This window comes from Paenirhodobacter huangdaonensis, from assembly GCF_004022465.1.
GTDB lineage: Bacteria > Pseudomonadota > Alphaproteobacteria > Rhodobacterales > Rhodobacteraceae > Rhodobacter > Rhodobacter huangdaonensis.
In genome coordinates, this window is the sequence record NZ_SAVA01000013.1 from 1 (window position 1) to 81,011 (window position 81,011).

Below are 81,011 nucleotides of genomic sequence, written 5' to 3' on the forward strand. Positions count from 1 at the left end.
CCACCGAGACCACCACGATCTCCGACGCCACGCCCTTTTCCTTCAGGCGGATCGCCTCTTCGACCGCGATCTCGTCGAACGGGTTCATCGACATCTTCACGTTCGCCAGATCGACCCCCGTGCCGTCCGCCTTGACGCGAACCTTCACGTTGTAGTCGATCACGCGCTTCACAGGTACCAGGACCTTCATCGGCGGTGTCTCCTTGGTTGCATTCGCCGCCCCCGGCAGGGGCGGATTCCGGCTTTCGGCAATTTTGTTACAAGAGCCGGCCTCGAAGGGACAGTGCAAAATCGACCCCTTCCGCTGTCGCTACGTCACGTCGTGTCGGTATCCGCGGCCATGACCCGGGCCGGGGCGCAACGAAAAAGGCCCGCCGCTAGGGCGGGCCTTTCCGGGCCGCTTTGCAGGGGCCTGTCAGCAGGGCGCGTAATACTCGCGGCCGTAGCGGTCGCGGTACAGGCACTGGCCGTTGCTGCCGCGGCGATTTTCGTTGATCACCGAGCCGGCTACGGCGCCGACGGCACCGCCGACGATGGCACCGGTGCCGGGGTTTTTCTTGTTCAGCAGGGCGCCGGCAGTGGCGCCGGCGGCCGTGGTGCCGAGGAGCGTGCGGTCCTCGCTGGTGTCCATGCAGGCGCCGAGCGCGAGCGCCATCGGCAGCAGAAGAAAGGCGATCTTGATCTTCATGGCTGAGTCTCCGAATTGATCTGTTCTGGCATTATAACACAGTGTCATGTCGTCCGGTTCCCCGCTGTCAACGGTTCGCGCCCGGAATCCAGAGCACGTCGGCGCGGCCGTCGTCATTGGCGATACGGGCCGCGCAGAAGAACCAGTCGGAAAGCCGGTTGAGGTATTTCACCGCCTGCGCATTCGCCGATTCGACGGCGGCGAGCGCGGTCGCTTCGCGTTCGGCGCGGCGCGCGACGGTGCGGGCGAGGTGCAGATAGGCGGAAAGCGCCGAGCCGCCGGGCAGGATGAAGCTGCGCAGCGGCTCGAGCCGGGCGATCATCGCGTCGATCTCGGTCTCGAGCCGGGCGACCTGCGATTCGGTGGTGCGCAGCACCGGATAGGGCGCCTCGGCATCCTGCTCCATCGCCGGGCGGGCGAGATCGGCGCCGAGATCGAAAAGGTCGTTCTGAATCCGGGCGAGGGCGGCGTCGGTCTCGCCCTCGGCCTGCAGCCGCGCCAGGCCGAGCGTGGCGTTCAGCTCGTCGACCGTGCCATAGGCGGTGACCCGCAGCGCGTGCTTGGGCACCCGCGTGCCGTCGCCGAGCGCGGTTTCGCCCTTGTCGCCGGTCTTCGTGTAGATCCTGTTCAGAACAACCATCGTCGTCTCCCGCTGTCAGCCGCGCCTGAGCCAGACAAACAGCAGAACGAGGCCGATCGCAACCGCCTGCGCCGCGATGCGCAACCGCATCAGGCGATTGGCGTGGCGACGGTTGAACTCGCCGCCGCGGGCAAAGCCGCCGATGCCGATGAGCAGGATCACCAGAACCGCCAGGCAGGCGCCCACCACGGCATAGAAGACCGGATCGCTGCGCATCGTCTTTCTCCCTCGCGCCCTCCCCGGCGCGCGCCCAGAGTAACCGCGCCGCGGCGAAAGGCGAGGGAAAACTCAGGCGCGTTCGAGCAGCCGGTCGCGCAGCCGCAGCGGCAGCAGCCGGCGCAGGGCGGCGGCGATATGGGTGGCGCCGGTGATGTAATAGGCGGGCTTCGGGTTTGCCGATTCGAGTGCCGCGCGCAGCGCCTTCGTCACCGCCGAGGGCGGCAGCTCGAAGGCGTCGGGCTTGCCCGAGGGTTCGTAAAGCCGCTTCAGCAGCGAGGTTTCGTATTGTGCGCGGCGGGCAGAATTCTTCCAGTCCACCCATTTCTCGAAATGCGGGATCGCGTTCAGCCGGAAGCGGGTCGGGATCGGGCCGGGGTTGAGGGTGATGATCTTGACCGGCGTGTCGCGCATCTCGAGGCGCAGCACGTCGGTCAGCCCCTCGAGCGCGAATTTCGTCGCCACATAGGCGCCGCGCCAGCGGATGCCGACGATGCCGAGCACCGAGGAGCATTGCACGATCCGGCCATGGCCCTGTGCCCGCATCACCTTGATCGCGCGCAGCGTCAGGTCATGGAGACCGAAGAGGTTGGTCTCGAAATTCTCGCGCAGGGCGCCGACCGGCAGGTCCTCGACCGCGCCCGGGGTGGCGAAGGCCGCGTTGTTGTAGAGCGCGTCAAGCCGGCCGCCGGCGCGGGCAAGCGCCTCGGCGAAGCCCGCCTCGATCGAGGCCGGGTCGGCGACGTCGAGCGGGAAGGAGATCAGCCCCTCGGCGCGCAGCCGGGCGCAATCCTCCTCGCGCCGGCAGGTGGCGAGCACCGTCCAGCCTGCCGCGGTCAGCCCGTGTGCGGCGTCATAGCCGATGCCCGAGGAGCAGCCGGTGATCAGGATCGTCTTCGCCATGGTGTCTCTCCGCCCGTGGGTGCCGGGTTCCGGGATAGGGGCGGCGGCGCGCCGAGGCAAGCGCCGAGCGGCGGCTCAGGGCGCCGCGTCCAGCAGCCGGCGCGAGACCCAGCCTTCCTGGCCGTCACCCTCGATCCGGATCTGCGCCCAGCCGTCGCGCTCGGTCACGACGCGGACCTCGGCGCCGCGCCCGAGCTGACCCGTCACCGGGGCCGAGGCGGAGGGGGCGGCGCGGACGTTGAGCCGGCTCGTCGCGACCCGCAGGAGGCGGCCGGAGAGAGGCGCGGGGGCGGTGCGGTATTCGGGGCCGGGTTTCAGCGCCGGGCCCGGCATCGGCGGGAAGCGCGCGGGGGTGACCGTGGCGGCCGGCAGGCCCGGTGCGGTCAGTGCATCCGGAACGGTCGCCGCGGTTGCGGGGGCCGGGGCGGCGGCTTCGGGCGGCGCCGCGACGGCTTCGCCGGTTTCCTCCGGATCGTGACCGAAGACCGCAAGGACCACATAGAATGCGGCCAGCGTGATGGCTGTCAGTCGGAACATCGGACCCTCCCCAAACGATGCCCGGTTTCCCGGGCCGTGCGCGGTCTCGTGCCGGGCTTTCCTGACCCCAATGTGCCCGCTCGCTGCCGGTTCCGTGCAGGGGGAAATTCTCCGTCGATTTCCGCCCGAGCTTTCCGTCTGGACCCGGCCGCGGCGCCGCTTTACACCCGGTGCCATGAGCGAGCATGACGATACCCCGCACCCGTCCACCTCTTCGGAACCGCTGAGCCGCGCGATCGGCGAGCGCTACCTGACCTATGCGCTGTCGACGATCATGCACCGCGCGCTGCCCGACGCCCGCGACGGGCTGAAGCCGGTGCACCGGCGCATCCTCTACGCGATGCGCGAGCTCAAGCTCAGCTCGACCGGCGGTTTCCGCAAATCGGCGAAGATCTCGGGCGACGTGATGGGCAACTATCACCCGCATGGCGATGCCGCGATCTACGATGCGATGGCGCGTCTCGCGCAGGATTTCGCCATGCGCTATCCGCTCGTCAACGGTCAGGGCAACTTCGGCAATATCGACGGCGACAACCCCGCGGCCTCGCGCTACACCGAAGCGCGGATGGCGGCGCCGGCCGAGGCGCTGCTCGAGGGGCTGGCCGAGGATGCGGTCGATTTCCGCCCGAACTACGATGGCACGCTGAGCGAGCCCATCGTCCTGCCCGCGGCCTTCCCGAATCTGCTGGCGAATGGTGCCTCGGGCATCGCCGTCGGCATGGCGACGAACATCCCGCCGCACAATCTGGACGAACTCGTCGACGGCTGCCTCGCGATGATCCGCGATCCGGAGATCGCCGATGATGCGCTCGTCGATCTGATCCCCGGCCCCGATTTTCCGACCGGCGGCGTGATCGTCGAGCCGAAGGACAGCATCCGCGACGCCTATCGCTGCGGCCGCGGCGCCTTCCGGCTGCGGGCGCGCTGGTCGACCGAGGATCTCGGCCGCGGCGCCTGGCAGATCGTCGTCACCGAGATCCCCTATCAGGTGCAGAAGGCGAAGCTGATCGAGCGCCTCGCCGAGCTGATCGAGACGAAGAAGGTGCCGGCGCTGGCCGATGTGCGCGACGAGAGCGCCGATGACATCCGCATCGTGCTCGAACCGCGCGCCCGTACCGTCGATCCGGCGCAGCTGATGGGGATGCTGTTTCGCAACTCGGAACTCGAGCTGCGTTTCTCGCTCAACATGAACGTGCTGATCGACGGCCGCGTGCCGAAGGTATGCTCGCTCAAGGAAGTGCTGCGCGCTTTCCTCGACCATCGCCGCGACGTGCTGTGCCGCCGCTCGCAGCACCGGCTCGAGAAGATCGCAAGCCGGCTCGAGATTCTCGAGGGCTATATCATCGCCTATCTCAACCTCGACCGGGTGATCGAGATCATCCGTTTCGAGGACGAGCCGAAGTCCGCGCTGATGGCCGAGCCCTGGGCCGCCGAGGGCGGCGCGGTCGCGCATCTGACCGAGGCGCAGGCCGAGGCGATCCTGAACATGCGCCTGCGCAGCCTGCGCCGGCTCGAGGAGATGGAGCTGCGCGCCGAGCGCGACGGGCTGCTCGCCGAACGCGCCGGGCTCGAGGCGCTGCTCGCCTCGGAAAAGGCGCAGTGGACGCAGATTGGCACCGAGCTGGGCGAGGTCCGCAAGGCCTTCGGCAAGGACACGAAGGCCGGCCGCCGCCGCACCGATTTCGAGGATGCGGGCGAGGTCGTCGAGGTGCCGATCGAGGCGATGATCGAGCGCGAGCCGATCACCGTGCTGCTGTCGAAAATGGGCTGGATCCGGGCGATGAAGGGGCATCAGCCGCTCGACGCCGAGGTGAAGTTCAAGGACGGCGACGGGCCGGCCTTCACGCTGCATGCCGAGACCACCGACCGCATCGTGCTGATCGGCACGAACGGCCGGGCCTGGACATTGCTTGGCGCGAATCTGCCCGGCGGGCGTGGCATGGGCGAGCCCGTTCGGCTGATGGTCGATCTGCCGAACGAGGTCGAGATCAGCCATGTCGTGCTGCCGAAGCCGGGCGAGAAATATCTCCTCGCCTCCTCGGATGGGGACGGCTTCGTCGCCCCCTCCGAGGAACTGATCGCGCAGACCCGCTCGGGCAAGCAGGTGCTGAACATGCGCGAGGGGGCGAGGACCGCGGTCTGCCGCCCGGTTTCGGGCGATGCCGTGGCCTGCGTCGGCGAGAACCGCAAGATGCTGGTCTTCGCGCTCGAGGAACTGCCCGAGATGGCGCGCGGCAAGGGCGTGCGGCTGCAGAAGTTCAAGGACGGCGGGCTGAGCGACGCGATCACCTTCACCCTCGCCGACGGGCTGAGCTGGAAGGACCCGGCCGGCCGCACCCGCACCGAGAGCGACCTGACCGAATGGCTGGGCAAGCGCGCCTCGGCGGGCCGGATGGCGCCGCGCGGCTTCCCGCGCGACAACCGCTTCGTCTGAGACACGACAGGGAGGGGGTGCAGCCCCCCCCCTTTTTTCCTTCGGAAAGAGGGATCTCGGGCAAGGAGAAAGCCCGGCGCGAGGGCTTCCAATTGCGTCAAATATCCCGGGGGTGAGCCCGGAACGGGCGAGGGGGCAGCGCCCCCTGCGCGGCCGGCCCCGGCGGCAGGGTGTGGGCATCGTGGCACGCCGTGTCTCACAAGCCCCCGCGCGGCGCGGCGGCGCACGAAGCGGTCTTGATTTTTCCGCCTCAGAGCAATACGAAGCGCGCGATATTGACTCGGGCCGGTGCCGGCCCCCGAACCCAGAGGCGCCCGCGAATGGCAAAGGCAAAGTTTGAACGGACGAAACCGCACGTCAACATCGGCACGATCGGCCACGTTGACCACGGCAAGACGACGCTGACGGCTGCGATCACCAAGTACTTTGGTGAATTCAAGGCGTATGACCAGATCGACGGCGCGCCGGAAGAGAAAGCCCGCGGGATCACGATCTCGACGGCGCACGTGGAATACGAGACGGCTGCGCGTCACTATGCGCACGTCGACTGCCCCGGCCACGCGGACTATGTGAAGAACATGATCACCGGCGCGGCGCAGATGGACGGCGCGATCCTGGTGGTTTCGGCGGCCGACGGCCCGATGCCGCAGACGCGCGAGCACATCCTGCTCGGCCGTCAGGTCGGCATTCCGTACATCGTTGTGTACATGAACAAGGTCGACCAGGTGGACGACGAAGAGCTGCTGGAGCTCGTGGAGATGGAAATCCGCGAACTTCTGTCGGCCTACGGCTACCCGGGCGACGAGACCCCGATCATCAAGGGCTCGGCTCTGGCCGCTCTCGAAGGCCGTGATCCGGAAATCGGCGAGAACTCGATCCGCTCGCTGCTGGCGGCGGTCGACGAGTACATCCCGACCCCGGTGCGCGCTGTCGACCAGCCGTTCCTGATGCCGATCGAAGACGTGTTCTCGATCTCGGGCCGCGGCACGGTTGTGACCGGCCGTGTCGAGCGTGGCGCGGTGAACGTCGGCGACGAACTCGAGATCGTCGGCATCCGCGCGACGAAGAAGACGACCTGCACCGGCGTCGAGATGTTCCGCAAGCTGCTCGATCGCGGCGAAGCGGGCGACAACATCGGCGCGCTGCTGCGCGGCATCGACCGCGAGGGCGTGGAACGTGGTCAGGTCCTGGCGAAGCCGGGCTCGGTGACCCCGCACACCGAGTTCGAGGCCGAGGCCTACATCCTGACGAAGGAAGAAGGCGGCCGTCACACGCCGTTCTTCGCGAACTACCGTCCGCAGTTCTACTTCCGCACCACCGACGTCACCGGCACCGTGAAGCTGCCGGAAGGCACCGAGATGGTGATGCCGGGCGACAACCTGAAGTTCACCGTCGAGCTGATCGCCCCGATCGCGATGGAAGAGAAGCTGCGCTTCGCCATCCGTGAAGGCGGCCGCACCGTCGGCGCCGGCGTCGTCTCCAAGATCCTCAAGTGATCTCGGACTGAAGATCTGGAAAGGGGCCGCCTTCGGGCGGCCCTTTTTCGTTTCGGGCAAGGGCGTTGCACGCGGACATGCAGGATGCGCAAAAAGCCCCTTGATTTCCCGCGGCACCTCCTTTAGCACCCGCACACGGCCTAGGGGTTTAGCTCAGTTGGTAGAGCATCGGTCTCCAAAACCGAGGGTCGTGGGTTCGAGTCCCCCAACCCCTGCCAGGCCGCTTTCCGGACATCGCGACGCATCGGACGGGCGGCAAGCCGCTTGTAATCCTGTGGCCGAGCGCGTATCTGGAGCCGGTCGCGAACAAGAGGATCACGTGCATGGCAAACCCCGTTCAGTTCCTGCAGCAGGTGCGCTCGGAAGTGGGCAAGATTGCCTGGCCGACCCGCCGGGAAGTTTTCCTGACGACGGTCATGGTCTTCGTGATGGCGGCGCTGACGGCGCTGTTCTTCTCGCTCGTCGACTGGGCGATCCGTCTCGGTGTCACCGCGGTGATCGGCTGAGGCGGCAAGGCTGCGGCCCCGCGCAATTTGCTTGAAATCATGGGGCTGGGGCGCTAAAGGGGCGGGACCTTTCCGGAACCGGCGTGCAACGATTCGGGTCGTGCGCGCTTTTTTGTTCCGGAATTCGGGAAAACCCGTTGGGGAAATGGAATTTTCGGCGGTCACCGCCGGTGGAAGAGGCAGTGGGCATGGCGAAGCGGTGGTATTCGGTGAGCGTTCTCTCGAACTTCGAGAAGAAGGTCGCCGAGCAGATCAAGCAGGCCGTGGTCGAGAAGGGCCTCGAGGATGAGATCGAAGAGGTTCTCGTTCCCACCGAAGAGGTGATCGAGATTCGTCGTGGCAAGAAGGTCACCTCGGAACGCCGCTTCATGCCCGGCTACGTGCTGGTGCGGATGGAGATGAGCGATCGGGGCTATCACCTGATCACCTCGATCAACCGGGTCACCGGGTTCCTCGGTCCGCAGGGGCGGCCGACGCCGATGCGCGACGCCGAGGTGAACGCGATGCTGAACCGCACCAGCGAATCGGGCGAGGCGGTTGCGCCGCGCAACCTGATCCGCTTCGAGGTCGGCGAGAATGTGAACGTGACCGACGGGCCCTTCGAGGGCTTCTCGGGCATGGTCGAGGAGGTCGACGATGCGGCGGGCCGCCTGAAGGTCACCGTGTCGATCTTTGGCCGGCCGACGCCGGTCGAGCTGGAATTCACCCAGGTGTCCAAGGTCGCCTGAGTGGGAGCTGCGGGAGGCGAGGGCGACGCCCCGGACCGCACCGCTAAACTTCGCGCCCGAGGGCGTGACAGTGAAAAGGAGCAGGCCAGATGGCCAAGAAAGTTATCGGGCAGCTGAAGCTGCAAATCAAGGCCGGGCAGGCCAACCCCTCCCCGCCGGTCGGCCCCGCGCTCGGTCAGCGCGGGATCAACATCATGGAATTCTGCAAGGCGTTCAACGCGCGCACGCAGGAGATGGAGCAGGGCACGCCGACCCCGGTCGTGATCACCTACTACGCCGACAAGTCCTTCACCTTCGAGACGAAGACCTCGCCCGCCTCCTTCCTGCTGAAGAAGGCTGCCGGTCTGAAGCCGGTCGGCAAGCGCAACCGTCCGAAGGGCTCGGCCAAGCCGGGCCGCGAGGTTGCCGGCACCGTGACCGCCGCCCAGGTGCGCGCTATCGCCGAAGCCAAGATGAAGGACCTGAACGCGAACGACGTCGAAGCCGCGATGCACATCATCCTGGGTTCGGCGAAGTCGATCGGTATCGAGGTTAAGGGGTAAGCCATGGCCAAGCTGGGTAAACGCACGGCCGCCGCGCGCGCCGCTTTCGAAGGCAAGGCGAACCTCTCGGTCGAGGACGCCGTCAAGCTGATCAAGTCGGCCGCTGCGGCGAAGTTCGACGAGACGCTCGAGATCGCCATGAACCTGGGTGTGGACCCGCGTCACGCTGACCAGATGGTCCGCGGCGTGGTCCAGCTGCCGAACGGCACGGGCAAGACCGTGCGCGTCGCGGTGTTCGCCCGCGCTGCCAAGGCCGACGAGGCCAAGGCTGCCGGTGCCGATATCGTCGGCGCCGAGGACCTGATGGAAACCATCCAGTCGGGCAAGATCGAGTTCGATCGCTGCATCGCGACGCCGGACATGATGCCGCTGGTCGGCCGTCTGGGCAAGATCCTCGGGCCGCGCAACCTGATGCCGAACCCGAAGGTCGGCACCGTGACCATGGACGTCGCCACCGCGGTCAAGGCCGCGAAGGGCGGTGAGGTCCAGTTCAAGGTCGAGAAGGCCGGCGTGATCCACGGCGGCATCGGCAAGGTCTCGTTCACCGAGGCAGCCCTCGCCCAGAACGTGCGCGCCTTCGTCGAAGCTGTGTCGAAGGCGAAGCCCGCCGGCGCCAAGGGCACCTATCTGAAGAAGGTGTCGCTGAGCTCGACCATGGGCCCGGGCGTGACCGTCGACCTGTCGTCGGCGACCGCCAACTGAGAATTTGCCGGGAAACCGGCGAATGGCGGGGCGGCGACGCCCCGTCCTGTCCGAGACGGAGGGAGCCGGTTTCCGGCTTAATATCCTTCCTGAGATGGGGAACGAGAAATTCCGAGGGTGACCTCGGGCGATCTTCTCGGGAACCGATCGGACCCGACCTCCGGGCAATCGCCCGAAGGAAATGAGAGCAGGGGGGAAACCCCCGAACTTGGAGTGTAACCGTGGATAGAGCCCAGAAAGAGAAAGTGGTCGAGGAACTCGGCCAGATCTTCGCAAGCTCTGGCGTCGTGGTGGTTGCCCACTACGAAGGCATGACGGTTGCTCAGATGCAGGACCTCCGGGCGCGCATGCGCGAAGCCGGTGGTTCGGTCCGCGTTGCCAAGAACACGCTCGCCAAGATCGCCCTTGAAGGACAGCCCTGCGAAAGCATGGGGAAACTTCTGACGGGGATGACCGTCCTTGCCTTCTCCGAAGACCCGGTGGCTGCGGCCAAGGTCTCGGTGGACTACGCCAAGGCGAACGACAAGTTCGCTATCCTTGGCGGGGCCATGGGCACGGAGGCTCTGGATCCGGCCGGTGTCAAGGCCGTGGCTGCCATGCCGTCGCGCGAAGAGCTCATCGCTCAGATCGCCTCGTGCATCGGTGCTCCGGCTTCGAACATCGCCGGCGCCATTGGCGCGCCTGCTTCGAACATCGCGGGTATCCTCAAGACTCTTGAGGAGCGGGAAGCCGCCTGACGCAATCAATTGCCTTCGTCGAAACCGACGTTGGATAACCCTATATCAGAATGGAACGGAAAAATGGCCGATCTTAAAGCCCTTGCCGAGCAGATTGTGAACCTGACCCTGCTCGAAGCTCAGGAACTGAAAACCATCCTCAAGGACGAATACGGCATCGAGCCGGCTGCCGGTGGCGCCGTCATGATGGCCGGCCCGGCCGCTGGCCCGGCTGAAGCCGCTGAGGAAAAGACCGAGTTCGACGTCGTCCTGACCGACGCCGGCGCGAACAAGATCAACGTGATCAAGGAAGTCCGCGCGATCACCGGCCTTGGCCTCAAGGAAGCCAAGGACCTGGTCGAAGCTGGCGGCAAGGTCAAGGAAGGCGCGGCGAAGGCCGAAGCCGAAGAGATCAAGAAGAAGCTCGAAGAAGCCGGCGCGAAGGTCGAGCTCAAGTAATCGGGCCGGATGCGTTCGCATCCGCTTCTGTGAAAATGGGCTGGGTCCGGGGTCTTCCCGGGCCCAGCCGAACCTGTCTTGGCGAGGGCTTCGGCCCGAAGCCTTGTCCAAGGCGGCGTTCGCGGTTCGGGAGCCTTCCGGTGGGACGGAAGGCAGGTATGGAACCGCCCCCCTTGATCGCCACGCGCCGCGCACCGGGCCCCGACGGTGCGTGCGCCCGCGAAACGACGAAAGGTCACGACGAGCATGGCTCAAGCTTACGTTGGTCAGAAGCGCATCCGCCGTTACTACGGTAAAATCCGCGAAGTCCTTGAAATGCCGAACCTCATCGAGGTTCAGAAAGCGTCCTACGATCTGTTCCTGCGCTCGGGCGATGCCGACAAGCCGCTGGATGGCGAGGGCCTCCAGGGCGTGTTCCAGTCGGTCTTCCCGATCAAGGATTTCAACGACAACGCGATCCTCGAATTCGTGAAATACGAACTCGAGAAGCCGAAGTTTGACGTCGAAGAATGCATGCAGCGGGACCTGACCTATTCCGCGCCGCTCAAGGTCACGCTTCGCCTGATCGTGTTCGATGTCGACGAGACGACGGGCGCGCGTTCGGTCAAGGACATCAAGGAGCAGGACGTGTACATGGGCGACATGCCGCTCATGACCTCGAACGGCACCTTCATCGTGAACGGCACCGAGCGTGTCATCGTGTCGCAGATGCACCGCTCTCCGGGCGTGTTCTTCGACCATGACCGCGGCAAGACCCATTCCTCGGGCAAGCTGCTGTTCGCCTGCCGCATCATTCCCTACCGCGGCTCGTGGCTCGATTTCGAGTTCGACGCGAAGGATCTGGTGTTCGCGCGCATCGACCGTCGCCGGAAGCTTCCGGTGACGACGCTGCTTTATGCGCTCGGCCTGACCCAGGAAGGCATCATGGATGCCTATTACAACACCGTCTCCTTCCGCGCCGAGGGCAAGCGGGGCTGGGTGACCAAGTTCTTCCCCGAGCGCGTGCGCGGCACCCGCCCGACCTATGACCTGATCGACGCCGCCACCGGCGAAGTGATCCTGAAGGGTGGCGAGAAGGTCACCCCGCGGATGGTCAAGAAGTGGAACGACGAGGGCAAGGTCAGCGAGCTGCTGGTTCCCTTCGAGCACATCCTCGGCCGCTATTGCGCCAAGGATCTGGTGAACGACCGCACCGGCTTCATCTATATCGAGGCCGGCGAGGAGCTGACCGCGGAATACGACAAGGAAGGCCAGCTTTCGGGCGGCTCGATCAAGACGCTGCTCGACAACGGCATCACCGAGGTCCCGGTGCTCGACATCGACAACGTCACCGTCGGCCCCTACATCCGCAACACCATGGCCGCGGACAAGAACTGGAACCGCGACACGGCGCTGATGGATATCTATCGCGTCATGCGTCCGGGCGAACCGCCGACCGTGGAAGCCGCCTCGACGATGTTCGACGGGCTGTTCTTCGATAGCGAGCGCTACGACCTGTCGGCCGTGGGCCGGGTGAAGATGAACATGCGCCTCGACCTCGATGCGCCCGACACGCAGCGCACGCTGCGTCGCGACGACATCATCGCCTGCATCAAGGGCCTCGTCGAGCTGCGTGACGGCAAGGGCGAGATCGACGACATCGACCACCTCGGCAACCGCCGCGTGCGTTCGGTCGGCGAGCTGATGGAGAACCAGTATCGCGTCGGCCTGCTGCGCATGGAGCGCGCGATCAAGGAACGCATGTCCTCGGTCGAGATCGACACGGTGATGCCGCAGGACCTGATCAACGCCAAGCCGGCAGCGGCTGCGGTGCGCGAGTTCTTCGGCTCGTCGCAGCTCAGCCAGTTCATGGACCAGACCAACCCGCTTTCGGAAGTGACGCACAAGCGTCGCCTCTCGGCCCTCGGGCCGGGCGGTCTGACCCGCGAACGCGCCGGCTTCGAGGTGCGCGACGTGCACCCGACGCATTACGGCCGGATGTGCCCGATCGAAACGCCGGAAGGCCAGAACATCGGCCTGATCAACTCGCTCGCCACTTTCGCGCGGGTGAACAAGTACGGCTTCATCGAGACCCCCTATCGCAAGGTGGTGAACGGCAAGGTGACCGACGAGGTCGTCTACATGTCGGCCACCGAGGAAATGCGCCACACCATCGCGCAGGCGAACGCCAAGCTCGATGCCGAGGGCCGTTTCGTCGACGAGCTGGTTTCGACCCGGCAGTCGGGCGAGTTCATGCTGAACCCGTCCGAGGCGGTGGATCTGATCGACGTGTCGCCGAAACAGCTGGTTTCGGTCGGTGCGGCGCTCATCCCCTTCCTTGAAAACGACGACGCCAACCGCGCCCTGATGGGCGCGAACATGCAGCGTCAGGCGGTTCCGCTGCTGCGCGCCGAGGCGCCCTTCGTCGGCACCGGCATGGAAGCGACCGTGGCGCGCGACTCGGGCGCCGCGATCATGGCCAACCGCGGCGGCATCGTCGACCAGGTCGATGCGCAGCGTATCGTGATCCGGGCGACGGAAGATCTCGGCATGGGCGACGCCGGTGTCGACATCTACCGTCTGCGCAAGTTCAAGCGCTCGAACCAGTCCTCGACCATCAACCAGCGCCCGATCGTGAAGGTGGGCGACCAGGTGGCGAAGGGCCAGGTCATCGCCGACGGTCCCTCGACCGAGCTCGGCGAACTGGCGCTCGGCCGCAACGTGATCGTCGCCTTCATGCCCTGGCAGGGCTACAACTACGAAGACTCGATCCTCGTGTCGGAACGCATCCACCACGACGACGTGTTCACCTCGATCCACATCGAGGAATACGAAGTCGCGGCGCGTGACACCAAGCTCGGGCCGGAAGAGATCACCCGCGACATCCCGAACGTCGGCGAGGAAGCGCTGCGCAACCTCGACGAGGCGGGCATCGTCTACATCGGCGCCGAAGTGGGGCCGGGCGATATCCTCGTGGGCAAGATCACGCCGAAGGGCGAAAGCCCGATGACGCCGGAAGAAAAGCTTCTGCGCGCCATCTTCGGCGAAAAGGCGTCGGACGTGCGCGATACCTCGCTGCGCCTGCCGCCGGGGGCCTATGGCACGATCGTCGAAGTCCGGGTCTTCAACCGTCACGGCGTCGACAAGGACGAGCGTGCGCTGCAGATCGAGCGTGAGGAAGTCGAACGTCTGGCGCGGGACCGCGACGACGAGCTCGCCATTCTCGAGCGCAACATCTATGCGCGTCTGCGCTCGCTGGTTCTCGGCAAGGTCGCGGTGAAGGGCCCGAAGGGCGTGAAGCCGGGATCGGACGTGACGCCGGAACTGCTGGGCACCCTGTCGAAGGGCCAGTGGTGGCAGCTCGCGCTTGAAAACGAGGCCGATGCCAAGGAAGTCGAGGCGCTGAACGACCAGTTCGACGCGCAGAAGCGTGCCCTCGATCTGCGGTTCGAGGACAAGGTCGAGAAGGTCCGCCAGGGCGACGATCTGCCTCCGGGCGTGATGAAGATGGTCAAGGTCTTCGTCGCGGTGAAGCGCAAGCTGCAGGCCGGCGACAAGATGGCAGGCCGCCACGGCAACAAGGGTGTCGTCTCGAAGGTCGTGCCGAAGGAAGACATGCCCTTCCTCGCCGACGGCACTCCGGTCGACCTCGTGCTGAACCCGCTCGGCGTGCCGTCGCGCATGAACGTCGGTCAGATCCTCGAGACGCACATGGGCTGGGCGGCCCGCGGCCTCGGGCTGAAGATCGACGAGGCGCTGCGCGAGTATCGCCGCTCGGGCGACATGACCCCGGTGCGCGATGCGATGCGCTACGGCTATGGCGACGAGACCTATGAAGAGGTCTTCTCGGAGATGGAGAGCGACCGTTTCGTCGAATGCGCCGAGAACGTGCGCGGCGGCGTGCCGATCGCGACCCCGGTCTTCGACGGTGCCAAGGAAGCGGATGTCAACGATGCGCTGACGCGCGCGGGCTTCGACACCTCGGGTCAGTCGGACGTCTATGACGGCCGCACCGGCGAGAAGTTCGCCCGCAAGGTCACCGTCGGCGTGAAGTACTTCCTCAAGCTGCACCACCTTGTCGACGACAAGATGCACGCGCGTTCGACTGGTCCGTACTCGCTCGTCACCCAGCAGCCGCTTGGTGGTAAGGCGCAGTTCGGCGGCCAACGTCTCGGCGAGATGGAGGTCTGGGCCCTCGAAGCCTACGGCGCCGCCTACACCCTGCAGGAAATGCTGACGGTGAAGTCGGACGACGTGGCAGGCCGGACCAAGGTCTACGAGTCGATCGTCAAGGGTGAGGACAACTTCGAGGCGGGCGTGCCCGAATCGTTCAACGTTCTCGTGAAAGAGGTCCGGGGCCTCGGCCTCAACATGGAACTCCTGGACTCGGAGGAAGAGGAGTGAGCGCCACGGCGCTCACCACCCCTCTGACCTCTCACTCAAGGAATAGCAGATGAACCAGGAACTGACCCAGAATCCGTTCAACCCGCTCGTGTCGCCGAAGGCCTTTGACGAGATCAAGATCTCGCTGGCCTCGCCCGAGCGGATCCTGTCGTGGTCCTATGGCGAGATCAAGAAGCCCGAGACCATCAACTACCGGACCTTCAAGCCCGAGCGCGACGGCCTGTTCTGCGCCCGCATCTTCGGGCCGATCAAGGACTACGAATGCCTGTGCGGCAAGTACAAGCGGATGAAGTATCGCGGCGTCGTCTGCGAGAAATGCGGCGTCGAAGTGACGCTGCAGAAGGTCCGCCGCGAGCGCATGGGCCACATCGAGCTGGCCTCGCCCGTCGCCCATATCTGGTTCCTCAAGTCGCTGCCCTCGCGCATCGGCCTGATGCTGGACATGACGCTGCGTGACCTCGAGCGCATCCTCTACTTCGAAAACTACGTCGTCATCGAGCCCGGCCTGACCGACCTGTCCTATGGCCAGCTGCTGACCGAGGACGAGTATCTCGACGCGCAGGACCAGTACGGTTCGGACGCCTTCACCGCCAATATCGGCGCCGAGGCGATCCGCGAGATGCTGGCCGCGATCGACCTCGAGGCGACCGCCGAACAGCTCCGCGAGGAGCTGAAGGAAGCCACGGGCGAGCTGAAGCCGAAGAAGATCATCAAGCGTCTGAAGATCGTCGAGTCGTTCATCGAGTCGGGCAACCGTCCCGAGTGGATGATCCTGACCGTGCTGCCGGTGATCCCGCCGGAGCTGCGCCCGCTGGTGCCGCTCGATGGTGGCCGCTTCGCGACCTCGGACCTGAACGACCTCTATCGCCGCGTCATCAACCGCAACAACCGTCTGAAGCGGCTGATCGAGCTGCGTGCGCCCGACATCATCGTGCGCAACGAAAAGCGCATGCTGCAGGAATCGGTCGATGCGCTGTTTGACAACGGCCGTCGCGGCCGCGTCATCACCGGCACCAACAAGCGTCCGCTGAAGTCGCTGTCCGACATGCTCAAGGGCAAGCAGGGCCGGTTCCGTCAGAACCTGCTCGGCAAGCGCGTCGACTTCTCCGGCCGTTCGGTCATCGTGACCGGGCCGGAGCTGAAGCTGCATCAGTGCGGCCTGCCGAAGAAGATGGCGCTCGAGCTGTTCAAGCCGTTCATCTACTCGCGCCTCGAGGCCAAGGGCCTGTCGAGCACCGTGAAGCAGGCGAAGAAGCTGGTCGAGAAAGAGCGTCCCGAGGTCTGGGATATCCTCGACGAGGTGATCCGCGAGCACCCGGTGTTCCTGAACCGCGCGCCGACGCTGCACCGTCTGGGCTTCCAGGCGTTCGAACCGACGCTGATCGAAGGCAAGGCGATCCAGCTGCACCCGCTCGTCTGCTCGGCCTTCAACGCCGACTTCGACGGTGACCAGATGGCCGTGCACGTTCCGCTGAGCCTCGAGGCGCAGCTGGAAGCGCGCGTGCTGATGATGTCGACGAACAACGTTCTGTCGCCGGCGAACGGCTCGCCGATCATCGTGCCGTCGCAGGACATGATTCTCGGCCTCTACTACACCACGATGGAGCGCAAGGGCCTGCCGGGCGAAGGCATGGTCTTCAGCACCATTGAGGAAGTCGAGCACGGCCTGTTCTCCGGCGCGGTGCACCTGCACTCGAAGATCACGGCGCGGGTGAAGCAGATCGACGAGGAAGGCAACGAGGTCTTCAAGCGTTACGAGACCACGCCCGGCCGTCTGCGGCTTGGCGCGCTGCTGCCGCTGAACGCCAAGGCGCCCTTCGATCTGGTGAACCGCCTGCTGCGCAAGAAGGACGTGCAGAACGTCATCGACACCGTCTACCGCTACTGCGGCCAGAAGGAATCGGTGATCTTCTGTGACCAGATCATGTCGATGGGCTTCCGCGAGGCGTTCAAGGCCGGCGTGTCCTTCGGCAAGGACGACATGGTGGTGCCGCATACCAAGTGGACCATCGTCAACCGCGTCCGCGATCAGGTGAAGGAATTCGAGCAGCAGTACATGGACGGCCTGATCACTCAGGGCGAAAAGTACAACAAGGTGGTCGATGCCTGGTCGAAGTGCTCGGACGAAGTCGCCGGCGAGATGATGAAGGAAATCTCCGCCGTTCGCGTCGATGACGCGGGCATGGAGATGGAACCGAACTCGGTCTACATGATGTCGCACTCCGGTGCGCGTGGTTCGCCGGCGCAGATGAAGCAGCTCGGCGGGATGCGCGGCCTGATGGCCAAGCCCTCGGGCGAGATCATCGAGACGCCGATCATCTCGAACTTCAAGGAAGGCCTGACCGTGCTCGAGTACTTCAACTCGACCCACGGCGCCCGTAAGGGTCTGGCCGACACCGCGCTGAAGACCGCGAACTCGGGCTACCTGACCCGTCGTCTCGTCGACGTCGCGCAGGACTGCATCGTGCGCACGCATGACTGCGGCACCGAGCACGCGATCACCGCGACCGCTGCCGTCAACGACGGCGAAGTCGTGGCGGCGCTTTCCGAGCGCGTCCTCGGCCGCGTCGCGGCGGATGACGTGCTGGTTCCCGGCACCGACGACGTGATCGTGCGCAAGAACGAGCTGATCGACGAACGCAAGGCCGACCTGATCGAGGTGAACGGCGTGCAGTCGGTGCGGATCCGCTCGGCGCTGACCTGCGAGGCCGAGGAGGGCGTCTGCGCGCTCTGCTACGGTCGCGACCTGGCGCGCGGCACGCTCGTCAACATCGGCGAAGCGGTCGGCATCATCGCCGCCCAGTCGATCGGCGAACCTGGCACGCAGCTGACCATGCGTACCTTCCACATCGGCGGCATCGCCCAGGGCGGCCAGCAGTCGTTCCAGGAAGCGTCGCAGGAAGGCAAGATCGAGTTCCGCAACCCGAACCTTCTGGTGGCCGAGAATGGCGATCAGATCGTGATGGGCCGGAACATGCAGATCGCCATCGTCGACGATCACGGCACCGAGCGCGTGTCCTACAAGCTCAGCTACGGCTCGAAGCTGCACGTCAAGGAAGGCGATGCGGTCAAGCGCGGGGCGAAGCTGTTCGAATGGGACCCCTACACCCTGCCGATCATCGCCGAAAAGGGCGGTATGGTGCGGTTCGTCGACCTCGTCTCGGGCATCTCGGTGCGCGAAGAGACCGACGAAGCGACCGGCATGACGCAGAAGATCGTGACCGACTGGCGCTCGGCGCCGAAGGGCAACGACCTGAAGCCGGAGATCCTCATCGTCGACGCCGACGGCGAGCCGGTGCGCAACGATGCCGGCCACCCGGTGACCTACCCGATGTCGGTCGACGCCATTCTCTCGATCGAGGACGGGAATGAGGTGAAGGCCGGTGACACCGTCGCGCGTATCCCGCGCGAAGGCGCGAAGACGAAGGACATCACCGGCGGTCTGCCGCGTGTGGCCGAACTCTTCGAGGCGCGTCGTCCGAAGGACCACGCGATCATCGCCGAGGTCGATGGCTATGTGCGCTTCGGCAAGGACTACAAGAACAAGCGTCGCATCGCGATCGAGCCGACGCAGGAAGGTCTGGAGCCGGTCGAATACATGGTGCCGAAAGGCAAGCACATCCCGGTGCAGGAAGGCGACTTCGTGCAGAAGGGTGACTACATCATGGACGGCAACCCGGCGCCGCACGACATTCTGCGCATCATGGGGATCGAGGCTCTGGCCGACTACCTCATCGACGAGGTGCAGGACGTCTATCGTCTGCAGGGCGTGAAGATCAACGACAAGCACATCGAGGTGATCGTTCGCCAGATGCTGCAGAAGATCGAGATCCGCGATTCGGGCGACACCACGCTGCTGAAGGGCGAGAACATCGACCGGCAGGAGTTCGAGGAAGAGAACGCCAAGGTCGAGGCCCGTGGCGGCCGTCCGGCTTCGGGCGAGCCGGTGCTTCTGGGCATCACCAAGGCCTCGCTGCAGACGCGCTCCTTCATCTCGGCGGCCTCCTTCCAGGAGACCACCCGCGTGCTCACCGAGGCTTCGGTGCAGGGCAAGCGCGACAAGCTTGTCGGCCTGAAGGAGAACGTGATCGTCGGTCGTCTGATCCCGGCGGGCACGGGTGGTGCCACCACCCGCGTGCGCAAGATCGCGACCGAGCGCGACAGCAAGGTGATCGAGGCGCGTCGCGCCGAGGCGGAAGCGGCGGCGGCCCTTGCGGCGCCGATCGACACCTCCTACGGCGACGAGGACTTCGGCCCGGTGGACACCCCCGAAAGCCGCGAGTGATCGCGTCTGACGCCTGACAGAACCAGCCCCCGCGCGAGCGATCGCGCGGGGGTTTTTCGTTTTCCGCGGCGGGTTGACGCAGCCCCGACAGAGGCGCAGGACTGAGCCGTTCCATGGGAGAACGGCGCGCAGGTGCCGTGTGGAACACGGAGGACAGAATGAACCGGATCACTCAGGCCGCCCTTGCGGTCGTTCTCGGCGCGCTGGCGCTGCCGGCGCTGGCGAGCCCCTTCACGGATGCCGAGGCGCAGCTGCGGGCAGTCTATGGCGATTACCGGGCGGCGCTGTTCCTGTCGAATGCCGGCAAGGCCCCCGAGACGGCGAAGGCGTTGGCGGGGTTCGACACCGCCTGGGCCGAGATGTCGGCGCAATGGGGCGCGACCCCGCCGCCGCAATATGCCGCCGATGCCGCGCTGCCGCAGACCTTTGATGCGGTCTCGGCGCTGATCGGCAAGGCGCGCGAGGAGGCCGCCGCGGGCAGGCTGCCGGCGGCGCACCAGACCCTCGAAGGCGTGCGCGCCGAGGTTGCCGGGCTGCACGCGCGCGCCGGGCTGATCGGCTTTTCCGACCGGATGAACGCCTATCACGCGGCGATGGAAGAGGTTCTGGGCCGCGACTATGCGGCGATCGGGCCGGGGGCGGCCGTGGCACTGGCGGGCGATGCGGCGGTGCTCGACTATCTCGCCGCGCAGATCGTCGCCAATCCGGCACCCGAGGCGGCAAACCCCGCCTATGCGCCGCTCGTCGGGGCCTTCGCCGCCTCGGCCAGGGCGTTTCGCGCCGCGGCCGACAGCGGTGACCTCGCTGCCGCCCTTGCCGCGCGGGGCAATCTGAAGGCGCCCTATTCCAAGCTCTTTGCCCAGTTCGGCTGAACCGTGCCGAGCGCCGCGCCGGCGCAGGCCCCCGGCGCGTGCTCCGTTTACAACTTCGGGGCCTGCGGGTAAGAGGTGGCGGCCCGTGCCGGGCGGAAAGGGCCGCGACAGATGACCGAAGTTTCCATCGTGATCCCCGCCAAGAACGAGGCGGAAAACATCGAGACGCTGCTCGACGGGATCGATGCGGCGCTTGCGGGCCGTGACTACGAGGTGATCGTGGTCGACGATGCCTCGGACGACGGCATGGCCGATATTTTGCGCGCAAGGCTCGTGCGGGCGCCGCGGCTGCGGGTGCTGCGCCATGACGTGTCGGGCGGACAGTCGGCGGCGGTGAGCTCGGGCGTGCGCGCGGCGCATGGTGCGATCTGTGCGACGCTCGACGGCGACGGGCAGAACCCGCCCGAGGAGCTGCCGAAGCTGATCGCGCCGCTCGAGGTGCCGGGGGCCGAGGCGATCGGGCTGGTCGCCGGGCAGCGCGTGGCGCGGCAGGACACGCTGTCGAAGCGGCTTGCGTCGAAATTCGCGAACGGGCTGCGGGCGCGGGTGCTCAACGACCACACCCGCGACACCGGCTGCGGGCTCAAGGCCTTTCGCCGTGCGCCCTATCTGGACCTGCCCTATTTCGACCACATGCACCGCTATCTGCCCGCGCTGTTCGCGCGCGACGGCTGGGGTGTGGCGCATGTCGACGTGAGCCACCGGCCGCGCGGCGGCGGGCGCTCGCATTATTCGAACCTGCAGCGCGGCCTTGTCGGCATCGTCGATCTGGCCGGCGTCGCCTGGCTGATCCGGCGCCGCAAGAAGGCGCGCCCGACCGAGGTGACGAAATGACCGAATGGCTGGAAAAGCTGCTCCATGTCGGCTCGACGACCGAGCTTTTGTGGGTGATCTTCGGCCTTGCCGCGCAGCTGATGTTCACCGCGCGCTTCCTGCTGCAATGGATCGCCTCGGAGCGTGCCAGGGATTCGGTGATGCCGGTGGCGTTTTGGTATTTCTCGCTCGCGGGCGGGGTGATGCTGCTCGCCTATGCGCTTTACCGCGCCGATCCGGTGTTCATTCTGGGCCAGGCGCTCGGCGTGGTGATCTATGCGCGCAACCTGTGGCTGATCTATGCCAAGCGTCGCCGTGAAGCCTGAGCCGTCGCGGCCCGAGGCCGGGGGCTGGCTTGGCCCGGTGCTGGCGATCGTCGCGGCGGTGACGGTGGCGCGGGTGCTGGCGCTGGTCTTCGACCGCACCGATCTTTTCGTCGACGAGGCGCAATACTGGCTCTGGGGGCAGCGCTTCGACTTCGGCTATTACTCGAAGCCGCCGCTGATCGGCTGGCTGATCCGCGCGGTGACCGATCTCGCGGGATCGAGTGCGCCGTTCTGGGTGCGGCTGCCGGCGCCGGTGCTGCACGGGCTGACCGGGATGATCCTTGCGGCGCTTGCCGCCCGCATCGCCGGGCGTGGCGCCGCGATCTGGACGGCAGCGCTTTACGTCACGCTGCCCTTCACCGCCGTCGGCTCGGCGATGATCTCGACCGATACGGTGATGGCGCCCTTCTTCGCCGCGGGCCTGCTGTTCTTCTGGCGGCTTGGCGAGAGCGGGCGGGCGGGCGACGCGCTGGCGCTTGGCCTGTGCGTGGGCTTTGCCTTCCTGGCGAAATACGTGGCGCTGTTCCTGCCGGCGGGGATCGTGCTGGCGGTGCTGGTCGCGCCCGCGCGGCGGATCGGCTGGGGCAACGCGCTGCTTGCGACGCTCGCTTTCGCGCTGGTGATCGCGCCGAATGTGGCGTGGAACGTGACGCATCAGTTCGCCACGCTCGAGCACACGATGGACAATGTCGGCTGGGTGCGCGGGGGGGCGGGGCTGAACTGGGCCTCGATGGGCGGCTGGCTCGCGGCGCAGATCGCGGTCTTCGGTCCGGTCACCATGGTTGCGCTGCTGCTTGGCGTGATCGGGGCCCGCAGCGCGGACCGGCGCGCGCTCGCGGTGCTGGCCTTGCCGCCGCTGGTCGTGGTGACGGTGCAGGCGCTTTTGGACAAGGCCTATGCGAACTGGGCGGTCTCGGCCTATCTCGCGGGCGTGATCCTTGCCGTGCTGGTGTTGCCGCGGTGGGGCCGGTGGCTGGCGCTGCTGACGAACCTCGTTGCGGTGACGGCGGTCGCGGCGCTGACCGTTCTGGCCCCCTGGCCTGCGCCGGGCGGCAAGCCGCTTTTGAACCGCTACCTCGGCCGCACCGAGCTGAGCCGGCGCATCCTCGCCCTTGCGACCGCCGAGGGCGTGCCGGTCTACAGCGACGACCGCGACATCCTCGCCGATCTCTTCTACACCGGCCGCGATGCCGGGGTGACGATCTATGCTCCGCGCCCGACGGGCCGGCCGATGAACTATTACGAGCAGAATTTCCCGTTGCCCGCCGATTTTGCCGGCCGCATTCTGGTCATTCGCCGCAGCCCGATCGACTGCGGCGCGGGGCCCGTGCCGCCGGCGGGGATGCTGAACGGCTCGGGCACCTGGGAAGGGAAGGGGGTCACCCCCTACATCGTGCCGGGAGAGTGCCTGAATGCCGCGCCTTGACCTGAGCCTGACCGGACGCTGGCTGCTGGCCGGCTGGATTGCCGCGGTGGCGCTGTTTTGCGGCGCGCCCTCGGTCGATCTGGCGATCTCGGGGCTGTTCTGGCACGCGGGGGCGGGCTTCGATGTCATCACCAACCCGCTCTGGGAATGGCTGCGCCAGCGGCTGTGGGATCTGGCGCTGATCGTGCTGGTGGTGGCGATCGTCGCCATGGTGCGCGCCTTCGCCAAGGGCCGCAACGTCTGGGGCCTGCCGTCGCGGGCCTGGGGATTCGTGGTGACGCTGTATCTGCTCGGACCGGGACTGATCGTGAACGGCGTTCTCAAGGCCTATTCCGGCCGCGCCCGCCCCGCCTTCGTGACCGAATTCGGCGGCACCAAGCTGTTCACCCCGGCCGGTCAGTTCGCCGATCAGTGCACGCGCAACTGCTCCTTCGTCTCGGGCGAGGTCTCGGCGGCGGTGGCGCTGGCCGTGGCGCTGTGGCTGGCCTCGGTGCTCTGGTCGCGGATCGAGCGCTGGCAGCGGCTCTACCTGCGCGCGGTGGCGCTGTTCATCCCCGCCTTCGTCATCGTGCAGCGGGTGGCGACGGGGCGGCACTTCGCCTCGGACGCGGTCTTTGCCGCGCTGATCACCCTGACCCTCGCCTGGGGGCTTTACGCGCTGTTCGCCGGGCAGCTTCCGCGCCGGCGCAATGCCGCAGGGGCGCCCGGCGGGCGCTGTTGACAAGGGGGCCGACTCCTCCTATAGCCGCCGCTACCTGATGGGCGCAGTGTGCCCTGAGGGTGGAGTTCAGCGGCCAAGTCCGGGCCCACCGGCCCCTTGCCCTGAAGACGACGACGCATTCGGCCCGCCGCAAGGCGGGAAGGGTGCGGTTTGGCGTTTCACGATCTGCGTGAGACGCCGTCGAGAAGCGGCTCAGCCTCGCGCGGGAATCCCACCGGGCCGGGTTGAGAGTATTGACAGAGCAAACACGGGGAACCGGAATGCCTACCATCCAACAGCTGATCCGCAAGCCGCGGCAGCCCAAGGTGCAGCGATCGAAGTCGCAGCACCTCCAGCAGTGCCCGCAGAAGCGCGGCGTCTGCACGCGCGTCTACACCACGACGCCGAAGAAACCGAACTCGGCTATGCGTAAGGTCGCCAAGGTGCGCCTGACGAACGGCTTCGAAGTCATCTCCTACATCCCGGGCGAAAAGCACAACCTGCAGGAGCACTCCGTTGTGCTCATCCGCGGCGGTCGTGTGAAGGACCTTCCGGGTGTGCGCTATCACATCCTGCGCGGTGTTCTGGATACCCAGGGCGTCAAGGATCGTCGTCAGCGTCGTTCGAAATACGGCGCGAAGCGGCCGAAGTGAGGAGTGTGAAGCATGTCTCGTCGTCACGCCGCTGAGAAGCGCGAAGTTCTGCCCGACGCCAAATATGGCGATCGCGTGCTGACCAAGTTCATGAACAACCTGATGATCGACGGCAAGAAGTCTGTTGCCGAGCGGATCGTCTACAATGCCCTCGACCGTGTCGAAGGCAAGCTCAAGCGCGAGCCCGTGGAAGTCTTCCACGAGGCCCTCGACAACGTGAAGCCTTCGGTCGAAGTGCGTTCGCGTCGCGTCGGCGGTGCCACCTATCAGGTCCCGGTCGAAGTGCGTCCGACCCGTCGTGAGGCGCTGGCGATTCGCTGGCTGATCACCGCGGCCAAGAACCGCAACGAGCACACCATGGAAGAACGCCTGGCCGGCGAGCTTCTGGATGCGGTGAACTCGCGCGGTGCCGCCGTGAAGAAGCGGGAAGACACCCACAAGATGGCCGACGCCAACAAGGCGTTCAGCCACTACCGCTGGTAAGAGAGGAACCCCTCATGGCACGCGAATATCCGCTGGAGCTCTATCGTAACTTCGGGATCATGGCCCACATCGATGCGGGCAAGACCACGACGACGGAGCGCATCCTCTACTACACCGGCAAGTCCCACAAGATCGGCGAGGTGCATGACGGCGCCGCGACGATGGACTGGATGGAGCAGGAACAGGAACGCGGGATCACCATCACCTCGGCGGCGACCACCACCTTGTGGCAGCGCACCGAGACCGGCACCCATGAGGGGCCGAAATACCGCTTCAACATCATCGACACCCCCGGCCACGTCGACTTCACCATCGAAGTCGAACGCTCGCTGGCGGTGCTCGACGGTGCTGTGTGTCTGCTCGACGCCAACGCTGGCGTCGAGCCGCAGACGGAAACCGTGTGGCGTCAGGCCGACCGCTACAAGGTTCCGCGCATCGTCTATGTCAACAAGATGGACAAGATCGGTGCCGACTTCTTCAACTGCGTGAAGATGATCAAGGACCGCACCGGCGCCACCCCGGCTCCGGTCGCGCTGCCGATCGGTGCGGAAGACAAGCTGGAAGGCATCGTCGACCTCGTCACCATGGACGAATGGGTCTGGAAGGGTGAAGACCTCGGCGCGAGCTGGGTCCGTCAGCCGATCCGTGACGAGCTGAAGGACGTCGCCGACGAATGGCGCGGCAAGCTCGTCGAGCTCGCCGTCGAACAGGACGACGCCGCGATGGAAGCCTACCTCGAGGGCACCGAGCCCGAAGAGGCGGAACTGCGCAAGCTGATCCGCAAGGGCACCCTGGCGATGGCCTTCGTTCCGGTCCTCGCCGGTTCGTCGTTCAAGAACAAGGGCGTGCAGCCGATGCTGAACGCCGTGGTCGACTATCTGCCGAGCCCGCTCGACGTGCCGGCCTATGTCGGCTTCGCCCCGGGCGACGAGACCGAAACCCGCAACATCGAGCGTCATGCCTCGGACGAAGAGCCCTTCTCGGCTCTGGCGTTCAAGATCATGAACGACCCCTTCGTCGGCTCGCTGACCTTCACCCGCATCTATTCGGGCGTCCTCAAGAAGGGCGACCAGATGATGAACGCGACGAAGGGCAAGCGCGAGCGCGTCGGCCGCATGATGATGATGCACGCCATCAACCGCGAGGAAATCGAAGAAGCCTTCGCGGGCGACATCATCGCGCTGGCCGGCCTGAAGGAGACCACCACGGGCGACACCCTGTGCGATCCGACGAAGCCGGTCGTCCTGGAAACCATGACCTTCCCCGAGCCGGTGATCGAGATCGCCGTCGAGCCGAAGTCGAAGGCTGACCAGGAAAAGATGGGCATCGCTCTGGCGCGTCTCGCGGCCGAGGATCCGTCCTTCCGCGTCGAGACCAACTTCGAATCGGGCCAGACGATCATGAAGGGGATGGGCGAGCTTCACCTCGACATTCTCGTCGATCGCATGCGGCGCGAATTCAAGGTCGAGGCGAACATCGGTGCGCCGCAGGTGGCCTATCGCGAGACGATCTCGCGCGAAGCCGAAATCGACTACACGCACAAGAAGCAGACCGGTGGTACCGGCCAGTTCGCGCGCGTCAAGCTCGTCATCACCCCGACCGAACCGGGCGAAGGCTATTCGTTCGAGTCGAAGATCGTGGGCGGTGCGGTGCCGAAGGAATACATCCCCGGCGTCGAAAAGGGCATCAAGTCGGTGATGGACTCGGGTCCGCTCGCGGGCTTCCCGGTGATCGACTTCAAGGTGGCGCTGATCGACGGTGCGTTCCACGACGTCGACTCCTCGGTGCTCGCCTTCGAAATCGCGACCCGCGCGGCGATGCGCGAAGGCCTGAAGAAGGCCGGCGCCAAGCTGCTCGAGCCGATCATGAAGGTCGAAGTGGTGACCCCGGAAGAATACACCGGCGGCATCATCGGTGACCTCACCAGCCGTCGCGGCATGGTGCAGGGTCAGGACACCCGCGGCAACGCGAACGTGATCCACGCCTTCGTGCCGCTCGCGAACATGTTCGGCTACATCAACAACCTGCGGTCGATGTCCTCGGGCCGCGCGGTCTTCACCATGATCTTCGATCACTACGAAGGCGTGCCGCAGAACATCTCGGACGAGATCCAGAAGAAATACGCCTGAGGCTGATGGCGTCCGGGGCTGACCCCGGGCGCCTCTTCCCAGGTTCACGGACTACAGGAGGCCAGTATGGCAAAGGCAAAGTTTGAACGGACGAAACCGCACGTCAACATCGGCACGATCGGCCACGTTGACCACGGCAAGACGACGCTGACGGCTGCGATCACCAAGTACTTTGGTGAATTCAAGGCGTATGACCAGATCGACGGCGCGCCGGAAGAGAAAGCCCGCGGGATCACGATCTCGACGGCGCACGTGGAATACGAGACGGCTGCGCGTCACTATGCGCACGTCGACTGCCCCGGCCACGCGGACTATGTGAAGAACATGATCACCGGCGCGGCGCAGATGGACGGCGCGATCCTGGTGGTTTCGGCGGCCGACGGCCCGATGCCGCAGACGCGCGAGCACATCCTGCTCGGCCGTCAGGTCGGCATTCCGTACATCGTTGTGTACATGAACAAGGTCGACCAGGTGGACGACGAAGAGCTGCTGGAGCTCGTGGAGATGGAAATCCGCGAACTTCTGTCGGCCTACGGCTACCCGGGCGACGAGACCCCGATCATCAAGGGCTCGGCTCTGGCCGCTCTCGAAGGCCGTGATCCGGAAATCGGCGAGAACTCGATCCGCTCGCTGCTGGCGGCGGTCGACGAGTACATCCCGACCCCGGTGCGCGCTGTCGACCAGCCGTTCCTGATGCCGATCGAAGACGTGTTCTCGATCTCGGGCCGCGGCACGGTTGTGACCGGCCGTGTCGAGCGTGGCGCGGTGAACGTCGGCGACGAACTCGAGATCGTCGGCATCCGCGCGACGAAGAAGACGACCTGCACCGGCGTCGAGATGTTCCGCAAGCTGCTCGATCGCGGCGAAGCGGGCGACAACATCGGCGCGCTGCTGCGCGGCATCGACCGCGAGGGCGTGGAACGTGGTCAGGTCCTGGCGAAGCCGGGCTCGGTGACCCCGCACACCGAGTTCGAGGCCGAGGCCTACATCCTGACGAAGGAAGAAGGCGGCCGTCACACGCCGTTCTTCGCGAACTACCGTCCGCAGTTCTACTTCCGCACCACCGACGTCACCGGCACCGTGAAGCTGCCGGAAGGCACCGAGATGGTGATGCCGGGCGACAACCTGAAGTTCACCGTCGAGCTGATCGCCCCGATCGCGATGGAAGAGAAGCTGCGCTTCGCCATCCGTGAAGGCGGTCGCACCGTCGGCGCCGGCGTCGTCTCCAAGATCCTCAAGTGATCTCGGCGGCGGGGCGACCCGCCACCGACATTGGTAAGTGAAACGATGGTGCGCCTTCGGGCGCACCATTTGCTCTTGACAGACTCGGGCCGCTCCCGTAGAGCGCCCCGGATCTCCAAGAGATTGTGGTTCGATGCAGGCGTCGCATTCGGCGGTGTCTGCCTCTCAACCTGATAGCCCCTGCGAGAGGCAAGACTAAATGAGTGGTCAGAACATCCGCATCCGGCTCAAGGCGTTCGATTACCGCGTGCTGGACGCCAGCACCCAGGAAATCGTGAACACCGCCAAGCGTACCGGTGCACAGGTCCGCGGGCCGATCCCGCTGCCCAACAAAATCGAGAAATTCACGGTTCTCCGTGGTCCGCACATCGACAAGAAGTCGCGCGACCAGTGGGAAATCCGCACGCACAAGCGCCTGCTCGATATCGTCGATCCGACTCCCCAGACCGTGGACGCGCTGATGAAGCTCGACCTCGCCGCTGGCGTCGACGTCGAGATCAAGGTCTGAGGAGGCACGCCATGACTCAACGTTCTGGTGTTATCGCCAAGAAGCTGGGGATGACCCGGCTGTTCCTCGAAGACGGCAAGCAGGTCCCGGTGACCGTGCTGCAGCTCGACAACCTCCAGGTCGTCGCGCAGCGCACCGTCGAGACCGACGGCTACACCGCCGTTCAGCTCGGCGCCGGCGAAGCCAAGGCGAAGCGCGTGTCGGCAGCGATGCGTGGCCACTTCGCGAAGGCGAACGTCGCGCCGAAGCGCAAGCTGGCCGAGTTCCGCGTGGACCCGGAAAACCTGATCGACGTCGGTGCCGAGATCTCGGCCGAGCACTACAATGCCGGCCAGTTCGTCGACATCGCCGGCACCTCGATCGGTAAGGGCTTTGCGGGCGTCATGAAGCGCCACAACTTCGGCGGTCTGCGCGCCTCGCACGGCGTGTCGATCTCGCACCGTTCGCACGGTTCGACCGGCCAGTGCCAGGACCCGGGCAAGGTGTTCAAGGGCAAGAAGATGGCTGGCCATCTGGGTGCCGTGCGTGTCACCACGCAGAACATCCAGGTCGTCAAGACCGATGCCGACCGCGGCCTGATCCTGGTGAAGGGCTCCGTGCCCGGCGCCAAGGGTGGCTGGGTCACCATCAAGGACGCCGTCAAGAAGCCGCTGCCGTCGGACGTTCCGATGCCGGCCGGCCTGAAGATGGCTGCCGCTGCTCCGGCCGAAGAAGTCTCGGTCGAAGGGGGTGAAGCATGAAACTCGATGTGATCACGCTTGACGGCGGCAAGGCCGGCTCGATCGATCTGGATGACGCGCTGTTCGGCCTCGAGCCGCGCGCCGACATCCTGCATCGCGTCGTGCGCTGGCAGCGCGCCAAGGCTCAGCAGGGCACCCACTCGGTGCTCGGCAAGTCGGACGTCAGCTACTCGACCAAGAAGATCTATCGCCAGAAGGGCACCGGCGGCGCTCGCCACGGTTCCAAGAAGGCCCCGATCTTCCGTCACGGTGGCGTCTACAAGGGCCCGACCCCGCGGTCGCACGCCCATGACCTGACGAAGAAGTTCCGCGCGCTTGGCCTGCGCCACGCGCTCTCGGCCAAGGCGAAAGCCGGCAACCTCGTGGTTCTGGATGCGGCCGATATGGCCGAAGCCAAGACCAAGCTGCTTGCCAAGGCCGCGAAGGAGCTGGGCTGGAAGAAGGTTCTGGTGATCGACGGCTCCGCCGTGGATGAGAACTTTGCCAAAGCCGCGCGCAACATCGAAGGCATCGACGTGCTGCCGTCGATGGGCGCCAACGTCTATGACATCCTGAAGCGTGAGACCCTGGTCCTCACGAAGGCGGGTGTCGAAGCTCTGGAGGCTCGCCTGAAATGAGCGCGAAACCCGAACACTACGACGTGATCGTGAAGCCGGTCATCACCGAAAAGGCCACCATGGCCTCGGAGAACGGCGCGGTGGTCTTCCAGGTCGCGAAAACGGCTACCAAGCCGGCGATCAAGGAAGCTGTCGAGACCCTCTTCGGCGTCAAGGTGAAGGCGGTCAACACCACCATCACCAAGGGCAAGACCAAGCGTTTCCGCGGCATGGCCGGCGTGCGCTCGGACGTGAAGAAGGCCTATGTGACGCTGGAAGACGGTCAGACGATCGACGTCTCGACCGGCCTCTGAGGTCATCGGTCAGAAATTGGAAAGGCCCTCGCGTTTGCGGGGGCCTTTTCGCTTGTGCGGGGATGCTCCCATGCCGAAACTAATTTCAATCCCTACAAATGAGCATTTCTTTGAGTGACAGGAGCGGATATGGAATTCAGCGCGTTTCTCGACCATCTCCGAGACGCCTATCTGGTTGAGTTTGAGGCGGCTTACGAGCAACAAAAGTCTGAGCGCGGAGCGATCCATCCGGAAGTCGCATTCGAGATCTCTGGCGACACCTATCGGCACATCTATGTCGTTGATTTTATCGCCGGGAAGGCCGGTAGGGGCATCGCGATAGAGGTCAATCCGGGCCGGCAGGCCTATGTGAGCGGCGGGCCGTTTGTTTACGATGGGATGACTGTCAGCTTTCGCTGCGCATCTTGGGACGGGATGGCCTTCGCGCTCACACCGGTCACGCCTCAGCTTCACGGTTTCGAGCCTTGGTTCGATCGGTGGGTGAATCTTGACGAGCAATCCCCTGTCGTTGGCGGCCATCATTCGGGCGGGATTCACAGCGCCGTTCTGGGCGAGCGACATCTGGAGGTCGACTTCGGGACGGCACCGATCGACGCGCTCACCGGCCTTTTGAAAATCTTCGCCGAAAATGGCGTGCGTGAAGTGAAGGTTGCAAGTTCGAAGACGCCCGAGCCGTGCGACTAACAAAGCGTAACCTGCCTATAGACTCGCCCCCCCATCCCTGCTACATCGCGCCAGTCTCGCAGCCCCGGATTCGTTCCGGGGCGCTTGATTATTGAACTCGGGGACCTTCGGGGCCCTTTACACACAGACAGGCGGGGCAACCTGCCGCAAGCTAACGGAAGACAGAAAGCATGGCACTCAAGTCGTATAAGCCGACGACGCCGGGCCAGCGTGGGCTGGTTCTGATCGACCGTTCGGAGCTTTGGAAAGGCCGTCCGGTCAAAGCCCTCACTGAGGGCCTGATCAAGACCGGTGGCCGGAACAATACCGGGCGCGTCACGATGTGGCACAAGGGTGGCGGCGCCAAGCGTCTCTACCGCGTCGTTGATTTCAAGCGTCGCAAGTTCGACGTCCCGGCGGTCGTCGAGCGGATCGAATACGATCCGAACCGTACCGCCTTCATCGCGCTGATCAAGTACCAGGACGGCGAACTCGCCTACATCCTGGCGCCGCAGCGTCTCGCCGTCGGCGACACCGTTTTCTCGGGTCCGAAGCACGACATCAAGCCGGGCAACGCGATGCCGTTCTCGGGCATGCCGATCGGCACGATCGTGCACAACGTCGAGCTGAAGCCGGGCAAGGGCGGTCAGCTGGCCCGTGCGGCCGGCACCTACGCTCAGTTCGTCGGCCGTGACGGCGGCTATGCCCAGATCCGCCTGTCCTCGGGCGAGCTGCGCATCGTGCGTCAGGAATGCATGGCCACCATCGGTGCCGTGTCGAACGCCGACCACTCGAACCAGAACTTCGGTAAAGCTGGTCGTATGCGCCACAAGGGCGTGCGTCCGACCGTCCGCGGCGTCGCGATGAACCCGATCGATCACCCGCATGGCGGTGGTGAAGGCCGGACCTCGGGTGGCCGTACCCCGGTGACCCCGTGGGGCAAGGACACCAAGGGCAAGAAGACTCGCTCGAACAAGAAGACGGACAAGTACATTCTCCGTTCGCGCAACGCCAAGAAGGGTCGCTAACACATGGCACGTTCTATCTGGAAAGGCCCCTTCGTCGACGCCTATCTGCTGAAGAAGGCGGAGAAGGCGAAAGCTTCGGGCAAATCCGACGTGATCAAGATCTGGTCGCGCCGCTCCACCATCCTGCCGCAGTTCGTTGGTCTGACCTTCGGCGTCTACAACGGCCAGAAGCACATCCCGGTCAACGTGACCGAGGAAATGATCGGCCAGAAGTTCGGTGAATATTCGCCGACCCGGACCTATTACGGTCACGCCGCCGACAAGAAAGCCAAGAGGAAGTAAGAGCCATGGGTAAGGAAAACAATCCGCGCCGCGTGGCGGAAAACGAGGCTTTCGCCAAGGCGAAGATGCTGCGCACCTCGCCGCAGAAGCTGAACCTCGTCGCTGCGATGATCCGTGGCAAGAAGGTCGAGAAGGCGCTTGCCGATCTCACCTTCTCGAAGCGCCGCATCGCCGGTGAGGTGAAGAAGTGCCTGCAGTCGGCCATCGCCAATGCCGAGAACAACCATGGCCTCGACGTCGACACCCTGGTCGTCGCCGAAGCCTGGGTCGGCAAGAACCTGGTCATGAAACGCGGCCGTCCGCGCGCCCGTGGTCGTTTCGGCAAGATCATGAAGCCGTTTTCGGAAATCACCATCAAGGTGCGTCAGATCGAGGAGCGTGCGTAATGGGACAGAAGGTCAACCCGATCGGGATGCGCCTCCAGGTCAACCGCACCTGGGACAGCCGCTGGTTCGCCGAGTCGAAAGACTATGGTGACATGCTGCTCGAAGACCTGAAGATGCGCGACTTCATCCATGAAGAAGCGAAGCAGGCCGGCATCAGCCGCGTGATCATCGAGCGTCCGCACAAGAAGTGCCGCGTGACCATTCACGCTGCGCGTCCGGGCGTCATCATCGGCAAGAAGGGCGCGGACATCGAAGTCCTGCGCAAGAAGCTGGCGAACTTCACGAAGTCGGAACTGCACCTCAACATCGTCGAGGTCCGCAAGCCCGAACTCGACGCCCAGCTGGTGGCCGAATCGATCGCGCAGCAGCTCGAGCGCCGCGTGTCCTTCCGTCGTGCGATGAAGCGCGCCGTGCAGAACGCGATGCGCATGGGCGCCCTCGGCATCCGGGTGAACGTTGCCGGCCGTCTCGGCGGCGCGGAAATCGCCCGTACCGAATGGTACCGTGAAGGTCGCGTGCCGCTGCACACCCTGCGTGCCGACATCGACTATGCGCTGTCCGAAGCGTCGACCCCCTACGGGATCATCGGCGTGAAGGTCTGGATCTTCAAAGGCGAGATCATGGAACATGATCCGCAAGCACGCGACCGCAAGGCCGCCGAGGCCCAGGAAGGCCCGGCGCCGCGTGGCCCGCGTCGCGACGCACGTTGAGGGGTATGAGAGATGCTGCAACCGAAACGGACGAAGTTCCGCAAACAGCACAAGGGCCGTATTCACGGTGAAGCTAAGGGCGGCTTCAACCTGAACTTCGGGTCCTTTGCGCTGAAGGCCACCGAGCCGGAGCGTGTGACCGCGCGCCAGATCGAAGCCGCGCGTCGTGCGATCACCCGTCACATGAAGCGTCAGGGCCGGGTCTGGATCCGCGTGTTCCCGGATGTGCCGGTGTCGTCGAAGCCCACCGAAGTCCGTATGGGTAAAGGTAAGGGCTCGGTCGATTACTGGGCGGCCAAGGTGAAGCCGGGCCGGATCATGTTCGAGATCGACGGCGTGTCGGAAGTGGTTGCGCGCGAGGCCCTGCGCCTTGGCGCCAACAAGCTGCCGGTGCTGACCCGCATCGTGGCGCGCGAAGACTGGTAATCCGGTCTTCAGGCGAAAAGTTCAGGCCCCCCGAGCGAATCGGGGGGCCTTTTCATTTGTCGCGACGGGCGGGGCAGGGGCCCGGCCCCGCGCCACGGGGATGCCGGGGCGAAGCCACAAATGCGAAAACCCGCGACGAATCGCGGGCGAGGCAACAAAAGTTGCCACCTGGGCTGGGTTTCAGGCTGGGAAGGTTGGCTGCCCTCCGTGGATTCGAACCACGCTTACCTGAGTCAGAATCAGGCGTCCTGCCGCTAGACGAGAGGGCAACAGGGAGAAAGCGCTTCGCCGCGAACGGCTTCTGCCTTCTTGCGTGGCCCAAGTAAGGGGTTGTGCGGCCGGCGTCAACCGGGAAATTGCATTTTGTCGCGCTTCCGTGAAAGGGCGGCATTTGTCATTGCCAGACTGGGGCTCTGGTGCTATAGGCCGCGGGTCCGGCACGCCGGGCAGACATAACCCACCAGGATCAGGGTCACCCAAGGGGCCCTCTGGTGCCAGAAAAGGATCGTGGCATGAAAGCCCAAGAACTCAAGGCGAAGACGCCTGATGAGCTCCGCGATGCGCTGATCGCGCTGAAGAAGGAAGCCTTCAACCTCCGCTTCCAGCAGGCCACCGGCCAGCTCGAGAACACCGCCCGCATGCGCTCCGTCCGTCGTGACGTTGCCCGCATCCAGACGGTGCTGACCGCCAAAGCCGCTGAAGCCGCGAAGTAAGGAGTCTTCCGATGCCCAAACGTATCCTGCAAGGCGTCGTCACCTCGGACAAGAACGACCAGACGGTCACTGTCCTCGTGGAACGCCGCTTCAAGCACCCGCTTTTCCAGAAGACGGTGCGGAAGTCGAAGAAATACCGCGCCCATGACGCGGAGAACACTTTCAAGACCGGTGACACCGTTCGCATCGAAGAGTGCGCGCCGATCTCGAAAACGAAACGCTGGAGGGTTGTCGTCGAGGCCTGACATCCGTCAGGTCCCGGCGATAAACGTTCAGTTTATCGAAACCCTGGGGCTCGTCCCCACAGGTCGGGAGTAACCAAATGATCCAGATGCAGACCAATCTGGATGTCGCTGACAACTCCGGCGCACGCCGAGTTCAGTGCATCAAGGTCCTGGGCGGCTCGCATCGCCGCTACGCATCCGTGGGCGACATCATCGTGGTGTCGGTCAAGGAGGCGATTCCGAAGGGCCGCGTGAAGAAGGGGGACGTCCGCAAGGCCGTCGTCGTTCGCACCGCCAAGGAAGTCCGTCGCGAAGATGGCACCGCCATCCGCTTCGACCGCAACGCCGCCGTCATCCTGAACAACCAGGGCGAACCGGTCGGCACCCGTATCTTCGGGCCGGTCGTTCGTGAACTGCGCGCGAAGAACTTCATGAAGATCATCTCGCTCGCTCCGGAGGTGCTGTGATGGCTGCGAAGCTCCGCAAAGGCGACAAGGTCGTCGTTCTCGCCGGCAAGGACAAAGGCAAACAGGGTGAAATCACCACTGTCATGCCGAAGGACAACAAGGCCGTCGTCGAAGGCGTGAACATGGCGATCCGCCATACCCGCCAGACCCAGACCTCGCAGGGTGGCCGCATCTCGAAGGCGATGCCGATCGACCTGTCGAACCTCGCGCTCGTCGATGCCAACGGCAAGGCGACCCGCGTCGGCTTCCGCGTGGAAGGCGAGAACAAGGTCCGTTACGCCAAGACCACCGGGGAGGCGATCTGATGCTCGACCAGGCAACCTACACGCCCCGCCTGAAGACGCTGTACCGGGAAACCATCCGTCCGGCGCTGAAGGAAGAGTTTGGCTTCAAGAACGACATGCAGATCCCGCGTCTGGACAAGATCGTCCTGAACATGGGTGTCGGCGAAGCCGTCAAGGACACCAAGAAGGTCAAGCAGGCCGCCGAAGAGCTGACGCTCATCGCCGGTCAGAAGGCCGTCATCACCCACGCCAAGAAGTCGGTCGCCGGCTTCCGCGTTCGTGAAGAGATGCCGCTCGGCTGCAAGGTGACCCTGCGCGGTGACCGCATGTATGAATTTTTCGACCGCCTGATCAACGTGGCCCTGCCGCGCGTCCGCGACTTCCGCGGCGTGAAGGGCTCTTCGTTCGATGGCCGTGGCAACTACGCGATGGGGCTCAAAGAGCAGATCGTGTTCCCCGAAATCGACTTCGACAAGGTCGACGAGGTGCTCGGCATGGACATCATCATCTGCACCACCTCGAGCGTGGATGCGGAAGCGAAGGCGCTGTTGAAGCATTTCAACATGCCGTTCAACAGCTGATCGCCGGAGAGAATTTATGGCCAAGAAATCCATGGTTGAACGCGAAGTGAAGCGCGCGAAGCTGGTGAAGCAATACGCCACCAAGCGCGCCTCGCTGAAAGCGATCATCGAAGACCAGTCCAAGCCGATGGAAGACCGCTTCAAGGCGACCCTGAAGCTCGCGGAACTGCCGCGCAACTCGTCGGCGACCCGGCTGCACAACCGTTGCCAGCTGACCGGTCGTCCGCATGCTTACTACCGTAAGCTCAAACTCTCGCGGATCATGCTCCGTGACCTGGCCTCGTTCGGCCAGATCCCGGGCATGGTGAAGTCGAGCTGGTAAGGGAGAGACGGGAATGTCTGTGAACGATCCTCTCGGCGATATGCTGACCCGCATCCGCAACGCGCAAATGCGCGGCAAGTCCACCGTGCGCACCCCCGCGTCCAAGCTGCGTGCTTGGGTGCTCGACGTGCTGGCGGCGGAAGGCTACATCCGTGGCTACGAGAAGAAGGACGGCACGCAGGGCCTGCCGGAACTCGAGATCTCGCTCAAGTATTTCGAGGGCACCCCGGTGATCCGCGAGCTGAAGCGCGTCTCGACCCCCGGCCGTCGCGTGTACGCTTCGGTCAAGGAGATCCCGACGGTCCGTCAGGGCCTGGGCATCTCGATCGTCTCCACGCCCAAGGGCGTCATGACGGACGCGGCCGCGCGCACTGCCAACGTTGGCGGTGAAGTGCTCTGCACCGTGTTCTAAGGAGGGAAGCATGTCTCGTATTGGTAAAAAACCGGTCGAGCTGCCTGCTGGCACCACTGCCAAGCTGGACGGTCAGACCATCGAAGTGAAGGGCCCGAAAGGGACCCGCAGCTTCACCGCCACCGACGACGTGACCCTCACGCTCGAGGGCAACACCGTCAAGGTCACTCCGCGTGGCACGTCCAAACGGGCGCGTCAGCAGTGGGGCATGGCCCGCTCGATGATCGAGAACCTCGGCGTCGGCGTCACCACCGGCTTCAAGAAAGAGCTCGAAATCCAGGGCGTGGGTTACCGCGCCGCGATGCAGGGCAAGGTTCTGAAGCTCTCGCTCGGCTATTCGCACGAAGTGAACTTCGAGGTGCCCGAAGGCGTGACCGTCACGTCGGCGAAGCCCACCGAAATCACCGTCGAGGGCATCGACCAGCAGCTGGTCGGTCAGGTCGCGGCGAACATCCGCGAGTGGCGGCAGCCGGAGCCCTACAAGGGCAAGGGCATTCGCTACAAGGGCGAGTACATCTTCCGCAAGGAAGGCAAGAAGAAGTAAGGGTGGCGAAAATGGCGAACAACAAACGCGATCTGTTCCTCAAGCGCCGCCTGCGCGTGCGGAACAAGCTTCGTGCGATGGCCAACGGGCGTCTGCGCCTCTCGGTCTATCGCTCCTCGAAGAACATCAGCGTCCAGCTGATCGACGACGTCAAGGGCGTGACCCTTGCCTCGGCCTCGACGCTCGAAAAAGAGCTCGGCGTCGTCGGCAAGAACAACGTCGAAGCGGCGGCGAAGATCGGTTCGGCGATTGCCGAGCGCGCGAAGGCGGCGGGTGTCGAAGAATGCTACTTCGACCGTGGCGGCTTCCTCTTCCACGGGAAGATCAAGGCGCTTGCCGATGCAGCCCGCGAAGGCGGTCTGAAGTTCTGATCCGGTGGGGGACGTCCGCGTCCCCCCGATGATCCGGGAACGGCCCGGCGGCATGCCGCCTCGGGCCGCTCACCAGGATTGGAGACCACGGCGTGTGCGCACGCCATCACCAAAAGGAATGCCTCATGGCAGAACGTGAACATCGCCGGGACCGCCGCGCCGAGCGCGAGGAAACCCCGGAATTCGCCGATCGCCTGGTTGCGATCAACCGCGTGTCGAAGACGGTGAAGGGCGGCAAGCGCTTCGGTTTCGCCGCGCTCGTGGTGGTCGGTGACCAGCGCGGCCGCGTCGGCTTCGGCAAGGGCAAGGCCAAGGAAGTTCCGGAAGCGATCCGCAAGGCGACCGAGCAGGCGAAGCGCTCGCTCGTCCGCGTTCCGCTGCGCGACGGCCGCACGCTGCACCACGACGTCGAGGGCCGTCACGGCGCTGGCAAGGTGGTGATGCGGACCGCCGTTGCCGGTACCGGGATCATCGCCGGCGGCCCGATGCGTGCCGTCTTTGAGATGCTGGGCGTGCAGGACGTGGTTGCGAAGTCGATCGGCTCGCAGAACCCGTACAACATGATCCGGGCCACGCTCGACGGCCTGAAGAAGGAAGCCTCGCCCCGTCACGTCGCGGCCCGCCGCGGCAAGAAGGTGGCGGACATCCTCGCCAAGCCCGAAGCCGACGCTTCGGCCGAAGCCTGAGGAGACTGACCGATGACGAAGAAAACCATCGTCGTGCAGCAGGTGGCCTCGGCCGCCCGCCGTCCCGCGATCCAGACCGCGACCCTGAAGGGCCTCGGCCTGAACAAGGTCCGCCGCACCCGCGAGCTGGAAGATACCCCGGCCGTCCGCGGCATGGTCAACAAGATCTCGCATCTTGTGAAGATCATCGAAGAGCGCGGCTGAGCGCCCTTCGCGACTGACAAGAAGCGCCCCGGCCTGGCCGGGGCGTTTTTCATTGGAACCTGCCCGCACGACGAAGGAGACGGCGATGGACATGGCACAACAGAAGGCGGAGACGCTGCGGACCTTCCGCGAGATCGCCGCGATGGAACCGCTGCCCGAACGTGGCCGCGTCGCGTTCCAGTTCGTCGCCGAGGACCCGCGCGCCGACTGGGACGGCTTCGGCGAGGCGGTCGAGGGCATGGGCTATGAGGCCGAGGGCTTCGAGGCGGTGGAGGAAGACGAGGACGATTGCCTCGAGATCACCACGCCCGAGATGGCCCTGACGGCCGAGGGGCTCTGGGCCGAGGAAGAAAAGTTGACGCTGCTCGCCGCGGTCTACGGCTTCATCCCCGACGGCTGGGGATTCGTCGGCGCCTGAAGGGCGCCCCCAAGATGAGTTTGCGCGATGAGTGAGGACATCGAGGGTGCGCCGGTTGACGAGCGCATTTGCAAGCTGTGCAGGTTTGCCCGGAGACTCTTCCTGCTGGCCTGGCTCCACTCCGCGGCTTTCGCAGCCGTAAGCGTTTCGCTGGGAGGGACGACGGGCCTCGGCAAGGTTGTCGGTGACCAGTACTTTCTGGGGGACCACTGGCGGTATAGGCCGGTTTCGAAGGCTGTCTACGAGTTGATGGCGGTCTATGAGCGCATTGCCTTGGTGGTCTTCATTCTCGGCTTTGCCGCGATCATGCTTCATAATGTGCTGCGGCAGTGCAAGGACGTCCCGAAGCGTTGGGAGGTCTGGTGAGGCCCGATCAACCGGCTTGACCGGCGCGCCCCATCCCCGCTATACGCCCCCGGTGGCCCGCTTCGGGTCCAGACTCAACAAGAAACGCCGTGTGCCCTCTTCTGTCGCTTGCGAGGGGGTTTCCGGCAAAGGAGAAGCGACATGAAACTCAACGAACTCCGCGACAACGCGGGCGCCGCGAAGAAATCCAAGCGCGTTGCGCGCGGCCCGGGCTCGGGCAAGGGCAAGACCGCCGGCCGTGGTATCAAGGGCCAGAAGTCGCGTTCGGGCGTCGCGCTCGGCGGCTATGAAGGCGGCCAGATGCCGCTCTACCGGCGTCTGCCGAAGCGCGGCTTCACCAAGCCGAACCGCCTCGACTTCGCCGTCGTCAACCTCGGCCTGATCGAGAAGTTCATCTCGGAAGGCAAGATCGACGCCTCGGTCGAGATCACCGAAGACGTGCTGATCGCTTCGGGCCTCGTGCGCCGCAAGCTCGACGGCATCCGGGTTCTGGCCAAGGGCGAGATCACCTCGAAGGTCACGCTGACCGTGACCGGCGCCTCGAAGCCGGCGATCGAAGCCGTCGAGAAGGCCGGTGGCAAGCTGACCGTTGCCGCGCCCGCCGCTGAATAAGCGGTTGTCGGCGGGCTCCGGCCCGCTTACATAAGGCAACAGTTTTCCAGGCGCCGCCGACCGGGAGACCGTCGCGCGGCGCCTTTCGCATGAAAGAGACTGCATATGGCTTCTGCTGCAGAGCAAATGGCGGCGAACCTCAGCTGGGAGGCCCTCGGCAAGGCCACCGAGCTGCGGCAGCGCATCTACTTCACCATCGGCCTCCTCATCATCTACCGGCTCGGCACCTACATCCCGGTGCCCGGCATTGATGCGACTGCGCTGCGCGAGTTCATGGACAAGGCGGGCTCGGGCATCGGCGGCATGCTGTCGATGTTCACCGGCGGCGCGCTTGGCCGCATGGGCATCTTCGCGCTCGGCATCATGCCCTATATCTCGGCCTCGATCATCGTGCAGCTGCTGACCGCCCTCGTGCCGTCGCTCGAGCAGATGAAGAAGGAAGGCGAGCAGGGCCGCAAGAAGATCAACCAGATCACCCGCTATGCGACGGTGGGGCTTGCCACCTTCCAGGCCTGGGGGCTGGCGGTCAGCCTCGAGAAGGGCGACCTTGCCCATACCCCGGGCTTCTTCTTCCTCGCCTCGGTGGTGGTGACGCTGGTCGGCGGCACGATGTTCCTGATGTGGCTGGGCGAGCAGATCACCTCGCGCGGCATCGGCAACGGCGTCTCGCTGATCATCTTTGTCGGCATCGTCGCAAACATCCCGGCGGCGCTTGCGCGCTTCCTCGAGCAGGGCCGGACCGGTGCCGTCTCGCCCCCGGTGATCCTTGGCGTGATGGTGATGGTGCTCGTGGTGATCGCCTTCGTGGTGTTCATGGAGCGCGCGCTGCGCAAGATCCATATCCAGTATCCCCGTCGTCAGGTGGGCATGAAGATCTATGACGGCGGCTCGTCGCATCTGCCGATCAAGGTGAACCCGGCGGGCGTGATCCCGGCGATCTTCGCCTCGTCGCTGCTGCTGCTGCCGACCACGATCTCGACCTTCTCGGGCAGCCAGACCGGCCCGATCATGTCGACGATCCTCGCCTATTTCGGCCCCGGCCAGCCGCTCTACCTCGCGTTCTTCACCGCGATGATCGTCTTCTTCGCCTATTTCTACACCGCGAACGTGGCGTTCAAGTCGGACGAGGTTGCCGACAACCTGAAGAACCAGGGCGGCTTCATCCCGGGCATCCGGCCCGGCAAGAAGACCGAGGAATATCTCGATTACGTCGTGGCACGCGTGCTGGTGATCGGCTCGGCCTATCTCGCCGCCGTCTGCCTGCTGCCCGAGATCCTGCGCTCGCAACTGTCGATCCCGTTCTACTTCGGCGGCACCTCGGTGCTGATCGTGGTCTCGGTGACGATGGACACGATCAATCAGGTCCAGTCGCACCTGCTGGCGCACCAGTACGAGGGGCTGATCGAACGTTCGCAATTGCGCGGCAAGAAAAAGTCGGGCCGGAAGGCGCCCGCACGCCGCTGATCTACCGGGGGAAGTGACATGACCAACATCATCCTGCTGGGGCCGCCCGGCGCAGGCAAGGGCACGCAGGCGCGCAAGCTGGTGGAGGAGCGCGGCATGGTGCAGCTGTCGACCGGCGACATGCTGCGCGAGGCCAAGACCTCGGGGACCGAGATGGGCCGCCGCGTCGCCGAGGTGATGGACCGCGGCCAGCTGGTGACCGACGAGATCGTCATCGGCCTGATCGAGGAGAAGCTGAACACGGTGCAGGCCTCGGGCTTCATCTTCGACGGCTTCCCGCGCACGCTGGCGCAGGCCGATGCGCTTGGCGAGCTGCTGGCGAAGAACGGCCAGACCCTTGATGCGGTGATCGAGATGCGCGTCGACGACGCCGCGCTCGTCGCCCGGATCACCGGCCGCTATACCTGCGGCAATTGCGGCGAGGTCTATCACGACGAGACCAAGCCGACGAAGGTTGCGGGGGTGTGCGACGTCTGTGGCAGCCACGACATGAAGCGGCGCGCCGACGACAACGAGGACAGCCTCAAGACCCGGCTGATGGAATATTACAAGAAGACCTCGCCGCTGATCGGGTACTACTACCACGCGCGCAAGCTCTTCACCGTCGACGGGCTGGCCGAGATCGACGCCGTGGCTGCGGCCGTCGCCGCGATCCTTGACGGCAAGGCAGAGTGACATCTTGACGCTTGACCCGGTAGGCAAAAGCCTCTAGGTCACAGCGTCTCGCAAGAGAATCGCCTGAGTCTTCAGGTGAGGGGCCCGGAGCAAGAGGTTTCGGGCCTTGTTGTGAAAAAAGGTTCTGGCGCTACGGAACCGCAACGAAGGGATCCACGCTTTGGCACGTATTGCTGGCGTCAACATTCCGACCGGGAAACGCGTCCCGATCGCTCTTCAGTACATCCACGGCATCGGCCCGATGTTCGCCACCAAGATCGTCGAGGCCGTCGGCATCGATCCGACCCGCCGCGTGAACGATCTGACCGACGCCGAAGTGCTCGCCATCCGCGAATACATCGACGCCAACCTCACGGTCGAGGGCGACCTGCGCCGTGAAGTGTCGATGAACATCAAGCGTCTGATGGACCTCGGCTGCTACCGCGGCCTGCGTCACCGCAAGAACCTTCCGGTTCGCGGCCAGCGCACCCACACCAACGCTCGTACCCGCAAGGGCCCGGCCAAGCCGATCGCCGGCAAGAAGAAGTAAGGGGAGGCTGAGACAATGGCTCGCGACAAGACCCGCGTTAAGCGCAAAGAGCGCAAGAACATCGCCGCTGGCGTTGTTCACGTGAACTCCTCGTTCAACAACACCAAGATCCTGATCTCGGACGTGCAGGGCAACGCCATCTCGTGGTCGTCCTCGGGCACCATGGGCTTCAAGGGGTCGCGGAAATCGACCCCCTACGCCGCCCAGATGGCCGCCGAAGACGCTGCCAAGAAGGCGCAGGACCACGGTCTGAAGACCGTCGACGTCGAAGTGCAGGGCCCCGGTTCGGGCCGTGAGTCGGCGCTGCGCGCGCTGGCCGCCGTCGGCCTCACGATCACCTCGATCCGTGACGTGACCCCGATCGCGCACAACGGCTGCCGCCCGCCGAAGCGTCGCCGCGTCTGATCTGATTATTACCGATCGGGCCGTGCGGGGGATCCCCGTGCGGCCCGGTCGCTTACGTTTTTAACCTCGGGCGTTCCGCGCTTACGGACATGGGCACGGGACAGGTATGGAGGCAGAACGCATGATCCACAAGAATTGGGCCGAACTCATCAAGCCGACGCAGCTTGAAGTCAAGCCGGGCAACGACCCGCAGCGTCAGGCGACGGTGATCGCCGAACCGCTGGAGCGTGGCTTTGGCCTCACGCTCGGCAACGCGCTGCGGCGTGTGCTGATGTCGTCGCTGCAGGGCGCCGCGATCACCTCGGTGCAGATCGACAACGTGCTGCACGAGTTCTCTTCGGTCGCCGGCGTGCGCGAAGATGTCACCGACATCATCCTGAACCTGAAGGGCGTTTCGCTCAAGATGGACGTCGAGGGGCCGAAGCGGCTGTCGATCTCGGCGAAGGGGCCGGGCGTCGTCACCGGCGGTGACATCTCGGAATCGGCCGGCATCGAGGTCTTGAACAAGGACCACGTGATCTGCCACCTCGACGATGGCGCCGACCTGTTCATGGAACTCACCGTGAACACCGGCAAGGGCTATGTCGCGGCCGACAAGAACAAGCCGGAAGATGCGCCGATCGGCCTGATCGCGATCGACGCGATCTATTCGCCGGTGAAGAAGGTCGCCTACGAAGTCCAGCCCACCCGCGAGGGCCAGGTGCTCGACTACGACAAGCTGACGATGAAGATCGAGACGAACGGCGCGCTGACCCCCGAGGACGCCGTGGCCTATGCCGCGCGCATCCTGCAGGACCAGCTGAGCATCTTCGTCAACTTCGAGGAACCGGAATCGGCCTCGAAGCAGGACGCGGAAGACGGGCTCGAGTTCAACCCGCTGCTGCTCAAGAAGGTCGACGAGCTGGAGCTGTCGGTCCGTTCGGCGAACTGCCTGAAGAACGACAACATCGTCTACATCGGCGATCTGATCCAGAAGACCGAAGCCGAGATGCTGCGCACCCCGAACTTCGGCCGCAAGTCGCTGAACGAGATCAAGGAAGTGCTCTCGGGCATGGGCCTGCACCTCGGCATGGAAGTCGAGGACTGGCCGCCGGAGAACATCGAGGACCTGGCGAAGCGCTTCGAGGACCAGTTCTGAGCGCTGCCGCTTGACTCTTCCGGGGGGCGTGGATTACACGCCCCCCATTCAATGCCCGGGGTGCCGGGGAAAACATGGGCATGATGCCCCAACGACGCACCGTCCAACGCAGGCGGCGCAACACAAAGCAAAACGCAATTTCGGAGAAGACCCATGCGTCACGCCCGCGGCTATCGCCGTCTGAACCGCACCGCCGAACACCGCAAAGCGCTGTTCGCCAACATGTCGGGCTCGCTGATCGAGCACGAACAGATCAAGACCACCCTGCCGAAGGCGAAGGAACTGCACCCGGTCGTCGAGAAGCTGATCACCCTCGCCAAGCGCGGTGATCTGCACGCCCGTCGCCAGGCCGCGGCCATGCTGAAGGAAGACAAGGACGTCGCGAAGCTGTTCGACGTTCTCGCCGCGCGCTACAAGGACCGTCAGGGCGGCTACACCCGCGTCCTGAAGGCCGGCTTCCGCTATGGCGACATGGCGCCGATGGCGATCATCGAATTCGTCGACCGTGACCACTCGGCCAAGGGCGCTGCCGACAAGGCCCGCCTCGAGGCCGAAGAGGCCGCCGAAGACTGATCCTTTCCCGCGAGGGAAGGCCGGAAATCCCGCCCCTTGGGCGGGATTTTTTGTTTCCGGGCAATCATGTTGATCGGCGCGATGGCCCCTCAAAGTTGATCGGCCGGATACAATTCCCAGTTGATTCTTTTGCCGCGCGCCTGTCTAAAAAGACATGTCCATTCATGTCGACATCAACAAATGCCTTGCCGAGCTTGGCCGTCTCGCACCGGACGGCTATTTCGTCGGCCTGCATATCCGCTTCGCCGCCCCGATCATGCAGTTCCAGACCTATCCCGAGGCCTGGAGCGAGCATTACACGCGCGAAGCCTATGCGCTGCGTGACCCGACCATCGCCTGGGGCTTCTCGACCGAGGGCGCCTCGCGCTGGAGCGAGTTCACCCTGCCGGACCCGTTCAACATTCTCGGAGAGGCGCGGAAATTCGGCCTGAACTACGGGCTGACCGTCTCTTGCGGACCGATCAGCTCGCGCACGATCGCGAGCTTCACCCGCCGCGACCGGGAATTCACCAATGACGAGATTGTCGCGATCTCGCACCAGATCCGGCGACTGCATGACATTACACAGCCGCCGGAGAGCCTGACGAAGGCTCAGATCGAGGCCCTGCGGTGTATCGCTGCAGGGGACCGACATGCCGCTGCCGCTGCAAAACTCGGAATCTCGGAAAGCGCGCTCAAGGCCCGGCTCCTGTCTGCTCGGGAACGGCTGATGGCGCGCACCACTGCCGAAACCATTCAGAGAGCGAAGGAGTACCGGCTGCTGTAGGTCCCTTTGCAACGGTCCGCCCCGGGCATAGCTGCCAACCCGGAGAAAGACCATGCAGACCACTACCCTGTCCTTTGCCAACATGCACAATTACGGCGAGCTTTTCGCAAACCTGTTTCGCGCACGGCGGCAAAGCTTCATCGTCCAGAAGAACTGGGACCTGCCCGAAGAGATGGGCATGGAGTTCGACCAGTACGACACCCCGCAAAGCCGCTGGATCGCGATCCACGACTTCGGCCACGTGCTGGCCGGTATGCGGCTGACGCCGACCACGGCGCGCTGCGGCATCTACAGCTACATGATCCGCGACGCGCAAAAGGGGCTGCTCGGCGGCTCCATCCCCTCCGATCTGCTCTTCGACGAGGCGCCCGTCTCGCCGCAGATCTGGGAGAGCACGCGGGTGTTCGTCTCGCACGACATCCCGCAGAGCCTGCGCCGCAAGGTGCATTTCCGCCTCGCCGAAACGATGACCAGTGCCGCGCGTGAACTGGGCGCGACGAAGCTGATCGCGCTGACCGCGGCGAACTGGCCGCGCTGGTACGGGCGCTGCGGCCTTGCCGCCGAAGCGATCGGCCGGCCGATGTTCATCGACGACGGCGATTATCAGTGCGTCTCGATCGACCTGAGCGGCAAGATGCACTGAGCGGCTCCGATGCGGGGGCGGGCCTTCGGGCCCGCTCCGATCCGGCCCCCCTTCCGTCCCCGGCCCGGGGGCGATACTGTGGGCCACCATGTCCGACCTTTTCGACAGCCCCTCCCAGGAGCCCGCGCGCGAGGCGCCGCGCCCGCTCGCGGACAAGATCCGTCCGCAACACCTCTCTGAGGTGATCGGGCAGGAGCATGTGCTTGGCCCCGAGGCGCCGCTTGGCGCGATGCTGGCGGCGGGATCGCTGTCGTCGATCATCCTGTGGGGCCCGCCCGGCGTCGGCAAGACGACGATCGCCCGGCTTCTGGCGTCCGAAACCGACCGCGCCTTCGTGCAGATCTCGGCGATCTTCACCGGCGTGCCGGAGCTGCGCAAGGTGTTCGAGACGGCAAAGCTGCGCTTCTCGCAGGGCAAGGGCACGCTGCTCTTCGTCGACGAGATCCACCGCTTCAACAAGGCGCAGCAGGACAGTTTCCTGCCCTACATGGAGGATGGCACCATCCTTCTGGTGGGCGCCACCACCGAGAACCCGAGCTTCGAGCTGAACGCCGCCGTGCTGTCGCGCGCGCAGGTGCTGATCCTCGAGCGGCTGAGCCTGGCAAGCCTCGAGCGCCTCGCGCAGCGCGCCGAGAAGGCGCTCGGCCGGGCGCTGCCGCTCAAGGCACCGGCGCGCGAGGCGCTGCTCGAGATGGCCGATGGCGACGGGCGGGCGCTGTTGAACCTGATCGAGCAGGTGATGGCCTGGAAGATCGCGGCGCCGCTTGACACCGAGGCGCTGTCGGCGCGGCTGATGCGGCGGGCGGCGAAATACGACAAGTCGGGCGACGAGCATTACAACCTGATCTCGGCGCTGCACAAATCGGTGCGGGGGTCCGATCCGGATGCGGCGCTCTACTGGTATGCGCGGATGCTCGAGGGCGGCGAGGACCCGCGCTATCTTGCCCGGCGGCTGGTGCGGATGGCGGTCGAGGATATCGCCCTTGCCGATCCGCAGGCGCAGACCGTGTGCCTGCACGCCTGGGAAACCTACGAGCGCCTCGGCTCGCCCGAGGGCGAGCTCGCGCTTGCCCAGGCGGTGATCTATCTTGCGCTCGCACCGAAATCGAACGCCGGCTACATCGCCTACAAGGCGGCGCGGGCGGCGGCGAAGAAGACAGGTTCGGAACCGCCGCCGCGCCACATCCTGAACGCGCCGACGCGGCTGATGGAAGAACAGGGCTTCGGCGCCGGCTATCAATACGACCACGACGCCGAGGACGGCTTCTCGGGGCAGAACTACTTCCCCGAGACGATGAAGCGGCCGATCTTCTATGCGCCGGTCGAGCGCGGCTTCGAGCGCGAGCTGAAGAAGCGCGTCGACTGGTTCGCGAAGCTGCGCGACAAGCGCAAAACTTGACATTCCGCCCCCCGGAGGCTTTGAGGGCGGCAAAGGAGAGACCGATGCTGTCCACCGTTTTCCAGGTCGCGCTCGGAGGGGCCATCGGCGCCTCGGCGCGCTACCTCTCGGGCGTGGCGATCCTGCGTTCGTTCGGTCCGCAGACGATTCCGCTCGGGGTGATCTTCGTGAACATCCTCGGCTCCTTCGTCATGGGGGCGCTGGTGACCTTCCTGGGGCAGAAGGAATTGACGCACTGGAACGCCTTTCTCGCGACGGGCATTCTCGGTGGCTTCACCACCTTCTCCTCCTTCTCGCTCGAGGCCTGGACGCTGATCGAGCGGGGCGATGTGGGCCATGCGGCCTTTTATGTGTTTGCCTCCGTGGGCGCGGCGCTGGCCGGTCTGATCTTCGGGGTGCATCTGATGAGATGGGTATTGGCATGAGCGCTGTGCAGACGATCCGGGTGACCGAGGCCGAGGGCGAAAGCCGCCTCGACCGCTGGCTGAAGAAGCACTTCCCGCAGCTGACGCAGGGTGCGATCGAGAAGATGTGCCGCAAGGGCGAGCTGCGCGTCGATGGCGGCCGGGTCAAGGCGAACAGCCGCGTCGCGCCGGGGCAGGAGGTGCGGGTGCCGCCGCTGCCCGACGCCGCCGCGCTGCTGCGCCGCGCCGACGAGCGCCGCGAGGGGCTGCAGATCTCGGATGCCGATGCCGAGATGATCCAGTCCTGCGTGCTGTGGAAAGACGAGCACATCATCGCGCTGAACAAGCCGCCGGGGCTGCCCTCTCAGGGCGGCTCGGGGCAGGGCGACCGGCATGTCGACGGTCTGCTCGATGCGCTGCGCTTCGGCTACAAGGACCGGCCGAAGATGGTGCACCGGCTCGACAAGGACACCTCGGGCGTGCTGCTGATCGCGCGCACCGACCGCATCGCGCGGCATCTGTCCGAGGCCTTCCGGCTGAAGACCACGCGCAAGATCTATTGGGCGGCGGTCGCCGGTGTGCCGAACCCGAAGATGGGCACGGTGCGCTATGGCCTCGTCAAGGCGCCGGGTCATGGCCGCGGCGGCGAGGGCGAGAAGATGATCTGCATCCACCCCTCGAAGGTCGACGCGACCGAGGGGGCGAAACGCGCCACCACCGATTATGCCGTGCTCGATTCGCTCGGCACGCGGGTGAGCTGGGTCGCGCTGGTGCCGATCACCGGCCGCACCCACCAGCTGCGCGCGCACATGGCCGAGATGGGCCATCCGATCATCGGCGACGGCAAATATGGCGGCTCGGGGCAGGAGAACCTGGGCGACGGCTGGGGCGCACAGCTCGGCGGCGAGATCTCGCGCAAGCTGCACCTGCATGCGCGCCAGATCAGCTTCGACCACCCGATCACCAAGAAGCGCATCACCGTGGTCGCGCCCTTGCCCGATCACATGAAGCGCACCTGGAAGACGCTCGGCTGGTACGAGAACGACGTGCCCGCCGACCCGTTCGAGGAGCTTGAATGAAGCTCGTCATCTTCGACGTCGACGGCACGCTCTCGGACAGCGCGGCGCAGATCTGCGCCTCGATGGACTGGGGCTTCTCGCAGCTTGGCCTGCCGGTGCCCTCGCGCGCCGCGACGCTGTCGATTGTCGGGCTGTCGCTGCCCGAGGCGGTGGCGCGGCTGGTGCCCGAGCTGCCCGCGGCGACGCGCGCCGAGATCGTCGAGTTCTACAAGAAAAGCTATCAGGACCGCCGCATCGCGCAGCCGGCGCCGCTGTTTGCCGGCGCGGCCGAGACGCTTGACCGGCTGTCCGGGCGCGAAGACCTGCTGCTGGGCGTGGCGACGGGCAAGTCGCGGCGCGGGCTTGACGCGCTGCTGGCGCATCACGGGCTTGCCGGCACCTTCTTCACCCGGCAGGTGGCGGACGATCACCCCTCGAAGCCGCATCCGTCGATGGTGCTGACGGCGCTCGCCGATGCCGGTGCCGATCCGGCCGAGGCGGTGATGATCGGCGACACCACCTATGACATCGAGATGGGGCGCGCCGCGGGCGTGGCCACCATCGGCGTGCGCTGGGGCTATCACCCGGCCGAGGATCTTGTGGCCGCCGGTGCCGACCGGCTGGTCGGGGATTTCGCCGCGCTCGAGGCGGCGGTGGACGAGCTTCTGGGAGGATGCGCATGAGTGGCTGGGCACCGAAACGGTTCTGGACATCGGCCGAGGTCGCCGAGGCGCCGGGCGGCTTTGCCGTCACCCTCGACGGGCGGCATGTGAAGACCCCGGCGAAGGCGCCGCTCGTCGTGCCGAGCCGGGCGCTCGCCGAGGCGATCGCGCGTGAATGGCAGGCGCAGGACGAGAAGATCGACCCGGCGACGATGCCGGTGACCCGCGGCGCCAATGCCGCGATCGACAAGGTGCGGACCCAGCACGCCGAGGTTGCCGCACTGATCGCCGACTATGGCGGCACCGACCTTCTGTGCTATCGCGCCGAGGCCCCGCGCGAGCTGGTGGCGCGGCAATCCGCGCACTGGGACCCGCTTCTCGACTGGGCCGAGGCGGCGCTTGGCGCGCGGCTGGCGGTGACGCAGGGCGTGGTGCCGGTGGCGCAGCCCGAGGCGACGCTGGCGGCGCTTTCGGCCCGCGTCGCGGCGATGGACGAATGGCAGCTTGCCGCGCTGCATGACCTCGTCGGCCTTACCGGCTCGCTCGTTCTGGGCCTTGCGGTGGCCGAGGGCCGGCTGACGGCGGACGAGGCCTGGACGATCGCGCAGATCGACGAGGCCTGGCAGGCCGAGCAATGGGGCGCCGACGACGAGGCCGCCGCGCATGCCGACCGCAAGCGCGCAGCGCTGCTCGATGCCGAACGATTCTGGCGGATGCGTCACGCGCTTTAGGGCGCGGCACCGCCGGCGGGCCATTCGCGCCCATCTTTCGCTCATGTGCCTGAGTTTTGGGCAGGCGACGCGGCGGCGTCGTTCAACTCCTCTTGACCTTTTTTGATGCTTCGGACCAAACTTGGTCACTGGGGGCGACCCCCAAATAACGTTCCAGACCCCACAGGGGCACTTTTGCCGCCGTCCGCTGGCGGAAACTCAGGAAGAGGTACACATGAAGAAATCGGTATTCTTCGGCACGCTGATGGCGGCCGGTCTGACCGCGGGCATCGCTTCGGCGACCACGCTCGAGGACGTCAAGGCCCGCGGCGTGCTGAACTGCGGCGTGAACACCGGCCTCGTGGGCTTCGCCGCTCCCGATGCCAACGGCAACTGGTCTGGCTTCGACGTCGCGATCTGCAAGGCCGTCGCGGCCGCGGTCCTGGGCGACCCGACGAAGGTCAAATACGTGCCGACCACCGGCCAGACCCGCTTCACCGCGCTGACCTCGGGCGAGGTCGACCTGCTTTCCCGCAACAGCACCTGGACCTTCTCGCGCGATACCGACCTGAAGATGGATTTCGCCGGCGTGAACTACTACGACGGCCAGGGCTTCATGGTGCGCAAGGACAGCGGCATCACCTCCGCCAAGGAGCTCGACGGCGCCTCGGTCTGCATCCAGACCGGCACCACCACCGAGATGAACCTCGCCGACTATTTCAAGGCGAACAACATGACCTATCAGCCGATCGCGGTTGATTCGAACGCCGAAGGCGAACAGCAGTATCTGGCCGGCGCCTGCGACGCCTATACCACCGACGCCTCGGGCCTGGCCGCCACCCGCGCCGCCTATGCCGATCCGGAAAACCACGTCATCCTGCCGGAAATCATCTCGAAGGAACCGCTCGGGCCGGCCGTGCGCCATGGCGACAACCAGTGGGGCGACATCGTGCGCTGGACCCTCTTCGCGCTGATCGCGGCGGAGGAATACGGCATCACCTCGGCCAATATCGACGAGCTCGCCAAGGGCACCGAGAACCCGGAGATCAACCGCATCCTCGGCGTCGACGGCGATCTCGGGCCGATGACCGGTCTCGAGAAGGACTGGGCCGTGAAGGCGATCAAGGCCGGCGGCAACTATGGCGAGATCTTCGCCGCCACCATCGGCGAGTCGACCCCGATCGGTCTCGCCCGTGGTCTGAACGCGCAGTGGACCCAGGGCGGGCTGATGTACGCCCCGCCGTTCCGCTGAGCCAGCACTCGCAAGGGGCGTCGCACCGCGGCGCCCCTCTGCCATGAAAAGCAAACCTGCCGGCGGGGCCTGACCCCACCTCACACGGGCAAAAGCCCGGACACCGGACAGGAACAGGGGATACACCATGACCAGCGCATCCGACGCGCCGGACCGAGGGTTCCGGCTCAGTCAGCTTATCTACGATACCCGCTATCGCTCGCTCACCATCCAGGTCATCGTGCTGATCGTGGTGATGGGGGCGGCGGGCTGGCTCGTCGACAACACGATCCAGAACCTCAGGGTCCTCGGCAAGGATTTCAACTTCGGCTTCCTTGACAACCGTGCGGGCTATGACATTGCGCAGCACCTGATCCCCTACAGCAACGACAGCACCCATGCGCGGGCAATGCTGGTCGGGCTGCTGAACACGATCTGGGTATCGCTGCTTGGCTGCGCCACGGCGACGCTGATCGGCATCTTCGTCGGCGTGCTGCGGCTGTCGAAGAACTGGCTCGTCGCGCGGCTGATGACCGTCTATGTCGAGACCTTCCGCAACGTGCCGGTGCTGCTGTGGATCCTCGTCGCGATGGCGGTGCTGACCGAGATCACGCCGGCGCCGAATGCCTATAAGGTGAACCCGGCGACCGGCGAGGCAAGCACCTCGATGCTGCTCTTCGACTCCGTCGCCTTCACCAACCGCTACACCGCCATTCCTTCGGCAAGCTTCGATCGCTCGCTCGGCGTGATCGACACCGCACTGGCGCCGGTCTCGCTCAACGTGCTGGCGATCATCCTGGTGCTGGCGGGCTCGATCTGGGTGAACCGCAGGCTGCTTGCCCATGCGAAGGTCGTGCAGGACGCCAGCGGCGTCCGGCCGGTGACCTGGTGGAAAAGCCTGCTGATCCTCGCCGGCCCGCTCATCGCGCTGCTGGCGGTGCTCGGCTTCCAGATCCACGGGCCGGTGCTCAAGGGCTTCAACTTCATCGGCGGCACCAATGTGTCGAATGCCTTCGTCGCGCTCTGGGCGGGGCTGTCGCTCTATACCGGCGCCTTCATCGCCGAGATCGTGCGCGCCGGCATCCTCGCGATCTCCAAGGGCCAGACCGAAGCCGCCTTTGCGCTTGGCCTGCGGCCCGGCAGGACGATGCGTCTGGTGATCCTGCCGCAGGCGCTGCGGGTGATCGTGCCGCCGCTGATCTCGCAGTTCCTGAACCTGACGAAGAACTCCTCCCTCGCCATCGCGGTCGGCTACATGGACCTGCGCGGCACGCTCGGCGGTATCACGCTGAACCAGACCGGCCGCGAACTCGAGGCGATCTTGCTGATGATGCTGATCTACCTCGCGATCTCGCTGGTGATCTCGGGGGTGATGAACTTCTACAACCACAAGGTCCGGCTGAAGGAGCGCTGAGATGAGTGAACCGTCGCACAGTGCCGTCTTCGTCCGGAAGACGATGCTTCCCCCCGAACCCGCGCCCGCGCGGCAGACGGGGCTGTCGAAATGGGTGCGCGAGAACCTGTTCTCGGGCTGGCTGAACACGGTGCTCACCCTCGCGGGGATCGCCGTGATCTGGGGCCTTGTCAGCCATTTCTATCCCTGGTTCCGCCATGGCGTGTGGGCCGCAAACTCGCTGCCCGAGTGCCGGCAGATCATCGCCGAGCGCTGGGGCGAGGGCGCGACCGGCGCCTGCTGGGCGGTGATCCGCTCGCGCTGGACGCAGTTCATCTTCGGCTTCTACCCGCCCGAGCTGTTCTGGCGCCCGGTGCTGACCTTCGGGCTGATGCTCGTCGCGGTGGCGCCGGTGCTGTTCACCCAGCTGCCGCGGGGGATGCTGAAATTCTCGGCCGTGTTCCCGCTGCTCGCCATCTGGCTGCTCTGGGGCGGCTCGATCTGGCCGGTGGCGATGATCGCCGCGGGCTTTGCCGCGGGCTTCCTCGTGGCGCGGGTCCTGGCCCGCTGGGGGGCGATCCTCGCGATCTTCGGGGCCGTCGTTGCAGCGGTGCTGTTCTGGCTTTTCGTGCCGGGCCCGGTCGATGAGATCCTCGGCCGGGTTGCGCCGATCGCGCTTGAACCCGTGGCCTCGCGCCAGTTCGGCGGTTTCCTGCTCGCCATCACGCTCGGCGCCGGCGGCATCGCGATGTCGCTGCCGCTCGGCATCCTGCTGGCGCTCGGCCGACAGTCGGACATGTTCCTGATCAAGACCTTCTCGATCATGTTCATCGAGTTCATCCGTGGCGTGCCGCTGATCACGCTGCTGTTCGTGGCCTCGCTTCTGCTGAACTACTTCCTGCCGCCGGGCACCAACTTCGACATCATCTTGCGGGTGATGATCCTCGTCACGCTGTTCTCGGCCGCCTATATCGCCGAGGTGATCCGCGGCGGGCTCGCGGCGCTGCCGCGCGGCCAGTACGAGGCGGCCGATGCGCTCGGCCTCGACTACTGGAAGGCGCAGCGGCTGGTGATCTTGCCGCAGGCGCTGAAGATCTCGATCCCGGGGATCGTCTCGACCTTCATCGGCATGTTCAAGGACACCACGCTCGTCACCTTCGTGGGCCTGTTCGAGCCACTGAAATCCATCCCCGATTCGATCCGCGCCGACATCGCCTGGAAGGGCACCTACTGGGAGCACTTCATCTTCGTCGGCGCCATCTTCTTCATCCTCAACTTCAGCATGTCGCGCTACTCGATGTATCTCGAGCGCAAGCTGAAGCGTGACCATCGCTAAGGAGTTCCCCCATGTCGGAACCGCACATCGAGCGCCCCGTCGACCGCAGCAAGCTGCAGGTCTCGGACGAGGTGGCGATCCAGATCGAGAACATGAACAAGTGGTACGGGGCGTTCCACGTGCTGCGCGACGTCAATCTGACGGTGAACCGGGGCGAGCGGATCGTCATTGCCGGGCCCTCGGGCTCGGGCAAGTCGACGCTGATCCGCTGCATCAACCGGCTCGAGGAACATCAGTCGGGCAAGATCATCGTCGACGGCACCGAGCTGACCTCGGATCTGAAGAACATCGACAAGGTGCGCTCGGAAGTGGGGATGGTGTTCCAGCACTTCAACCTGTTCCCGCATCTGACGATTCTCGAGAACTGCACGCTGGCGCCGATCTGGGTGCGCAAGGTGCCGAAGAAGGAAGCCGAGGAAACGGCGATGCATTTCCTCGAGAAGGTGAAGATCCCCGAGCAGGCGCACAAGTATCCCGGCATGCTCTCGGGCGGGCAGCAGCAGCGCGTGGCGATCGCGCGCTCGCTGTGCATGCGGCCGCGGATCATGCTCTTTGACGAGCCGACCTCGGCGCTTGATCCCGAGATGATCAAGGAGGTGCTCGACACGATGATCGAGCTTGCCGAGGAGGGGATGACGATGCTGTGCGTGACGCATGAGATGGGGTTCGCGCAGGCGGTGGCGAACCGGGTGATCTTCATGGCCGACGGCCAGATCATCGAGCAGAACAACCCTTTCGACTTCTTCAACAACCCGCAGTCGGAGCGGACGAAGCAGTTCCTGAGCCAGATCCTCGGGCATTGAGCCCGGGGCAGGGAGGGGGCGCTGCCCCCTCTGCGCCTGTGGCGCATTCACCCCCGAGGTATTTCCGGCAAGGCGAAAGCCATGAAGGAAGGCCGGGAGGGGATGGCAGGGGCGCTTCGGCGCCCTTATTGCTTGCGGTTCGACGGGGTGAAGAAGTCGAAGAGCGAGCCCCGGCCCGGGTGCACCTGTGACCAGCGGTCGATCTGGAAGTCGATCACCGCCGTCGCGCAGGTCGGGAACTTGCGGAAGTCGGGATCGAAGACCGGACGCGCCGGCAGGCGTGCGGCGAAGGCGGCGATGCCGGGGTTGTGGCAGATCATCATCACGGTGGGTGCGGTCGCGGTCTTCAGCACCGAGAGCAGCATGCCCGGATCGGCGTGGTAGAGCTCTTCGATGAAGCGCACTTCGGGCAGCGATTCGAGCACGGCCGATTGCACGCCCGCCCAGGTCTCGCGGGTGCGCAGGGCGGTCGAGCACAGCACCTCTTCGGGTTCGAGATCACGCGAGGCGAGGAAATCGCCAAGTTCGCGCGCCGCCGCCCGGCCGCGCGCGTTCAGCGGGCGGTCGATGTCGGGCGTGTCCGGGTCGTCCCAGCTCGACTTCGCGTGGCGGGTGAGGATCAGGCGACGATAGCCAATCGGGGTCATGCGTGAAAATTCCTCATATGCCAGGCGGATTGCACGGGCAGCCTGCCATAGGATCGGCTGAAGGGGCAAGCCCGGCGCACGGCACATCCGGTGCTGCGGCACGATGTCCCCGCCGGGCGGTCGAGGAAGCCGTGACAGGCCGGCACGTCATAGCCCGCGGGGGTGAGGGCGCCGGCCGGGCAGGCCGTGGCGCAGGGCGCGGCGCAGCCGGTGCAGGGATGGGGCGCGGGGGCAGGCAGGGCGGCGCGGCCGGGCAGCGCGATGGCGCCGCGCAGGCTGGCCCAGAGCCCCATCTGCGGATGCACGAGCAGATGCACGGGCGAGGCGAAGAACTGTCCCGAAGCGAGCGCCCAGCGATAGAACGGGGTGTGCGGCGGCCCGCCGAAGGGAAAGAGGGCGCGCCCGCCATGGTCGGCCGCGATCCGCCCGATCACCCGCGCCGACCAGCGGTCGACCGGATCGGGCGTGCCGTCGGCCCATTCCGGGCCGGCGGTCAGATGCGCCCAGAAACCGGGCTCGGCCGGGGAGAGGAGGAGCAGGGTTTCCTCCCCCTCGTGCAGCCGGCCCGCGACGAAAAGCCGCTCGGCCGCAAGATCGGCGTCGAGGCTCACCGCCGGCGCGGCGCCACCCGCGGCGTGGTCGAACGGATCATCGAGCCCGCGCCGTGCTCGGTGAACAGCTCGAGCAGGCAGGCGTTCGGCACCCGGCCGTCGAGGATGACGACGCCGCGCACGCCTTCCTTCACCGCCTTCAGCGCGGTCTCGACCTTCGGGATCATGCCGCCCGAGATCGTGCCGTCCTCGATCAGCGCGGCGACCTCGTCGGGCGACATCTGGGTGATGACCTCGCCCGCCTTGTTCTTGACGCCGGCGACATCGGTCAGCAGCAGCAGGCGATCGGCCTGCAGCGCCCCGGCGATCGCGCCGGCGGCGGTGTCGCCGTTGACGTTGAAGGTCTCGTTGTCGTTCATGCCGGTGGCGACCGGGGCGATCACCGGGATGATGCCGGCCGCATAGAGATCGCGGATCACCTGCACGTTCATCTCGACCGGGCGGCCGACGAAGCCGAGCTCGGGATCGTCGGCCTCGCACACCATCAGGTCGTCGTCCTTGCCGGAGATGCCGACGGCGCGCCCGCCCTGATCGTTGATCGCCTGCACGATGCGCTTGTTGACGAGGCCCGAAAGGATCATCTCGACCACCTCGACGGTGGCCTTGTCGGTGACGCGCTTGCCGCGCACCCAGTCCGACTTGATGCCGAGCTTGGCCAGCATGTCGTTGATCATCGGCCCGCCGCCATGCACGACGACCGGGTTCATCCCCACCTGCTTCATCAGCACGATGTCGCGGGCGAATTCCGCCATCGCCTCGTCGTCGCCCATGGCATTGCCGCCGAACTTCACGACGACCACGGCGCCGGTGTAGCGCTGCAGGTAGGGAAGCGCCTCGGAGAGGGTCCGGGCGGTGGCGATCCAGTCACGGTCCATGGTCTGCTTTCTCATGATCTGCCCCCGGCAAAAGTCGCGGGAAGTGTTACGGCCAAATGCCGGGCCTGCCAAGGGCATTGCCAATGCCGCGCGGGGGATTACCTTCGGGGCGAAACACGGAGGTCACGATGGACGAGCGCAGGGTGATGCTGCTGACGGGGGCAAGCCGGGGGATCGGCCATGCCACGGTGAAGCGATTCGCGCGCGAGGGGTGGCGGATCATCACCTGTTCGCGCCAGCCCTTCCCCGAGGAATGCCCCTGGGGCGGCGGGCGCGAGGATCACATCCAGATCGACCTTGCCGATCCGTCGAAGACGATCGAGGCGATCGAGGAGATCCGCGCGCGCCTCGACGGCCGGCTCGATGCGCTGGTGAACAACGCGGGGATCTCGCCGAAGGGGGCGGGCGGCAGCCGGCTCAATTCGATCGAGACCGACCTGCGCACTTGGGGCCAGGTGTTCCACGTCAATTTCTTCGCGCCGATCGTGCTCGCGCGCGGGCTGAAGGACGAGCTGTCCGCGGCGAAGGGGGCGGTGGTCAATGTCACCTCGATCGCGGGCTCGCGCGTGCATCCCTTTGCCGGCGCCGCCTATGCGACCTCGAAGGCGGCGCTGAAGGCGCTGACGCGGGAAATGGCGCATGACTTCGGCCCGCTCGGGGTGCGGGTGAACGCGATCGCGCCGGGCGAGATCGAGACCTCGATCCTGTCGCCCGGCACCGAAAAGATCGTCGAGACCCTGCCGCTGCGCCGCCTCGGCCAGCCTGCGGAGGTGGCCGACGTGATCTGGTTCCTGTGCACCCAGGGCTCGAGCTATGTCACCGGCACCGAGATCGAGGTGAACGGCGGGCAGCACGTGTGAGCGGCCCCGGGGGCGCTGCCCCCGGACCCCCGGGATATTTGATGCGATTGGAAGACGGGGGGCCTTCCCTGCCGCCCGCGGGCCCCTCGTCCGAGCCCGTCCGGTTGCCGACGATTGCCCGGAGCAAGCGGGCTTGGATATGCCTGCCGTGTCAGCTGGCGGGCGCCCTGCCTTCGGTCAGGGGCACGGCTGGTGCCGGGCGCGCGGCCCGGGGGGCGGCGCTGGCCAAGGCCCTCGCCTGAGGCGTCACATCAGCCGGGCGAGCAGCCGCAGGAAGGTCTTGCGCTCGGCCGGGCGCAGCGGCGCAAGGGTGGTGCGCGTCACCTCCTTCGCCGCGGTGATCGCCGCGGCCAGCGCCGCCGCCCCCGCGGGCGTCAGCGAGACCGTGCGCCGGCGCCGGTCGCCCGGATCGGGCGCGGTGGCGAGCAGCCCGCGCTGCGCCAGCCGGTCGACCACGCCCTTCGTCGTCGCCCCGTCCATCTCGACCGAGCGGCCGAGCATGTTTTGCGACATCGCGCCCTGTTCGCCGAGCCGGTAGAGCACGGAAAACTGCGTCGTCGTCAGCCCGCCCGGCACCAGTTCGGAAAAGATCAGCGAGTTGCGCTGATAGGCGCGGCGCAGCATGTAGCCGACCTGCTCGTCGAGGACATAGCCGTGCCCCGCGCCGGGATCTTCCGCCTCCGCCATCTGTGCTCCTCCCCGGGCGGTCTCACACCGCCAGATAGGCGTCGCGGATCTCGGGCCTGGCCGCAAGCTCCGCGAAGCTGCCGTCGAACTTTTTCGACCCGCTTTCGATGATGATCGCGCGATCGGCGACGACACGGGCGAAATGCAGGTTCTGCTCCGAGATCATCACCGTCAGCCCCTGCGCCTTCAGCCGCAGGATCGCATGGGCCATCTGCTCGACGATCACCGGGGCGATGCCCTCGGACGGCTCGTCGAGCAGCAGCAGGGCCGGATTGCCCATCAGCGTGCGGGCGATGGTCAGCATCTGCTGTTCGCCCCCCGACATCGCCTTGCCGAGCCGGTTGCGGCGCTCGTAGAGGTTCGGGAACAGCTCGAAAAGCGCATCCACCGTCCAGAACGGCGCGCCGTCGCGGCGCGGCTGGCGGCCGACCTCGAGGATCTCGAGCACGGTGAGGGCGGTGAAGATGCGCCGGTCCTCGGGGACATAGCCGATGCCCGCGCGCGCCACCCGGTAGGAGGGCTGGCCCACGAGCTCGCGCCCGGCAAGGGTCACGCTGCCCGTGCGCGGCCGCACGATCTGGATGATCGACTTCATCGTCGTGCTCTTGCCCGCGCCGTTGCGGCCCAGCAGCGCCACCACCTCGCCGCGGCCGACCGAGAAGGACAGATCCTGCAGGATATGCGCCTTGCCGTAGAAGCTGTTGACGTCGCGCAGCTCAAGCATGGTCGATCTCCTTGAAGAGCATCCCGCCGCCCAGATAGACCTCCTGCACCTGCGGGTTGGCGCGCACCTCGGCGGCATTGCCGTCGGCGATCAACTCGCCGCGGTTCAGCACCATGATGTGATGGGCATGGGCAAAGACCACGTCCATGTCATGCTCGGTGAAGAGCACGCTCAGCCCTTCCTCGGCGACGATCTCGGCGGTGAGCGCCATCAGCGCGATCCGGGCCGAGGGCGCCATGCCGGCGGTCGGTTCGTCCATCAGCAGCAGCCGCGGCCGGTGCGCAAGGGCGATGGCAAGCTCGAGCTTCTTCAGATCGCCATAGGCGAGCACCGAGCAGGGCCGCTCGGCCTGATCGGCCATCCCGACCCGGTCGAGCAGCGCCAGCGCCTCGGTCCGGTAAAGCGCCCGGGCCCGGCCGAAGAGCGAGAACACCCGCCGGTTGTGGCTGATCAGCGCCATCTGCACATTCTCGATCACCGTCATCGACTGGTAGGTGCCGGTGATCTGGAAGGTGCGGCCGACGCCGCGGCGCCAGATCACCCGCGGCGGCAGGCCGGTGATGCGCGCGCCGTCCAGGAAGACCTCGCCGCGCGTCGGCCGGATCTGCCCGGTCAGCATGTTGAAGCAGGTCGACTTGCCGGCGCCGTTCGGCCCGATCAGCGCCTTCATCTCGCCCTCGCGGACGGTGAAGCTGATGCCCTTCACCGCCTCGAAGGTGCCATAGGATTTGGCGAGGTCTTCGACCCGCAGGATCTCGGTCATCTCAATCCGCCTCCGTGTGCTTCACCAGGCCAAGGCGCAGCCCCAGCCGGCGTACCGAGCCGACGATGCCCTCGGGCGCGAGGATCACCACCGCGATGATGATGAGGCCCAGCAGCAGCCGCCAGTAATGGAGCCGGGTCAGCCAGTCCTCGATCGCCGCCATGAAGGTGGCGCCGACGATGCCACCCGAGAGCGTCTTCACCCCGCCGAGGAAGACGACGATGAGCGCGTCGAAGCTCTTGCCGATCTCGAGCTCGGTCGGAAAGACCGAGCCCTTGGCGAAGACGAAAAGCCCGCCCGCCAGCCCCGCCAGCGCACCGGCAAGCGCGAAGGCCACGTATTGCACGCGCTTGACGTCGATCCCCATCGCCTCGGCCTGCCGCGCGCTGTCACGCCCGGCGCGCAGCGCATAGCCGAAGGGGGCATGGATCACCGTGCGCAGGAACAGGATGCCGAGCACGCCGACGACCAGGGTGAAGTAGTAATAGGGCGCGGTTCCCGACAGCCACGCCGAGGGCCAGATGTCGATCAGCCCGTCATCGCCACGGGTGACGGCGCGCCACTGGAACACCAGCGACCAGACCAGCTGGCTGAAGGCGAGGGTGAGCATGGCGAAATAGACGCCCGAGAGCCGGATGCAGAACCAGCCGATGACAAGCGCCAGCATCCCCGCGCCCAGCGGCGCGATGAGGAAGGCGATCTCCATCGGCGTCTTCGCATAGGTCACCATCAGCGCCGCGGCATAGGCGCCGCCGCCATAGAAGGCGGCATGGCCGAAGCTGACGAGCCCGCCGGTGCCGAGGATGAACTGCAGCGAGGCGGCGAAGAGCGCGAAGATCACGATATCGGTCAGCAGCACCAGCGCGAAGGGCTGGGTCACCAGCGGCAGCAGCGCCAGCACGAGCAGCAGCGCCGCCACGGCGAGGCGTCCGCGCCGGCCGAAGGGGCGGATCGGGGTCTCGGGGGCGCCGGACTGGCCATGCTCGCCCGCCACCTCTTCCTTGCCCAGAAGCCCGTAGGGCCGCACGATCAGCACGATCGCCATCACCACGAACATCAGCACCAGCGTCGATTGCGGCAGATAGGCAACGCCGAAGACGTTCAGCACCGAGATCAGCACCGCGGCGATGAAGGCGCCGGGCAGGCTGCCCATGCCGCCGATCACGGTGACGACGAAGAGCGGGCCGATGATGTTGAAATCCATCAGGAGGTCGGCGCCGCCCTTCGGCAGCTGCAACGCGCCGCCCCAGCCCGCAAGCGCCGAGCCGAGCGCGAAGACCCCGGTGAAGAGCCAGCGCTGATTGACGCCAAGCGCCGCCACCATCTCGCGGTCCTGGGTCGCGGCGCGGACCAGCACGCCAAGCCGGGTCTTCGCGATCAGCGCCCAGAGCGCGAGCAGGATGAAGGGTGTGATGCAGATCAGCACGATGTCGTATTTCGGGATCGGCTCGCCGAAGATGCGGAACACGCCGCGCAGGCCGGGCGCGCGCGGGCCCATCTGGTCCTCCGCTCCCCAGGTCATCAGCGCGAGGTCCTGGATGACCAGGATCACGCCGAAGGTGGCGACCAGCTGGAACAGCTCGGGCGCGCGGTAGATCGGCCGCAGCACCACGATCTCGATCAGCGCGCCGGCAAGGCCGACGATCAGCCCGGTGAGCACGATCGCGCCCCAGAAGCCGAAATGCGGGCCCAGAACCCCGGGCAGCACGCCCATCAGCGTGATCCCGACATAGGCGCCGAGCATGTAGAACGAGCCATGGGCGAAGTTGACGATCCGGGTCACGCCGAAGATCAGCGACAGCCCCGAGGCGACAAGAAACAGTGCCGCGGCATTGGCGAGCCCGGTCAGGAGCTGCGCGATGAAGAATCCCATCGGGACATCCTCTGTCGGAAGGAGGACCCGGCCCCGGGAAGAGGGGCCGGGCAGGGGGCCGGCTCAGTTCGCCGGGCGCATCGCCCGGATCTCGTCATCCGAGGGCATGTAGGGCACGGGGTTCTTGTATTCCCAGTCGACCATCACGCCCTTGCCGTCCTTGACGGCGAGCGTGCCGACATAGGCGCCGAGCGTCGACTGATGGTCGATCGCGCGATATTCGAGCGGCCCGACCGGGGTCGACGGCACCTCGAGCCCCTCGAAGGCCTTGATCAGCGAGGCGGTGTCGGTGGCGCCGGCCTTCTGGATCGCCGCGGCCACGGATTTCGCCATCGTGTAGCCGACAAGGCTGCCCATCTTCGGGGTCTCGCCGGTGGCGGTCTCATAGGCCGCGACGAAGTCCTTGCCGGGGCCGTCGGGCAGGTCGTACCAAGGGTAGCCGGTCACGTACCAGCCCTCGGGCGCCTCGTCGCCGAGCGGTTCGAGATATTCCGGCTCGCCGGTCAGCATCGAATAGACGCCGCGCCCGTCGAAGAGGCCGCGGTCGCTGCCCTCGCGCACGAATTTCGCGAGGTCGGCACCGAAGGTGACGTTGAAGATCGCGTCGGGCTTCGCCTTCTCGATCGCCTGCACCTCGGCCGCGGCGTCGATCTTGAACAGTGCCGGCCATTGCTCGTCGACGAATTCGACGTCGGGCTTCAGCCGCTTGAGGTTCGCCTTGAACGCCTCAACCGCCTCGGTGCCATAGGAATAGTTCGGTGCGATCGTGGCATAGGTCTTGGCGTCGGTCTTCGCCGCCTGTTCGGCCAGCATCGCCGCCTGCACCCAGGTCGAGACCCGCAGCCGGAAGGTGTTCGGGTTGCCTGACTTCCACACCAGCGTATCGGCGAGCGGCTCGCCGGCGAGGTAGAGATAGTTCTTCTCCTTGGCGAAGGACGACAGCGCGATGCCCACGTTCGACAGGATCGCGCCGGTGAACATCACCGTGCCCTCGCGGGTCATCAGATCCTCGGCGATCTTCACCGCCTCGCCCGGGTCGCCCTGATCGTCGCGGAAGACGAATTCGAGCGGCCGGCCCAGCACGCCGCCCCCGGCGTTGACCTCGGCGACCGCCAGCTCGATGCCCTTGCGATAGGGTTCGGCGAAGGCGGCCATGCGCTTGTAATGGTTGATGTCACCGATCTTGATCGGGTCCTCGGCGAAGGCCGGGGCCGAGAGCACGGTGACCGCCGTGGCAGCGGCGAGCAGGCTGCGTAGGATGTTCATGTGGTCGTCTCTCCTGTTGGCGGGGCGGGGCCCCGGTTGCCATGTGCCGGGTTTGCCCCGGTCATCGTTAGCATTCCTCGGCCGGGGATGTCCCCGGCAAAGCTTTCAGCGCAGGCCGTCCTTCCCCTCGGCCTCGGCATGGCTCAGCCCGCCGACGCGGGCGAGCGGCCGCCCGCCGGTCGCAAGCGCGATGGCGACGACGATCTCGCCCGGGCGCGGCGCGTCGGCGATGCGAATCTCCATGCCGTCGAAATGGCTGCGGACATAGGCCGCATCCTTGTGGCCCAGCGGAATGTCCAGCACCTGTCCGATGCCGCCCATCTTCTTCGAGGACGGCACCAGCGCCGCGCCGCCGCCAAGCGCCGCACGCAGGGGCGCGCCCATCTTCGGGTGAAGCAGCGCCGCGGCATGTTCAAGCTCGCCCGCCTCGCCGACCAGCGCCGCCTTGCCATAGCTTTGCACCGCGGCCGGATCGCCCCCGAGCGCGGCGATCGCCTCGGCGGCGAGTAGCCCGCCCAGCTCGGCGCCGATCTCGATCAGCTCGGTGAGGTCCTCGGCATAGCGGCCGGCGAAGGGGTTCGCGATCACCGCCGCGGCGGCCGCGCGGCGCGCCGGCGGCGTGACGGCGCGGCCCATCTCGCGCTCGACCGTCTCGGTCAGGGTCACGAGCTTGCGGATCGCGGCCCGCATCAGCGCAGCCCGTCTTCGCCGATCACGTCCTCGGCCTTCAGGCCGCCGACGCGGGCGTGGATGCGCGGGCCGGTGGTCATCACCAGCACCAGAAGCAGCTCGTCGGCCTTCGGCGCATCGGCGAGCCCCACCTCCATCGCGTCGAAATGGCTGCGCACATAGGAGGCGTTCGAATGGGTGATCGGCACGTCAAGGCGCGTGCCCGGCCCGCCGAGCTTCTTCGTCGAGGGCACGATCGCGGCCGAGGCCGGCAGCAGCTCGCGCATCGCATAGCCGCCCGGCACATGCCACAGCGCGCCATGCTCGATCTCGCCCGCGGCGCCGACGATGGCGCCCTTGCCATAGCCCTCGATCGCCGCCGGATCGCCGCCGAGCGCGTCGATCAGCTCGCGCGCCATGCGCAGGCCAAGCGGCTTCAGATCGTCCATGAAGCCCGCGATCTCGGCGTGATAGGCGCCGGCGAAGGGGTTCTTGATGACGACGAGCGCTGCGCCCTTCTTCAGCGGCACCTCGGCCGCCGGGCCGCCCTCGTGCCAGATCGTCTCGATCTGGAGCGCGGTTTTGCGGATCTCGGGTTCAGGCACGGGAAAGCTCCTTTCCGGCAAGGGTGCGGCGATGCTCGCCGAGCGAGAGATAGGCGGCGCGGATCAGCCCGCGCGCGCGAAAGGTTTCGGCGCAGGCGCAGCCGCTGTCGAGGGCCGTTTCGCAGTCGGCCGCGCTCAGCGCGCCGACATCGGTGGTGACCGGGATCGCGCCAAGGTCGCTGTCGGGGAAAAGGCTGCGGGCCGGGGCGCGGGTGATGGCGGCATGGCCGGGCAGGTCGACGGCATTCGCGATCAGCGTCGCCGCGACATCGGCACTGGCGGCGTCATCTGCGAGCACCGTCACCGCATCGGCGATGCCGCGCGAGAAGGAGCGCCCGCGCCAGCCCGAGGTGGCGATGCCGCCGATGCCGGCCTCGGCCGGCAGCGCGATCCGGCCGCCGGCGCGTCCGGTCTGCGGGTCGTCGCAGATCGCGACGCGCACGCAGCCCTCGCCCTGCCACAGCGCGATGTCGCCGCCGTTGTTCACCGAAAGCCGGGAGAGGCCATGGCCCGGTTGCAGCGCGGCCGCCAGCAGGTGATCTGCGGTGGCGCCGGCGACGGCGGCCATCGGGGTGACGAAGACGCCCGCGAAGGGGGCGACGGCCGTCACCATCCGCCGCGCCACCGCGCCCGCGGGCATCGCCCCTTCGGGCGCGCGCAGCCGCGGCAGCTCGCCGGCAAGCTCGGCCAGCAGCGGGGCGAAGACCTCTCGCACCCGTGCGAAGGCCGCCATCCGCGCGGGCGCTTCGCCCTCGGCAGTGACGATCACGTCCGAGGGGCCGTGCACCAGCCGCAGCCGGCGCCCGTCGGCCGAGACCATGACGTCGAGGCTGTCGGCGAGGTCCCTCATCGTGCGTCCTTGCCGAGCGGCGTGACGGGCCAGGGCGCGCCCTCGGCCCGGCCCGCGGCGCGGCGGCCCGACAGGATGTGGTCGCTTTGCCGCCCCGGCACGCCCTGCAGCGCTTCGGACAGCGGCACGATATGATCCATGTGCCCGCCAAGCGCGGCGTAATCGTCGCGGCGCAGGGTGAACTCGATCGGCGCGACAAGGGCCGGGGTGGGCACATAGCCGAAAGCGTTCTTCGGCATCTGCGTGACATCGGCCATGAAGGTGATGCCGCCGCCGGGCCAGATATAGGCCGGCGCGCCGCCCACCGTCACCCGGGTCAGCGCCGCCTGCACCGAGCGGGTGAGCCCGACCGGGTTTTGCGTGACCCCGGCGCGCAGGCTGCCGCCGGCGCCCGCCATGAACAGCACCGAGGCGCGGGCGGGCTCGCAATTCTCGGCGATGCGGCGGGTCGAGGGCAGAAGCCGTGCGGGGATCTCCTTTTCGACCGGGCGCAGGTCTTCGTCGAGCTCGTAATAGGCGGCGTGCTCGCCGGTGGTCGAGACCATCAGCAGCGACAGCCCCGGTCGCGCCAGCTTCGGGTTCCAGGGCCCGAGGATGGCCAGCGGGTCGGTCAGATCGGTGCCGCCCCAGCCGGTGCCGGGCTCGGCCACCTGGAAATAGCGCCCGGGCGTCGAGCGGCGGCCGAGCAGCTTGATCCCCGTAGGCTCCCAGCCGATCACCTTGCCGGCCTGATGCTCGCTCATCACCCCGGTGATGTGATCGTCGACCACCACCACCTCGTCGACGAGGCCCTGCCACTGCGCCGCGAACATGCCGATGGTGGCCGAGCCGCAGCCGACGCGCATCCGCTCCTCGGTCTGGCCGTTCACCACCGGCGCGTGGCCCGCCTGCACCGTCAGTTCGGCGCCATTGTCGATCGTCAGATCGACCGCCTCGCCGTTGCACAGCGCCAGCAGCGTCGCGCAGGTGACCCGGCCCTCCTTCTTCGAGCCGCCGGTGAGGTGGTTCACGCCGCCGAGGCTGAGCATCTGGCTGCCGTATTCCGAGGTGGTGACATGGCCGATCACCTCGCCCTCGGCGCGCACCGCGGCGCATTCGCTGCCCAGATGCCGGTCGGTGTCGATCTTCACCTTGGCGCCGCAATAGGAAAAGATCCCCTCGGTCACCACCGTCACCATGTCCGCCCCCTCATACTCCGAGGCGACGATGAAGGGCGCGGGCTTGTAGTCGGGATAGGTGGTGCCGGCGCCGATCGCGGTGACGAACTGCTGGCTGCCGCCGATCACGTCGCCGTCCCAGTCGCGCTCGAGGAAAGGCACGAGGCGCTCCTCGCTGCCGGCGCGGGCGCGGTTCTCGAGAATGGTGAGCGGGTCGAGGCGGACCAGCTGCCCGCCCTCGTTGGCATAGCGGTCACAGGCGCCGGCGCGGCCTTCGGCGATGTAGCACATCACCGGGCAGGCATCGCAGCGGATCTTCGCGGCGGCATCGCGGGGCGTTTCGGCGCTCTCGGTCTCGGTCACAGGACACCTCTCCGGCATCCGGGCAGGCGGATGCGCAAATCGTTTGCATACAAGCGGACATGAGTCGCGCCCGGCGTCAACAGTTTCCGTCCCTCGTGCCGGGCTTGCGGGCGTCATCCGGGGGCCGGGGCGGCATTTGCACAGAAACCCGGCAGTTTCGCCAGCACCTGCCGAATTTCCTGTGATCTTCAATAAAACCGCCGGAAATCGCCGGAGCGCCGGGCACCGCCGGGGTGCGGTGGGAGTCGGTCCTGCCCTGCCGCGGGGGGGGGCGGGATCATCCGTGCCCTGCCTGATTTTGTGGCGCCGGATGCCGCTTTTGCGCGCAAATTATCGTTTGCATACGAATGAAATCTTTCCGGAAACGCTTTCCGCCCTGCCGCCGGCTTCGCGCGATTGACAGCCGGCCGCGGCGGTTCCTAGCCTGACCGGGCCGGCCCTGCGCCGGGCCCCTCCGACAGCGGTTCAGGACGAAGACCCATGACAGAGACTGCAGCCAGTTCCGGCATCGTCGCCGGCATCGACGTCGGCGGCACCTTCACCGATCTCGTGCTCTATGACAGCCGGGCGGGGGCGGTGCGGCTTGCCAAGGTGCCGACCACGCTCGACAACCAGTCGACCGGCGTCGTCGGCGCGCTCGATGCCGCCGGGGCCGAGATCGCGGCGCTCGACCTGATCGTGCACGGCACCACCACCACCACCAACGCGGTGCTGGAACGCGCCCTGTGCAAGACCGGGCTGATCACCACGCTGGGCTTTCGTGACGTGCTGGAGCTTGGCCGCCGCACCCGGCCGCAGGCCTATGGGCTGAAGGGCAGCTTCCGGCCGCTGATCCCGCGCGACCTGCGGCTCGAGATCCCCGAACGGATGGATGCCTCGGGCGCCGAGCTTGTGGCGCTCGACGAGGCGGCGCTGCGCGACGCGATCGGGCGGCTCAAGGCCGAGGGCTGCGAGGCGCTGGTGATCCATTTCCTCCATGCCTACGCGAACCCCGCGCATGAGCTGCGCGCGGGCGAGATCGCGGCCGGGCTCTGGCCGAACGAGAACATCACGCTCGGCCATGCGCTGCTGTCCGAAAGCCGCGAGTTCGAGCGCGGCGTGACCGCGGCGGTGAATGCCTCGGTGCAGCCGCTGCTGCGCCGCTATGTCGAGCGGCTGGCCGACAGGCTGGCGGCGCGCGGCTATCGCCACGACCTCCTGGTGATGAACGGCAACGGCGGCATGGTCTCGGCGCGGATCGTGGCGAAGGAGGCGGCGAAGACGGTGATGTCGGGGCCGGCCTCAGGGGTGATGGCCGCGGCCTATACCGGGCGGCGCGCCGGCATTCCGGACCTGCTGACCTATGACATGGGCGGCACCTCGACCGATGTCGCGCTGATCCGCGGCGCCGAACCCGCGGTGAGCCACGAGATCGAGATCGAATATGCGATGCCGATCCATGTGCCGATGGTCGATGTGCGCACGGTCGGCGCCGGCGGCGGCTCGATCGCGCGGGTGAACGCGGCGGGGCTGCTGCAGGTGGGGCCCGAGTCGGCTGGCTCGACCCCGGGGCCGATCTGCTATGGCCGCGGTGGCACCCGCCCGACGATTTCGGATGCGAACCTGCTGCTTGGCCGGATGAACCCCGAAAAGCTGAATGCGGCCTCCGCGCAGGTCTCGCTCGATACGCTGCGCACGATCTTTGCGGCCGAGCTGGGCGTGCCCCTCGGCGTCGGCGCCGAGGATGCGGCGGCGGCGGTGCTGCGGATCGCCACGGCGAAGATGGCCGATGCGGTGCGCATGGTCTCGATCAGCCTTGGCGAGGACCCGCGCGATTTCGCGCTCTTCGCCTTCGGCGGCGCCGGGCCGCTCCATGCCAGCGCCATCGCGCGCGAACTTGGCGTGCCGCGGGTGCTGGTGCCGGCGCGGCCGGGCATCACCAATGCGCTGGGCTGCGTCGTGGCCGATCTGCGCCATGACTTCGTGAACACGGTGAACAAGCCGCTTGATCTGGTCGACATCGAGGCGCTGCACGCGGTCTTTGCCCGGCAGATCGAGACCGGCACCGCGGCGATCAACGCCGAGGCGGTCGCGGTCGAGGAGATCCGGGTGCTGCCCTCGGTCGACATGCAGTTCATCGGCCAGACTCACCTGCTGCGGGTGCCGCTGCCGGGCCCGACGCCCAGCCGCGAGGAGCTGCGCGCGCTCTTCGAGGCGGCCTATTTCCGCCGCTTCCAGGTCGAGCTGCCCGAGATCCGGCCGGCGCTCGTCAACGTCAACACCTCGGTCATCGGGCGCCGGCCCGAGATCGACCTCGGCCTGCTGATCGACGCCGCCGGGCGCCGCGCCACGCTGGCTGAGGCGCAGACCGGCAGCCGCCCGGTGTGGTTCGACGGCTGGGTCGAGACCCCGGTCTACTGGCGCGACCACCTGCCGGCGACGGCGGTGGTCGTGGGCCCCGCGATCATCGAGCAGATGGACACGACCATCGTTCTCGAACCCGGCGACAGCGCCGCGCAGGACCATGACGGCAACATCCTCATCACCCTGAAAGGTGCGGCATGACCCTCGATCCGATCACCCTGTCGGTCATCCAGTCCGGCCTGCAGCAGGTCTGCGACGAGATGGACCTGAGCTTTTCGCGCGCCGCCTTCTCGCCGGTGATCGCCGAGGCGAACGACCGCTCCGACGGCATCTATTCGGCCGAGGACGGCTCGCTGATCGCGCAGGGCTCGCAGGGGCTGCCGGTCTTCGTCGGCACGATGCAATATTCGACCCGGACGCTGATCGAATGGATCGCCGACGGCCGCGCGATCGCGCCGAAACCCGGTGACATCTACATCGTCAACGACCCCTATCTGGGCGGCACCCATCTGATGGACGTGCGCTTCGCCATGCCGGTGTGGCGCGATGGCAAGATCTTCTGCTGGCTCAGCAACACCGGGCACTGGCCCGATACCGGCGGTGCGGTGCCGGGCGGGTTCTCGGCCTCGGCCACCGCGGTCGAGCAGGAGGGGCTGCGGCTGCCGCCAGTGCGGCTGTTCAAGGAAGGCAGGCTCGATCCCGAGATCTACGGCATCATCTGCTCGAACATCCGGGTGGCCGATCAGCGCATCGGCGACGTCAAGGCGCAGGCGGCAGCGCTTTACGTCGGCGAAAGCCGGCTCACGCGCCTCCTTGATCGCTATGGCGACGACACCGTGCGCGCCGCCATCGCCGAGCTGCGGGTGCGTGCGGCCGAGCAGATGCGCGCCGGCATCCGCGAGATCGCGCCCGGCACCTATGCCGCGACCGCCTATGTCGACAGCGACGGCGTGGTGAACGAGCCGCTCGAGATCCGCCTGACGATCACCGCGACGGGCGAGAAGCTGATCTTCGACTTCGCCGGCTCCTCGGCGCCCTGCGCGGGGCCGATGAACTCGGTGCTGGCGACGACGCTGTCCTCGGTCTATCTGGCGATGCGGCACATCTTCCCCGATGTGCCGATCTCGGCGGGCGCCTTCGAGCCGCTCGAGATCATCCGCCCCACCGGCACCTTCCTTGACGCGCAATACCCCCGCCCGGTCTCGGGCTGCGCGGCCGAGGTCAGCCAGCGCATCGCCGAGGCGGTCTTCGCGGCGCTGGTCGAGGCGCTGCCCGAGCGCGTCACCGCCTCGCCCGCGGGCTCGTCGGGCAACTTCGCCTTGGGCGGTTCGGTGCCGGAAGAGGGGCGCAGCTTCGTGATGTATCAGATCTCGGGCGGCGGCTATGGCGGCTGGTCGGGCGGTGACGGCATCTCGAACGGCTGCTCGACCATCGGCATCTCGAAGGCGCCGCCGGTCGAGATCATGGAACAGGCCTATCCGGTGCTTTATCACCGCTACGCGCTGCGCGAGGGCTCGGGCGGGGCAGGGCGGCACCGCGGCGGCTTCGGCCTCGATTACGAGGTCGAGCTGCGCAAGGGCACGGCACGGGCGAGCTTCGTGATGGACCACGGCCGCTTCGGGCCGCAGGGCGCGCTGGGCGGGGGCGACGGCATGGTGAACCACGTCACCGTCACCCGCGGCGGCGAGAGCTTTACCCCCGAGCATCTGTCGAAGGCGCAGGACATCCCGCTGAGCGCGGGCGACCGGGTGCGCGTCGGCACGCCGGGCGGCGGCGGCTATGGCGACCCGTTCACCCGCCCGCCCGAGCTGGTGGCCGAGGATGTGCGCCTTGGCCGCTATTCGCGCGAGGAGGCGCGGGCGCTGTTCGGCGTGGCGCTCGGGGCGGGGTTTGTGCCCGACGCGGCGGAAACCGCGGTGCTGCGGGCTGCGCGCCGGTTCTGAGGAAAGACCACTCACGACAGGGAAGGGGGCCTTGCGGGGCCCCCTTTCGCGTCAGTGGCGGGTGGCGCGGGCGCGCCCGACGGTCTCGGCAAGCCCGGTCCAGTCCGGTTTTCCGGGGGCGAGGGTGCGGCGCAGGAAGCCCGCGATCTCGGCGATGCGGGCATCGCTCAGCGCCGGGGCGAAGCCCGGCATCGCCGCGCCGCCGCCCGGTGTGGCCGGCACGCCCTCGAGGATCGCATGAATGAGCCCGTCGGGGCGGTCGGCGTGCACCGTGCTCGAAAAGGCAAGCGGCACCGTGGCGCCCGAGGCAAGCCGCAGCGGGCCCGGCAGGTGGCACGAGCCGCAGGCGGCCCCGAACAGCCGCGCAGCCGGATCGGTCGCGGTTTCGAGCGCCTGTTGCGCCGTGGCCGCCAGCGTCTCGGCCGCGGGCTCGGGCGCTGCGGGGGCGGGGGCAAGGCTGGCCAGATAGGTCGCCATCGCGCGGATGTCGGCGTCGGGGAGTTCGGCGAGCGCCGCGATCACCGGCGCCATCGGCCCCGCCGCCGCGCCATGACGGCCCGAGCGGCCGTTGCGCAGATAGTCGTAAAGATCGGCCTCGGTCCAGGCGAGGGGGCCGGGCCCGGTGCCGTTCAGCGCCGGTGCCGTCCAGCCGCCCACCGTGCCGCCCGCCAGATGCGCGGCGCCCGTCCGCTCGGCCCCAAGCGCGTTGCGCGGGCTGTGGCACGAGGCGCAATGCCCCGCCCCCTCGACCAGATAGGCGCCGCGGTTCCAGACCGCGCCTTGCGTCGGGTCGGGGCTGAAGGGCGTGGCGGTGTGGAACAGCGCATTCCACGCCGCCATCGTGCCGCGCAGGTTCACCGGCGCGATCATCCGGCTTGGCGGCACCTCGGCGCGCACCGGCGGCAGCGACTGGATATAGGCGTAGAGCGCCTGCATGTCGTCTTCGGTGATCTTCGCGAAGGCGGTGTAGGGGAAGGCCGGGTAGAGGTGATGGCCATCGCGCGAGATCCCCTCGCGCATCGCCCGCGCGAAGGCCGGATAGGACCAGGCGCCGAGGCCGGTCTCCGGGTCGGGCGTCAGGTTCGTCGAATGCACGGTGCCGAAGGGCGTCTCGATCGCACGCCCGCCGGTCAGCGGCACGCCGCCTTCGGCGGTGTGGCAGGCGGCGCAATCGCCCGCGGCAAAGACCTGCCGGCCGCGGGCAAGGGTCTCGGCCGACCACAGCCCGGCGGCGGGGGGCGCGCTGCGCGGGATCTCGGCGCGGAAGGCGGGGAAGGCGACGGCGCCGGCCATCAGCCCGCCGGCAATCCCCGCCGCAAGCGTCGCCGCCATCCGCGCAAACCGCCGGCGCCGTGGCGGCGGGGCGGCGATCGCGCGCGGCATCGGCGCCCCGGCCAGCGCCGCGCGCACCCGCTCGGGGGTGAAGGGCAGCTCTCGCATCCGCACCCCGGTCGCGTCGAAGATCGCATTCGCGATCGCCGCGGCCGAGGGCACCGAGGCGCTTTCGCCGACGCCGAGCGGCGGTTCATCAGGGCGCTCGATCAGCACCGAACGGACCTCGGGCAGATCCTCGAAGCGGGCGAGCGGATAGGCGCCCCAGTCCCTGTCGGCGACCGAGATCGCGTCGAAGGTGACGGCCTCGTTCAGGGCGCGGCTGAGCGATTGCACGACATTGCCGTGCAGCTGGTGGCGCACCCCGTCGGGGTTGATCATCAGCCCCGAATCCTGCCCGACCAGCACCTTCGTCAGGCTGACCTCGCCGGTGCGCCGGTTCACCGCCACCTCGGCCATCCAGGCGGCCTGCGCCGCGGCGACGCCCGGGAAGGTGCCATGCACATAGGTCGCATGGGCAAAGCCCTGACCGAAGGCAAACTCCCCCTCGCCGCTCAGCCGGGGCCCGGTGCGGGGCTGCCAGCCGCCTTCCTCGGCGGTGCGGCGGATCAGCTCGGCGGTGCGGGCATCGTCGATATGGCGCAGCCGGAAGGCGACCGGGTCCTCGCCCGCCTCGGCCGCCAGCTCGTCGATGAAGCATTCATGCGCGAAGGTGTTGGGCAGGGCCGAGACGCCGCGAAACCACGAGGCGCGCACGATCGGCGCCATGTCATGCACCGCGACGCGCAGGTTCTCGATCCGGTAGGGCGGGATCGCGGTGCGGTCGCCCATATCCGAGGGCTGCGGCGAAGGGTCGATTGCCCCGGTCAGCAACAGCGCCAGGTTCGGCCCGCGGTTCGAGGGATAGCGGGTCTCGAAATCATAGGCGTCGAAGCGGCCGTCTTCGCTGAGCCCGCCGCGCACCTCCATCAGCTGCGCCGCGCCCTTCGGCTCCCACAGGTGTTCCTGCTCGCGCGTCAGCTGCACCCGCACCGGCCGTCCGACGGCACGGGCCAGAAGCGCCGCGTCGCCGCAGACGTCATCGGCGCAGTTGCGGCCATAGCAGCCCGCCGCCTCGTGGCGGTGGATGTCGATCGCCTCCTCGGGCATCTCCATCAGCCGGGCGATGTCGCCGCGCAGCATGTGCGGGTTCTGCGTGCCCGACCAGATCTCGAGCCGCCCGGCCTCGAACCGCGCCACCGCGCAGGAGGGGCCGATCGAGCCGTGCATCTGCCACGGCCAGCTATAGCTGCGGGCAAGCTGCACCTTCGCCCGGGACAGCGCGCCCTCGACATCGCCGCGATCGGTCAGCACCCGTTTCGTCGCCGGCAGATCGCGCAGGGTGCCGGCGATGTCGCCCAGATCCGGCAGCTCGGGCGGCAGCGCCCAGCGGACCTTCAGCGCCTCGGCGATGGTGCGGGCCTGGCCCTCGCGCTCGGCCACCACGGCGAGGAAGTCGCGGATCCGGACGATGGCGACAAGGCCGGGCAGATGCGCGACCGAGGCCTCGTCGACCGCAAGCAGGCTGTGGCCGATGAAGGGGCCGCTGTCGCGCCCGGCATAGGGCGGGCGGAGCACATGGCCGTGCAGCATCCCGGGCAGGCGCACGTCATGGACATAGGTCCAGGTGCCGGTGGCCTTGCCGGGCAGGTCGACGCGCGGGCTCGGCCGGCCGACGGTGCGATACTCGGCCGGCGTCTTCACCCGGGCGGCGGGGTCAAGCTCGGCGCGGATCGACTGGTTCGCGAGCAGCGTGGCGAAATCGGCGGTGCCGGCCTCGCCCGCAACCACGCCTGCGTGGATCGTCAGCGTCTCGGGCGCGCAGCCGAAGCGGGTCGCGGCGAGGCCCAGCAGGATCGCCCGCGCCTGCGCCGCCGCCGCGCGCAGCGGCACCGCGGCGAACTGGATCGATTCCGAGGCGATGGTCGGCCCCTGATCGGGGGTGCGGGTGGTGTCGCCCAGCACCATGCGCACGCGCGCAGGCGGCAGGTCGAGCTCTTCGGCGACGATCTGGCCAAGCGCGGTGCGCAGGCCGGTGCCCAGATCGACATGGCCGTTGAAGCCGGTGACGGCGCCCGTGGTGTCGATGGCCAGCAGGGTCTCGGGCCCGGCCTTGCCGGCACGCCAGATCGTCAGCGCGGTCATCTGCGCGCCTCGTCCATCAGTTCGACCGCGCGCTCGGCGGCGCGCAGGATCTCGAGATGCGTGCCGCAGCGGCACAGGTTGTGGCGCAGCGCGCGGGCGAGGGTGGCACGGTCCGGCGCGGGCGTGTCGCGCAGCAACGCCGTCACCGTCACGATCATGCCGTTCAGGCAATAGCCGCATTGCGCGCCCTCTTCCTCGATGAAGGCGCGCTGCACCGGATGCGGCGCCTCGGGCGTGCCGAGGCCTTCGAGCGTCGTCACCTGCCGCCCCGCGACCGCGCCGAGCGTCATCACGCAGGCCCGCGCCGCCTGCCCGTCCACCAGAACCGAGCAGGCGCCGCATTCGCCATAGCCGCAGCCGTATTTCGGTCCGTTCAGGCCAAGGTCGTTGCGCAGCACCTCGAGCAGCGAGGTCTGCGGTGGCAGATCGAGCGCGTGGTCCTGCCCGTTCACGGCAAGGCGGATGGTCATTCCCGGGCTCCCTGTTGTGCGCGCCGTGGCCGGGTCCGGGGCCCTTGCGACGGCGGGTTCCGTGTCTCGAAACCGTTTGCATACAAATAAACCGGCTGTGCCCCCCGGCCGTCAAGAAAAGCCCGCACCGGGACGGGATACAGCACGGGAAGCGGCTGCGCCGCGCGCCGGGGTGCGGAAAATGCGGGCAGTCGGGGAAAGCGGGCGACGCGGGCGGCGGCGGGAAAATCTGCGCCATTCGCATGGCGGGATTGATCACATTTCATGTCAGCCATATTGACTTGTTCCGCGGCCGGGTTGACGAGAGCCCACTTGATGATCTGGGGGAAAGCATGTCCTTGACGAATCTTTTTGCCACGCGGACCGAAGGAATGAAGGCCTCGGAGATCCGCGAGCTGCTCAAGCTTCTGGACCAGCCCGAGATCATTTCCTTCGCCGGCGGCATCCCCGACCCGGCGCTGTTCCCGCGCGAGGCCTTTGCGCGCGCCATGGCCCGCGCCGTCTCGGCCGAGGCGGCGGGCACCACGCTGCAATATGCGCAATCCGAGGGCTATCTGCCGCTGCGCCGCTGGATCGTCGGCTACATGGCAACGCTCGGCATCACCTGCACGCCCGAGAACGTGCTGATCACCGCGGGCTCGCAGCAGGCGCTCGACTATCTCGGCAAGCTGTTCATCGACCCGGCCGACACTGCGCTTGTCGGCTGGCCGACCTATCTCGGCGCGCTTGGCGCCTTCAACGCCTACCAGCCGCGCTATGACCGGCTCGACCCGGTGGCGAACCGCGGCCCGGCCGAGATCGCGGCCGATGCCGACGCCGCGGGCGGGCGGGTGAAATTCGCCTATCTCTCGGCCGATTTCGCCAACCCGACCGGGGTCACGCTGGATCTCGCCGAGCGCGAGGCGGTGCTCGACATGGCGGAAACGCTCGACATCGCGGTGATCGAGGACGCGGCCTATCAGGCGTTGCGCTATTCGGGCACCGCCTATCCGCCGCTGCTGGCGATCGAGATGGCGCGCAAGGGCGATCTCGAGGCCTGCCGGACGATCTATTGCGGCTCCTTCTCGAAGACGCTGGCGCCCGGTCTGCGCGTGGGCTGGGTGGTGGCGGCGAAGCCGGTGATCGGCCAGCTCGTGCTGATGAAGCAGGCCGCCGACCTGCAGACCGCGACGCTGAACCAGGTGGTCACCGCCGAGGTTGCCGAGGAGCTGTTCGACGAACACGTCGCGACGCTGCGCAAGGTCTATGGCGCGCGGCTGCAGGCGATGCTCGCCTCGCTCGAGCGGCACATGCCGAAAAGCGTGAGCTGGACCCGCCCCGAGGGCGGCATGTTCATCTGGGTGCATCTGCCCGAGGGCGAGGATGGCGCCAAGCTGCTCGAACGGGCGCTGGCCACCGAGAAGGTCGCCTTCGTGCCCGGCAACGCCTTCTTCGCCGACGGCTCGAACCGCAACACGCTGCGGCTGAACTTCTCGATGTCGGACGAGGCGGCGATCGACGCGGGCATCCAGCGCCTTGCCCGGGTGATGGACGCCGCCGGCATCCGCTGACCCCCCTCGCGCGCGGCAAAGGCTGGCCTGCGCCGCGCGCAAGCGCTACTGAAGGGGGGTATTCTGTCCGGAGGTTTCATGTCCGCTGCCCTTCCCCCCCGCACCGCGCTCGTCACCGGCTCGTCCGGCTTCATCGGTTTCCACCTGTGCCGGCGTCTGCTGGACGAGGGCTGGCGGGTGCTCGGGCTCGACAACCTGTCGGATTATTACGACGTCTCGCTGAAGGAACGCCGGCAGGCGATGCTGGCGCAGAACGCGGGCTTCTCGGTGGTCAATGACAGCGTCGAGACCCCCGGCCTGATGCTGCGGCTGTTCGAGGAGCACCGCCCCGACGTGGTGGTGCATCTGGCCGCGCAGGCGGGCGTGCGCTATTCGATCGAGAACCCGCGCTCCTATCTCGAAAGCAACATTGTCGGCACCTTCGAGATCCTCGAGGCCGCGCGCGCCTTCCCGCCGGCGCATATGCTGCTCGCCTCCACCTCCTCGGCCTATGGTGCGAACACCGAGATGCCCTATCGCGAGGTGATGAAGGCCGATCACCAGATGTCCTTCTATGCCGCGACGAAGAAGGCGACCGAGTCGATGGCGCATTCCTATGCCCATCTCTTCGGCCTGCCGGTCACCATGTTCCGCTTCTTCACCGTCTACGGCCCCTGGGGCCGGCCGGACATGGCGCTGTTCAAGTTCACCAAGGCGATCCTCGAAGGCCGGCCGATCGACGTCTACAATTACGGCGACATGAAGCGCGACTTCACCTATGTCACCGACCTTGTCGAGGCGATCCGGCTGCTGATCGACGCGGTGCCGGTGCGGCCCGAGGACGGCGTGGTGGCCGAGGGCGACAGCCTGTCGCCGGTCGCGCCCTGGCGGGTCGTCAACATCGGCAATTCCGAGCCGGTGCAACTGACCGATTACATCGCCGCGATCGAGACGGCGACGGGCCGGGTGGCCGAGCGCAACCTGATGCCGATGCAGGCAGGCGACGTGCCCGCGACCTGGGCCGACACCACGCTTTTGCAAAGGCTCACCGGCTATCATCCGAAGACCCGGGTGCCCGAGGGGGTGAAGGCCTTCGTCGACTGGTATCGCGACTACTATCAGGTCTGAGCCCGTCTCCGATCCGCGGGGCGCCGCTGCGGCATCGCGGGCGGTTGCGCCGGGCGGACATATCGGTCAAGTCTCGGGCGGGCGCGGGGGCAGGGCTGCCGTGCCACTGTCCGCCTCCGGCTGCGGGGGCCATCCCGAGGGAGAGGCGATGACGCCGGTTCCGCCCGCCGCCGCGCCGCGGCCCGACCCAGATCACGTTGCCGCGCATGACACTGCCTGGCTGCTGGTGCAGATCCGCTGGGTGGCGATTGCCAGCCAGTTCGCCGCCACCGTCTATGCCGCGCAGGTGCTGGGCATCGACCTGCCGCGCGGGCAGATGGCCACGGTCTCGGCGCTGCTCGTCGCCTTCAACCTGCTCACCGCGCTCTCGCTGCGGCCGAAGGGGCCGCCGGTGCCCGACTGGGTGATCGCCGCGCAGCTTGGCTTCGACACGCTCGCCGGCACCATGCTGCTGGCGCTGTCAGGCGGGGCGCTGAACCCCTTCACGCTGCTGCTTCTGGTGCCGGTGATGCTGGCGGTGTCGCTCTGCGCCCCGGCGCGGGCCTTGCCGATCTATCTGCTGGCGAATGCCTGCGTCTGGGGGCTGACGCTGCTGCCCGCACCGCCCGGGCGCGGCACCGGGGCGATCTTCCTCGCCTTCATCCTCGCCTCGACCATCCTCAGCTGGTTCACCCTGCGCCTGCGTGCAAACCTCGCCGCCCGCGCCGCCGCGATCGAGGCCTTGCACCGCGAACGCGCCGAGGCCGATCAGCTGGTGGGTCTTGGCCTGCTCGCCTCGGGCATGGCGCACGAGCTCGGCACGCCGCTGACCACGCTTGCCGTCACCCTCGACGACTGGGCCGAGCTCGGCCTGCCCGACGAGCCCGGGCGCAGCGCCGCACTGAGCGCGATGATCGCCGAGGTGAAGCGCTGCCGCGAGATCGTCAGCCGCACCCTGCGCGCCGCCGGCCGCGAGCGTTTCGAGGCCGCCGCCGAAGTCCGCGCCGAGCCCGAATTCCGCCGCCTGCTCGCGCTCTGGAGCATGACGCGCGACCGGTCGCCGGTGCCGCTTGCCGTCACCCCGGGCCCCCAGGCCCGCTTCCTGACCGAGCCGATGTTCGAGGCGGCGGCGCTGAACCTGCTCGACAATGCCGAGGCGGCGGCGCCCGGCACGCTCGCCGCCACGCTCTCGGTCACCGCCGAGGATGTCGTCTTCACCCTGACCGATCGCGGCCCGGGGTTCCCGGCCGCGGTGCTCGACCACCCGGGCGCGCCCTTCGTCTCGGGCAGCCCCGAGGCCGGGCGCGGCCTTGGCCTCTTTCTCACCCGCAACGCGCTCGCCCGTCTCGGCGGGCGGATGGAGCTTTCGAATGGCGACAGGGGCGCGGTGATCCGCATCACCCTGCCGCGCCTTGACCGCGACGGAGACCTTGCATGACCGACGACACGCCCCGCCGCCTGCTGATCGTCGAGGATGACGCCCGCCTTGCGGCAACGCTCGCCGAATCCTTCCTGCGCCGCGGCTACGAGGTGCAGGTGGCCGCGCGCGAGGCGGGCGCGCTCGAGACCGCGCGGCGCCACCCGCCGACCCATGCGATCGTCGATCTGAAGCTGGCCGAGGGCTCGGGCCTCGGGGTGGTGCGGGAGCTTGCCGCGCGCGATCCGGACACCCGCATCGTCGTGCTGACCGGCTTTGCCGCGATCTCGACCGCGGTCGAGGCGATCAAGCTCGGTGCGACGCAATACCTTGCGAAACCCGCCACCGCGCGCGAGATCGAGGCCGCCTTCGGCCATCGCGCGGGCGAGGCCCTGCCCGAGATCGAGGCGCCGCAGACCGGGCTGCGCGAACAGGAATGGGAGCTGATCCAGCGCACCCTTGCCGAGGCGGAGTTCAACATCTCCGAGGCGGCGCGGCGGCTTGGCCTGCATCGGCGGACGCTGGCGCGCAAGCTGGCGGCGCGGCGCGAGGGCGGCGAGGCGGAATGAAAAGGCCGCCCGGGGTAAGGAGACCCGGGCGGCGAGTGAACCCAAGACCAAAGGGACGCGGTCAGGGCTGCGCGGCGGCTGGACATCCGCCACGAAGGGGTGGGGTCACGGCTTCGGGTCGTGACTGCCGATCATCATCCGGTCATTGAGCATTTCGAGCCACATCGCGTTTGCGACGGCGATGAGGGCGGCGAGGGGGAGGCCGAGGATCCAGGCGAAGTACCACATGGGATGCGTCCTTTCTCAGTAGGCGTTCTTGTTTTCAGTGATCTCGGCGACGGTGACCTTGCCCCAGAGCACCTTGTAGACCCAGGCGGTGTAGGCAAGGATGATCGGCACGAAGATCACCGAGACGACGAGCATCACGAACAGCGTCAGGTGCGAGGAAGAGGCGTCCCAGACGGTGAGCGAAGCGTCGGGCTGGATCGAGGAGGGCAGGATGAACGGAAACATCGTCAGCCCGACCGAGGCGATCACGCCGAAGATCGCCAGCCCCGAGAAGATCAGTGCCGCCCCGTTTCCCTTGCGCATCGCGAGGATCGCCAGCGCCATGCCGGCGATGCCCAGAACCGGCGCGATCGCGATCCAGGGCCGCAGCGCATAGGCCGCAAGCCACGAGCCCTGATGCGCGACGGTGCTGAGCAGCGGGTTCGACGGCCCGTTCGCCGCGACCTCGGAGGTCAGCGCATAGCCCGGGATGCCGTAGGCCAGCCAGACACCGGCGAGCACATAGGCCGCGATCGCCACGAGCCCCGCGACCGAACCGATCGCGATCGCGCGGCGCTGCACCGCGCCCTCGGTCTTCAGCGTCAGCCAGCCCGCGCCATGCAGCAGCAGCATGCTCAGCGAGACCACGCCCGCAAGCAGCGCGAAGGGGTTCAGCAGACCGAGGAACTTCGCATAGAAGGCGCCGGGGTAGAGCGGCATCAGATCCTCGGTGATCTGGAACGGCACGCCCTGCAGCACATTGCCGACGGCGACGCCGAAGATCAGCGCCGGCACCGCGCCGCCGACGAAGAGCGCCCAGTCCCAGCCGTTGCGCCAGGCATGGCCCTCGCGCTTCGAGCGGTACTTGAAGCCCACCGGGCGCAGGATCAGCGCCGCGAGCACCGCGAACATCGCGAGGTAGAAGCCCGAGAAGCTGACCGCGTAAAGCGGCGGCCAGGCGGCGAAGATCGCGCCGCCGCCGAGGATGAACCACACCTGGTTGCCTTCCCAGACCGGGCCGACGGTGTTGATCAC

General features: G+C 66.9%; 89 protein-coding genes and 2 tRNA genes. 68 read left to right on the forward strand and 23 right to left on the reverse strand.

Annotated elements, in window-relative coordinates; genetic code table 11:
• The 6 genes from EOW66_RS17320 to EOW66_RS17345 all read right to left on the reverse strand — a co-directional run.
• On the reverse strand, positions 1-190 hold a 190-nt coding region (locus EOW66_RS17320; protein WP_394342840.1), incomplete at its 3' end, for an electron transfer flavoprotein subunit beta/FixA family protein.
• Positions 191-415: 225 nt separating this feature from the next.
• Positions 416-688 carry a YMGG-like glycine zipper-containing protein gene (locus EOW66_RS20460; RefSeq protein ID WP_206363734.1) on the reverse strand — a complete coding sequence of 91 codons (273 nt, stop codon included), beginning with the start codon at positions 686-688 and terminating at the stop codon, positions 416-418.
• Positions 689-755: 67 nt separating this feature from the next.
• On the reverse strand, positions 756-1,328 hold the full coding sequence (locus EOW66_RS17330) for a cob(I)yrinic acid a,c-diamide adenosyltransferase (protein WP_128157588.1): 573 nt from the start codon (positions 1,326-1,328) through the stop codon (positions 756-758).
• A 15-nt stretch (positions 1,329-1,343) separates the two neighbouring features.
• Positions 1,344-1,544 carry a twin transmembrane helix small protein gene (locus tag EOW66_RS17335; protein ID WP_113901712.1) on the reverse strand — a complete coding sequence of 67 codons (201 nt, stop codon included), beginning with the start codon at positions 1,542-1,544 and terminating at the stop codon, positions 1,344-1,346.
• Between the two features lie 72 nt (positions 1,545-1,616).
• Positions 1,617-2,447, reverse strand: a complete 831-nt coding sequence (locus tag EOW66_RS17340) for an SDR family NAD(P)-dependent oxidoreductase (RefSeq protein ID WP_128157590.1) — start codon at positions 2,445-2,447, stop codon at positions 1,617-1,619.
• A 75-nt stretch (positions 2,448-2,522) separates the two neighbouring features.
• Positions 2,523-2,984 (reverse strand): SH3 domain-containing protein, encoded by a 462-nt coding sequence (locus EOW66_RS17345; RefSeq protein WP_164881176.1) that lies wholly within the window; start codon positions 2,982-2,984, stop codon positions 2,523-2,525.
• Positions 2,985-3,159: 175 nt separating this feature from the next.
• On the opposite strand from EOW66_RS17345, the gene parC reads away from it, so the two are divergent.
• The 30 genes from parC (at position 3,160) to rplP (ending at position 33,532) form a co-directional block, all read left to right on the forward strand.
• Positions 3,160-5,418 (forward strand): DNA topoisomerase IV subunit A, encoded by a 2,259-nt coding sequence (gene parC, locus EOW66_RS17350; RefSeq protein ID WP_128157594.1) that lies wholly within the window; start codon positions 3,160-3,162, stop codon positions 5,416-5,418.
• A gap of 320 nt (positions 5,419-5,738) precedes the next feature.
• Positions 5,739-6,914 (forward strand): elongation factor Tu, encoded by a 1,176-nt coding sequence (gene tuf / locus EOW66_RS17355; protein ID WP_113901716.1) that lies wholly within the window; start codon positions 5,739-5,741, stop codon positions 6,912-6,914.
• A 142-nt stretch (positions 6,915-7,056) separates the two neighbouring features.
• Positions 7,057-7,132: transfer RNA gene (locus EOW66_RS17360), tRNA-Trp, on the forward strand.
• Between the two features lie 105 nt (positions 7,133-7,237).
• Complete coding sequence (secE, locus tag EOW66_RS17365) at positions 7,238-7,420, forward strand: preprotein translocase subunit SecE (RefSeq protein WP_113901717.1); 183 nt, start codon at positions 7,238-7,240, stop codon at positions 7,418-7,420.
• 188 nt (positions 7,421-7,608) lie between these two features.
• Positions 7,609-8,148, forward strand: coding sequence for a transcription termination/antitermination protein NusG (gene nusG / locus EOW66_RS17370; protein ID WP_113901718.1), 540 nt, complete (start codon positions 7,609-7,611; stop codon positions 8,146-8,148).
• Between the two features lie 89 nt (positions 8,149-8,237).
• Entirely contained in the window at positions 8,238-8,690 is a 453-nt protein-coding gene (rplK, locus tag EOW66_RS17375; protein WP_128157596.1) for a 50S ribosomal protein L11, read from the forward strand.
• A gap of 3 nt (positions 8,691-8,693) precedes the next feature.
• Entirely contained in the window at positions 8,694-9,392 is a 699-nt protein-coding gene (rplA, locus tag EOW66_RS17380; RefSeq protein WP_128157598.1) for a 50S ribosomal protein L1, read from the forward strand.
• A gap of 221 nt (positions 9,393-9,613) precedes the next feature.
• Positions 9,614-10,129, forward strand: coding sequence for a 50S ribosomal protein L10 (gene rplJ / locus EOW66_RS17385; RefSeq protein WP_128157600.1), 516 nt, complete (start codon positions 9,614-9,616; stop codon positions 10,127-10,129).
• A 63-nt stretch (positions 10,130-10,192) separates the two neighbouring features.
• A complete protein-coding gene (gene rplL, locus EOW66_RS17390; RefSeq protein ID WP_113901722.1) occupies positions 10,193-10,567 on the forward strand; it encodes a 50S ribosomal protein L7/L12 in 375 nt (124 codons plus the stop codon).
• Between the two features lie 246 nt (positions 10,568-10,813).
• Positions 10,814-14,950 carry a DNA-directed RNA polymerase subunit beta gene (gene rpoB, locus EOW66_RS17395; RefSeq protein ID WP_128157602.1) on the forward strand — a complete coding sequence of 1,379 codons (4,137 nt, stop codon included), beginning with the start codon at positions 10,814-10,816 and terminating at the stop codon, positions 14,948-14,950.
• 49 nt (positions 14,951-14,999) lie between these two features.
• The gene (rpoC, locus tag EOW66_RS17400; protein WP_128157604.1) at positions 15,000-19,235 is read left to right on the forward strand and encodes a DNA-directed RNA polymerase subunit beta'; all 4,236 of its coding nucleotides are present in this window, start codon (positions 15,000-15,002) and stop codon (positions 19,233-19,235) included.
• A gap of 158 nt (positions 19,236-19,393) precedes the next feature.
• Positions 19,394-20,107, forward strand: a complete 714-nt coding sequence (locus tag EOW66_RS17405; protein WP_128157606.1) for a hypothetical protein — start codon at positions 19,394-19,396, stop codon at positions 20,105-20,107.
• A 111-nt stretch (positions 20,108-20,218) separates the two neighbouring features.
• Positions 20,219-20,941: a glycosyltransferase family 2 protein gene (locus tag EOW66_RS17410; protein WP_128157608.1), complete on the forward strand. Its 723-nt coding sequence runs from the start codon at positions 20,219-20,221 to the stop codon at positions 20,939-20,941.
• On the forward strand, positions 20,938-21,246 hold the full coding sequence (locus tag EOW66_RS17415; protein ID WP_128157610.1) for a lipid-A-disaccharide synthase N-terminal domain-containing protein: 309 nt from the start codon (positions 20,938-20,940) through the stop codon (positions 21,244-21,246). Before EOW66_RS17410 ends, EOW66_RS17415 begins: the two co-directional genes overlap by 4 nt.
• A complete protein-coding gene (locus tag EOW66_RS17420) occupies positions 21,236-22,672 on the forward strand; it encodes an ArnT family glycosyltransferase (RefSeq protein ID WP_164881177.1) in 1,437 nt (478 codons plus the stop codon). The genes EOW66_RS17415 and EOW66_RS17420 overlap by 11 nt, the downstream gene beginning before the upstream one ends.
• Positions 22,659-23,393: a phosphatase PAP2 family protein gene (locus EOW66_RS17425; RefSeq protein WP_128157614.1), complete on the forward strand. Its 735-nt coding sequence runs from the start codon at positions 22,659-22,661 to the stop codon at positions 23,391-23,393. The genes EOW66_RS17420 and EOW66_RS17425 overlap by 14 nt, the downstream gene beginning before the upstream one ends.
• 260 nt (positions 23,394-23,653) lie before the next feature.
• Complete coding sequence (gene rpsL / locus EOW66_RS17430; protein ID WP_096433949.1) at positions 23,654-24,025, forward strand: 30S ribosomal protein S12; 372 nt, start codon at positions 23,654-23,656, stop codon at positions 24,023-24,025.
• A 12-nt stretch (positions 24,026-24,037) separates the two neighbouring features.
• Positions 24,038-24,508: a 30S ribosomal protein S7 gene (gene rpsG, locus EOW66_RS17435; RefSeq protein ID WP_113901729.1), complete on the forward strand. Its 471-nt coding sequence runs from the start codon at positions 24,038-24,040 to the stop codon at positions 24,506-24,508.
• Positions 24,509-24,522: 14 nt separating this feature from the next.
• Positions 24,523-26,637, forward strand: coding sequence for an elongation factor G (fusA, locus tag EOW66_RS17440; RefSeq protein ID WP_128157616.1), 2,115 nt, complete (start codon positions 24,523-24,525; stop codon positions 26,635-26,637).
• A gap of 66 nt (positions 26,638-26,703) precedes the next feature.
• The gene (gene tuf / locus EOW66_RS17445; RefSeq protein ID WP_113901716.1) at positions 26,704-27,879 is read left to right on the forward strand and encodes an elongation factor Tu; all 1,176 of its coding nucleotides are present in this window, start codon (positions 26,704-26,706) and stop codon (positions 27,877-27,879) included.
• Positions 27,880-28,078: 199 nt separating this feature from the next.
• Entirely contained in the window at positions 28,079-28,387 is a 309-nt protein-coding gene (gene rpsJ / locus EOW66_RS17450; RefSeq protein WP_013066043.1) for a 30S ribosomal protein S10, read from the forward strand.
• Positions 28,388-28,398: 11 nt separating this feature from the next.
• On the forward strand, positions 28,399-29,127 hold the full coding sequence (gene rplC, locus EOW66_RS17455; protein WP_128157618.1) for a 50S ribosomal protein L3: 729 nt from the start codon (positions 28,399-28,401) through the stop codon (positions 29,125-29,127).
• A complete protein-coding gene (rplD, locus tag EOW66_RS17460; RefSeq protein WP_128157620.1) occupies positions 29,124-29,744 on the forward strand; it encodes a 50S ribosomal protein L4 in 621 nt (206 codons plus the stop codon). Before rplC ends, rplD begins: the two co-directional genes overlap by 4 nt.
• The gene (locus EOW66_RS17465) at positions 29,741-30,037 is read left to right on the forward strand and encodes a 50S ribosomal protein L23 (protein ID WP_128157623.1); all 297 of its coding nucleotides are present in this window, start codon (positions 29,741-29,743) and stop codon (positions 30,035-30,037) included. Before rplD ends, EOW66_RS17465 begins: the two co-directional genes overlap by 4 nt.
• Before the next feature lie 129 nt (positions 30,038-30,166).
• Entirely contained in the window at positions 30,167-30,721 is a 555-nt protein-coding gene (locus EOW66_RS17470; protein ID WP_128157625.1) for a hypothetical protein, read from the forward strand.
• Positions 30,722-30,891: 170 nt separating this feature from the next.
• Positions 30,892-31,728 carry a 50S ribosomal protein L2 gene (gene rplB / locus EOW66_RS17475; protein ID WP_113901735.1) on the forward strand — a complete coding sequence of 279 codons (837 nt, stop codon included), beginning with the start codon at positions 30,892-30,894 and terminating at the stop codon, positions 31,726-31,728.
• 3 nt (positions 31,729-31,731) lie between these two features.
• Positions 31,732-32,010 carry a 30S ribosomal protein S19 gene (gene rpsS, locus EOW66_RS17480; RefSeq protein WP_113901736.1) on the forward strand — a complete coding sequence of 93 codons (279 nt, stop codon included), beginning with the start codon at positions 31,732-31,734 and terminating at the stop codon, positions 32,008-32,010.
• 5 nt (positions 32,011-32,015) lie between these two features.
• On the forward strand, positions 32,016-32,396 hold the full coding sequence (gene rplV / locus EOW66_RS17485; protein ID WP_128157627.1) for a 50S ribosomal protein L22: 381 nt from the start codon (positions 32,016-32,018) through the stop codon (positions 32,394-32,396).
• The gene (gene rpsC / locus EOW66_RS17490; RefSeq protein WP_113901738.1) at positions 32,396-33,106 is read left to right on the forward strand and encodes a 30S ribosomal protein S3; all 711 of its coding nucleotides are present in this window, start codon (positions 32,396-32,398) and stop codon (positions 33,104-33,106) included. The genes rplV and rpsC overlap by 1 nt, the downstream gene beginning before the upstream one ends.
• A gap of 12 nt (positions 33,107-33,118) precedes the next feature.
• Positions 33,119-33,532, forward strand: a complete 414-nt coding sequence (gene rplP / locus EOW66_RS17495; protein ID WP_113901739.1) for a 50S ribosomal protein L16 — start codon at positions 33,119-33,121, stop codon at positions 33,530-33,532.
• 195 nt (positions 33,533-33,727) lie between these two features.
• Here the strand turns inward: rplP and EOW66_RS17500 are convergent.
• Positions 33,728-33,801 (reverse strand) — tRNA-Gln (locus EOW66_RS17500).
• Positions 33,802-34,044: 243 nt separating this feature from the next.
• Here EOW66_RS17500 and rpmC point away from each other — a divergent pair.
• The 31 genes from rpmC (at position 34,045) to EOW66_RS17655 (ending at position 54,925) form a co-directional block, all read left to right on the forward strand.
• Positions 34,045-34,245 (forward strand): 50S ribosomal protein L29, encoded by a 201-nt coding sequence (rpmC, locus tag EOW66_RS17505; RefSeq protein ID WP_128157629.1) that lies wholly within the window; start codon positions 34,045-34,047, stop codon positions 34,243-34,245.
• A gap of 11 nt (positions 34,246-34,256) precedes the next feature.
• On the forward strand, positions 34,257-34,490 hold the full coding sequence (rpsQ, locus tag EOW66_RS17510) for a 30S ribosomal protein S17 (protein ID WP_128157631.1): 234 nt from the start codon (positions 34,257-34,259) through the stop codon (positions 34,488-34,490).
• Between the two features lie 77 nt (positions 34,491-34,567).
• On the forward strand, positions 34,568-34,936 hold the full coding sequence (gene rplN, locus EOW66_RS17515) for a 50S ribosomal protein L14 (RefSeq protein WP_013066055.1): 369 nt from the start codon (positions 34,568-34,570) through the stop codon (positions 34,934-34,936).
• Positions 34,936-35,241 (forward strand): 50S ribosomal protein L24, encoded by a 306-nt coding sequence (gene rplX / locus EOW66_RS17520; protein WP_113902047.1) that lies wholly within the window; start codon positions 34,936-34,938, stop codon positions 35,239-35,241. The genes rplN and rplX overlap by 1 nt, the downstream gene beginning before the upstream one ends.
• Positions 35,241-35,801 (forward strand): 50S ribosomal protein L5, encoded by a 561-nt coding sequence (gene rplE, locus EOW66_RS17525; RefSeq protein ID WP_128157633.1) that lies wholly within the window; start codon positions 35,241-35,243, stop codon positions 35,799-35,801. Before rplX ends, rplE begins: the two co-directional genes overlap by 1 nt.
• 16 nt (positions 35,802-35,817) lie before the next feature.
• On the forward strand, positions 35,818-36,123 hold the full coding sequence (rpsN, locus tag EOW66_RS17530) for a 30S ribosomal protein S14 (protein ID WP_128157635.1): 306 nt from the start codon (positions 35,818-35,820) through the stop codon (positions 36,121-36,123).
• Positions 36,124-36,136: 13 nt separating this feature from the next.
• Entirely contained in the window at positions 36,137-36,535 is a 399-nt protein-coding gene (gene rpsH, locus EOW66_RS17535; RefSeq protein WP_113902053.1) for a 30S ribosomal protein S8, read from the forward strand.
• Positions 36,536-36,545: 10 nt separating this feature from the next.
• Positions 36,546-37,079: a 50S ribosomal protein L6 gene (gene rplF, locus EOW66_RS17540; protein ID WP_113902055.1), complete on the forward strand. Its 534-nt coding sequence runs from the start codon at positions 36,546-36,548 to the stop codon at positions 37,077-37,079.
• An 11-nt stretch (positions 37,080-37,090) separates the two neighbouring features.
• The gene (rplR, locus tag EOW66_RS17545; protein WP_113902081.1) at positions 37,091-37,450 is read left to right on the forward strand and encodes a 50S ribosomal protein L18; all 360 of its coding nucleotides are present in this window, start codon (positions 37,091-37,093) and stop codon (positions 37,448-37,450) included.
• 125 nt (positions 37,451-37,575) lie between these two features.
• Positions 37,576-38,136, forward strand: a complete 561-nt coding sequence (gene rpsE / locus EOW66_RS17550) for a 30S ribosomal protein S5 (RefSeq protein ID WP_113902056.1) — start codon at positions 37,576-37,578, stop codon at positions 38,134-38,136.
• 12 nt (positions 38,137-38,148) lie between these two features.
• Complete coding sequence (rpmD, locus tag EOW66_RS17555) at positions 38,149-38,340, forward strand: 50S ribosomal protein L30 (protein WP_113902057.1); 192 nt, start codon at positions 38,149-38,151, stop codon at positions 38,338-38,340.
• 85 nt (positions 38,341-38,425) lie between these two features.
• Positions 38,426-38,758: a ribonuclease E inhibitor RraB gene (locus EOW66_RS17560; protein ID WP_128157637.1), complete on the forward strand. Its 333-nt coding sequence runs from the start codon at positions 38,426-38,428 to the stop codon at positions 38,756-38,758.
• A gap of 27 nt (positions 38,759-38,785) precedes the next feature.
• Positions 38,786-39,124 (forward strand): hypothetical protein, encoded by a 339-nt coding sequence (locus EOW66_RS17565; protein ID WP_128157639.1) that lies wholly within the window; start codon positions 38,786-38,788, stop codon positions 39,122-39,124.
• Positions 39,125-39,265: 141 nt separating this feature from the next.
• Positions 39,266-39,736 carry a 50S ribosomal protein L15 gene (rplO, locus tag EOW66_RS17570; protein WP_128157641.1) on the forward strand — a complete coding sequence of 157 codons (471 nt, stop codon included), beginning with the start codon at positions 39,266-39,268 and terminating at the stop codon, positions 39,734-39,736.
• A gap of 105 nt (positions 39,737-39,841) precedes the next feature.
• On the forward strand, positions 39,842-41,200 hold the full coding sequence (gene secY / locus EOW66_RS17575; protein WP_128157643.1) for a preprotein translocase subunit SecY: 1,359 nt from the start codon (positions 39,842-39,844) through the stop codon (positions 41,198-41,200).
• A gap of 18 nt (positions 41,201-41,218) precedes the next feature.
• Complete coding sequence (locus EOW66_RS17580) at positions 41,219-41,875, forward strand: adenylate kinase (RefSeq protein ID WP_128157645.1); 657 nt, start codon at positions 41,219-41,221, stop codon at positions 41,873-41,875.
• Positions 41,876-42,035: 160 nt separating this feature from the next.
• Complete coding sequence (gene rpsM, locus EOW66_RS17585) at positions 42,036-42,404, forward strand: 30S ribosomal protein S13 (protein WP_128157647.1); 369 nt, start codon at positions 42,036-42,038, stop codon at positions 42,402-42,404.
• A 15-nt stretch (positions 42,405-42,419) separates the two neighbouring features.
• Complete coding sequence (gene rpsK, locus EOW66_RS17590) at positions 42,420-42,809, forward strand: 30S ribosomal protein S11 (RefSeq protein WP_113902068.1); 390 nt, start codon at positions 42,420-42,422, stop codon at positions 42,807-42,809.
• Between the two features lie 121 nt (positions 42,810-42,930).
• Entirely contained in the window at positions 42,931-43,947 is a 1,017-nt protein-coding gene (locus EOW66_RS17595; protein WP_121532041.1) for a DNA-directed RNA polymerase subunit alpha, read from the forward strand.
• Between the two features lie 153 nt (positions 43,948-44,100).
• Positions 44,101-44,520, forward strand: coding sequence for a 50S ribosomal protein L17 (gene rplQ / locus EOW66_RS17600; RefSeq protein ID WP_128157649.1), 420 nt, complete (start codon positions 44,101-44,103; stop codon positions 44,518-44,520).
• Positions 44,521-44,674: 154 nt separating this feature from the next.
• Positions 44,675-45,286 (forward strand): autoinducer binding domain-containing protein, encoded by a 612-nt coding sequence (locus EOW66_RS17605; RefSeq protein WP_113902071.1) that lies wholly within the window; start codon positions 44,675-44,677, stop codon positions 45,284-45,286.
• A 52-nt stretch (positions 45,287-45,338) separates the two neighbouring features.
• Entirely contained in the window at positions 45,339-45,929 is a 591-nt protein-coding gene (locus EOW66_RS17610; RefSeq protein ID WP_113902072.1) for an acyl-homoserine-lactone synthase, read from the forward strand.
• A gap of 88 nt (positions 45,930-46,017) precedes the next feature.
• On the forward strand, positions 46,018-47,328 hold the full coding sequence (locus EOW66_RS17615) for a replication-associated recombination protein A (RefSeq protein ID WP_128157651.1): 1,311 nt from the start codon (positions 46,018-46,020) through the stop codon (positions 47,326-47,328).
• A gap of 44 nt (positions 47,329-47,372) precedes the next feature.
• Positions 47,373-47,753, forward strand: a complete 381-nt coding sequence (crcB, locus tag EOW66_RS17620; protein WP_128157653.1) for a fluoride efflux transporter CrcB — start codon at positions 47,373-47,375, stop codon at positions 47,751-47,753.
• A complete protein-coding gene (locus EOW66_RS17625) occupies positions 47,750-48,811 on the forward strand; it encodes an RluA family pseudouridine synthase (protein WP_121531591.1) in 1,062 nt (353 codons plus the stop codon). The genes crcB and EOW66_RS17625 overlap by 4 nt, the downstream gene beginning before the upstream one ends.
• On the forward strand, positions 48,808-49,473 hold the full coding sequence (locus EOW66_RS17630) for an HAD-IA family hydrolase (RefSeq protein ID WP_121531593.1): 666 nt from the start codon (positions 48,808-48,810) through the stop codon (positions 49,471-49,473). The genes EOW66_RS17625 and EOW66_RS17630 overlap by 4 nt, the downstream gene beginning before the upstream one ends.
• Positions 49,470-50,183: an ATP12 family chaperone protein gene (locus EOW66_RS17635; protein WP_128157655.1), complete on the forward strand. Its 714-nt coding sequence runs from the start codon at positions 49,470-49,472 to the stop codon at positions 50,181-50,183. The genes EOW66_RS17630 and EOW66_RS17635 overlap by 4 nt, the downstream gene beginning before the upstream one ends.
• A gap of 214 nt (positions 50,184-50,397) precedes the next feature.
• Positions 50,398-51,414: an amino acid ABC transporter substrate-binding protein gene (locus tag EOW66_RS17640; RefSeq protein WP_113902078.1), complete on the forward strand. Its 1,017-nt coding sequence runs from the start codon at positions 50,398-50,400 to the stop codon at positions 51,412-51,414.
• A gap of 127 nt (positions 51,415-51,541) precedes the next feature.
• The gene (locus tag EOW66_RS17645; protein ID WP_128157657.1) at positions 51,542-52,807 is read left to right on the forward strand and encodes an amino acid ABC transporter permease; all 1,266 of its coding nucleotides are present in this window, start codon (positions 51,542-51,544) and stop codon (positions 52,805-52,807) included.
• 1 nt (position 52,808) lies between these two features.
• A complete protein-coding gene (locus EOW66_RS17650) occupies positions 52,809-54,122 on the forward strand; it encodes an amino acid ABC transporter permease (protein ID WP_128157659.1) in 1,314 nt (437 codons plus the stop codon).
• A gap of 11 nt (positions 54,123-54,133) precedes the next feature.
• Positions 54,134-54,925 carry an amino acid ABC transporter ATP-binding protein gene (locus EOW66_RS17655; protein ID WP_128157661.1) on the forward strand — a complete coding sequence of 264 codons (792 nt, stop codon included), beginning with the start codon at positions 54,134-54,136 and terminating at the stop codon, positions 54,923-54,925.
• Between the two features lie 125 nt (positions 54,926-55,050).
• Here the strand turns inward: EOW66_RS17655 and EOW66_RS17660 are convergent, their stop codons facing one another.
• From EOW66_RS17660 to argB, 3 genes are read right to left on the reverse strand one after another with little or no spacing between them, the layout of a single operon-like run.
• Entirely contained in the window at positions 55,051-55,572 is a 522-nt protein-coding gene (locus tag EOW66_RS17660) for a SixA phosphatase family protein (RefSeq protein ID WP_128157663.1), read from the reverse strand.
• Positions 55,569-56,183: a ferredoxin gene (locus tag EOW66_RS17665; protein ID WP_128157665.1), complete on the reverse strand. Its 615-nt coding sequence runs from the start codon at positions 56,181-56,183 to the stop codon at positions 55,569-55,571. Before EOW66_RS17665 ends, EOW66_RS17660 begins: the two co-directional genes overlap by 4 nt.
• A complete protein-coding gene (gene argB / locus EOW66_RS17670; protein WP_128157687.1) occupies positions 56,180-57,058 on the reverse strand; it encodes an acetylglutamate kinase in 879 nt (292 codons plus the stop codon). Before argB ends, EOW66_RS17665 begins: the two co-directional genes overlap by 4 nt.
• Positions 57,059-57,186: 128 nt before the next feature.
• On the opposite strand from argB, the gene EOW66_RS17675 reads away from it, so the two are divergent.
• On the forward strand, positions 57,187-57,918 hold the full coding sequence (locus EOW66_RS17675; RefSeq protein WP_128157667.1) for an SDR family NAD(P)-dependent oxidoreductase: 732 nt from the start codon (positions 57,187-57,189) through the stop codon (positions 57,916-57,918).
• A gap of 246 nt (positions 57,919-58,164) precedes the next feature.
• On the opposite strand, the gene EOW66_RS17680 is transcribed toward EOW66_RS17675, so the two are convergent.
• From EOW66_RS17680 to EOW66_RS17720, 9 genes are all read right to left on the reverse strand, one after another.
• Positions 58,165-58,605, reverse strand: a complete 441-nt coding sequence (locus tag EOW66_RS17680; protein ID WP_128157669.1) for a MarR family winged helix-turn-helix transcriptional regulator — start codon at positions 58,603-58,605, stop codon at positions 58,165-58,167.
• 22 nt (positions 58,606-58,627) lie between these two features.
• The gene (locus tag EOW66_RS17685) at positions 58,628-59,329 is read right to left on the reverse strand and encodes an ABC transporter ATP-binding protein (protein WP_128157671.1); all 702 of its coding nucleotides are present in this window, start codon (positions 59,327-59,329) and stop codon (positions 58,628-58,630) included.
• A complete protein-coding gene (locus EOW66_RS17690; protein ID WP_113901924.1) occupies positions 59,322-60,092 on the reverse strand; it encodes an ABC transporter ATP-binding protein in 771 nt (256 codons plus the stop codon). Before EOW66_RS17690 ends, EOW66_RS17685 begins: the two co-directional genes overlap by 8 nt.
• 1 nt (position 60,093) lies before the next feature.
• Positions 60,094-61,965, reverse strand: coding sequence for an ABC transporter permease (locus EOW66_RS17695; RefSeq protein ID WP_128157673.1), 1,872 nt, complete (start codon positions 61,963-61,965; stop codon positions 60,094-60,096).
• 63 nt (positions 61,966-62,028) lie between these two features.
• A complete protein-coding gene (locus EOW66_RS17700) occupies positions 62,029-63,231 on the reverse strand; it encodes an ABC transporter substrate-binding protein (RefSeq protein WP_128157674.1) in 1,203 nt (400 codons plus the stop codon).
• 105 nt (positions 63,232-63,336) lie between these two features.
• Complete coding sequence (locus tag EOW66_RS17705) at positions 63,337-63,921, reverse strand: amino acid synthesis family protein (RefSeq protein ID WP_128157675.1); 585 nt, start codon at positions 63,919-63,921, stop codon at positions 63,337-63,339.
• A complete protein-coding gene (locus EOW66_RS17710; RefSeq protein WP_121534816.1) occupies positions 63,921-64,505 on the reverse strand; it encodes an amino acid synthesis family protein in 585 nt (194 codons plus the stop codon). Before EOW66_RS17710 ends, EOW66_RS17705 begins: the two co-directional genes overlap by 1 nt.
• Positions 64,498-65,355, reverse strand: coding sequence for a UPF0280 family protein (locus tag EOW66_RS17715; RefSeq protein ID WP_128157676.1), 858 nt, complete (start codon positions 65,353-65,355; stop codon positions 64,498-64,500). Before EOW66_RS17715 ends, EOW66_RS17710 begins: the two co-directional genes overlap by 8 nt.
• Entirely contained in the window at positions 65,352-66,803 is a 1,452-nt protein-coding gene (locus EOW66_RS17720; RefSeq protein WP_128157688.1) for a 6-hydroxynicotinate reductase, read from the reverse strand. The genes EOW66_RS17715 and EOW66_RS17720 overlap by 4 nt, the downstream gene beginning before the upstream one ends.
• Before the next feature lie 552 nt (positions 66,804-67,355).
• On the opposite strand from EOW66_RS17720, the gene EOW66_RS17725 reads away from it, so the two are divergent.
• A complete protein-coding gene (locus EOW66_RS17725) occupies positions 67,356-69,419 on the forward strand; it encodes a hydantoinase/oxoprolinase family protein (protein WP_128157677.1) in 2,064 nt (687 codons plus the stop codon).
• Positions 69,416-71,161 (forward strand): hydantoinase B/oxoprolinase family protein, encoded by a 1,746-nt coding sequence (locus EOW66_RS17730; RefSeq protein WP_128157678.1) that lies wholly within the window; start codon positions 69,416-69,418, stop codon positions 71,159-71,161. Before EOW66_RS17725 ends, EOW66_RS17730 begins: the two co-directional genes overlap by 4 nt.
• Before the next feature lie 51 nt (positions 71,162-71,212).
• On the opposite strand, the gene EOW66_RS17735 is transcribed toward EOW66_RS17730, so the two are convergent.
• Positions 71,213-74,677, reverse strand: a complete 3,465-nt coding sequence (locus EOW66_RS17735; protein ID WP_128157679.1) for a molybdopterin cofactor-binding domain-containing protein — start codon at positions 74,675-74,677, stop codon at positions 71,213-71,215.
• The gene (locus EOW66_RS17740) at positions 74,674-75,147 is read right to left on the reverse strand and encodes a (2Fe-2S)-binding protein (RefSeq protein ID WP_128157680.1); all 474 of its coding nucleotides are present in this window, start codon (positions 75,145-75,147) and stop codon (positions 74,674-74,676) included. The genes EOW66_RS17735 and EOW66_RS17740 overlap by 4 nt, the downstream gene beginning before the upstream one ends.
• 332 nt (positions 75,148-75,479) lie before the next feature.
• On the opposite strand from EOW66_RS17740, the gene EOW66_RS17745 reads away from it, so the two are divergent.
• The 4 genes from EOW66_RS17745 to EOW66_RS17760 all read left to right on the forward strand — a co-directional run bounded on the left by EOW66_RS17745 (position 75,480) and on the right by EOW66_RS17760 (position 79,769).
• A complete protein-coding gene (locus EOW66_RS17745) occupies positions 75,480-76,697 on the forward strand; it encodes an aminotransferase-like domain-containing protein (RefSeq protein ID WP_128157681.1) in 1,218 nt (405 codons plus the stop codon).
• A gap of 78 nt (positions 76,698-76,775) precedes the next feature.
• Positions 76,776-77,804, forward strand: a complete 1,029-nt coding sequence (locus tag EOW66_RS17750) for an NAD-dependent epimerase/dehydratase family protein (protein WP_128157682.1) — start codon at positions 76,776-76,778, stop codon at positions 77,802-77,804.
• A 148-nt stretch (positions 77,805-77,952) separates the two neighbouring features.
• Positions 77,953-79,221, forward strand: a complete 1,269-nt coding sequence (locus tag EOW66_RS17755) for an ATP-binding protein (RefSeq protein ID WP_128157683.1) — start codon at positions 77,953-77,955, stop codon at positions 79,219-79,221.
• Positions 79,218-79,769, forward strand: a complete 552-nt coding sequence (locus tag EOW66_RS17760) for a response regulator transcription factor (protein ID WP_128157684.1) — start codon at positions 79,218-79,220, stop codon at positions 79,767-79,769. Before EOW66_RS17755 ends, EOW66_RS17760 begins: the two co-directional genes overlap by 4 nt.
• A 105-nt stretch (positions 79,770-79,874) precedes the next feature.
• On the opposite strand, the gene cydX is transcribed toward EOW66_RS17760, so the two are convergent.
• Both cydX and cydB read right to left on the reverse strand, forming a co-directional pair.
• Positions 79,875-79,997 (reverse strand): cytochrome bd-I oxidase subunit CydX, encoded by a 123-nt coding sequence (gene cydX / locus EOW66_RS17765; RefSeq protein ID WP_128157685.1) that lies wholly within the window; start codon positions 79,995-79,997, stop codon positions 79,875-79,877.
• Positions 79,998-80,012: 15 nt separating this feature from the next.
• Positions 80,013-81,011: cytochrome d ubiquinol oxidase subunit II (cydB, locus tag EOW66_RS17770; protein ID WP_128157686.1), on the reverse strand; the 999-nt coding region annotated here is incomplete at its 5' end.

Coding starts and splice junctions, on each gene's coding strand:
- rpsE (WP_113902056.1), top strand. CDS start 37,576: ATGGCAGAACGTGAACATCGCCGGGACCGCCGCGCCGAGCGCGAGGAA.
- EOW66_RS17750 (WP_128157682.1), top strand. CDS start 76,776: ATGTCCGCTGCCCTTCCCCCCCGCACCGCGCTCGTCACCGGCTCGTCC.
- rplR (WP_113902081.1), top strand. CDS start 37,091: ATGGCGAACAACAAACGCGATCTGTTCCTCAAGCGCCGCCTGCGCGTG.
- rplO (WP_128157641.1), top strand. CDS start 39,266: ATGAAACTCAACGAACTCCGCGACAACGCGGGCGCCGCGAAGAAATCC.
- EOW66_RS17330 (WP_128157588.1), bottom strand. CDS start 1,328: ATGGTTGTTCTGAACAGGATCTACACGAAGACCGGCGACAAGGGCGAA.
- rplQ (WP_128157649.1), top strand. CDS start 44,101: ATGCGTCACGCCCGCGGCTATCGCCGTCTGAACCGCACCGCCGAACAC.
- EOW66_RS17335 (WP_113901712.1), bottom strand. CDS start 1,544: ATGCGCAGCGATCCGGTCTTCTATGCCGTGGTGGGCGCCTGCCTGGCG.
- EOW66_RS17685 (WP_128157671.1), bottom strand. CDS start 59,329: ATGCTTGAGCTGCGCGACGTCAACAGCTTCTACGGCAAGGCGCATATC.
- rplV (WP_128157627.1), top strand. CDS start 32,016: ATGGGTAAGGAAAACAATCCGCGCCGCGTGGCGGAAAACGAGGCTTTC.
- EOW66_RS17565 (WP_128157639.1), top strand. CDS start 38,786: ATGAGTGAGGACATCGAGGGTGCGCCGGTTGACGAGCGCATTTGCAAG.
- rpsK (WP_113902068.1), top strand. CDS start 42,420: ATGGCTCGCGACAAGACCCGCGTTAAGCGCAAAGAGCGCAAGAACATC.
- EOW66_RS17605 (WP_113902071.1), top strand. CDS start 44,675: ATGTCCATTCATGTCGACATCAACAAATGCCTTGCCGAGCTTGGCCGT.
- EOW66_RS17630 (WP_121531593.1), top strand. CDS start 48,808: ATGAAGCTCGTCATCTTCGACGTCGACGGCACGCTCTCGGACAGCGCG.
- secE (WP_113901717.1), top strand. CDS start 7,238: ATGGCAAACCCCGTTCAGTTCCTGCAGCAGGTGCGCTCGGAAGTGGGC.
- EOW66_RS17730 (WP_128157678.1), top strand. CDS start 69,416: ATGACCCTCGATCCGATCACCCTGTCGGTCATCCAGTCCGGCCTGCAG.
- rpsJ (WP_013066043.1), top strand. CDS start 28,079: ATGAGTGGTCAGAACATCCGCATCCGGCTCAAGGCGTTCGATTACCGC.
- EOW66_RS17635 (WP_128157655.1), top strand. CDS start 49,470: ATGAGTGGCTGGGCACCGAAACGGTTCTGGACATCGGCCGAGGTCGCC.
- rplF (WP_113902055.1), top strand. CDS start 36,546: ATGTCTCGTATTGGTAAAAAACCGGTCGAGCTGCCTGCTGGCACCACT.
- EOW66_RS17760 (WP_128157684.1), top strand. CDS start 79,218: ATGACCGACGACACGCCCCGCCGCCTGCTGATCGTCGAGGATGACGCC.
- EOW66_RS17345 (WP_164881176.1), bottom strand. CDS start 2,984: ATGTTCCGACTGACAGCCATCACGCTGGCCGCATTCTATGTGGTCCTT.
- fusA (WP_128157616.1), top strand. CDS start 24,523: ATGGCACGCGAATATCCGCTGGAGCTCTATCGTAACTTCGGGATCATG.
- EOW66_RS17415 (WP_128157610.1), top strand. CDS start 20,938: ATGACCGAATGGCTGGAAAAGCTGCTCCATGTCGGCTCGACGACCGAG.
- EOW66_RS17660 (WP_128157663.1), bottom strand. CDS start 55,572: ATGACCCCGATTGGCTATCGTCGCCTGATCCTCACCCGCCACGCGAAG.
- EOW66_RS17745 (WP_128157681.1), top strand. CDS start 75,480: ATGTCCTTGACGAATCTTTTTGCCACGCGGACCGAAGGAATGAAGGCC.
- rpsC (WP_113901738.1), top strand. CDS start 32,396: ATGGGACAGAAGGTCAACCCGATCGGGATGCGCCTCCAGGTCAACCGC.
- EOW66_RS17740 (WP_128157680.1), bottom strand. CDS start 75,147: ATGACCATCCGCCTTGCCGTGAACGGGCAGGACCACGCGCTCGATCTG.
- EOW66_RS17705 (WP_128157675.1), bottom strand. CDS start 63,921: ATGCGGGCCGCGATCCGCAAGCTCGTGACCCTGACCGAGACGGTCGAG.
- tuf (WP_113901716.1), top strand. CDS start 26,704: ATGGCAAAGGCAAAGTTTGAACGGACGAAACCGCACGTCAACATCGGC.
- rpsS (WP_113901736.1), top strand. CDS start 31,732: ATGGCACGTTCTATCTGGAAAGGCCCCTTCGTCGACGCCTATCTGCTG.
- EOW66_RS17465 (WP_128157623.1), top strand. CDS start 29,741: ATGAGCGCGAAACCCGAACACTACGACGTGATCGTGAAGCCGGTCATC.
- EOW66_RS17580 (WP_128157645.1), top strand. CDS start 41,219: ATGACCAACATCATCCTGCTGGGGCCGCCCGGCGCAGGCAAGGGCACG.
- EOW66_RS17425 (WP_128157614.1), top strand. CDS start 22,659: ATGCCGCGCCTTGACCTGAGCCTGACCGGACGCTGGCTGCTGGCCGGC.
- EOW66_RS17680 (WP_128157669.1), bottom strand. CDS start 58,605: ATGGCGGAGGCGGAAGATCCCGGCGCGGGGCACGGCTATGTCCTCGAC.
- EOW66_RS17615 (WP_128157651.1), top strand. CDS start 46,018: ATGTCCGACCTTTTCGACAGCCCCTCCCAGGAGCCCGCGCGCGAGGCG.
- EOW66_RS17655 (WP_128157661.1), top strand. CDS start 54,134: ATGTCGGAACCGCACATCGAGCGCCCCGTCGACCGCAGCAAGCTGCAG.
- EOW66_RS17725 (WP_128157677.1), top strand. CDS start 67,356: ATGACAGAGACTGCAGCCAGTTCCGGCATCGTCGCCGGCATCGACGTC.
- rpsG (WP_113901729.1), top strand. CDS start 24,038: ATGTCTCGTCGTCACGCCGCTGAGAAGCGCGAAGTTCTGCCCGACGCC.
- rpsN (WP_128157635.1), top strand. CDS start 35,818: ATGGCCAAGAAATCCATGGTTGAACGCGAAGTGAAGCGCGCGAAGCTG.
- crcB (WP_128157653.1), top strand. CDS start 47,373: ATGCTGTCCACCGTTTTCCAGGTCGCGCTCGGAGGGGCCATCGGCGCC.
- rplD (WP_128157620.1), top strand. CDS start 29,124: ATGAAACTCGATGTGATCACGCTTGACGGCGGCAAGGCCGGCTCGATC.
- EOW66_RS17625 (WP_121531591.1), top strand. CDS start 47,750: ATGAGCGCTGTGCAGACGATCCGGGTGACCGAGGCCGAGGGCGAAAGC.
- rpsL (WP_096433949.1), top strand. CDS start 23,654: ATGCCTACCATCCAACAGCTGATCCGCAAGCCGCGGCAGCCCAAGGTG.
- EOW66_RS17755 (WP_128157683.1), top strand. CDS start 77,953: ATGACGCCGGTTCCGCCCGCCGCCGCGCCGCGGCCCGACCCAGATCAC.
- EOW66_RS17720 (WP_128157688.1), bottom strand. CDS start 66,803: ATGTGCTACATCGCCGAAGGCCGCGCCGGCGCCTGTGACCGCTATGCC.
- rplP (WP_113901739.1), top strand. CDS start 33,119: ATGCTGCAACCGAAACGGACGAAGTTCCGCAAACAGCACAAGGGCCGT.
- rpoC (WP_128157604.1), top strand. CDS start 15,000: ATGAACCAGGAACTGACCCAGAATCCGTTCAACCCGCTCGTGTCGCCG.
- EOW66_RS17690 (WP_113901924.1), bottom strand. CDS start 60,092: ATGACCGAGATCCTGCGGGTCGAAGACCTCGCCAAATCCTATGGCACC.
- EOW66_RS17610 (WP_113902072.1), top strand. CDS start 45,339: ATGCAGACCACTACCCTGTCCTTTGCCAACATGCACAATTACGGCGAG.
- EOW66_RS17650 (WP_128157659.1), top strand. CDS start 52,809: ATGAGTGAACCGTCGCACAGTGCCGTCTTCGTCCGGAAGACGATGCTT.
- EOW66_RS20460 (WP_206363734.1), bottom strand. CDS start 688: ATGAAGATCAAGATCGCCTTTCTTCTGCTGCCGATGGCGCTCGCGCTC.
- rplA (WP_128157598.1), top strand. CDS start 8,694: ATGGCCAAGCTGGGTAAACGCACGGCCGCCGCGCGCGCCGCTTTCGAA.
- EOW66_RS17695 (WP_128157673.1), bottom strand. CDS start 61,965: ATGGGATTCTTCATCGCGCAGCTCCTGACCGGGCTCGCCAATGCCGCG.
- EOW66_RS17715 (WP_128157676.1), bottom strand. CDS start 65,355: ATGAGGGACCTCGCCGACAGCCTCGACGTCATGGTCTCGGCCGACGGG.
- EOW66_RS17735 (WP_128157679.1), bottom strand. CDS start 74,677: ATGACCGCGCTGACGATCTGGCGTGCCGGCAAGGCCGGGCCCGAGACC.
- EOW66_RS17640 (WP_113902078.1), top strand. CDS start 50,398: ATGAAGAAATCGGTATTCTTCGGCACGCTGATGGCGGCCGGTCTGACC.
- EOW66_RS17645 (WP_128157657.1), top strand. CDS start 51,542: ATGACCAGCGCATCCGACGCGCCGGACCGAGGGTTCCGGCTCAGTCAG.
- EOW66_RS17700 (WP_128157674.1), bottom strand. CDS start 63,231: ATGAACATCCTACGCAGCCTGCTCGCCGCTGCCACGGCGGTCACCGTG.
- EOW66_RS17470 (WP_128157625.1), top strand. CDS start 30,167: ATGGAATTCAGCGCGTTTCTCGACCATCTCCGAGACGCCTATCTGGTT.
- argB (WP_128157687.1), bottom strand. CDS start 57,058: ATGGACCGTGACTGGATCGCCACCGCCCGGACCCTCTCCGAGGCGCTT.
- EOW66_RS17675 (WP_128157667.1), top strand. CDS start 57,187: ATGGACGAGCGCAGGGTGATGCTGCTGACGGGGGCAAGCCGGGGGATC.
- rpoB (WP_128157602.1), top strand. CDS start 10,814: ATGGCTCAAGCTTACGTTGGTCAGAAGCGCATCCGCCGTTACTACGGT.
- rplX (WP_113902047.1), top strand. CDS start 34,936: ATGGCTGCGAAGCTCCGCAAAGGCGACAAGGTCGTCGTTCTCGCCGGC.
- nusG (WP_113901718.1), top strand. CDS start 7,609: ATGGCGAAGCGGTGGTATTCGGTGAGCGTTCTCTCGAACTTCGAGAAG.
- rplK (WP_128157596.1), top strand. CDS start 8,238: ATGGCCAAGAAAGTTATCGGGCAGCTGAAGCTGCAAATCAAGGCCGGG.
- EOW66_RS17405 (WP_128157606.1), top strand. CDS start 19,394: ATGAACCGGATCACTCAGGCCGCCCTTGCGGTCGTTCTCGGCGCGCTG.
- rpsQ (WP_128157631.1), top strand. CDS start 34,257: ATGCCCAAACGTATCCTGCAAGGCGTCGTCACCTCGGACAAGAACGAC.
- cydX (WP_128157685.1), bottom strand. CDS start 79,997: ATGTGGTACTTCGCCTGGATCCTCGGCCTCCCCCTCGCCGCCCTCATC.
- EOW66_RS17340 (WP_128157590.1), bottom strand. CDS start 2,447: ATGGCGAAGACGATCCTGATCACCGGCTGCTCCTCGGGCATCGGCTAT.
- tuf (WP_113901716.1), top strand. CDS start 5,739: ATGGCAAAGGCAAAGTTTGAACGGACGAAACCGCACGTCAACATCGGC.
- rpsH (WP_113902053.1), top strand. CDS start 36,137: ATGTCTGTGAACGATCCTCTCGGCGATATGCTGACCCGCATCCGCAAC.
- EOW66_RS17410 (WP_128157608.1), top strand. CDS start 20,219: ATGACCGAAGTTTCCATCGTGATCCCCGCCAAGAACGAGGCGGAAAAC.
- rplL (WP_113901722.1), top strand. CDS start 10,193: ATGGCCGATCTTAAAGCCCTTGCCGAGCAGATTGTGAACCTGACCCTG.
- rpmD (WP_113902057.1), top strand. CDS start 38,149: ATGACGAAGAAAACCATCGTCGTGCAGCAGGTGGCCTCGGCCGCCCGC.
- parC (WP_128157594.1), top strand. CDS start 3,160: ATGAGCGAGCATGACGATACCCCGCACCCGTCCACCTCTTCGGAACCG.
- EOW66_RS17560 (WP_128157637.1), top strand. CDS start 38,426: ATGGACATGGCACAACAGAAGGCGGAGACGCTGCGGACCTTCCGCGAG.
- rplB (WP_113901735.1), top strand. CDS start 30,892: ATGGCACTCAAGTCGTATAAGCCGACGACGCCGGGCCAGCGTGGGCTG.
- secY (WP_128157643.1), top strand. CDS start 39,842: ATGGCTTCTGCTGCAGAGCAAATGGCGGCGAACCTCAGCTGGGAGGCC.
- rpmC (WP_128157629.1), top strand. CDS start 34,045: ATGAAAGCCCAAGAACTCAAGGCGAAGACGCCTGATGAGCTCCGCGAT.
- EOW66_RS17595 (WP_121532041.1), top strand. CDS start 42,931: ATGATCCACAAGAATTGGGCCGAACTCATCAAGCCGACGCAGCTTGAA.
- rplN (WP_013066055.1), top strand. CDS start 34,568: ATGATCCAGATGCAGACCAATCTGGATGTCGCTGACAACTCCGGCGCA.
- rplC (WP_128157618.1), top strand. CDS start 28,399: ATGACTCAACGTTCTGGTGTTATCGCCAAGAAGCTGGGGATGACCCGG.
- rplE (WP_128157633.1), top strand. CDS start 35,241: ATGCTCGACCAGGCAACCTACACGCCCCGCCTGAAGACGCTGTACCGG.